The sequence below is a fragment of the Candidatus Gorgyraea atricola genome (assembly GCA_030765235.1).
Lineage (GTDB): Bacteria > Omnitrophota > Gorgyraeia > Gorgyraeales > Gorgyraeaceae > Gorgyraea > Gorgyraea atricola.
In genome coordinates, this window is record JAVCCW010000010.1 from 57,672 (window position 1) to 173,014 (window position 115,343).

General features: G+C 41.4%; 103 protein-coding genes, 1 tRNA gene, 1 pseudogene and 1 riboswitch (2 of these 106 cut by a window edge). Of the genes and pseudogenes, 6 read left to right on the forward strand and 99 right to left on the reverse strand.

Translation table 11 applies throughout. From position 1 onward, the window contains the following. From P9L93_02295 to P9L93_02340, 10 genes are all read right to left on the reverse strand, one after another. Positions 1 to 632: the 5' portion of a GDP-mannose 4,6-dehydratase gene (locus P9L93_02295; protein MDP8229914.1), read on the reverse strand. It extends 343 nt beyond the left edge of the window; 632 of the gene's 975 nt are visible here — the first part of the coding sequence; it begins with the start codon at positions 630 to 632; the stop codon falls past the left edge of the window. After that, complete coding sequence (locus P9L93_02300) at positions 629 to 1,417, reverse strand: sugar phosphate nucleotidyltransferase (GenBank protein ID MDP8229915.1); 789 nt, start codon at positions 1,415 to 1,417, stop codon at positions 629 to 631. Before P9L93_02300 ends, P9L93_02295 begins: the two co-directional genes overlap by 4 nt. An 81-nt stretch (positions 1,418 to 1,498) precedes the next feature. After that, positions 1,499 to 2,602, reverse strand: a complete 1,104-nt coding sequence (locus tag P9L93_02305) for a radical SAM protein (protein MDP8229916.1) — start codon at positions 2,600 to 2,602, stop codon at positions 1,499 to 1,501. Further along, positions 2,602 to 3,345 carry a glycosyltransferase family 2 protein gene (locus P9L93_02310; GenBank protein MDP8229917.1) on the reverse strand — a complete coding sequence of 248 codons (744 nt, stop codon included), beginning with the start codon at positions 3,343 to 3,345 and terminating at the stop codon, positions 2,602 to 2,604. The genes P9L93_02305 and P9L93_02310 overlap by 1 nt, the downstream gene beginning before the upstream one ends. Positions 3,346 to 3,368: 23 nt before the next feature. After that, positions 3,369 to 4,415, reverse strand: coding sequence for a pyruvate dehydrogenase complex E1 component subunit beta (locus P9L93_02315; protein ID MDP8229918.1), 1,047 nt, complete (start codon positions 4,413 to 4,415; stop codon positions 3,369 to 3,371). A 2-nt stretch (positions 4,416 to 4,417) separates the two neighbouring features. After that, the gene (locus tag P9L93_02320) at positions 4,418 to 5,392 is read right to left on the reverse strand and encodes a thiamine pyrophosphate-dependent dehydrogenase E1 component subunit alpha (protein ID MDP8229919.1); all 975 of its coding nucleotides are present in this window, start codon (positions 5,390 to 5,392) and stop codon (positions 4,418 to 4,420) included. Continuing rightward, complete coding sequence (locus tag P9L93_02325) at positions 5,389 to 6,453, reverse strand: radical SAM protein (protein ID MDP8229920.1); 1,065 nt, start codon at positions 6,451 to 6,453, stop codon at positions 5,389 to 5,391. The genes P9L93_02320 and P9L93_02325 overlap by 4 nt, the downstream gene beginning before the upstream one ends. A gap of 13 nt (positions 6,454 to 6,466) precedes the next feature. Then, the gene (locus P9L93_02330; protein MDP8229921.1) at positions 6,467 to 7,396 is read right to left on the reverse strand and encodes a glycosyltransferase family 9 protein; all 930 of its coding nucleotides are present in this window, start codon (positions 7,394 to 7,396) and stop codon (positions 6,467 to 6,469) included. Between the two features lie 67 nt (positions 7,397 to 7,463). After that, complete coding sequence (locus tag P9L93_02335; GenBank protein ID MDP8229922.1) at positions 7,464 to 9,203, reverse strand: hypothetical protein; 1,740 nt, start codon at positions 9,201 to 9,203, stop codon at positions 7,464 to 7,466. A gap of 401 nt (positions 9,204 to 9,604) precedes the next feature. Beyond that, entirely contained in the window at positions 9,605 to 10,987 is a 1,383-nt protein-coding gene (locus P9L93_02340; GenBank protein MDP8229923.1) for a hypothetical protein, read from the reverse strand. A gap of 512 nt (positions 10,988 to 11,499) precedes the next feature. On the opposite strand from P9L93_02340, the gene P9L93_02345 reads away from it, so the two are divergent. Continuing rightward, positions 11,500 to 12,186, forward strand: a complete 687-nt coding sequence (locus tag P9L93_02345) for a glycosyltransferase family 2 protein (GenBank protein MDP8229924.1) — start codon at positions 11,500 to 11,502, stop codon at positions 12,184 to 12,186. On the opposite strand, the gene P9L93_02350 is transcribed toward P9L93_02345, so the two are convergent. The 14 genes from P9L93_02350 to P9L93_02415 all read right to left on the reverse strand — a co-directional run bounded on the left by P9L93_02350 (position 12,142) and on the right by P9L93_02415 (position 28,230). Then, positions 12,142 to 13,725 (reverse strand): tetratricopeptide repeat protein, encoded by a 1,584-nt coding sequence (locus P9L93_02350; protein MDP8229925.1) that lies wholly within the window; start codon positions 13,723 to 13,725, stop codon positions 12,142 to 12,144. The genes P9L93_02345 and P9L93_02350 overlap by 45 nt on opposite strands. Before the next feature lie 51 nt (positions 13,726 to 13,776). Then, complete coding sequence (locus P9L93_02355; protein ID MDP8229926.1) at positions 13,777 to 13,980, reverse strand: cold-shock protein; 204 nt, start codon at positions 13,978 to 13,980, stop codon at positions 13,777 to 13,779. A gap of 97 nt (positions 13,981 to 14,077) precedes the next feature. Further along, a complete protein-coding gene (locus P9L93_02360) occupies positions 14,078 to 14,791 on the reverse strand; it encodes a glycosyltransferase family 2 protein (protein ID MDP8229927.1) in 714 nt (237 codons plus the stop codon). A 26-nt stretch (positions 14,792 to 14,817) separates the two neighbouring features. After that, a complete protein-coding gene (gene cysE / locus P9L93_02365) occupies positions 14,818 to 15,528 on the reverse strand; it encodes a serine O-acetyltransferase (protein MDP8229928.1) in 711 nt (236 codons plus the stop codon). 11 nt (positions 15,529 to 15,539) lie between these two features. Continuing rightward, positions 15,540 to 15,683: a hypothetical protein gene (locus P9L93_02370; protein ID MDP8229929.1), complete on the reverse strand. Its 144-nt coding sequence runs from the start codon at positions 15,681 to 15,683 to the stop codon at positions 15,540 to 15,542. A 13-nt stretch (positions 15,684 to 15,696) separates the two neighbouring features. Continuing rightward, positions 15,697 to 16,845, reverse strand: a complete 1,149-nt coding sequence (locus P9L93_02375) for an ATP-binding protein (protein MDP8229930.1) — start codon at positions 16,843 to 16,845, stop codon at positions 15,697 to 15,699. Beyond that, positions 16,845 to 18,344 carry a patatin-like phospholipase family protein gene (locus tag P9L93_02380; protein MDP8229931.1) on the reverse strand — a complete coding sequence of 500 codons (1,500 nt, stop codon included), beginning with the start codon at positions 18,342 to 18,344 and terminating at the stop codon, positions 16,845 to 16,847. Before P9L93_02380 ends, P9L93_02375 begins: the two co-directional genes overlap by 1 nt. Next, on the reverse strand, positions 18,341 to 20,011 hold the full coding sequence (locus tag P9L93_02385) for a 3-hydroxyacyl-CoA dehydrogenase NAD-binding domain-containing protein (GenBank protein ID MDP8229932.1): 1,671 nt from the start codon (positions 20,009 to 20,011) through the stop codon (positions 18,341 to 18,343). The genes P9L93_02380 and P9L93_02385 overlap by 4 nt, the downstream gene beginning before the upstream one ends. Positions 20,012 to 20,136: 125 nt before the next feature. Beyond that, positions 20,137 to 20,547 carry a hypothetical protein gene (locus P9L93_02390; protein ID MDP8229933.1) on the reverse strand — a complete coding sequence of 137 codons (411 nt, stop codon included), beginning with the start codon at positions 20,545 to 20,547 and terminating at the stop codon, positions 20,137 to 20,139. Next, positions 20,544 to 21,200 (reverse strand): TIGR00730 family Rossman fold protein, encoded by a 657-nt coding sequence (locus P9L93_02395; protein MDP8229934.1) that lies wholly within the window; start codon positions 21,198 to 21,200, stop codon positions 20,544 to 20,546. Before P9L93_02395 ends, P9L93_02390 begins: the two co-directional genes overlap by 4 nt. Positions 21,201 to 21,210: 10 nt before the next feature. After that, positions 21,211 to 21,990, reverse strand: coding sequence for a M48 family metallopeptidase (locus P9L93_02400; GenBank protein ID MDP8229935.1), 780 nt, complete (start codon positions 21,988 to 21,990; stop codon positions 21,211 to 21,213). Between the two features lie 370 nt (positions 21,991 to 22,360). After that, positions 22,361 to 23,248, reverse strand: a complete 888-nt coding sequence (locus tag P9L93_02405; protein ID MDP8229936.1) for a hypothetical protein — start codon at positions 23,246 to 23,248, stop codon at positions 22,361 to 22,363. Positions 23,249 to 23,537: 289 nt separating this feature from the next. Beyond that, complete coding sequence (locus P9L93_02410) at positions 23,538 to 25,598, reverse strand: cytochrome c biogenesis protein CcdA (GenBank protein ID MDP8229937.1); 2,061 nt, start codon at positions 25,596 to 25,598, stop codon at positions 23,538 to 23,540. An 82-nt stretch (positions 25,599 to 25,680) separates the two neighbouring features. Next, on the reverse strand, positions 25,681 to 28,230 hold the full coding sequence (locus P9L93_02415; GenBank protein MDP8229938.1) for a PKD domain-containing protein: 2,550 nt from the start codon (positions 28,228 to 28,230) through the stop codon (positions 25,681 to 25,683). A 334-nt stretch (positions 28,231 to 28,564) separates the two neighbouring features. On the opposite strand from P9L93_02415, the gene P9L93_02420 reads away from it, so the two are divergent. Then, a complete protein-coding gene (locus P9L93_02420; GenBank protein MDP8229939.1) occupies positions 28,565 to 28,951 on the forward strand; it encodes a septal ring lytic transglycosylase RlpA family protein in 387 nt (128 codons plus the stop codon). Here the strand turns inward: P9L93_02420 and P9L93_02425 are convergent. The 46 genes and pseudogenes from P9L93_02425 to recA all read right to left on the reverse strand — a co-directional run bounded on the left by P9L93_02425 (position 28,946) and on the right by recA (position 81,261). Then, positions 28,946 to 30,238 carry a PhoH family protein gene (locus P9L93_02425; GenBank protein ID MDP8229940.1) on the reverse strand — a complete coding sequence of 431 codons (1,293 nt, stop codon included), beginning with the start codon at positions 30,236 to 30,238 and terminating at the stop codon, positions 28,946 to 28,948. The two genes, P9L93_02420 and P9L93_02425, sit on opposite strands and share 6 nt — an antisense overlap. Before the next feature lie 67 nt (positions 30,239 to 30,305). Then, entirely contained in the window at positions 30,306 to 31,811 is a 1,506-nt protein-coding gene (locus tag P9L93_02430; protein ID MDP8229941.1) for an alginate export family protein, read from the reverse strand. Positions 31,812 to 32,034: 223 nt separating this feature from the next. After that, a complete protein-coding gene (locus P9L93_02435) occupies positions 32,035 to 32,496 on the reverse strand; it encodes a hypothetical protein (GenBank protein ID MDP8229942.1) in 462 nt (153 codons plus the stop codon). Between the two features lie 35 nt (positions 32,497 to 32,531). Continuing rightward, complete coding sequence (locus P9L93_02440; GenBank protein ID MDP8229943.1) at positions 32,532 to 33,197, reverse strand: histidinol phosphate phosphatase domain-containing protein; 666 nt, start codon at positions 33,195 to 33,197, stop codon at positions 32,532 to 32,534. 123 nt (positions 33,198 to 33,320) lie between these two features. Then, a tRNA-Arg gene (locus P9L93_02445) sits at positions 33,321 to 33,397 on the reverse strand. Positions 33,398 to 33,667: 270 nt separating this feature from the next. Then, positions 33,668 to 34,183 carry an adenine phosphoribosyltransferase gene (locus tag P9L93_02450; protein ID MDP8229944.1) on the reverse strand — a complete coding sequence of 172 codons (516 nt, stop codon included), beginning with the start codon at positions 34,181 to 34,183 and terminating at the stop codon, positions 33,668 to 33,670. Between the two features lies 1 nt (position 34,184). Further along, positions 34,185 to 35,006, reverse strand: a complete 822-nt coding sequence (locus tag P9L93_02455; protein ID MDP8229945.1) for a sigma-70 family RNA polymerase sigma factor — start codon at positions 35,004 to 35,006, stop codon at positions 34,185 to 34,187. 99 nt (positions 35,007 to 35,105) lie between these two features. Continuing rightward, positions 35,106 to 37,787 carry a pyruvate, phosphate dikinase gene (gene ppdK, locus P9L93_02460; protein ID MDP8229946.1) on the reverse strand — a complete coding sequence of 894 codons (2,682 nt, stop codon included), beginning with the start codon at positions 37,785 to 37,787 and terminating at the stop codon, positions 35,106 to 35,108. A 152-nt stretch (positions 37,788 to 37,939) separates the two neighbouring features. Further along, positions 37,940 to 39,955: a glycine--tRNA ligase subunit beta gene (glyS, locus tag P9L93_02465; protein MDP8229947.1), complete on the reverse strand. Its 2,016-nt coding sequence runs from the start codon at positions 39,953 to 39,955 to the stop codon at positions 37,940 to 37,942. Between the two features lie 60 nt (positions 39,956 to 40,015). Beyond that, on the reverse strand, positions 40,016 to 40,861 hold the full coding sequence (locus P9L93_02470; protein MDP8229948.1) for a glycine--tRNA ligase subunit alpha: 846 nt from the start codon (positions 40,859 to 40,861) through the stop codon (positions 40,016 to 40,018). Between the two features lie 148 nt (positions 40,862 to 41,009). Beyond that, the gene (gene recO / locus P9L93_02475; GenBank protein MDP8229949.1) at positions 41,010 to 41,648 is read right to left on the reverse strand and encodes a DNA repair protein RecO; all 639 of its coding nucleotides are present in this window, start codon (positions 41,646 to 41,648) and stop codon (positions 41,010 to 41,012) included. 16 nt (positions 41,649 to 41,664) lie between these two features. Beyond that, complete coding sequence (locus P9L93_02480) at positions 41,665 to 42,288, reverse strand: DUF502 domain-containing protein (protein MDP8229950.1); 624 nt, start codon at positions 42,286 to 42,288, stop codon at positions 41,665 to 41,667. 2 nt (positions 42,289 to 42,290) lie between these two features. Further along, the gene (locus P9L93_02485) at positions 42,291 to 42,992 is read right to left on the reverse strand and encodes a diacylglycerol kinase (protein MDP8229951.1); all 702 of its coding nucleotides are present in this window, start codon (positions 42,990 to 42,992) and stop codon (positions 42,291 to 42,293) included. Then, positions 42,989 to 43,417: an rRNA maturation RNase YbeY gene (gene ybeY / locus P9L93_02490; GenBank protein MDP8229952.1), complete on the reverse strand. Its 429-nt coding sequence runs from the start codon at positions 43,415 to 43,417 to the stop codon at positions 42,989 to 42,991. The genes P9L93_02485 and ybeY overlap by 4 nt, the downstream gene beginning before the upstream one ends. Further along, complete coding sequence (locus tag P9L93_02495; protein MDP8229953.1) at positions 43,414 to 45,588, reverse strand: HDIG domain-containing protein; 2,175 nt, start codon at positions 45,586 to 45,588, stop codon at positions 43,414 to 43,416. The genes ybeY and P9L93_02495 overlap by 4 nt, the downstream gene beginning before the upstream one ends. Positions 45,589 to 45,591: 3 nt before the next feature. Beyond that, positions 45,592 to 45,741, reverse strand: a pseudogene (locus P9L93_02500) (LysM peptidoglycan-binding domain-containing protein). 461 nt (positions 45,742 to 46,202) lie between these two features. Beyond that, entirely contained in the window at positions 46,203 to 47,582 is a 1,380-nt protein-coding gene (gene aspS / locus P9L93_02505; protein MDP8229954.1) for an aspartate--tRNA ligase, read from the reverse strand. After that, on the reverse strand, positions 47,557 to 48,810 hold the full coding sequence (hisS, locus tag P9L93_02510) for a histidine--tRNA ligase (protein ID MDP8229955.1): 1,254 nt from the start codon (positions 48,808 to 48,810) through the stop codon (positions 47,557 to 47,559). Before hisS ends, aspS begins: the two co-directional genes overlap by 26 nt. Positions 48,811 to 48,878: 68 nt before the next feature. Further along, positions 48,879 to 49,151, reverse strand: a complete 273-nt coding sequence (locus P9L93_02515; GenBank protein MDP8229956.1) for an HU family DNA-binding protein — start codon at positions 49,149 to 49,151, stop codon at positions 48,879 to 48,881. A 192-nt stretch (positions 49,152 to 49,343) separates the two neighbouring features. Further along, positions 49,344 to 50,336: a hypothetical protein gene (locus P9L93_02520; protein MDP8229957.1), complete on the reverse strand. Its 993-nt coding sequence runs from the start codon at positions 50,334 to 50,336 to the stop codon at positions 49,344 to 49,346. A gap of 357 nt (positions 50,337 to 50,693) precedes the next feature. Beyond that, positions 50,694 to 54,122 (reverse strand): DNA polymerase III subunit alpha, encoded by a 3,429-nt coding sequence (locus P9L93_02525; GenBank protein ID MDP8229958.1) that lies wholly within the window; start codon positions 54,120 to 54,122, stop codon positions 50,694 to 50,696. Between the two features lie 135 nt (positions 54,123 to 54,257). Further along, positions 54,258 to 55,418 (reverse strand): GuaB3 family IMP dehydrogenase-related protein, encoded by a 1,161-nt coding sequence (locus P9L93_02530; protein MDP8229959.1) that lies wholly within the window; start codon positions 55,416 to 55,418, stop codon positions 54,258 to 54,260. A 211-nt stretch (positions 55,419 to 55,629) separates the two neighbouring features. Then, positions 55,630 to 57,249, reverse strand: a complete 1,620-nt coding sequence (locus tag P9L93_02535) for a transglutaminaseTgpA domain-containing protein (protein ID MDP8229960.1) — start codon at positions 57,247 to 57,249, stop codon at positions 55,630 to 55,632. A gap of 113 nt (positions 57,250 to 57,362) precedes the next feature. Next, the gene (locus P9L93_02540; GenBank protein ID MDP8229961.1) at positions 57,363 to 58,592 is read right to left on the reverse strand and encodes a DUF58 domain-containing protein; all 1,230 of its coding nucleotides are present in this window, start codon (positions 58,590 to 58,592) and stop codon (positions 57,363 to 57,365) included. Next, positions 58,592 to 59,530, reverse strand: coding sequence for a MoxR family ATPase (locus P9L93_02545; protein ID MDP8229962.1), 939 nt, complete (start codon positions 59,528 to 59,530; stop codon positions 58,592 to 58,594). The genes P9L93_02540 and P9L93_02545 overlap by 1 nt, the downstream gene beginning before the upstream one ends. A 297-nt stretch (positions 59,531 to 59,827) precedes the next feature. Beyond that, positions 59,828 to 61,471 carry a chaperonin GroEL gene (groL, locus tag P9L93_02550; GenBank protein MDP8229963.1) on the reverse strand — a complete coding sequence of 548 codons (1,644 nt, stop codon included), beginning with the start codon at positions 61,469 to 61,471 and terminating at the stop codon, positions 59,828 to 59,830. A gap of 122 nt (positions 61,472 to 61,593) precedes the next feature. After that, positions 61,594 to 61,881, reverse strand: coding sequence for a co-chaperone GroES (groES, locus tag P9L93_02555; protein MDP8229964.1), 288 nt, complete (start codon positions 61,879 to 61,881; stop codon positions 61,594 to 61,596). Between the two features lie 102 nt (positions 61,882 to 61,983). Beyond that, positions 61,984 to 62,640 carry a TonB family protein gene (locus P9L93_02560; protein MDP8229965.1) on the reverse strand — a complete coding sequence of 219 codons (657 nt, stop codon included), beginning with the start codon at positions 62,638 to 62,640 and terminating at the stop codon, positions 61,984 to 61,986. Positions 62,641 to 62,685: 45 nt separating this feature from the next. Next, on the reverse strand, positions 62,686 to 64,677 hold the full coding sequence (locus tag P9L93_02565; protein ID MDP8229966.1) for a TonB-dependent receptor: 1,992 nt from the start codon (positions 64,675 to 64,677) through the stop codon (positions 62,686 to 62,688). 104 nt (positions 64,678 to 64,781) lie between these two features. Next, a riboswitch (cobalamin riboswitch) is annotated at positions 64,782 to 64,971 on the reverse strand. Between the two features lie 69 nt (positions 64,972 to 65,040). Then, positions 65,041 to 65,814 (reverse strand): ABC transporter ATP-binding protein, encoded by a 774-nt coding sequence (locus tag P9L93_02570; protein MDP8229967.1) that lies wholly within the window; start codon positions 65,812 to 65,814, stop codon positions 65,041 to 65,043. A 1-nt stretch (position 65,815) separates the two neighbouring features. Further along, positions 65,816 to 66,787, reverse strand: a complete 972-nt coding sequence (locus tag P9L93_02575) for an iron ABC transporter permease (protein ID MDP8229968.1) — start codon at positions 66,785 to 66,787, stop codon at positions 65,816 to 65,818. Next, complete coding sequence (locus P9L93_02580) at positions 66,774 to 67,514, reverse strand: helical backbone metal receptor (GenBank protein MDP8229969.1); 741 nt, start codon at positions 67,512 to 67,514, stop codon at positions 66,774 to 66,776. Before P9L93_02580 ends, P9L93_02575 begins: the two co-directional genes overlap by 14 nt. Continuing rightward, positions 67,511 to 68,035 (reverse strand): cob(I)yrinic acid a,c-diamide adenosyltransferase, encoded by a 525-nt coding sequence (locus tag P9L93_02585; protein ID MDP8229970.1) that lies wholly within the window; start codon positions 68,033 to 68,035, stop codon positions 67,511 to 67,513. Before P9L93_02585 ends, P9L93_02580 begins: the two co-directional genes overlap by 4 nt. Before the next feature lie 164 nt (positions 68,036 to 68,199). Then, positions 68,200 to 68,691: a small multi-drug export protein gene (locus P9L93_02590; GenBank protein ID MDP8229971.1), complete on the reverse strand. Its 492-nt coding sequence runs from the start codon at positions 68,689 to 68,691 to the stop codon at positions 68,200 to 68,202. 5 nt (positions 68,692 to 68,696) lie between these two features. Next, positions 68,697 to 69,368 carry a glycosyltransferase family 2 protein gene (locus tag P9L93_02595; GenBank protein MDP8229972.1) on the reverse strand — a complete coding sequence of 224 codons (672 nt, stop codon included), beginning with the start codon at positions 69,366 to 69,368 and terminating at the stop codon, positions 68,697 to 68,699. A 3-nt stretch (positions 69,369 to 69,371) separates the two neighbouring features. Continuing rightward, positions 69,372 to 70,253, reverse strand: coding sequence for a lysophospholipid acyltransferase family protein (locus tag P9L93_02600; protein ID MDP8229973.1), 882 nt, complete (start codon positions 70,251 to 70,253; stop codon positions 69,372 to 69,374). 1 nt (position 70,254) lies between these two features. Continuing rightward, positions 70,255 to 71,373 (reverse strand): glycosyltransferase, encoded by a 1,119-nt coding sequence (locus P9L93_02605; protein MDP8229974.1) that lies wholly within the window; start codon positions 71,371 to 71,373, stop codon positions 70,255 to 70,257. Further along, positions 71,363 to 72,517 (reverse strand): aminotransferase class I/II-fold pyridoxal phosphate-dependent enzyme, encoded by a 1,155-nt coding sequence (locus tag P9L93_02610; protein MDP8229975.1) that lies wholly within the window; start codon positions 72,515 to 72,517, stop codon positions 71,363 to 71,365. Before P9L93_02610 ends, P9L93_02605 begins: the two co-directional genes overlap by 11 nt. Positions 72,518 to 72,535: 18 nt before the next feature. Next, a complete protein-coding gene (locus P9L93_02615; protein ID MDP8229976.1) occupies positions 72,536 to 73,021 on the reverse strand; it encodes an Lrp/AsnC family transcriptional regulator in 486 nt (161 codons plus the stop codon). 9 nt (positions 73,022 to 73,030) lie between these two features. Further along, a complete protein-coding gene (locus tag P9L93_02620) occupies positions 73,031 to 73,261 on the reverse strand; it encodes a lipoyl domain-containing protein (GenBank protein ID MDP8229977.1) in 231 nt (76 codons plus the stop codon). Positions 73,262 to 73,430: 169 nt separating this feature from the next. Next, positions 73,431 to 74,282 (reverse strand): lipoyl synthase, encoded by an 852-nt coding sequence (gene lipA, locus P9L93_02625; GenBank protein ID MDP8229978.1) that lies wholly within the window; start codon positions 74,280 to 74,282, stop codon positions 73,431 to 73,433. Then, positions 74,209 to 74,835 carry a lipoyl(octanoyl) transferase LipB gene (gene lipB, locus P9L93_02630; protein ID MDP8229979.1) on the reverse strand — a complete coding sequence of 209 codons (627 nt, stop codon included), beginning with the start codon at positions 74,833 to 74,835 and terminating at the stop codon, positions 74,209 to 74,211. Before lipB ends, lipA begins: the two co-directional genes overlap by 74 nt. Before the next feature lie 28 nt (positions 74,836 to 74,863). Beyond that, positions 74,864 to 76,084 (reverse strand): histidinol dehydrogenase, encoded by a 1,221-nt coding sequence (hisD, locus tag P9L93_02635; GenBank protein ID MDP8229980.1) that lies wholly within the window; start codon positions 76,082 to 76,084, stop codon positions 74,864 to 74,866. After that, a complete protein-coding gene (alaS, locus tag P9L93_02640; GenBank protein MDP8229981.1) occupies positions 76,081 to 78,585 on the reverse strand; it encodes an alanine--tRNA ligase in 2,505 nt (834 codons plus the stop codon). The genes hisD and alaS overlap by 4 nt, the downstream gene beginning before the upstream one ends. 101 nt (positions 78,586 to 78,686) lie before the next feature. Beyond that, positions 78,687 to 80,120, reverse strand: a complete 1,434-nt coding sequence (locus P9L93_02645) for a Do family serine endopeptidase (protein MDP8229982.1) — start codon at positions 80,118 to 80,120, stop codon at positions 78,687 to 78,689. Between the two features lie 94 nt (positions 80,121 to 80,214). Beyond that, positions 80,215 to 81,261, reverse strand: coding sequence for a recombinase RecA (gene recA / locus P9L93_02650; protein ID MDP8229983.1), 1,047 nt, complete (start codon positions 81,259 to 81,261; stop codon positions 80,215 to 80,217). Positions 81,262 to 81,506: 245 nt separating this feature from the next. On the opposite strand from recA, the gene P9L93_02655 reads away from it, so the two are divergent. Genes P9L93_02655 through thpR form a run of 3 tightly spaced genes read left to right on the forward strand, consistent with a single transcriptional unit; the run spans position 81,507 to position 83,737 of the window. Further along, on the forward strand, positions 81,507 to 82,742 hold the full coding sequence (locus tag P9L93_02655; GenBank protein MDP8229984.1) for a competence/damage-inducible protein A: 1,236 nt from the start codon (positions 81,507 to 81,509) through the stop codon (positions 82,740 to 82,742). A gap of 32 nt (positions 82,743 to 82,774) precedes the next feature. Further along, entirely contained in the window at positions 82,775 to 83,143 is a 369-nt protein-coding gene (locus P9L93_02660) for a four helix bundle protein (GenBank protein MDP8229985.1), read from the forward strand. A gap of 36 nt (positions 83,144 to 83,179) precedes the next feature. Continuing rightward, on the forward strand, positions 83,180 to 83,737 hold the full coding sequence (gene thpR / locus P9L93_02665) for an RNA 2',3'-cyclic phosphodiesterase (GenBank protein MDP8229986.1): 558 nt from the start codon (positions 83,180 to 83,182) through the stop codon (positions 83,735 to 83,737). A gap of 2 nt (positions 83,738 to 83,739) precedes the next feature. Here the strand turns inward: thpR and P9L93_02670 are convergent, their stop codons facing one another. The 11 genes from P9L93_02670 to P9L93_02720 all read right to left on the reverse strand — a co-directional run bounded on the left by P9L93_02670 (position 83,740) and on the right by P9L93_02720 (position 93,983). After that, the gene (locus tag P9L93_02670; protein MDP8229987.1) at positions 83,740 to 84,000 is read right to left on the reverse strand and encodes a type II toxin-antitoxin system RelE/ParE family toxin; all 261 of its coding nucleotides are present in this window, start codon (positions 83,998 to 84,000) and stop codon (positions 83,740 to 83,742) included. Beyond that, on the reverse strand, positions 83,993 to 84,268 hold the full coding sequence (locus P9L93_02675) for a type II toxin-antitoxin system Phd/YefM family antitoxin (GenBank protein MDP8229988.1): 276 nt from the start codon (positions 84,266 to 84,268) through the stop codon (positions 83,993 to 83,995). Before P9L93_02675 ends, P9L93_02670 begins: the two co-directional genes overlap by 8 nt. 118 nt (positions 84,269 to 84,386) lie before the next feature. Continuing rightward, positions 84,387 to 84,830 carry a phosphatidylglycerophosphatase A gene (locus P9L93_02680; protein ID MDP8229989.1) on the reverse strand — a complete coding sequence of 148 codons (444 nt, stop codon included), beginning with the start codon at positions 84,828 to 84,830 and terminating at the stop codon, positions 84,387 to 84,389. Further along, positions 84,827 to 85,393 (reverse strand): CDP-diacylglycerol--glycerol-3-phosphate 3-phosphatidyltransferase, encoded by a 567-nt coding sequence (gene pgsA / locus P9L93_02685; GenBank protein ID MDP8229990.1) that lies wholly within the window; start codon positions 85,391 to 85,393, stop codon positions 84,827 to 84,829. The genes P9L93_02680 and pgsA overlap by 4 nt, the downstream gene beginning before the upstream one ends. Further along, positions 85,390 to 86,589 (reverse strand): MiaB/RimO family radical SAM methylthiotransferase, encoded by a 1,200-nt coding sequence (locus P9L93_02690; GenBank protein MDP8229991.1) that lies wholly within the window; start codon positions 86,587 to 86,589, stop codon positions 85,390 to 85,392. The genes pgsA and P9L93_02690 overlap by 4 nt, the downstream gene beginning before the upstream one ends. A gap of 67 nt (positions 86,590 to 86,656) precedes the next feature. Beyond that, the gene (locus tag P9L93_02695) at positions 86,657 to 87,385 is read right to left on the reverse strand and encodes a DUF4115 domain-containing protein (protein ID MDP8229992.1); all 729 of its coding nucleotides are present in this window, start codon (positions 87,383 to 87,385) and stop codon (positions 86,657 to 86,659) included. Positions 87,386 to 87,462: 77 nt separating this feature from the next. Continuing rightward, positions 87,463 to 89,646 (reverse strand): DNA translocase FtsK, encoded by a 2,184-nt coding sequence (locus P9L93_02700; GenBank protein MDP8229993.1) that lies wholly within the window; start codon positions 89,644 to 89,646, stop codon positions 87,463 to 87,465. Between the two features lie 38 nt (positions 89,647 to 89,684). After that, on the reverse strand, positions 89,685 to 90,425 hold the full coding sequence (locus tag P9L93_02705; GenBank protein ID MDP8229994.1) for an undecaprenyl-diphosphate phosphatase: 741 nt from the start codon (positions 90,423 to 90,425) through the stop codon (positions 89,685 to 89,687). A 92-nt stretch (positions 90,426 to 90,517) separates the two neighbouring features. Beyond that, complete coding sequence (pnp, locus tag P9L93_02710; protein ID MDP8229995.1) at positions 90,518 to 92,593, reverse strand: polyribonucleotide nucleotidyltransferase; 2,076 nt, start codon at positions 92,591 to 92,593, stop codon at positions 90,518 to 90,520. A gap of 166 nt (positions 92,594 to 92,759) precedes the next feature. Continuing rightward, entirely contained in the window at positions 92,760 to 93,029 is a 270-nt protein-coding gene (rpsO, locus tag P9L93_02715; GenBank protein MDP8229996.1) for a 30S ribosomal protein S15, read from the reverse strand. Between the two features lie 27 nt (positions 93,030 to 93,056). Further along, the gene (locus P9L93_02720; protein MDP8229997.1) at positions 93,057 to 93,983 is read right to left on the reverse strand and encodes a glycosyltransferase family 2 protein; all 927 of its coding nucleotides are present in this window, start codon (positions 93,981 to 93,983) and stop codon (positions 93,057 to 93,059) included. Between the two features lie 123 nt (positions 93,984 to 94,106). Between P9L93_02720 and P9L93_02725 the strand changes: the two genes are divergently transcribed. Beyond that, positions 94,107 to 95,180, forward strand: coding sequence for an O-antigen ligase family protein (locus P9L93_02725; GenBank protein ID MDP8229998.1), 1,074 nt, complete (start codon positions 94,107 to 94,109; stop codon positions 95,178 to 95,180). Here P9L93_02725 and P9L93_02730 read toward each other — a convergent pair. The 18 genes from P9L93_02730 to P9L93_02815 all read right to left on the reverse strand — a co-directional run. Then, positions 95,135 to 96,838, reverse strand: coding sequence for an ABC transporter ATP-binding protein (locus P9L93_02730; protein MDP8229999.1), 1,704 nt, complete (start codon positions 96,836 to 96,838; stop codon positions 95,135 to 95,137). The genes P9L93_02725 and P9L93_02730 overlap by 46 nt on opposite strands. Before the next feature lie 2 nt (positions 96,839 to 96,840). Then, positions 96,841 to 97,917 (reverse strand): radical SAM protein, encoded by a 1,077-nt coding sequence (locus P9L93_02735; protein ID MDP8230000.1) that lies wholly within the window; start codon positions 97,915 to 97,917, stop codon positions 96,841 to 96,843. A 53-nt stretch (positions 97,918 to 97,970) separates the two neighbouring features. After that, complete coding sequence (locus tag P9L93_02740) at positions 97,971 to 98,459, reverse strand: S24/S26 family peptidase (protein ID MDP8230001.1); 489 nt, start codon at positions 98,457 to 98,459, stop codon at positions 97,971 to 97,973. Next, positions 98,437 to 98,739: a PqqD family protein gene (locus P9L93_02745; GenBank protein MDP8230002.1), complete on the reverse strand. Its 303-nt coding sequence runs from the start codon at positions 98,737 to 98,739 to the stop codon at positions 98,437 to 98,439. The genes P9L93_02740 and P9L93_02745 overlap by 23 nt, the downstream gene beginning before the upstream one ends. Positions 98,740 to 98,760: 21 nt before the next feature. Then, a complete protein-coding gene (locus P9L93_02750) occupies positions 98,761 to 99,870 on the reverse strand; it encodes a radical SAM protein (protein MDP8230003.1) in 1,110 nt (369 codons plus the stop codon). Positions 99,871 to 99,956: 86 nt separating this feature from the next. Next, positions 99,957 to 100,148: a hypothetical protein gene (locus P9L93_02755; protein MDP8230004.1), complete on the reverse strand. Its 192-nt coding sequence runs from the start codon at positions 100,146 to 100,148 to the stop codon at positions 99,957 to 99,959. A 45-nt stretch (positions 100,149 to 100,193) separates the two neighbouring features. After that, positions 100,194 to 100,385 (reverse strand): hypothetical protein, encoded by a 192-nt coding sequence (locus P9L93_02760; GenBank protein ID MDP8230005.1) that lies wholly within the window; start codon positions 100,383 to 100,385, stop codon positions 100,194 to 100,196. Between the two features lie 30 nt (positions 100,386 to 100,415). Beyond that, a complete protein-coding gene (locus tag P9L93_02765; protein ID MDP8230006.1) occupies positions 100,416 to 102,374 on the reverse strand; it encodes a radical SAM protein in 1,959 nt (652 codons plus the stop codon). Then, positions 102,364 to 103,497: a nucleotidyltransferase family protein gene (locus tag P9L93_02770; GenBank protein ID MDP8230007.1), complete on the reverse strand. Its 1,134-nt coding sequence runs from the start codon at positions 103,495 to 103,497 to the stop codon at positions 102,364 to 102,366. Before P9L93_02770 ends, P9L93_02765 begins: the two co-directional genes overlap by 11 nt. Positions 103,498 to 103,510: 13 nt before the next feature. Next, a complete protein-coding gene (locus tag P9L93_02775; GenBank protein MDP8230008.1) occupies positions 103,511 to 104,734 on the reverse strand; it encodes an O-antigen ligase family protein in 1,224 nt (407 codons plus the stop codon). 1 nt (position 104,735) lies between these two features. Continuing rightward, positions 104,736 to 105,437 carry a CDP-diacylglycerol--serine O-phosphatidyltransferase gene (gene pssA / locus P9L93_02780; GenBank protein MDP8230009.1) on the reverse strand — a complete coding sequence of 234 codons (702 nt, stop codon included), beginning with the start codon at positions 105,435 to 105,437 and terminating at the stop codon, positions 104,736 to 104,738. 2 nt (positions 105,438 to 105,439) lie between these two features. Next, the gene (locus P9L93_02785; protein MDP8230010.1) at positions 105,440 to 106,093 is read right to left on the reverse strand and encodes a phosphatidylserine decarboxylase; all 654 of its coding nucleotides are present in this window, start codon (positions 106,091 to 106,093) and stop codon (positions 105,440 to 105,442) included. Then, positions 106,093 to 107,787, reverse strand: a complete 1,695-nt coding sequence (locus tag P9L93_02790; GenBank protein ID MDP8230011.1) for a sulfatase-like hydrolase/transferase — start codon at positions 107,785 to 107,787, stop codon at positions 106,093 to 106,095. The genes P9L93_02785 and P9L93_02790 overlap by 1 nt, the downstream gene beginning before the upstream one ends. A 311-nt stretch (positions 107,788 to 108,098) precedes the next feature. Then, a complete protein-coding gene (locus tag P9L93_02795) occupies positions 108,099 to 109,391 on the reverse strand; it encodes a glycosyltransferase family 4 protein (protein MDP8230012.1) in 1,293 nt (430 codons plus the stop codon). Further along, positions 109,372 to 110,379, reverse strand: a complete 1,008-nt coding sequence (locus P9L93_02800) for an SGNH/GDSL hydrolase family protein (GenBank protein MDP8230013.1) — start codon at positions 110,377 to 110,379, stop codon at positions 109,372 to 109,374. Before P9L93_02800 ends, P9L93_02795 begins: the two co-directional genes overlap by 20 nt. A 5-nt stretch (positions 110,380 to 110,384) precedes the next feature. Then, entirely contained in the window at positions 110,385 to 112,835 is a 2,451-nt protein-coding gene (locus P9L93_02805) for a glycosyltransferase (protein MDP8230014.1), read from the reverse strand. 4 nt (positions 112,836 to 112,839) lie between these two features. Then, positions 112,840 to 115,098, reverse strand: a complete 2,259-nt coding sequence (locus P9L93_02810; protein MDP8230015.1) for a radical SAM protein — start codon at positions 115,096 to 115,098, stop codon at positions 112,840 to 112,842. 13 nt (positions 115,099 to 115,111) lie between these two features. Then, positions 115,112 to 115,343: part of a hypothetical protein coding region (locus P9L93_02815; protein MDP8230016.1), annotated on the reverse strand (this coding region is incomplete at its 5' end). 1,228 nt of the annotated region lie beyond the right edge of the window; the window shows 232 of its 1,460 annotated nt.

Consider the following 115,343-nt stretch of genomic DNA (forward strand, 5'->3'; position numbering starts at 1 on the left):
AATTTCCTGTTCTGAAGCGCTGATCTGATTGCATCAGGGGCAATCCTTGAAAAATGGAAATCCCCAGGGCCAAAGACATTGCCGCATCTGGTTATGCCTACAGGTAAATTATAGGTATTATAATAAGTATGCGCTAATAAATCCGCGCAGCTTTTAGAAGCGTCATATGGATGATTACCAGATAAAGGAGCGTCTTCCTTATATGGAAGTTTATTAGTCTCTCCGTAGGCCTTATCGCTTGAGGCTATTACAATGGATTCTATGAATTTTTTATTTCTTGACGCCTCTAAAATATTCCATGTGCCTTCAATGTTTGATTTAAAAGTCTTAATGGGGTTCTTGTTAGCCTCGAGAACTATCGCCTCAGCAGCCAGATGAAAAATAGTCTGCGGCTTAAATCTTTCAATGACATTTTTAACTAATTCTAAATTTATAATATCTCCCCTGACGCAGGTTATATCCTTTCTTAAGCCGTTAAGCATAGAAACTGGGCGATTTTTTATCTTGTCGATGCCTGTTATTCTAGCGCCATAGCCCAGTAAAACCTTGGCAAGCCAAGAACCCAGAAAACCTTCATGGCCTGTTATCAAAACCTTTCTATCTTTCCAAAAGACACCTTTTCTATTGCTCATTCCCAGACCTTCCAAGGAGCCCTATTTTCCTTCCACATCTGATTTAAGTTACCATATTCCCTGATAGTGTCAACACAGTACCAAAATCCTTTATGTTCATATACGCCCATCTGTTTATCTTTTACCATGTTAGGCAGGGTCTCGCCCTCCAAAACTAAATCTTCTCCTGGCCTGAAATATTTATGAATGACCTTTTTATTAAAGACCATAAATCCGCCATTAAACAACCCCGTGCTTACATTAGGTTTCTCATTAAAGGAAGATATCATATTGCCGGTGGCCTGTATTTCACCAAAACGGCTAGCAGGATAAACTCCTGTTATTGTACCCAATAAACTGGATTTTTTATGAGTCTCTATCAACTCCTTTATATCAATATCAGCGACACCATCCGCGTAAGTCACGCCAAAGATATTACTGTGCTCTAAATACTTACGCACATTCCAAATCCTTGCTCCAGTTTGAGAATTCTCCCCTGTTTCCACCATAGTAACTTTCCAATCTAAATCTTCATTACGATGATGACGATAGACTGCCAAACCTTTTTTATTTAAATTTACGGTTACATCTGAAACCTTGGCCATGTAATTTAAGAAAAATTCCTTTATCAGCCATCCTTTATAACCAAGGCATAGGACAAAATCTTTTATGCCATAATGAGCGTACATCTTCATTATATGCCAGATCATAGGCCTATCGCCTATAGGAAGCATGGCCTTAGGCAAAACCTCGGAAACATCCCTGATCCTTGTTCCTCTACCACCGCATAGGATTACTAACTTCATGATATCCTCCTCTGGACTTTGAAATTCCCTGCAATAAATTATAAGTATACAGCCTAATTCTCTTTAAGTCCAATATTTTACTCAGATAAAATTAACATGCATCGGTTCTTTGCCTTTTACATCTTCTAATGCGGCCTCTCCGCGCTTCAGATCCAATAGAAAGTCATTAACGCTATGTTGAAGGCATAAAGTGCCGCACATGGTCCTGGCGTCAAACTCCTCAGACGCGATTAGATCTATAACATCCCAGTAGCGCTTGCTTTCCCAGATCTTTTTAAACGGTGTATCAACTATATTTCCTATATGATATTTTTTATACCTTCTGTTAAATAACATCCCGCATGGCGCCACAAGGCCTGAACCTGAAAACTGCATGATAAAAGGCGGGCCATAGCAGCGGGAATATCTGCGCTTACCCTTGCTTAAAATCTTAGACCATTTTACCCTTACTATGCACTGCTTGTCTGAATACGATTCTGCCTGCTTTAAGAGATCCTTGAGCGGCTCATATTTGGAATAATCAATACCTAAAGACCCCCTCTCGTCATCACTGCAGTGTTTGATAATAACATAGTCTACTCCGAGCTCCTTGCCAAGCCTTACCACTGGAATGATCTGGTCTTTAAAATCAGGCATTAGAACCATCTGCAGGCCAAGCGTAACATTCAGGTTTTTCTGTCTTTTTATCTTCACGCATTTTTTTATAATATCACTTACTGCGTAAAAATGTTCTCTCCTGCACCCCATAATACGCGCATATCTTTCAGGTTCTCCAGCTGAAATATTGAACCTCAAATACGTAAGCGCTGATAAAATTTCCTCTAAGCGCTCTTCTTGCAAAAGATAACCGTTTGTAGCCAGGGCCATGTCTAATCCATTGGCCTTACCCCTTATTATGGCATCGTATAAATGAGAAGAGCATGTGCTTTCTCCGTCGCTTACAAGGCTTATTGCCTTTACGCCGATCTCAGCCGCATCATCCAGGAATCTGAAGATAACATCCCTGGTCATCCTTTTTTCATCATTGGCCTGAAGCTGGCCATAGCAATACACGCATCTATACGTGCATTTCCTGGTAAGCGCGCAGTCTATGGTTATGGGCGCAATCCGTTCCCCCTGCAGCCAGGCCTCAACCCTATCTCTGTGCCAGTGTAATTTATGACCATCCAGTAGCAGCTCTGTCATTAAGATTTTTTATAACGCTGCGCTGATGCGCAACCCTGAGTAAACTTGTATCTTTTGCTTTTCTCTTTCTTTCCAAAGTATATGTCATACACTAATTTCAGGTATTCCTTTATAACCTGCAGAGAATTTGAGAATGTAGTTGCCTTTGATTTGCCAATCTTTCTTGATCCTAACCTATAGGGAACCTCTGCAAATAGATATCCTCTCTTTGCGAGCCTTATTAAAATATCCGCCTGAAAAAAGAAACTCGAGCTTCTATAATCCAAATCACTCAAGATCGATCTTCTGTAAAGAACAGTCCCGTGGGGATAGTTAAAGGACGTGCCGAATGTGCTATTAAGAATTTTCAATAAGAAAAAAGATAGTATATTTCTAAATAATGTCCTGTCGCGTTTATTATAGACAAAGGGGATTACCATATCGACTTCATCCAAGAGTTTTAAATAGCGAAATATCTCATAAGGGTCATTTTCATCGTCTCCGGGCAGCATGCAAACTATCTCACCCCTGGCATTCAGGATGCCATCCCAAAATGACACGCCTATGCCCTGCGGAGTTTCGTGATTAATCAGGCGGATTCTATTGCCTTCTTTGGACATTAATTCTTTCACAAGCTCCAATGTCTTATCGCTCGAGCCATCATTAATAATAACAATCTCTCCATCTACTTTAAAGGCCTCAAAGGCCTTTAAAGTATTATTGATAGCGGATAAAATGTTCTTTTGTTCGTTTAACGCTGGCATTATTATACTTAAAAATACAGGGCTCACTCTTTCACCTTTTTGCTTATAACATCGACTATATCTTTATAATCAGGGTAAAATTCTTTTTCCAGCGCAGAAGAGGCAGGTGTATGCGATTCAGGCAAACCAATTCTTGCTGCAGGAGACTTTAGATATTTGAATGCCTTTTCAGAGACCCTTGAAACTATCTCTGCTGCCACCCCGCAATTACTCCAACCTGTATCTGCCACAACTAATCTGCCTGTCTTTTTAACGGATTCTAAGATCAGATCTTCGTCTAATGGTGTTAATGTGCGCAGGTCTATCACCTCGACGCTCACCCCATGTTTTTGTAAAACCTCTTGTGCCTTCAGAGATTCAAACATCATATAAGAAATACCCACAAGAGTCACATCTCTGCCGATTCTCCGAACAACACCTTTGCCGAACGGTACAGTATACATATCTTCAGGGACATACCCTACGTGTTCATATAACCATCTATGTTCTATGAAAATAACAGGGGTATTTTCCTTTACGCTCGAAATCAAAAGGCCTTTAACATCATAAGGAGTGGCTGGCATTGCGACCCTCAAGCCAGGCACATGCATAAAAAGCGCCTGCAGGCTTTGTGAATGCTGGCTGGCAGAACCCCAGCCCCTGCCTATTATCGACCTTATGGTCAAAGGGATTTTGACTGTCCCGCCAAACATATAGCTCCATTTTGCAGCATGATTAATTATTTGATCCATTGACATGGGTAAAAAATCCATTCGCATATGAATAAAAACTGGCCTCATGCCAGTAATTGCAGCGCCTATGGCAATGCCTGTGGTGGCATTTTCTGCAATAGGTATATCAATAATTCTGGATCGTCCAAACCTTTTATGTAGATCTTTGGTAGTGCCAAATACCCCACCTGCATCATCTATGCCTTCGCCGATTAAAAAGACTCTGCTATCTTCCTCTAATATCTGAGTAAAGGCCTCTTTTATGGCCTCTCTATAAGTAAGGCCTCTTAAAGGCTTGCCACTCTCCTTGCGAGCATTTTCAAATTCTGTCCTGTCAGGATAAACCTTTGTCCACGGCATAGTTAATACACGTCCTCTAACAATCCTTCTTTTTTCGGAAACGATGAAGACTTGGCAAAGGATACTGCTTTTTCGATTTCTCTTCCCAAGCTTTCCTTTATATCCCCTATATCCCGTATTGATAAAATTCCTTCTTTCAAAATAGATTTTCTAAACCTCTCTATCGGGCATTTTTTAAGCCACCTATCCAGTTCCCCTCTTGGCCTGCACCCTGTTTCAAAATCACAATCCGGCCCCACATGGCCTTTCCATCTATAGGTCCTGCATTCAAGTAAGCTCGGGCCTTTGTTGTTTTTCGCCCTTTCCACAGCAACCCTGGCCGCTTCAAAAACCTCTCCTACATCATTTCCATCTATCTTTATGCCTGGGATTCCATAAGGTAGTCCTTTTTTATATATATTATCCAGGGCCTGCCTCGCAGATGCTGGCGAATTAGTCGCATAAAAATTATTTTCGCAGACAAAGACAACAGGCAGTTTTTTTAAGGCTGCGAAATTCAAGCTTTCGTTAAATGTGCCTTCATCTGTTGCGCCATCACCAAAAAATACCACGCTGATTCTTTTCTGCTCCTGCATTACTGAACCCATGGCCGCGCCAACTGCAATAGGTATGCCTCCGCCCACTATTGCAGAGCTGCCCATAAACCCATTCTTAGTGTCCGCTAAGTGCATAGAGCCGCCCTTACCTTTTGAACAACCTGTAACCCTTCCGTACAGCTCAGCCATAAACTCATTTAAATCCCCACCATTAGCAATATAATGACCATGACCTCTGTGGTTACTAAACACATAATCTGTTTTTTTGAGGTTTGCGCACACGCCAGCAGCTATTGCCTCCTGTCCTATGCATAGATGCACAGGACACTTTATCTCCTGATCAGGATAGAGCTCGATTATCTTTTCTTCAACCATCCTGATCTTCAGCATGGTTTCAAAAAGCCAGATAAATGTCTTTCTGTCAATCCCTTGCATTTTCATATAAAATTGACATGTGCCAGGGGCCTTTTAAGCTCCCATAAGTACCTATTTACGTCATCGAGCCTACAAATCTCGCGGCAATTTCGCGAATCGAGTCTCGTTGCAGCCATATTCAAAATCTTTCTACGCGCCTCACCTTTAATGATGTCAGAAAATTCACCCTTATATATATTCCCATACACAAATCTCTTTTCACCTAAATACGCGCTGCAAGCAGAGACATTACCCTCTGCGTCTATATATGCCCAGAAAGGTAGCCCCGGGCAATGTTTATAGACCCTGTTCTTTTTTAGTTTTTCCATTGTCTGGGATCTGAATATTATCTTGAATTCCTCTGTCGATATCCTTTTAAGCCTATCCTCCAGATATAAAAATTTAGCATAGTCAAAATCCTTGTCTATATTACTACGGCTCATTGGATGTTTTGAAAATGGCTTTATTATTAGATAATCCACGCCTGTCTTTTTAATGAGTTTGGCTAACTTAATGACCTCTCCCTTGTTTTCTGGAATCAATAGCATCTGGACGCCTATCGTGCAATCTAATCTAAATTTACGTTTGTATCTTACAGCCCTATCCAAATTAGAGAGGACTTTTTCAAAATCTCCCTTTAAGCATCTATGAATCTTTTTGTAGGTAACTGCGGTAGATGCATTAAAACTTACTCGTATCCACGAGAGACTCTTAAGGCACTTTTTTATTATTTCATCATTAAGAAATACCCCATTTGTAGTAACAGCTGCATCAATCCCTGAGCTTTTTGTAAAATTTATTATACGGGCTATATCCCCATGAAGAAGGGGCTCGCCCTCACCTGCGTACATTATGCTTTTTACTCCACATTTAGCCGCGCTTTTTACAGCCCCTAGTAAAATCTTTGTATCCAGGAATTTCGGTTTATATCCCATATAATCTAATCCGCAGAATATGCATCGATGATTGCAGGCGCCAGAAGGCGCGATCTCCATGTAAATAGGCGCTATCAACTCGCCCTTCTGCCATCGATTTACCCTATCAACATGATATATTAATTTATGATTATCTATTCTCAGTTCATCCATAACAATCTCTTCTCTATTTTAATAATTTTGCAATGTTTTTATATATGGACTCTGGTTTTATATTGTGCATACAGCTTTTACTGTATTTACAAACAGTGTTAAAACACGGCATGCATTCTAAGCTCTTATCCGGTTTTATTACCATACCTCCATTGCAAAGAAACACCTCTTTCTCTGAGGTTGGGCCAAACATTGCAATGATGCCTTTCTTCAGCGCTATTGCAAGATGCAATCCCAGCGAATCGTTTGTAATAATAAGCCTGCAGCTATTAAGCCAGTCAATGTAACCATTTATATCACTAAGCGACTGCTGGTATGAAATTGAATATCTTCCATCTATTAATTTCTCTAATCTTCTCCAGTTTTTTTTGGGCCATGTCTTGTTTGGCCATCGCATCCCAACCTTGGTATTAAACCCTATATCAAATCTCTGCTGAGTCTTTGGTTTATAGCCCAGTATATAGCCTTGTTCTGACCATCTTGCCCCTACCATTTCATAAAGCATCTGGGTCCAGTTTTTTTTCATCTTCCGCCGCAGCACAGGATCTTCGGAATTTGCCACTGCTTCATATGAATGCTCGTACGCCTCTGCTGTTCCTTTTTTTACATCAAATCTGAAACCATATCTCTTCCACGCGTTTATAGAATCCGTAAGCGCGCATACACCCGGAATCTTTTCCAGATTTATAATCATGTCGAACTCTTGGGACTTAAGCTGCAGGGAAGTGGTTAAGTCATACACCAGCAGCTTATTTATATAAGGATTGCCTGTCAAAAGGGGGCTCGCCTCTTTAGTGGTAAGCCATGTTACATCATCCTTCTTGAACAGATGCAATATTGCCGTGGTCCTAAAGACATCGCCAAGGCTGACATTTTCAGTAGAGACCTTTTTATCAATAGTCTCTGTAAACCCCATCTTAACGATAAGTATCTTTCTTTTCATAGGAGTTAGACCCATCCGACCGCGTAGGTCAGATTTAAATCTGACCTACGCGGTCGGATGGGTAGTCTTACAGTCTCTTTAGAAGCACGAGGCTGAATTCATTGCTGGTAAAGGGCCAGGGTCCGAATTGTTTCTCAATCACATAATGGTCTGCTAGATAGCGCATGATGTCCTGCGCATAATCCATGCCGAACCGCGCAGCCCCATATTCTGATGTCAGGCGCCTCAAGATAACAACATATTTTACATCTTTATCCTCGAGTTCCTTGGATAGATTTTTTTCGCAGTCTGGCGTCAATGAAATCAAAAGTGGCAAAAACGCATACTGGTGCAGCGGGCTATCCCTTTCAGAGAGAAAATTTATGGTCAGGCCCTCTGGAAATACTGCAAGCTTATCAGACGGGTCAGTGTTTTTACGCAAATACTCCACTAATTGTTTGCACCTATAATAACCAGGATGCACCAGCATTGCGCCCCTTGGAGAAGATATCTTCATTGTGCGATTTTTATACCTATAAAGCGAGACAGGTACATGGGCCATGATAAAAGATATTGATAGAACTGTAAAAGCAAATCTATAAAAAGCACGCGTGTCTTTCCTCTGCGATATACGTGGAACTATCCTCAGGAAAAAGATGTAATAACATAGCATGCCAGGGGCAAGCAGATAAAAACCACTATGTTCTGCCCTGACATTGAAAAACATGCGCGCCAATAAAAGAAGTGAAAAAATAGAAAAAACCGCCAAAAACAGGTCTTGCCTGTCTTTCTTTGCGAAATATCTTCGACAACTGACAATAAACACTAATATGCAGACAATAGGTACGCATCGATATTGCGCATTATAATGAAAGAATTCTTTTTGAAACAAAACAGTAGTAGCTGCGACAACTAATGTCACTCCAATGCCAATGAGGACCTTCTTTGTTGTTGAGATTTTTTTTACCAGAGAAATCAACCGGCCTGAGGCAAAGAATACAGCGCTCATAGCTACATAATACAAGCTTGTTTTTAGTATGGCTGCGATGTTTCTCCAAAAATCAATAGTGCCAAGGGTCTGTCCAGTAAAAGGCCCTTTTATATCTAAGTTTATTAAAAGGGCTTCTTTGCTTGCTACAGTACTGCCTGTAATAATGCCAAAGAAACCGTAGACGATAGCTGCGGCAAGGGCTGGAAAAAGGCAATAGGCCGCTACCCTTTTAAGCCTATCCTGTTTCTGGCTATCAAGGATTATGCCAATAAATATTGAGACCATAAGCACGATGCCTATCTCTACTCGAGTAATCAGCAAAAGCGCTATGAATAAACTGGAGAAGTATGTGCGGCTGCGATAGTAGAAAAATAAGGCTAAAAACGCTAACGTGATAGCGTGGATCGAGGCATAGCTATAGGGGATGATGTAATTGAAGATGCCTGCCTCATAGTGCTGGCTGAACGCGAATACAAAAAGAAATGTAAGCACGCATAGCGTTGAAAAAAGCGCGTTTAAAAATATGCGGGATGTCTTGTATAGGAGCACGCACATGAGAGTAGCTGTAAGTGCACCGCTTATTATAAAAGCGCGCATATGAACGCCAAAGATCATGCACAGAAGACTATTAAAGTATGGTGAAAAAGGCCCGAATTCATAAAATATATCCCTGTACGGCAATTTGCCAGAAAGGATACTTAAAGGCAAATAAAGCTCCCTACCTGTATCTATCAACAAACTCCCCCACCTGAGCCAGGATACACTAAATAAATAAAAACCAGCTCCCATTATAATAAGAGCTGGTATCCATCCTCTCTTCCACAACCGCTTAACCATATCGCCTATTCTACTATATAACCAATATAGGTGCAAATATATTATTACATTATTTAAATAATCGCGTTGCTTTTTTAAGCTAAATGGAAGGCCTGTTCGCTCAGGTGAAAATTTCCCTCCTCGCTTCGCCCCGCCCTTTCTACGAAAGGCCGGGGCTTCGCTCGGAAACAGGTCGTCTTTTATTCCGCATTTTGGCGGGACTGAAAAAACTTCACCCACACCATAGGTGTGGGTGTCGAACAGTTTTCAGCCTTTTGGGCTCATATAATGTGCCAAAGAAACCGCCAAAATGCTACATAAAAGACTAAATTTTCAAATTCGCGCCCAGACCTTCCATTTAGCTTAAAAAAGAAAGTTAACTTTACATTTAAAGCAAGACCTTAAAGTGTAAACTTAAGTATTTATATGTCATTGTTATGGAGTGCTGTAATCTTTTCAACTAGCCCTTGTTCTGGCTTTAGAATCTTAATCCCGTCCTCTGCCGCAGAACCTGTCTGGTCATTAGAAGCTATATTTTGTGAAACTGGAAAACTAATTACAACATCTGCCCCTTCCTGATTATTACCCTTGATATCCATGAACACGCCATAGTCTCCAAGTTTATAAATAATTGTAGCTCCTATACCACTACCTCGTTGCTCTTTTTCAGAATATACACCATTATCACTGAATATAACTTCTACGGCTTTTTCATCCTTTTGTTGTGTGATTTCATTTGTCTTTATGATTATAACTCCTTTTTTTATTGATTTTTGTAATAGTCGCTCGATTATAGCTTGTCTTGCATCGTTGATTAAATTTGCCCATACTTGATACATAAAAAGAGAATTTGTATAGACATGTGGTATATTTTCATCTAGTTCCAACTTTATCTGTGCATACGTATCATTCTTGTATAATTCTACTAATTTCATCAGACTTTCATTGATATCTACTAGAGTAGTCTCTTTACTTTCTCTTATATATTTTCCTATCTCCTGGAAGATTATAAAATTAATTAATGGGGTATTTATTCTTTCAACATTTTCTCTAAAAGAGGTAATTTTTTGATTATTCTTGTATTTGTCAAGAAAGGTTTCTGCTTGAGACATAGTATCTAATAGCTCACTATAAAAAGCTATAAAATTATCTATTAGAGCTACGATAACTTTAGGATTTAACGATTTTAACTTTTCTAATTTCCTAAAAAGCATATTCCAGTGACTATATGGTTCCTCGTAAGAATCTAATGCCTTTGACAGCTGGCTAGCTCTTCGAATGTCAACATCCTCTTTCTTCTCAACCAATTCTACTTCTAAAAATTTTCTAATTTCATACGTGTAATTCGTTATCTGTCCTAAAGTATGCGCGAAATAATAATTCAGAGTTGCTCTTATGGTAGGAAAGGCATCGCTTTTAACTTCGGAATAATCTAAAGAATCCAGCTCAGCAGAAGCCAAGTTATACAGCATGCCCACTTCTTGCAGCAACTCTCCTGGGCCTGCATCCTCTCTAATAAAATCTGAACTAAGATTAAAATGCTTCAAGACTTTTGTTGTTAAATACTTTCTAAGTTCTTTATAGTCAATTTGAAGCCACTCTTCCTCCTGATAGGTTTTAAGCTTAGCTATTATCTCTTTTGCCTCTTTTTTTATTTTATCTCGGGCAATCTTATTTGCGACTTTGACTTCGTTATCTTTATCGTTTCTTATAGGAACTCTCAGGCAATACGCCTCCTGACACGCCCCTACCCCTATTAGTATCAATATTAAAGCTATAATGCATTGTTTTCCAATCTTCATCATAATCCACCCAAAAAAATCTGCTTCACTGTGCTGCTTTTATGCACAGATTTGCAGGAATTTTATATTAATTAGATTATTATAGCATATAAATAGCACCCATGCAAGGCTTTTATGGGATAGTGTATAATATTTGAAGAGTTGCGTTACGGTTTATTGGGTCTTATGCACCGCCCAGACCACTGGCTCTCGGGGCATACGCCGTGCCGAGCGGGCACGGTGCTAAAGTAGACAAAACAGTCACTGACTGTTTTGTCTACTTTAGCGAGCGAGGCACGGGGCTGAGCAAAATTCTCACGCTGGGAGAATTTTGCGTCCCCGAGAGCCAGTGGTCTGGGTGGTGCAAAGCTGTCACGTAACATTGAAAATATTACATTTATGGGATAAGTGGGGCGCGGGGTGTTCTGTGAGTGGGAGGATCCACACCGGGCGGAGGGGCCCACAAATAGAATACCCCGCGCCCCACGATACGGGATTAAGTTGCAAAATGGGTGAAAGTAGGATATACTCGATGCATGAAACTTTCTATTTTGATCCCGGCGTATAATGAAGAGAGGTTTATTCAGAAGGTCTTGGGGGATATAAAATCAGTCCGGATTTCGGCTGAAAAAGAGGTTATCCTTATAGATGATGGGTCGACTGATAAGACCGTGGAAAAGGCACAGGCTGTAATGCCTGGTATAAGAGTAGTGCATCATGTAAAAAACCAGGGCAAAGGCGCAGCGCTCTCTACGGGCATTGCGCATGCAACAGGAGATATCCTGTTGATCCAGGACGCGGATCTGGAGTATAGCCCACACTCCTACCCTGACCTCCTAAAGCCATTCTTTGAGCAGAATGCAGACGTAGTATATGGCTCGCGATTTCTGAATAAAAAACGGCCGGAAAACATGAAACTGGCGTACTTTTTGGCAAATCGCTTTGGAACCATGCTCACCAATCTCCTGTATGGCACGCATGTCACAGATGCCATGACATGCTTCAAGGTCTTCAAGGCTCACACAATTAAAGGCGTAAAATTTACAAGCAAGGGTTTTGGCGCTGATTCAGCAGAACTTACTGCCAGGATAGCTAAAGGAAAATTTAATATAAAAGAAGTGCCCATCCCTTACAAGGCAAGGACATTTGAGGAAGGAAAAAAATTCCACCCTATCTACTCACTGAACGTCTTGTGGGCTATAATCAGATACCGATTTATCTGAAATCTTATCTAAAACCTGCTGCGCTATTTTATTCTGCGGCTCTCTCTCAAGCACAAAAACCGCCTCTTTCTTCGCAAGATCAAGCCTATTCTGATTAAAATAAATAAGGGCCAACGTCTCATGGGAATACAGAAAATCATTGTCTATCTCTATGCTCCTTTTAAGTTCCTTGATCGCGGCAGAATAATCCCCTTTGCCAAGGTATATATTTGAGAGATTATAGTGCGGCTGGGCATAGTAATCGCCGAGCTCTATTGCCTTTTTATATTCCCTGATCGCGCCCTCTATCCTCCCTTCATCCGCATATGCCATCGCAAGATTATTGTGAAGCCTCGCGGAATCAGGTTTGTGCCTTATTGTGCTCTCGTAAAAAGATATGGGATCATGCCATTCCCTGTTTCTCTCGTAAGTCCTCCATATGTAAAAACTGCTGATCAGCGTTATTAATAAAAGCGCCAACGACCTCAATGCCTTACCTTTACTCAAAAGTCTATCCATGCACCACGCGACTACCATAAAAAAACCTATTGATGGCAGGTAGAGCCAGTGTTCGTAGATCAGGGCATTTATAGGAATGATATTTGAATTAGGAAAAATAGAAATAAAAAACCAGGCTACTGAAAATAATAAGAATTTATATCTTTTTCTATATGCAAAACTCCCTAGAAAAATAGCCGCAACCATAAAAAACCCCAGGAAAACCTTTGGCTCAAAAATAGAATACGATAAGGCTATATCCCTTTCCATGTGCAGGCCAAACGGCCATAAAAGTATCCCGAAATATACAGGCACCGCCTTTAAAAACGTGCACAGCCTTATATAAAATGGGACGTAGAAAAACGCCTTGGGCACGTTTTCTGGTATAGTATGGGAAAAATCCAAAACAGTAAGCCTTAAAATGCCGTATACAATAATTATGGCGATAAAAGGAAGTAAATACTTCAATTCGCGCTTGAGGTCTCTATCTCTAAAAATGATATAAAGTAATATCAGAACCGGTGTCAATAAAGCCGACTCCTTGGAGAAAATCGCGAATAAAAAAGCAAGACATGATAGAAGAATATTCTTTTCAAATAACAAAATACTCAGCAGGATAAACAAAACTGACATAGGGTCTGCCCTGCCGGATATATAGGTGACTGCCTCTGTTTGAACGGGGTGTATCGCAAAGAACAATGCGCTGAGAAAGGCCATACCCTGAGAAAAAAGGTTTTTGAGAAGCAGAAATAGAAGAATCGCCGCTATAGCGTGAAAAAAGATATTGCTCGCGTGATGACCCGGCAATCTATATCCCCATACCATGTAATCTATGCCATGACTTATTGCCTGGATAGGCCTATAAAAATTGCTGCCTTTTCTCGCGCCCTGGATACTATTCTGCGTAAACAGCGCTGGCCATCTATGCCAATCCTTTACTGTCTCGTTTCTTAATATCCAATCCTCATCATCCCAGATAAACTGATTGTGCAGGGAATTTGCGTAAGATAACACTGCGGCGAAAAGCAGGATCAAAATAAAGGTTATATTTAATCTATTCATAAAAAAATGCCCCCACCGCAAAACGATGGGGGCAAAGGTAGCTATCTAAAATTAAGCTAAAGGTTTTACGTTAGCTGCCTGTTCTCCCTTTGGTCCTTGGACAATATCAAATTCTACATCCTGACCTTCTGCTAAGGTCTTATAGCCGTCACCCTGTATGGCTGTGTGATGCACGAATACATCCTTGCCATCTTCAGGAGTAATGAAGCCGTAGCCTTTTTTATTGTCAAACCACTTCACTTTCCCTTTTGACACTCTACTACCCTCCTTCCGTACACCTTGTTATGATACATTCAAACAAGGCAAAAATTAGATTCTAGAGAAGTTTACCACAAGGTGGCCATTTTGTCAATTATTTTTTGCTCCTACGCAGTTTCTTATATTTTCTTAGCTCATAGAATATACCTATGCCGTATTTTATGCCCCTGGATATACTTATCTGGGATGCCTCCTTGAAATAGCGAGTCTCTATGGGTATCTCTTCTATTTTGAAACCAAGACTCGCGGCATCTATTAATATCTGGCCATCAAATAAAAAATCATCTGAATAGCTGTTCCAATCCGCAGCCTCCAGGAATCTGCGGCTGAATGCGCGAAAACCCGTATGATACTCTGAAAGTTCCAACCCTAATACTTTATTCTCATATATAGTGGAAAGTCTGTTCGAGATATATTTGCATAGCGGCATGCCGCCTTTAAGCGCGCCTCCATTTAAAACCCTTGAGCCCAGGACCACATCTGAGCGGCCATCCAATATAGGCTGGATCAGCTCCGGTATCTTTTTTGAATCATACTGATAATCAGGGTGAAGCATTACAATAATATCTGCTTCTTTACGAAGGGCCTCTCTGTAGCAAGTCTTCTGATTGGCTCCATAACCTTTATTACTATCATGGGCTACAAGGGTAAGACCCAGATCCCTGGCTATCTCAACAGTCTTATCCCTGCTGTAATCATCGCACAATATGATCTCATCAACGACACCTTCTGGTATATCCCTGTAGGTCTTTTCCAGGGTAAGCTCAGCATTGTAGGCTGGCATTACAACTATTATTTTCTTATTCATATCATTTGAATGGCAGGTCGGCAGGATCAGGTATCCGGCATTTCTTCTGTTGCCTTTTCTTCATAGTCGTGAAATATGCTTTTTGCTTTTATGCTATGATCTTTCTCTAACGTCTTTAGTCTCTGCTCTAATTCATGCTGCATCTTTAACATGATCTTCACGACATCTGCTATTGGGTCAGGAAGATTCCCGTGTTCGAAATCCAATTCAAGTTTTTTCATGACCTTTTTTTCAACAATCTTGCCTGGTATGCCTACTACAGTAGCACCGCTCGGCACATCCTTTACAACAACAGAGCCAGATCCTATCTTGGCGCCATCACCTATTGTAATCGGGCCAAGCACACAGGCATTGGATCCTATTACGACATTCTTGCCTATCGTGGGGTGGCGCTTGCCTTTTTTAAGGGCAGTCCCGCCAAGCACTACACCTTTATATAGCAAGGCATCATCGCCTATTTCTGAAGTCTCTCCTATAACAACACCCATGCCATGATCCATAAACACACGCCGGCCTATCTTTGCCCCAGGATGTATCTCTACTCCTGTTAGAAATCTCGAGACATGAGAAATAGCCCTGGCAATAACATACATCTTATGTGCGTAAAAAAAGTGCGCCATTCTGTGGAACCATAAGGCATGAACGCCTGGATAGCATAAAAATACCTCCAACCCGCTCTTGGCCGCAGGATCCTTCTCCATAGCAGACTTTATATCTTCTTTTATCCTATTCAACATACATCCTCCTACTACTTGTCTATATCCGGATCGCCGTCCAGTAATATCCAATCAATATCATCACCTATGCGCTCTGCCCGCGCCCTCGGATGCTCACATCCAACTATGCTGGAAATCAATATCAATACTAGTATTATCCAAATAAAAGATCTCATATGTACCTCCTGGCTATTTTGGTAATGTAAAATAAAATTGACTACCCTTGCCTAATTCGCTCTTGACCCACATCCTTCCGTTGTGAAGCGTAACTATATCCTTTGCTATGGGTAGCCCCAGGCCCGTGCCTTCTTTTTTCTCAGCAGTCACCCTTGTAAACTTGTCAAATACTGTGTCTATGTTCTCAGGGGCTATGCCTTCACCCGTATCTGAGACCTCCACCATTATTTCTTTCTCAAGAGTAGTACTTTTTACTGTTATCTTACCACCCTCAGGGCTATACTTTATGGCATTGCTTAAAAGATTGATGAATACCTGAGTTGTCTTGTCTATGTCAGCGTTTATACCAGGCATATCCCTTGCAAGATCTTTGTTAAGGGTCTGCTTTTTGTCTTTCATTATCTTGCTAAAAACAGCCAGGTTCTCTTCTATTATCTTATTTATGTTAAGGTTCCCCTTCTTTAGTTTCATCTTACCCGACTCTATCTTTGATATATCCAGCAGATCATTTACAAGCCTGGAGAGCCTATTTGCTATATTTACAGCGCCGTCGAGCATATCCTTTTGCTCTGGGGTCACTTTGCCGAGCCCTCCTTTAATAACCAGATCTGTATTACCTTTTATGATAGTAAGAGGTGTTCTGAATTCATGTGCTACATTCGCAACAAAGTCAGATTTGATCCTATCTAATTCCTTCAGTTTTCTATTCGCTGCTTCCAGCTCAGTGTTCTTAGCAGCGATCTCTTTCTGCAGGCGCTCTTTTTCCTTCTGCGCCTCAAACGCCCTTAATGCATTATGGATCACGAGGCTCAGACCTTTCTCAAATCCTTTTTCCTTTATTACATAGTCATACGCGCCCTGTCTCATTGCCAGCGTGGCAAATTCTTCATCACCTTTGTCTGCCATCATTATAACAGGGCCCTGCAGGTCTTTATATTGTAAATCAGAGAGTATTTCCAGGCCATTCGCGCCAGGCAGGTTATAGGAAAGGAGGATGACATTGAACGCTTCTTCGTCGACCTTTTTAAGCAGATTCCCCTCTTCTTGTAACCACATCAACTCATACGAAACACCTGACGGCTTAGAAAGGGCCTCTTTTATTTTTAATATATTCTGTGAATTAAATTCTATTATCAATATCTTTATAATCTTATCTTCCATCAGGCCTCCGTCAATCTTATTATATCCTCAACATGAGAAAGCGCCTCTTGTTCGCCCTTTTTAATAAAATCATTCGCAAGATGAAAATCAGTCGAGCTGGCAGATGAAAGTACAGGTCGCAGGGCAATGTTTGCTTTTTTGCAGCTATTCTCTCCGAGCACATATTCCATGGACTGCATGGTGGCCATGATAACGTCAAAGATGTTGGGTGTAAAAATTTTTCTTAAACGTTTCATTATAGATAAGCCTATCCTTACATTAAAAGGGGCTGTAAGCATAAGATTTTTCTCTTCGCTATCCCTCTTTTTTAAAAGCATATTTTTTTCATATATATCTCTGGGGCCTGGCAAGACATTCACGGCTATTATCTTTTTCACACCCTGCTTTAATAATATATCTACAGGCACAGGATCTGAAACCCCGCCATCAATGATCACTCTTTCCTTTTCGACCTTGGGTTTAAATATGCCTGGCACTGCTATGCTCATATAAACCGCGTCCGCAAGCAAACCCTTCTCTATCACAAGTGTCTCTCTGTTTGCCAGGTCGTATACCATTATCTTAACAGGTATTTCCAGATCTTCAAATGTTTTTTCCTCAAAAATCTTCTTCAGAAACCTCTTCAGTCTTTTTCCAGCCAGGATGCCTGATATAGGTATTGTAAAGTCCAGCAGTCTCATGATCTTTAGCTTGCTTCTTAGTTTTCTTGCTATACTCTCTATCCTGCCTGCAGAAAAACCAAGGCCGTGCATACCTGCTATAAGCGCGCCTATGCTTGAACCTGACACAATGTCTATAGTTATGTGCCTATCCTCCAGCATCTTCAAAACTCCTATATGCGCCAGGCCAAATGCAGAGCCGCTTCCCAGGGCAAGACCCAGTAACTTGCCTGACTCTTTCTTTGCAATACGCAAGATCGCCTTTGAATAAAGGGCGTCCTTGGATTTTAAAACAAGTGGTATCCCGCTTGAGTCTAATGCTGCATCCATGATACCTGGCTCAGGCACAATGGCTGAGATATTTCTTTTAACTAACCACGCCATTTCCTCTTTTGAAAATCTATCGAATATATTCAGCCTGTTTACAATAATGCTTGTCTTGGAGTGAATAGGCTCGAGGTCCTTCTCGAGCAAAACTTCTAAAAATCCATGGCTGGCTCCAAGATCGTCTTTAGTTGAATCCACAAAAAAATGCACGACATCAGAACATGTAAACATCCTATACAGTGACTCGTCTGCCTCGCCTGAGGCATTAATTACAGTATAAAGATAATCTTTTTTTACGTTCTCGATCTGGCGCTCTTTAATGCGGCCTTGCCTTAGGCGCTCTATTTTCACATCACTGCTTATTTTGTATTCCAGAGTACTTAAGACATCAATAAATAAAACTTTGCCTTTTGTAATCATGGCAAGCGCTGCTGCAAGGTTTATTGCATACCATGTCTTTGCCTCTCTGTGCGTAGTGTTATATACTGCTATCACCTTGCCGTTATCGCTCATGCCTCCCATATCCTCCTGGATCTTGGAAACCCCACACCCAACAATAATGCCAGATCAATATCTTCGCGGCTACCTACAATCCCCTCTTTTAAACACAATTCAGCCTGCCTTCTTATGGGGCATAAAAGTCGATTTGCTATGTCTTTTCGTCCGGATGACTGCTGCGTCTTTATTTTATCTCCAAGACCTTGCTCGAGTATCTCGCTGGCCTTATAGGCCACATCATGGCCGATCTCTTCTAAAAGGCGCAGGGGACCCACTGGCATACCAAAATCCAACATTGCATTCTCAATATCCTCTGCATTAAAACCATTTTTCAACATAAAAAGGGCCTCATTTAGATATGGCAGGATCATGCGGTTTACAAGAAATCCGGGACTATCCTTGACCACAAGGGGTATCTTTTTGAAGCTGCGCAAAAAGCCAATAGTTGAGCTCAGGACCTCTTTGCTCGTGAATCTCGTGGGAATAACCTCTACCAGCTTCATCTTATACGCTGGATTAAAAAAATGCATGCCAATAAAACGCTCGGCATTCCTCAATGATCTTGACAATTCCTCAATAGAAATACACGAGGTATTTGTAGCTATTATGCAATCCTTGCGTAACGACTTCTCTATCTGACTAAATAATATCTTTTTCTTTAGCGCATCTTCTATTATAGATTCTATCACTATATCAGTATCCTTGCATACACCATTGCCAAATCTTATGTTTTTAATGCTTGGCCTCATGCCCCTGGAAATCGCATCTTTGCATATATTTTTTATATACGGTCTTGCCTTTTTTAAAACATTCTTATTGGCATCTGTTATATCGACTGGCAATTCTGTCTTTAAGCTTATTAGATAAGCAATATCCCTGCCCATTGTGCCGGCCCCTATAACTGAACATCGCTTTAGGCGCGGGCTTAACAACTCAGGACCTTTATATTTATCAACCAACAAATATGAGGATAGCGCATTCTGTGCTGGCGGTTGAAAGATCTTATCAATCACCTCTTGTCTCTCGACAGCCTCTACCTGTCCAACCGCGTAGGTTGGATTTAAATCCAACCTACGCGGTTGGACAGGTAGCCTTGCAAGCTTCTCATAATCGCATTTTCTTGATTCTGGAATAATCTTGTCTATTATTCCCAGCTCTTTCGCCTCTTTTGCAAAAATCAACTCCCCTTTATCCATAAGAGAATCTGCTCTCTTTGATCCTATCTTTTCTTTTAATCTATGAGGACCGCCAAAACCAGGCGAGATGCCTAATTTTACCTCTGGGAGCCCGATCTTCACTCTCTTGTTTGTAGTAGCAAGTATATGGTCACAAGAGAGCGCCAGTTCCATGCCGCCACCGACACAAGCACCATCTACTATAGTAAAAGTCGGCATCTTTAAGTCAGCTATTTTGCTAAATAGCCTTTGCCCATTTTTACAAAAACTAACCACCTCTTTTTCTGTACGCATGGCAGCAAGCTCTTTAATATCTGCGCCCGCGATAAAGACATTCTGCTTCTTGCTCGTGAAAAACAATGCGCGAAGTTCGACTTTATTACTTGTAACGCTATCTATGATACTCTCAAGCTGCTTGAAATTTTCTTTGGATAACAGGTTTACCTCTGAATCAGGATCATTAAACTCTATAACACCCATATCATCTTTTTTGTAATAGGAGATCATAATAAAAAAAAGAAGCCGATAAAGATTGATCGTATAGACGATCCGGCTTTGCCTGTTATCAGGCTCATCTTTATAACTTTATCGGCTTCAATAAAAGTATAGCACAGTTTTTTACAAATTCAAGGCTACCCAACCAACTTATATACTGCGTCGTGCTCCCTGGTCCTGACCTTTACCTTAATGCCTATTTCCTGTCCTACAGAAGCGCTTGCAATGGGAGCGCGGTCAAGCTGCATAGAATCTACCTTTTCCTTAAATTCAGTTGTGTGGCCTTTAATGACAATAGTATCCCCTTCGGCAAGCGAGCCTTTGGTCAGCTTTATAACAGCTGCTTCAACATGGCCAAAATAATGAGTCACTATTCCGATCTCTTCCAGAGACATGCCAGCAGGTATAGAGATCTTAGATTTTGCCTTTTTCTTCTTGGCAACCTTTCTCTTTGACTTCCTTACAGCCTTCTTTTTCTTCTTCCGCTTTACTACCTTCTTCTTCCTGGCCACTTTTTTCTTGACCTTTCCCTTCTTCTTTTTCTTCATGCCTCACCTCCTTTATTTGAATAAAAATCCTTTATTGTCTGCGAGACCTCTTTGGGTGTGTCTACAACGGTAAAGATGTCCAAATCTTTCTTGTCTATGCGATCTTCCTTTAACATGAAAGTCTTCATCCATTCTACAAGGCCCTTCCAATATTCATTCCCTACCAGTATGACCGGGAATTCTTCTATCTTTTCTGTCTGGATAAGCGTGATAGACTCAAAGAACTCGTCCATTGTGCCGAATCCTCCTGGAAAGATCACAAAGGCCCTGGCGTATTTTACAAACATGACCTTGCGGCAGAAAAAATATCTAAAGTCAATAAGGTTTGTTATGTATTTATTAGGCTTTTGCATAATAGGCACCTGGATGTTTAGACCTATAGAAGCTCCACCCGCATTCTTTGCGCCCTTGTTTGCCGCCTCCATGATACCAGGGCCAGCGCCTGTAATTATTGCATAACCGTCCTTGACCAGGCTTGCTGCAGTCTGCTCAGCTAATTTATAGTATTTATCCCCTGGCTCTGTCTTGGCTGAACCAAACACAGTAACTGCAGGGCCTATACCTGAGAGCTCCTCAAACCCATCAACAAACTCTGCCATTATCCTAAATATGCGCCAAGGATCTTCCTTGGTGAAATCGTAGTTCTTTACCATTAAACCCCCCTCAATGTAGCTCTACCGGTTTGTTCATATAATCCGTATAATCGATCTCTCCTGTCAGCTCCTGTTTGACCATGCGTATACGATCAGCAATATGCGGGTGAGAGCGATAACTTCTATGCGGCCTTATTGGTGCTTCTCTGTTCACCTCTTGCATCTTTTTTAAAAAACTCAGCATTGCCATGGGATCAAAGCCTGCGGCCTTTAGATATTTGATCGCGATCCTGTCTGCAAGCGCCTCATCTTCTCGAGAGTACTCCATGACCAGCTGGCCAAAGGCTGCATTGATCCTGCCATAGTCCTGAGCGCCCTGGCCTGAAAAAACCATGAGTAGCTGCAGTATATTAAATCCCACGCCGCCTTGCAATCTTTTCATGGAGTGTCTTGCTACGACATGCGCCACTTCATGAGCCATTACTGACGCCAGCTCATCATCTGTCTCGACCTTTTCCATAAGTCCTCTAAAAATAAATATATACCCGCCTGGCAATGCAAACGCATTGACATCATCATCATCTATCACCCTAAACGTATAATTTACCTCCTGCCTATCAGAAACAGCAGCAATCCTCCTGCCAAGTTCTCTTAGGCGCTCTGCCTCCAGCGGATCCGGGTCTAATTCAATATCCGGATTCTTCTCAATACTATTCGCGATACTCCTACCCATGTTTATTTCACTCTCAGTGCTCACAAACATAATATCATCCCTACCCGTAACAGCATTATACTCACGCTCCACGCACCCAGCCAATAAACACACACATAGCACCAATATATACTTCATATAGACATAAGTGTATGCCATAAAGGCCCAATCGTCAAATATATTTTTATTGAAGTTTTATTATGCCTAGATAGGTCGAGTTGTAAAGCTAAAAGGAGGCCTGTTCGCTCAGGGGAAAATTTCCCTCCTCGCCCCGCCCTTTCTACGAAAGGGCGGGACTCGGAAACAGGTCGCCTTTCATTTTGCATTTTGGTGGGGCCGAAAAAACTTCACCCACACCATAGGTGTGGGTGTCGAACAGTTTTCGGCCTTTTTGTCTCATAGAATGTGACAAAATAAACCACCAAAATGCAAAATGAAAGACTAAATTTTCAATTCGCGAACAGGCCTCCTTTTAGCTTTACAAAGTAAGCGTACCTAAATAGGGTGTCTATAAAAAACTCAGTGCTTTTTTTGATTTAGTATTTAATATTTTGCCAATAAAGCCTCTTGCTCCTGTCATATCTTTTACTATAGAAGCATAATTAAATTCACTTATGAAAGGAGCTGTATTTATTGCCGCATTACGCAGTCTCTTTGTTTCCTCTTTTGATGGACGGGTTTCCTTCCAAATATTCTTAATGATTCCTGCAAGATGGGGTGTAAAGTTGCTTCTTATAAAATCTCCCACTTCTTTTTTACTGCGAATTATTGCTGTAATATACATTATAACCTCATCTTCATCTAAGCCAAAGAACTCCATTAACTGATAAATCTGGCCAAATGAAGAAGGATCAGATCTAGCTAATTTTTCCCATCTTAAATGCATTCTTTCATGCCACAGTAAAGACATGACTATTTCTTCTAATGTCCTGTTCCAACTACTAGAATTAACCTCTACTTTTATCCAATCAGGATTTAACACTTTAGAAGCTTTAAAAAAACATCCATCCCCCTTTTTATATAGCTCTAACAATTTAGATGCCCCTGGCAACCTCAAGGCAGACGCTTTGTTAAGGAGTGACAATATCTCTTTATTTTCAACTGAATCTTCTGAGGCTGTTTTTTCTGAAATTGCTAGTGCAGTATTGCTTTCGCTTCCTAAGTTTAATAGCGAGAAAAGCTGGTCCGTAACCACATAGGTCTTGAAAGGAGAATCTGTACGAACTTGGTGTATTAACTTCTCCTCCGACGGAATACTTGGCGAGTCATTTTTATCATCCTGCTCGAAATTCAGAGGAACTCTTAGGCAATCTGCGTCGATCGAATACGCTGGATTTGGGCACAAAAATGCTCCTATTAATGTAAATAGCAAGGCTATATGATTTACCTTTCTCATATAGATCATCTTAGCCCAAACAAGGAGGCCTGGGAGCGAATTGAAAATTTAGCCTTTTATGTAGCATTTTGGCGGTTTCTATGGCTCATTATATGAGCCCAAAAGGCTGAAAACTGTCCGACACCCACACCTATGGTGTGGGTGGAGTTTTTTCAGTCCCGCCAAAATGCGGAATAAAAGGCGACCTGTTTCCGAGCCCCGTCCTTTTGGCTAAAAGCCAAAAGGACGGGGCGAGGAGGGAAATTTTCCCCTGAGCTCCCAGGCCTTCTTGTTTGGGCGACACAGGTAATTATCTAAAAATCAATAATAAAGTTCCTAAGAGGAAGAATAATACCGCGGTGGATAGTTTTACCAGGCCTAGGTGTTTCTGCATGAATTTGGAGAAGGTGGTTGAGGTGGCGCCGAAGAGGCCTAGGATGAATACGGCTATTAGGGGTAGGATAAAGGCTAGGTTGTAGAGTACGAGGTATGCGAATGCGGATATGGCCTTGCCAGGCATCCTCATTACAAACGCTATAGTGGGGAGATAGACCTGGCCAGTGCAAAAGGATTCAAGGATAGACACCATAAATCCCGCGGTAAACGCGACCCATATTATCTTGGCGATATTGTGCTTCTCGCCCCTGAAATCAGAGCCAATGACCGAATGGATCCTCTTCTTAATAGATTCCGGAAGTTTCAATATGATACTGCTAGTATCCTTTGTCTTCTTGAATCTAAAATAATCCACAAGGCTCAGGATTCCGAGCAAAATAGCAAGCCCGCCTATCAGAATATTTATAGCAAGCATTACATAACTAAATCCACTCAATATCTTTAAAAACCTGAAGATCCCCAGGCCAATAAGAAGATACGCGATAAATACAGCCACAGTAAAAGACGCGCCCGCGAAAAACATCTCACGCCTACGATAACCAACAAACGCAAGAAACGATATAAAGAACACTATAGTCGTAAAAGCGCAGGGATTAACGCCATCGAGCAGTCCTGCCGCCATAACAGTATATACACTAAAGGATTCAAACTTGGACAGGATAAGTGACTCTGTAGGCGGGTGATATTCAGCGGCCTCGAGAGCTAATTCCTTGTTTTTTTTTAGAATAGCTGGATCCTCTTCCAGGGCATCGTGTATAACCTCATCCAGCCTGGAAAAGATCTCTTCCTTGCCCATTAAAACATATCCTGAGACGATGACCTCAGGCACATAACCGCCTTCTATCCCGTATAGATTCTCGAGCTTAGTCATGTACTCGAAATTTTTCGTAGTGCCTATGTCAAGGTGCTCCAGCGTGATAGCATCGCCATATTTCTGCTTGATCTCAGGCAATAGTTCCTTTTCTATATCCATGCATGCCTTGCACCCTGCTGTGTAAAAAACAAGGACCTTTAATGGCCTATCGAAAAGCAATGACCCTACCGCCACAGAGTCCATTTCCTCTATCTTTTGTGACTTCGGCAGCCTTGAGGAAATATCAGCTACTACATTAATACCGTCGTATTCTTCCCCTAGCGGCGTAGATTCCCATGTATATGAATGGACTTTACCCTTGTACAGTTTTAGATCTAACCTTCCTATCTTTCTTGAATGATAAGAAGTCGGCATGACCAGCGTATCATTTATCTTCATGGGCTCCTGGCTCTGAGCATCCCAGTGCCCGCTAAGTATTACATCTATTCCCTCAACACTCTTTGCGAGATCTATTGAATATGGCAGGCCCAGATGGCCAAGCACGATAATTACATCTGAGTTAGCCCTTAACTCAGGGATATATTTGGAAATAGTTTTTTTATTCGACAGTATGTCCAGTCTCTTAGAATTAAGAACGTAACGCTCATTTACAAGCCCGATAATACCCACCCTTAAACCATTCTTCATAGTCTTTATTATATATGGCTTTGAAAAGGGCTCTTCTGTATTTTTATCCACTATATTCGCTGATATCAGAGGAAATGACAGGCCGTCCTCTTGCTGTCTTAAGAAAGATTCTCCTAGAACAAGGTCGCTCTCGCCAATATTCATTACATCATATTTCATGAGCTTCATTGCCTCAAATGAAATAGACGCGTTGCGCGCTACATCTTCTTTCTTTAGATCCGCTGTAAGCAGAGACACGACATCCCCTACATCTAATAGCAGGACATCATCTACCTTTTTCCTTACCTCAGAGAGATATTCATATCTTCTATTAAGGCCGCCAAAATCATCCTTAGGACAATGGCAATTCTCCAGCTCTCCGCGCATATCTCCTGTAAAGACAATAGTGAGTTTCTGGGATCTTGCAAGGCAGGGCTGCGCGATCAGGATGGCGAATATTAGCGCTAAAATTGTTTTTATCACCTTTTTATGCATTATATATAAGTATACCACAAAAAAGGCCCCAATTAAAGTCTTTGTGGGGCCTTTTTTGCAACTATTCGTATTATTGCTTATCTTACATTACTTCAATTATAGGAACTGGAGTTGCATTTACTGTGGCCACCAGCGTATCAACTGCAGTATTGCACTCAGTACCTGAATCATCCTTAACTGTTAGAACCACTTTATAAAGGCCTATGCCCTTGTAAGCATGCCTTACCTTTGTCCCTTGCGCAGTTTGGCCATCACCAAAATCCCATGTATACGTAAGGTTATCATTATCTGGATCAAATGAATCTGACGCATCAAATTCAACCTCGTCATTAACGCAGATCAAAAGATCCCCGCCAGCCTCTGCTACAGGAGGTGTGTTTACGTTAAGGTAATGCACCTTTGTCGAGCCTGAGCAATCTGAATTTTTACCATCATCAACAAACAGCGTTGCTTTATAGAGCCCACCCTTTGCATAATTATGCTTTACGTTAGCTCCGCTTTCAGTAGTACCATCGCCAAAATCCCAAACATAATCCAGCTTATCTCCGTCAGGATCGTTCGATAACGCGCCGTCAAACTTTATCCCCTCGTCAACACAGGCAATGTCCTTAGAGCTTATGTCTGCGGTGGGATTGGAGTTGACATTCACTGAAATGGCATCTGTCGCGCTTGAACACTCTGCGCCAGCACCATCATCTACCTTAAGAGTAGCATTATAAAGGCCTCCTTTTGCATACTGATGAGAGACCTTTTTTCCTCTGGCTGTTTTTCCATCGCCAAAATCCCATAGATAGCTAAGAGTATCCCCGTCATTGTCAAACGACAAAGAGGCATCAAACTCTGCCTTCTCTGTCAGGCATATGTTTATATCGTTTCCTGCGTTAGCCATTGGCGCCCTGTTTAAGTTAACAAGCTTTGTCGCAGTTGACTTATTGCAATCTGTATAGGTATTGTCGGTAACAAGGAGTTTAGTCGCGTACTCTCCGCCCCTTTCATACCTATGAGTGACTACCTTGCCTTCCTCTGTCTCGCCATCACCGAAATCCCAGACATAAGTCAGATTATCATTATCCGCGTCCTTTGACTTTGACGCGTCAAAAGTGACTTCCAGGGGATCATTAGGATCTTTCTTGCACAACATTATATCTTTACCCGCGTCAGCGATAGGTGCGGTATTTACTGCTACATTTAATCTATCCACGCCTGTATCGCACATGGTCCCTGAATCATCGACTACAGTAAGCGCGACTTGATAATCTCCGCCTTTAGCGTATTTATGAGAGACCTTTACGCCTTCAGCTGTCTCGCCATCGCCAAAATTCCATTTGTATGTCAGATTATCTTCGGGACTATCTGTTGACTGTGTGCCATCGAATAGTATCTCTGTATCAACACAGGTCACATTAGGGCCGTCTGCTATAGCGCATGGCGGCTGATTGACTTTTACGACCTGCTGAGTCGAAGCTGTATTACAATCCACCTCTGAGGCATCTGTAACTGTCAGCTTGACAAGATATTTTCCAGCATCCTTATAGGTATGCATGTTCTTTAACTGTGTGCTGGTAGTACCATCACCAAAATCCCAGAAATACGCAAGGGTCTGATCATCTGGATCGTAAGACTTTGAACCATCAAATGTAAATGTATTACATGAAAGCTTTGACTCCATCCATGGCTCTTCCTTTGCCTTAGCCTTAGTAGGCCGCTCAACAAAGACCCTCTTAGGTCCTCCTGCGCCAGGTGTAAAAAATACAGGAACTGCCGCGCCATCGCCTGTTGTCAGATACATCGCCATGTTTGCATTGGGCTGCCTGTCCTTTGTTATTTCATATACCCATCTCTTGCCAGCATCAGATGGCAGAACATCTACTTCAGTATTTGCCCATATGCCGGTCCCAGAACCTTTTATACTGTAAGAACGAGATGCGCTTACGAGCTCTATATCTCCTCCGGTCGCGTCCAGATCATAATTGTACTCGATTATCTTTGCCGCGTCCGCGGGTATTGCGGGATAAAGCGCCATCTTTGTTCCGCGCTTCTCTGATAGTCTTAATGAAAGCGCGTAGCTGAATGCCTCCATTGTATCCGGTGATATCTCAAGGGCAAAGACATTGTTGTCATCCCCTGACAGCCCTTCAGCAACTATCTTAAAATATCTGAAATTTCCTACTTTCTCACCCTTGTCCGCTTCTATAGGAGAAAAGTGATAAAACTTTTTGTCATAGGATTCATCTTCTCCGAACTCCTGGGAATCCAGAAGCGTACCTTCAAGAAAATCTACGATCTTTGCCTCGCTTATCCCTGCTATGGATGAATACGCTTTCTTTCCGCCAAAAATAGAAAAGCGGGTCGAGGTATTCCATTTTCCACTCTTTTCATCAATATAATCACCGACATCAGGATCATAGATGGATATTTCTATGTTACCAGTGTAATTCTCAGGAACTCTCAAGAATACGACTTGGGGCGCCTTTTTTGCGCCATAACTTTTTCTTCCATCCTCGCCAAAGGTATATAAATACCTGAGCTTACTCTCTTCTGGTGGTATTCTATAGCAAAGAGCATCCTTTACTATAGCAAAGCTTAAAAACAACACTGATGCGATTATGATATGCAATGTCTTCCTGCACATATGTTACCTCCTTGTTTGTTTTTTGTTCCCAATTACTTAATAAGTATTATAAAGTATTTAATCTAACATGTCAACAAAAAAAATAACTATTTTTTAACGTTATTATACGATTATAGCTTGTTTTTTACGGTATTTATGGCATACTTTAAGTAGAAACAAGTAAATAATATGGAACGACAAAGGCAAACCACTTGAAAGAGTGGGACGTCATGAACCACAGAAGGTTCATGATCCCGTACTTGAGCGAAGCGAATAGTACGGGGCAAAACCACGGGCCCTGAGCAAAGCCAACGAAGTTGGCTGCGTCGAAGGGTGGCCGGGTTACCGAAACCATATGAAGAAACTCATAATTATAGCACTAACATTATCCCTCTTATCCGTCTTTCCAGGCAATGCTGGCTCAACTCACGCTATATATAAAGGTACAGCATCATGGTATTCCCAGACTGATCCTGGAATCTTAGAGACAACTGCCAACATGGAGATCTTTGATGATTCAAAGCTAACATGTGCCATGTGGGACCTGCCTTTTAATACCCTTCTAAAAGTCACGAATCTCGATAATAATAAATCTATATATGTAAGGGTAAATGACAGGGGTCCTGCTAAGAGACTAGTGAATCGTGGCAGGATAATAGATCTCTCAAAAAGGGCATTCTCTTATTTAGACGATCTAGGTAAAGGGTTGATTAAAGTCAGAGTGAAGATTGTAAAGCTATAACAACTCTGCGGCAAGGCTGGCTAGACTTGAGCGTTCGTTTTGAATAAGGGAGATGTGGCCAAACATCTCCTGACCTTTCATCTTCTCAACCGCATAGCTCAGACCATTAGAAGAAGAATCAAGATAGGGACTGTCTATCTGATATGGGTCTCCTGTTAAGATCATCTTTGTGTGATTCCCTGCGCGGCTGACAACAGTCTTTATTTCATGCGGCGTAAGATTCTGCGCCTCATCCACTATAATAAATTGATTAGGAATGCTCCTTCCTCTCATATATGTCAATGCCTCTAGCTGCAAAAGATCAGAATCTATTAAATCCTCAATGTGTTCTTTTCTCTTTCTTATGGTCAAGATGTATTCCAGATTATCATAAATTGGCTGCATCCAGTTTATAAGCTTCTCTTCCTTTGTGCCAGGAAGGTATCCTATGTCTTTTCCCATAGGTATAACAGGTCTTGAAACAAGAAGCCTCTTGTACGCATGCTCATCCACTGCCTTCTTTAAGCCAGCTGCCAAGGCCAGAAGTGTCTTCCCAGTACCTGCCTGGCCTACGAGCGTTACTAGCTTCACGCTATCATCCATTAAAAGATCAAATGCCATGGCCTGCTCTTTATTCCTTGGCTTGATCCCCCAGGCATCGCTTGCCTCAGGCCTTAGAGCCATCGCGCCTTTTTTCTTGTGGCAAAACCTTGCGAGGGCAGTATGTTTTTCGTTTGTACTGTCTTTCAATAAAACATATTGATTTGGAAATATATCCTTGTCTTTGATCTCTAGAAATTTTTTATTATAAAACCTGTCTATATCTTTTCTATCTACCAGGACCTCTTTCCACCCGCTATAAAGCCTGTCCATGTCCACCTTTTGTTTTTCAAAATCCACTGCCTTTATGCCAAGGGCATCTGCCTTGACTCTTGCGTTGATATCCTTTGATACAAAGACAACTATGGATCCCTTCTGCTGCAGGCTATATGCTGTCATCAGGATCTTGTTATCCCTTTCTTCGCGAGAAAGATCAAAAGGCTTTTTTATATCTACATGCATGATTATGCGTAAGAGGCCTCCTCCTTCCAGAGGCACACCTTCACCTAATCTGCCTTTTTCTCTCAGCTCATCCAGCATCCTTATGGTAGCACGGGCATTCCTGCCTTTTTCATCGCTATCCTTTTTAAATATGTCCAATTCCTCTATGACATCAATAGGCAGGACGACCTCGTTATCAGCAAACGATTCTAAGGCACTGGCATTATGAAGAAGTACATTTGTGTCTAATACAAATATCTTTCGCATATGTTTACAAAAAAATCCCTCAGGAGATTTCTCTCCCGAGGGATTTTGCATTCATGTTGTAATCGACTTAAAAAGCAACAGCTACTGAAGCTATGACTTCTGTAGCTGTGTCGTTGTTAGTAGGGGTCGCGCTATCAAGAGAATTATCAAACGCAGCTCCTGGAATAAACCAACCAGTTGCAAGGCTCATGGTAACATCTTCAGTGTAAGCATAATCTAAGACTATGTCTACCTCATCACCAAGATCCTTATCATCCTTTACATAATACGCGGCGCTGCTTCCACCGTTTAAGGTCCTAGCATTACTAGCACCAACAGCATTGGTTGAATACCACGCCTCAGCCAATCTGAAGTTGTAATAATCCACAGATACAGTAAGGTCCTCTATAGGCTCTGCGCTGGCACCAACACATATTGTACGGCCATTTGAATCAACGCCATCATTAAGGCCGTCAAATATTCGGTTTGCGATCATGCCGTGGGTCTGATCTTCGAACATCGGATCCCATGCATTAACTTCTGTTACTGTGGTTGAGAAATCATCATCTGTAGTTGCGCCATCACTGGTCTGTCCAGAACGATAGGCATAAGCTGTTCTCAAAGATAGCCCTGGCAAAAAGCTAACGCTGTCACTCAAGCCATCGTATGCTAATGCAAGATCAAGTGCCCATGCATCACGATCAATTATCCTGTCAGGTGTGGTGCTTTGTATATCTAGATAATCACCTCTCTGAATAGCAACTTCGCCACTCAACAGCAAACCATCTACTGGCGCTAAGTTACCGTTTACGCCAAAAACATCGCATACATCTGCTCCGCCAACTTCAGTAGTGTTTATGACTCCCCTTCTGTCACGCCTTGAGAAAAAATAACCTTCAACAGCTGCATTGTACTCATTATCAAAATCATAAGCTACATTGACACCCCAAAGATCCATATCATCTCTTGGCTGAGCAGTACCAGCTGTGGTTGCTACGAGTTGGACTTGTGCATCAATCTTTGAATAAATGAGGTCCACTACTATTGGGCTGTAATCCAATGTTGCCCTTATTGCGTCAAACGCCTTAATGGTACTTAAGTCATCTGCGGCGAGTCTAGCAACTCCCTCTGAATCATTAGTAGTCGGATCGCCAACAACTAAGGCATTACCGAATAGTAGATTTTGTCTACCAATCGTAACTGTTAAAGGAGAATAAAAACATTCCTTTAATGTCACGTATGCCAGATCAAGATCGATGTCTGTTCTTGCGCCATCGCTAACGTTACCTGAATCTATGGCATCCGCATATTCCTCATCCCAATCTCTCTCATTTACTACTCTTACAGTTGTTGATACATTGTCTGTAAGATCCGCATCTATTCTGACTCTGGTAGTGGTCATAAACCATACGTCATTGTCTTTAACGCTTGTTCCTTCTCCTGTATCGTCTGCCAAGAAATCATAGTCAGCACGATAGATCATCTTTGAATCGATATCGCCGCTTACTTTTACGTTCTGCACTTCTGCGAACGCAGGTGCTGCTAAGAAAGCAACAGCCGTAAGTACGATACATAGTGTCATTAACTTCTTCATTTAGTTTTCCTCCTTGGTTTAAATCTAATTTATTGTATTTTTAGGATGAACCTAAAAATTATCCTACTTATATATAATATATCGCCTTTTAGTTGACTGCTTCCGGCTATTCGGTGTTCCCTCCTCTCTCTGCCTGATTAAAGCGGTCTATAGCGGTATATTCACACTTTCCTATTTATTAAGAAAAGAGTATACCTTATATATATAATAATGTCAAGGGTATTTAATTATCCCTGATCTCGACCTTCATGGGCCTTGACTTGGGTGAAATGGCTATAATGAGGGTGCTTTTTCTGCCTTTTCCTTCAATAGTCACTATGCAGCTCTCCCCGCTCTTTTCGTAATTTAACATCCTTCGCTCGTATTCTATGATATTTATAGGGTTCCAGTTATACATGGGCATCTGCTGTTTGTAGAACGCTACTACCTGGTCTGCTGTCTTTGATCCTGTGTATTTCAAGAGCGCGACCCTTGTCACATCATTCTGGAACGCGAATGATTCGGCATTGAGTACCTTGAAGCCTGTAGGCACAGGTACGTCTTCGAGTCGCAGCATTGCCGCGACATCTAAAGAAGTATCACCACTGCTTGAGTAAGAACTGCTTCCAGACATTGTGGTGCAACCGGACAATACTATTAGGGACAAGAAACATGGGACAAGGAACAAGTATAATAGCTTCTTCATGATTACCTCCTCTTTTTATATTTCTATAAAGTTTACTACACTAACTTCTTTATGTCAAGTAAGCGGCAGGCCAATCTTTCTGAGTTTGCGAAAATCCCTTTTGCCTCTTTTTGGTTAAGGCCTGCTGCGAGTAAAATATTTTTTGCGAATTGTTTTGTGATCAAGTCTCCTGGTTGGTGTGAATCTGTGTTAATGACTAGCTTGGCGCCTGTTGCGCCAGCCATCTTCGCGACATGGCCATTAGCCAATGAATGCCCTGAGCGCGATGTGATCTCAAGGTGTACGCCTTTAGCGCTGGCCAGCTTTGCATCTTCTAAAGATATTAGTCCGGGATGCGCCAAAATATCCGCGCCAGAAACTATCGCTTCTTTGTTTGTTCCAGGCATCACTGGTTCAACTAAACTCTCTCCATGCACCACTACGAGTTTGATTCCTTTGGAACGCACAAATTTAATAGCACCTTTGATCGATGCGATCGGCATGTGCGTTATCTCAACGCCAGGTATTGCCTTTATCTTCCAATGTTTATTTATATCCTTGCAAGCCTTTAAAATCGCATCGCAGATAAATTCAATATTAGACGCGCCCACATGATCAGTTATGCCAATAACCCTGTAGCCCTTATCCTCCGCCCGCCTCGCAAGCTCCGTAGGCAAAACCGCCCCATCACTCAACCAACTATGCGTATGCAAATCAATCATCGCTTACTCCTTTATATTATGGCTTGCCACCCGCCACTCACATATAGCGATTCTTCGTAGCATGTTATGGGTGGTTTACCACCCGAAGCATGCTTCGAAGATTCGCCCCATATGAGCGTAGGGTGGCGTCCCTAAGAGGATTCGAACCTCTGGCCCCAAGTTTAGGAAACTTGTGCTCTATCCATCTGAGCTATAGGGACACATTAGTACCAGCACAGGAATGCAACTTGCCTGCCCCGTTCCAAATTCTTAAAGGTCATCAAGTAATCTATAATAATTGGCCTCTACAAATTTACAAATAACTAATAACTTACCGCTCAGAATTTGGAATGGGGTGCTCTATCCATCTGAGCTACAGGGACGTTCTTGCGTATATTACTGCAACTCTTGTGTAATGTTGAATGTGTAATGTGTAATGAACCAAGTTGCCCCAATTACATTACACTTTACACCTTACACATTACACAAACCTAGTACTTGACCATGGAATACACCGGAATATCCCCAAGCTTCGCACGGCCATTCAGGGCTGAGAGTTCTATTACAAAAACGATCTCTGCGATTTCGCCCTTTAGCTTTTTTACAAGATCTATTGCTGCTGATATTGTGCCGCCTGTTGCCAGGAGATCATCTATCAACAAAACCTTTGAGCCTGGCTCAAGCGCATCCTCATGGATCTCCAGCGTGTCTTCTCCATACTCTAAAGAATATGTAGCGCTTAATGTCTTGTAGGGTAATTTCCCCTTTTTTCTTATGACTGTCAATGCTGAGCCTAATTTATACGCCAGGGCGCTACCAAAGAGAAATCCCCTCGAATCAATAGCCACAACCGAATCGATCTTCTTATCTTTATACCGCTCGTACAGGATATCTATCACTTCTCTAAATTTTTCCTTGTTACCCAAAAGAGTGGTGATGTCCCTAAAGAGGATTCCTTTCTTTGGGAAATCGGGTATATCGCGTATGAAACTTTTTAAACTTTCCATGTTAGTACTCTCCTAACTCGCCGCTTTGTTGGATAATATATATTCTTAATTTTTCCAACGCAGCGCTTTCGATCTGCCTGACTCTTTCACGCGTTATGCCAAAGACCTTTGCTGCCTCGCCAAGCGTATGAGTAGTGCCGTCATTCAAACCAAAACGCAAACCCAGTATCTTCTTCTCTCTGTCATTCATGCGGCTCAACAGGCTCTCGACTCTTTCTCGGCGTAATTTTTCTGTTATGTTCTCCATAGGAGATGTGCTTGTCTCATCCTGTATAAGATCCATGAACTGCCCTGTGCCATCATCACCGATAGGCGCGTCCAGCGAAGAGATCTTTGTGGCTATCTCACTTATCTCTCTTACCTTTTTCATCGGAAGCCGCATCTTTTTTGCAACCTCTTTTACCTTGGGCCGCCTGCCGTATTTCTGGGTCAGCTGTTCAGTTATTCTTTTCCACCTGTTTATTATCTCTGTCATGTAAACAGGTATCCTTATTGTCTTGCCCTGATTCGCAATGGCACGCGTTATGTATTGCTTTATCCACCAAGCACCATATGTGCTGAACCTGTAACCTCTATGAGGGTTGAATTTTTTAACTGCCTTAATAAGGCCAAGATTTCCCTCCTCTATAAGGTCCATCATTGGAACACCCAGCTTTGAGTATCGCTTAGCAATATTAATCACGAGCCTCAAATTAGACTGGATCATTTTCCTGCGCGCCTTGGCATCGCCTCTCTTGACTTTACGCGCAACAGATTGTTCTCCTTCAGGAGTAAGAAGAGGTATATCCTTGATCGCCCTCAAATAAAGTTTTATTGCATCCACTGTGTACCTCTCTTGCTTTCGACGTTTGTGTAATGTGTAATGTTTAATGTGTAATGAAACCAAGCAACCCCAATTACCTTACACATTACACAAGATACGTTATTTCCCGTTAAGCAAGGCTGCTTGAGCAGCTGCTAGCCTTGCGATAGGCACCCTGTAAGGAGAACAGCTCACGTAGTTCATGCCAACGTTATGACAGAACTTAACTGATCTTGGCTCTCCGCCGTGCTCTCCGCAGATACCGATCTTGAGTTTCTTGCGAGCTTCTCTTCCGAGCTTGATGCCCATCTTAATAAGAGAACCTACGCCTTCCTGATCGACTGATTGAAAAGGATCCTCAGGCAAGATCTTTTTGTTTATATAGTCCGGCAAAAATACACCTGCGTCATCACGGCTGTAACCAAACGTCATCTGAGTCAGATCGTTTGTGCCGAATGAGAAGAACTCTGCCTTTTCAGCGATCTTATCAGCTATTAATGCCGCGCGCGGGATCTCTATCATCGTACCTACAAGATAATTTACTTTCTTTTTTGCCTTTTTAATTACTGCCTTGGCTGTTTCGCGGACAATAGGTTCAAGAAAATCAAACTCCGCCTTTGTCCCCACCAGAGGTATCATTATCTCGGGCAAGACTTTTATGCCTTTTTTTGCCATATTGCAGGCTGCCTCCATGATCGCCCTTGTCTGCATGACGCAGAGCTCAGGATATGTGACAGATAGCCTACATCCACGATGACCCAGCATAGGATTCATCTCATGCAGGCTCTTAACAAGATCTTTTATCCTGGCAGGTGTTTGCTTTAATCTCCTTGCCATTTCCTTTATGCCTGACTCATTGTTCGGCAGGAATTCATGTAGCGGTGGATCCAGTAACCTTATAGTAACAGGCAATCCATCCATCTCCTTAAATATGCCCTCAAAATCCTTTCTCTGAAAAGGCAACAGTTTCTTAAGCGCCTTTTCCCTTGCCTCTTTGTCCTGGGCAAGAATAAACTCCCTGACAGCCCATATCCTTTCGCCTTCAAAAAACATATGCTCTGTCCTGGTAAGGCCTATGCCTTCAGCGCCAAGCCTGCGCGCAGCCAGAGAATCCCTTGGTGTATCTGAATTCGTGCGCACATTTATCTTGCGATACTTATCAGCCCATTCCATGATCTGGTTGAACATTTTATAAATTTCGCTCTTCTTTGCTGAGGAGTTTTCTTCTACTACTCCTGCAATAACAGGACTCGAGGAAACCTTGATATCTCCCAGCATGACTTCCCCAGTCGAACCATCCAGAGAAATAAAATCACCTTCCTTTATCGTCTTTCCAGCAACCCTTATCTCTTTCTTTGTATAATCAATATTTAACGCGCTGCATCCAGCTATACAGCATTTTCCCCAGCCCCTGGCAACAACAGCAGCATGAGAAGTCATGCCTCCAGTTGATGTCAATATCCCTACTGCGGCATGCATACCCGCGACATCTTCAGGAGATGTCTCGTGCCTGACCAGGATAACCTTTTTGCCTTTACTCTTCCATACTTCAGCATCCCTTGCAGTAAATACTACCTGGGCTGATGCTGCGCCAGGACCAGCAGGAAGGCCTTTAGCAACTACAGTAGCATTGGATTTTGCCTTGGGTTCAAATATAGGGAAAAGAAGCTGATTGAGCTGATCCCCCTCTATCCTCATAATGGCTTCTTTAGGGCTGATCATTTTTTCTTTTACCATGTCGTACGCTATCTTTACAGCTGCCAGGCCTGTACGTTTGCCAGTGCGCGTCTGCAGCATGTAAAGCGTGCCTTCCTGGATAGTGAATTCCACGTCCTGTATATCCTTATAATGCCTCTCTAGCTTATACCTGATAGCATCGAGCTCTTTGTAAACTTTTGGCATTTCTTTTTTCAAGTCGCTGATTGGCTCTGGCGTCCTTATGCCAGCCACGACGTCTTCGCCCTGCGCATTTATAAGAAACTCCCCGAAAAATTTATCCTCGCCAGTAGATGGGTTACGCGTAAAGGCAACGCCTGTGCCTGAAGTATTGCCCATGTTACCGAATACCATTGCCTGGACATTTACAGCTGTTCCGAAAAGTCCGGTGATCCTGTTGATCCTCCTGTAAACTACAGCCCTTTCTGTATTCCATGATCCGAATACCGCCTTTACAGTAGCCATCAGCTGATCCTTGGCATTATTTGGAAAAGGTTTTTTGACATGTTTCTCATACACCTTTTTATATTCTCCGACTAATTCCTTTAACTGACCTGCTGTAAGCTCATTGTCCAGTTTTACTCTGTATTTCTTTTTCAGGGCATGGATCTTTTCTTCAAAATGCTCATGGTCAACGCCCATCACCACATCACCGAACATATCAATAAACCTTCTATACGCATCCCATGCAAGGCATTCGTTCTTGGTCTTTTTAGCCAGGCCTACAACAGTCTGATCATTTAGGCCCAGGTTAAGGACTGTATTCATCATGCCAGGCATGGAAACAGCAGCGCCGCTCCTCACTGATACTAAAAGCGGGTTGTTGATGTCGCCGAGCTTCGCGTCCATTACCTTTTCAAGCTTTATGATATTTGCGTCGATCTGCTTCTGAAGATCAGCAGGATATTTTTTGCCGTGCTTATAATAATAATCGCACACCTCTGTTGAAATAGTAAATCCAGGAGGAACTGGAACTCCTATATTTGTCATCTCTGCGAGGTTAGCACCTTTACCTCCGAGAAGCGTTTTCATCTTTGTATTTCCGTCTGCTTTTCCTTTGCCAAAAAAGTACACCATCTTGCTCATGCTTTAAACCCCTTTCTATCTAATTTATGTTAGAAAAATCCCAATACTACCAATACTACCAAATAAATCCCAATTTCAAAATCCCAAACATGGTTTTGGATTTGGGATTTTGGATTTATTTGGGATTTGGTAGTATTTGGATTTTGGATTTTTCATCTCACTAGTATCTGTGGCAGTAATGCCAAGTCCGCAATACGTTCTGTGTATAACCTGTTGATCGCCTTCATCATTGCCAGGCGATTAAGTCGCAACGACCTATCTTTATCATTCACCATTACATTGTCAAAAAAATCATGCAATGCCCTGTAAAATGCCTGGGCATATTTCTTGGTCGCCTCTACGTATTCTTCTTTATCAATTAGCGCGCTTATCTTATCTTTCGAATCTAAATATGCCTGCCAAACATCTTGCTCTAATTTTTCCTTGAAAAGCCCTTTATTCACTTCGCTGATTTTTTCATTCTTTGCACCTTTTAAGATATTGCTCGTACGCTCTACGACCTTTGCTGCTTCTAAAAAATACCTCTCGTTAGCCACAGAACTCAATGCCTCGATTCTATTAAATATATCAACTATGTCAGAACGCCCTGAGTCCAGTACTGCCCTTTTTAATTCAATGGGCCTTATGTCTCCCATTAAAAACTCCACCCTATCCTTTATATAATCAGCGACCTTCTCTTTTGAAGTCTTTAATTTGTTACCGTATAGCTGAATTGCTTTTTCTACTAGCTCTACTATTTCAAATCTCAGAGACTGATCTTTTACAATGCGAATAAGGCCTAGCGCGTTTCTTCTTATACCAAACGGATCAAAACTTCCGCTTACTTCCTTGGTTACTCCTAAAAAACCAACCACATTATCTATCTTATCGCTGATCGCGAGGATCGCGCCCTGTTTTGTCTTAGGCAAGTCATCTTCCAGGCCCTGAGGAAGATACTGCTCGCCTATGGCTAGCGCAATATCTTTTTCTTCTTTGTTTCTCAATGCATATTCTCTTCCCATCACACCCTGCAGGCTAGGAAACTCGCCCACCATGTGAGTGACAAGATCTACTTTTGAAAGCTCGGCTGATTTTTCTATATTCTTTTTCAAAGAACTGTCTACGTTTAATCTGTCGCAGATAAAAACGCAAAGTACTTTCAGGCGTTCGATTTTTTCGAACATATTACCTAAATCCTTGTGAAAAATCAAGTCTTTTAATTGAGGGATATTATCCGAGAGGCTTCTTTTTATATCCTCGTCGAAGAAAAACAGGCTATCCTTTAGTTTTGCCTCTAAGATATTTTCATAATTTCTTCTAACCAGCCTTATGTTCCTGCCGCTGCCGTCTATTACAGCGATAAACCTGTTTGTGAGTCTATCTTTTTTCACAACAGGAAATATCCTCTGATGTTTTGCCATGCTGGCCCTGAGCACATCTTCTGGCAATGCCAGAAATTTCTTGTCAAATTCTCCGCTGAATACCGTGGGGGAATTCACCATAAACGTTATCTCTTCCAGGAGCGCTTCATCAACGCATTGATCTGCCCTGAGTTTCTTTGTCTCGCGCAGGATCAATCTTTTTATCTCAGTCTTTCTTTTGTCTGAATCAGATAATTTTATTTTCTTTAGGTCTTTCGCTGAGGGGATGTTTCCGAGTCTTATATCTAAATGCTCTTTGCCGAATAATGCCAAGACTGACTCTATCGGCCTTGCAAAACGCAAACCAGAATCATCCCATCTCATTGTCTTTGGAAAATAGATATTCCTTATAATGCGCGGGGTTATTTCTTTAAGAATATCTTTTGTATTGCGGGCTTTTTCTTTTTTCTCAACAACTACATATTCGCCTTTTGGGGTCTCTTTGATTTTCAAATCCTCTATTTTCACACCCTGATTTTTTGCAAAACCAATAGCTTGCTTTGTAGGGTTACCGTTGTCGTCAAAGGCTATTCTTTTAGGTGGGCCTAGAATTTCCTTGGAGCTTTCCTTCTGGCACACATCCATATCTTTTATATAGCAAATCAATGAGTTCTTTGTACCTAAATTTACTGTGAGGTTATGGTCAAAAGCTATGCCTAACTTGGTTAGCTCTAAATGAAAATCACTGCATAGACTATCTAAAGCTCCCCTTACATAGCCTGCCGGCAACTCCTCCACATTTATCTCTAACAAAAAATTCTTCTTCATAGGTTCGTGTGTTCGAGGCCGGACCTCGGCTTTTGGCTTGCCAAAAGCCGAGGTCCGGCCTCAGATTTTGAGATACAACTCCGCGCATTTCTTGGCTAAAGAACGGATCCTGCCTATGTAGCGTGGGCGTTCGCTCTGGCTTACAGCGCCGCGGGCATCAAGTATATTAAAGGCATGTGATGCCTTTAAGACAAAACTATATGCCGGGTAGACCAATTTTTTCTCCAGCAGGGCCTTTGCCTCTTTCTCAAAAGATTCAAAACCTTTTAGATGCATATCTATATCTGCTTCGTCAAAATTATATTTAGAATATTCTATCTCGTGTTTCTTGTGCAAGTCTCCGTATTTTACGCCTGGCTGCCATTCTAGATCAAAGACATTGAACTTATTCTGTATAAACATTACTATGCGTTCCAGGCCGTACGTGATCTCGCAGGAGACATGGTCTACCTCTATACCGCCTATCTGCTGAAAATACGTAAACTGTGTTATCTCGAGGCTGTCCAGCCACACCTCCCAGCCCAGTCCAGACGCGCCAAGTGTAGGTGATTCCCAATCGTCTTCCACGAACCTGATCTCGTGCGCCTTTAGATCCACGCCCAGGACCTTGAGGCTCTCCAGATAAAGCTTTTTTATATCTCTCGGGTTTGGTTTTACCAGCACCTGATATTGATAATAATGCTGCATGCGCAACGGATTATCCGCGTACCTGCCGTCAGTAGGTCGCCTTGAAGGCTGCACATATGCGGTACGCCATTTATCCTTGCCAAGCGATTTGAAAAACGTAGCTGGATGAAAAGTGCCTGCGCCCACCTCTGTATCAAGCGGCTGCACTATCACGCAACCTTGCTTCTGCCAGAATTTATTCAGTCTTTCGATTACTTCGACAAATGTGAGTTTTCTCATGAGTCACCTTTATTGCTGTGGAGGTTACGAAGGTTTCGGAAGGTTTCGGAATGTTGCGGAAGGTTGTCAAAAAGTTTGAAATCCATAGCTGTTGTAACCTTTCGTAACCTTCTCTAACATTCCGTAACATTCCGTAACCTCCCTATTATCATGCAGCAAGCATTTTTGCCGTCTTAAGCGGCCTATCCAGATTATCCGCTATTATCTTAGCTGTCACCTTTTTTATATCATTTCCTACTTCGCGCGTCAGTTTTATCTTGGAAGAGACCTGCCATGCCTCTCTTTCAAAGCACGCCAATGTGGACACTGCGCCCTTGGTCAGCTTAAAAGAGCTAGAGCCTGGCCAAAGCCCGAGTCCGAGCAAAAATTTTACCTCAAAAAGTCTTGCTATTACGCCTGGCTCTTTCTTGTGTTCCAGTGACCTCAGGCCATTTAAGAGCGTTTCGAATATCCCGCTATCCTCTCCGCCTGGTTCTGTAAACACATCTATAAGTTCTAATAAATAATATGCGATCGAGGCCCTGTCCCAATCCTTAAGGATATTAAAAAAGATCTCCTGCGCATCGCACTGAGAGATAATGAAAAGATCACTCTTCTTTTTTTCGTAAAAGACTATCTGGTCAAGACTGAAGAATAGCGGATTTACGCTGCTCCTGGCGCGGTTGCCTCGCGCGCCTTTTAAAACGCCGTTTACCTTACCAAAATCTCTAGTAAAATAACTGAGTATAAGGCTAGTCTCTCTAAGATCTTTTTTCCTTAATAGTATTGCGTCTGTCTTTTGTATCATTAGCTCGCTTTGCTCGCTAATACATCTGTGTTTTAGGGACGATCGCGCCGCCCGAGACGATCATCTTCATTGCCTCAGCCACAGACATATCCAAAGATACAGTCTCTTCTTGCGGAACAAATACCAGCATGCCAGAGGTGGGATTTGGAGTGGTCGGCACAAATATATTTAAAAGAGTGTTTTTTGTCTTTTGCTGGACCTCACCCTTTGTCCCTGAAACCACAAAACCCAACTGATACACGCCCTTTCTTGGGTATTCTATTAAAACTACTCTCTGAAAAATAGTATTTTTATGAATAAAAAGAGCAGACCATATCTCTTTTATGGTCCTGTAGATCACGCTGATCATCGGCACCTTATACAGGATCCTCTCGCCAAAACCAAAGATGTTCCTCAATACTATTATCCTCGCGGCAAAACCCACCAGGGTCAAGAAAACCAATAATAAGATAAAGATTATTATATTGGTAAAGACCTCTATATTCTGAGCTGCCGGGACAAACCTTTCTAAAACATTGGTTATGGGTGAGAGTAGAAAAGTAAATCTATCTATTATGAAATAGAGCACCCAAAAAGTAAGCACCAGTGGTACTACGATCAAGAGGCCTGTGAAAAAATTCGCCCTAATCTTAGAAAGCATGGTTATCTCCTTAAAAACTGAAAGATCAATAGCGTTATGAAAATGCCTACTAGCGCGCCTGTAAAGACCTCTAGGGCCGAGTGGACACCATCCCTGACCCTGCTTCTGGACACAAGAAACGAAAGAATAAATACAAGAAAGATTACAATGCTATTTGGATACAGTAGTGAGATTATGGTCCAGATGGAAAATGCTATTGCGCTGTGACCGCTTGGCATGCCCCCTCTTAGCGGCGTGCCGCTGCGGAACAAGACCTTGCTTAAAACCACAAACCCCAGGATTGTTAATAAAACTATAAAACTGATATGCCAACTGGATTCCTTTATTTTTATTATATTGTCCTCTATCCTGATACCCGCCTTTGAGACAAACAGCATGTAGCCGACAACTACAGCTGCTAACGCGCTCAATAAGACCGCGCCTGCGCATATATCCTTTACGATCCTTGCAAGAGGATGAAACTCTTCTTTGACCAAGTCTATGGTGTGTTCTATTGCCGTATTAAACATCTCGGCAAACAGGACAAACGCTATGGTAAGGCAAAGGATTATCAGTTCTATGTATGTAAAATTTAAAAATATCCCAAGAATAATCGCTGTAATGCCGATCGCGAAATGCAGTCTCATATTGCGCTGGCTCTTAAAAACAAATACAAAACCCTCTATAGCGGAATTAAAACTCTCTACCAGATTCTGCCGTTTCACCTGACCCCCAGCAACTCTTTTTCCTTAGCTCTCATCTTTTTTCTATCACTCGTCCGTTCATCTTTGTAACCCAAGAGATGCAATATCCCGTGAATAAGATATAACTCTATCTCGCTTTGTATGGAAACTCCTCTTTTCTTGGCCTCTCTTTTCGCAGTCTCAGTAGATATGACCACATCTCCTAAAATGGGGCTTTCCTTTGGCAATCCATACCCCTCTCTCATTGAAAAGGCCAAAACATCTGTTTTGGAATCTACATCACGATACTTTGAGTTTAACTGCCTGATATAAGAATCTGCCACGAATAAAAGACTCAGCTCCCCTTTATCTTCGCCCATCTTCTTTAATACAGCTTCAGCGCGCTGGACTATCTTTTTAGTGTCGATCTTTACCCTGGCTTGTAAATCTCGGATATCTACCTTCATTCTTTCTCGGGTCCATCAGGATATTCCACGCGCGTGTGAAATATTCCTGTGAGTATATGCATGAAAACTTCTGCGATTCTTTCCAGATTCTTGAGCGTCAGATCGCATTCGTCCAACTGACCGTCAATAAATTTATTATTTATGATCTTTTTCACCAGGCCTTTTATCCTGGACGGTGTAGGATTATCCAGTGCACGCGATCCTGCCTCAACTGAATCAGCCAGAAGCACGCATGCTGCTTCCTTTGTCTGTGGTTTTGGTCCAGGATACCTGAAAGACTGTTCTCCTACATCCTCGTCTGTCACCTTTTCCAGTGCCCTCTTAAAGAAATAAAAAACAAGGCCTGTGCCATGATGCTGCCTGATGATATCAATGATCTTTTTATTGAGCTTGTGTTTCTGTGCCAACTCCACGCCATTTTTAACATGGTTGGTGATTATGAGACTGCTCATGGTGGGCGAAAGTTTATCGTGCGCTGAACCCTCGCTGGATTGATTCTCACTAAAATATGATGCCTTTTCGATCTTGCCTATGTCGTGAAAATATGAACTGACCCTGGCAAGAAGCGGATTAGCGCCTATTGCCTCACAGGCCGCCTCTGCAAGATTTCCAACAACAAGGCTGTGATGATAAGTGCCTGGCGCCTTCATTACCATCTCTTTTAAAAGCGGATGGTTTAGATCCGCTAACTCGAGAAGGCTTATATCTGTCGTGATCTTAAAGATGTTTTCAAATACAGGTAGTATGCCTGTCACAATAACCGCAGACATTATGCCATTTGTAAGCCCAAAAAGCGCCTGTGTGATGTATGTATTAAAATCCAACCCTCTTACAAGACCCATACCGATAAGATAACTCACGTTCGCAAAACCAACACACAGGCCAGCTGTCATGACCTGTGACCTGCGCCTTACGCCCTTCATCGCAAATATACCGACCATGCCTCCGACAAGAGAAACGCCTGCGATATCCAGAATATTTCCAGCGATCATGCCAACTAGTATACTTAAAAAACAAGTAGCTATCATTGCCATGCGGCTGTTTATTAAGATGGCTATAAGCATTGAAGCCACTGCCACAGGCACGAGATTACTTGGCCAGGGAGACATCACTATGATCTTTGCCGCTACTAAGATCAGAAAAGACACTACGGAAAGCAAAACCAGCTCTTTATTTGCTGCTATAAAAATAGGTTCGTAAAATTTTACATAGAGCACTACGATAAGCATGAAAAGCCCGACCAGTAGCAGTATCCCGAAGAGCCCTCCTATTTTCATTGCCATGGACTCATTCTGCTCTATGCCTTTTAACTTCACTATATGATCCTTGCCAATACGCTCACCCTTGTTCAATATCATCTCATTCTTCTTTACCTCTATTGTATTGCGAATAGGGTTTATTTTCTGGGCAAGTTCATCTTTTTCTGCTGCTGTCTTTTCTTCATCATATATTATATTTGTGCTCAAAATGGCTTTCATAAAATCATTGGCAGCTGAACGCTCTTTTCTGCCTCTTATGCCTGAAGAAAAATCCTCCATGTTTTCCTTTAGATCTCCCAGCGTAAAAAAATCTTCTACCCATGCCGTGCTTTCAGTGTCCTCGATTTTATCTAGCACCTTTATTCTTTTTATCTCGTTCTCCACGAGCATAGAACGCTCTGAAGCAGAGATTATGCCTTTTAACATAAGGCGCTCTATTGCATCCTTTACTGAGTCGTAAAACATCTCGTGATCCTTTAGTTCCAGGATGCTAGTTGTAAGTGCCTCTGAGATATTATAATCAGCTGAAACTGCTGCGACCTTTGTCTTTTTTTCTTCATCCGCCAAATCAGGTTCTGTCTTTAAAAGCGAGACTGAGTCCACGATAGCCTTGGCCTTATTCAAGACATTCTGCTGCACTCCAGCGTCAAAGATATAAATGGGCAATACTGAATCCGCGGCCTTTTTTCTTGCGATATCCGTAGCCCTGGTATTTACCTCTCCTTTTATATTAAAATCATATGGCGCGTAAATAGAGCTCAGCGCTATGTCGCCCTCGCGAAACTCTGCCTTAAAAAGTCCCCTGTCCCACTGTATGATCGTCACCATTAAAAGACACGTTAATACCGCGATGATGGTATGGGATAATGCATGTGAATTACTTTTCTTCTTACTATTAAGGATTTTTTTCATAAGTTATTCAGGAATTACCAATTCCTGCCCTGGCTTGATATTATCAGGACTTTCTAAAATATTTTTGTTGGCTTCGAAAATCTTCTTCCATTTCTTTGTGGTGCCATATGCCTTGTCTGATATCTTTTGAAGTGTATCTCCCTTCTCTACTGTGTATATCCTTTCCCCTGTCTCTACTTTTCCTTCTCCTATAGTGCCACTACCTTTTTCCTTTCCATATTTATTATCTGAGCTTGCAGACGGTTGGTAAATTACTTGCGGTTTACTTGATCTGGTAAAAGGGAACAGTCCTTTTCTTCCTGTTTCTTTCTTTGCAGGAGCAGTTGCCTCTTTAGGAGATTCTTTCCCTGCCAAATACCCTCTGTTTCCTTCAATCGCCACATCTTTACGCGCTGATTTCTTATCTCTCCTTGAAGGAAGTTCTATCTCAAGATTGTACATCTTTTTGGTCTTTTTTCTTTCCACCTCAGGCATGTCTGAAACCTTACCCCCGATTATACCTCTGTTACCATTAAGTTCTTGATCAACCCTATCTGCCTCGTAAGACGTTACTCTTGCCACACAGCCAGACACCACTAAAGCTGCAAAAAGTAAACTGTAAGCTATAAACTTTTTCATATAGCCTCCTTTGTTTTAGTTGCTAGTTTAATTCCTAATTCCCTCAGCTGTTTTGCATCTACTGACGATGGCGCATCTGTCATTGGGCAAGAGGCCTTTTGTGTCTTTGGGAATGCAATGACCTCTCTTATGCTCTCGACCCCACATATCAATGAAAGAAGCCTGTCAAGACCAAATGCAATGCCGCCATGCGGAGGCGCGCCATAACTGAACGCCTCGAGCAAAAATCCGAATCTCTCTTTCGCGTGCGCTGCATCCAGGCCTATGCGCTGAAAAATTTTCTCTTGTAATTCCCTATTGTGGATCCTTATACTGCCACTGGCTATTTCCACGCCATTTATAACCAGGTCATAGGCCCTTGAGCCCACCTTATCAGGAGCTGACTCTATCAGATCTATATCTTCTGACACAGGTGATGTAAAAGGATGGTGCTCCATATCCCATCGCTTTTCTTCGTCATTATATTTAAAAAGCGGGAAGTTTAAAACCCACAGAAACTCAAACCCCTTGCCGTCTTTTCGCAGATCAGGCTTATCTGTCTTGTATTTTTCCATTGCCTCTTTATGACTGATCCTGGGAAAAGGGATCTTTAGTTCTATGCCTAAGACCTCCTTGAATACATGATAAAACATTTTCTCTGCAACATTAAAGAGATCATCTTCATCTATAAAAGACATCTCCATGTCCAGCTGGGTAAATTCCGGCTGCCTGTCCGCGCGAAGATCCTCATCCCTAAAGCACTTTGCTATCTGAAAATATTTCTCAAAACCAGACACCATCAAGAGCTGCTTGAAAAGCTGTGGTGACTGCGGAAGCGCGAAAAACTTACTCAGGCTCAACCTAGAAGGTACCAGAAAATCCCTTGCGCCTTCTGGCGTGGATTTGGTAAGAATAGGCGTTTCTACCTCTATAAACCCGTCCTTATCCAGAAAATCCCTCATTGATTTACATACCTTGTGACGCAAAAATAATCTCTTCTGGACCTCAGGCCTTCTCAGATCGATGTATCTATACTTAAGCCTGACTTCCTCTGAGATATCTGTCATCTCATCAAGTTCAAAAGGAGGTGTCTTGGATGGATTTATTATTTCAAGCTCTTCCACTCCAAGCTCTACCTCGCCTGTTACTATCTTTGGGTTATCAGTGCCCTTGGGCCTTTTCTGCACCTTACCCTTTACAGCTATCACGTACTCGCTGCGAAGCTCCTCTGCTTTTTTATTTTTAAAAAACACGATCTGCGTAAAGCCAGAACGGTCTCTTATATCCACAAATATGATCTTCCCATGGTCCCGCCTCTTATACACCCAGCCAAGAAGCGTTGCCTCTTTACCCATATCCTTTGCTGTCAATTCACCGCAGGTGTGTGTCCGCTTCATTGATTATCCTTTCTATTTCATTCAGATATACCTCTTGTTGCTGTTTAAGCTCCATATCTCGTAGCACGATCTTTTTGTTTTTTAATTCTTCTTCACCAAAGATAATAACAAATCTCGCGCCGAGTTTTTCTGCTCGCCTCATCTGTGCCTTTAGAGATTTATCCTCGTAATCCATGTTGCACGAAAGACCTTTGCGCCTTAATTCATCCATAAATATAAAGGCCTTTTGGCGTGTGTTGCCAGCAGTTGCTATAAAGATATCAAGCGCGGATTTACCTTCATTGTCTTTTTTCATGGCCATAATCAATCTTTCAATGCCAAACGCGAATCCTATTGCAGGCATATCCTTGCCGCCCATGTCTTTTACCAGGTTATTGTATCTGCCGCCTGCGCAGATCGCGTCCTTTGCGCCAAGATCCTTTTGCACTATCTCAAATACAGTCTTTGTGTAATAATCCAGGCCACGTACTATTCTTTTATCTATTTCAAAATCTATTTTGAGATCCTTTAATCCTTTTTTTACAGTCTCGAAATGGCTGGAACAATCCTTACACAATGAATCTGAGACCTCGATCTTTTCAACGATCCTTCCGCAGTCTGGATTCTTGCAGTCAAATATCCTTAGGACATTCTTAGTGTAACGCTGGTTGCACTCACTACAGAGAGACTTTAGGTGCGGTTTGACAGCCTTTCTGTATTTTTCTATTATCTCTTTTTTATCCTTGTCGCAACCCAGGGTGTTTATCTTTAAAACAAAATCAGTTATGCCTATTTTTTTCAAGAACCCTGCTGCGAGCGAAATGACCTCCACATCAATAAACGCGTTATCTGAGCCAATCGCCTCTACGCCCAGCTGATAAAACTGGCGCTGTCTGCCTTTTTGCGGACGCTCACTCCTGAACATGGGTCCTATATAAAATAATTTCGAAAGGGCCTCTTTCTGCGCCATGGAATTTTCTATGTATGCCCGAACAATAGATGCTGTTGCCTCTGGCCTCAATGCAATATTTCTGCCGCCCCTGTCAGTAAATACATACATCTCCTTCTGGACTATATCAGTGGCATCGCCTATGCTCCTAATAAAAAGAGACGCCTCCTCTATGATAGGCGTCCTTATCTCTTTATATCCATATATAGCAAATATATCCCTGGCAGATTTCTCTATACATTGCCAGAGACTGATTTCACTGGGTAATATATCTTTGGTACCGCGTAGGGCTTTTAGCATATAAATATCCAAGGTCCAGCCTCGGCTTTTTAGTAACAAAAAGCCGAGGCTGGACCTTAGTTTTTTAGTTATTTCACCTTTGCCTTCATCACAAGGCCGGGTTTGAATATTGCTACTTTTTTCGGTGCCACAGGTACCTGCTGGCCTGTCCTGGGATTGCGCCCCATGCGGCCTTTTCTCGACTTAGTCTTAAATACGCCGAAATTCCTGAGCTCGATCTTCTTCCCCTGCGCAAGCGAGTCGATTATAATATCAAACGTCATCTGCACAACCTGCTTAACATCAATCTGCTTAACATCAGTCTCATTCGAGATCTTTACAACGATATCTTTCTTGGTCATACAAAACCTCCTTATGTTATCGTATCTAGTTTAATTACAAGGGGTAGTGTAACAGTTTCCAATTATGATGTCAAGAATGTTTTATTAATATAACTTGTGGAGGTTACGAAGGTTACGGAAGGTTTCGCATTTGTACGGCTAACCTGGCAAAATCTAACCAGGTTAGATATTTATTTAGATATTTATCCTATATCACAAATTTACAGGAATTACGACAGAATGGACTTTTTCTTTTAAATTAAAACTATGGGGCTTTTGAAAAACTCTAATTGGCACTTTTCCTAAAACTAATGCTACATCGTCATAAAAACGGCTCTGGATGCTTTTTCCTGTAGATAAAACGTCTCTGACCTTTTTAAAAGTTGGTTGCGCTAAATAATCTAAATATCCTAATTCTTTCATAATAAAATCTGAAAGCAATAAATCATCTCTTTCATGGGCAACAATAATAAAACCTCCGCTTTTGAGCAATTCCTCGCTTGTCTTTTTTATTAAATCTTTAATACTACTGTTAAGCCGTTTCTCGAATTCTGTTTTCTGGGCAGACTTGCTCCATTTAAACAACTCTGCGTCTGGGAATGCTTTATGATGTTCCGCCCAAGCCGTTAATCCTTTTATTAGCAGAACATCGACTCCGCCCGCTTTTTTAATTTTAGGAAAATACGACTTATAACTAAAGTTGTTTCTTGTAAACACTTTATATTTTTTTTTCATATTCCAATACATTTTTGGCAAACCTCTACCAATAGCTTCTTTTTCCAACAACTGCATATTTTTGACCGTAACACCTATTCCATTTTTAACATTTAAACCAAAAGTCATAGTAAAATATGAAGGGAAATAATCATTCCCCCAAGAAAAATATAGTAAATTCCCTTTTAGCACCTCTATAAAATTAAGCACCTCGAGCCTAGAGATCCAATTAGGGATTAGATTGTCGTAGTTGGTTTCCATAGAAATAATCTCTTTTAATTTTTTATTAAGTCTGTCTTGAGCCGCGAAACTATTGGAGATAATTTGTTCATTGAAATTTGCCGCTCTATCTTTATCTAATTTTAAATTTGAAGATAGAGGTTTTCTGAGATGGACTATGTCAGAAGCATACAGAGAGCTATTAGCCATATATAATATGCCTACCAGCGCAATTGTGATTCTTAAGTTATTCCCTTTTCCAATCTCCTTCATAATCCACCTAAAAAATCCTGCTTCGCAGGAATTCTGTTAGTTATTGATAATTATAGCATATAAATAGCAGCTACGCAACGATTTTAATGTCCTCCTACCCTTAGCTTTTTGCATCACAGGCAGGCTGGGGTCTGAGGCACATTAGGAAGATTTTGGCAAAAGTCCGCAAGGATTTACAGCGAGCCCCGTTCCAAATTCTTAAAGATTATCAAATAATATATCAAAATTGTACGCAGTTAGTTACAGATAATAAATCGAGAATCGATTAGAATTTGGAACGGGGCGAGCTGTAAACCGTAGCGGACGGCAAAATCTCTCCAGTGCCGAACGGCCCCAGCCTGTCTGTGATGCAAAAGCCTAGTTTTTCTCAAATTTGATATGGTCGCGGCTTACGAATTCTTCTAGTTCGGTGAGCATGTCGTTGGTGACATTTACGAACAGGTCCTTGTCGACCTGGATGCGGTAGGCGCCGTTCTTCTTGGTGGAGACATTTAGGTAGACAGGGGTAGTACCTTTGTGTCTTGCAAAAACAGTCTTTAATCTCTCGAGCATAGTCTCTTCCATGCCCAGCGAGATAAGATCAATGGAAATAGCCCGGGTAAAGCGTGTGCGTGCCTCCTCAATAGGAATGATCTCCTCGACTATTATCTTAGGACGGTCCTCCCTGAGATTTAGCCTGCCGCTCACAAACACAGCAAAATTAGGCCTGATAAACTTTGAAACCTTCTTGTACGACGCTGGAAAAGCCAGGACCTCGACCTTGCCCTCCAGATCCTCTATCATCATAATAGCCATTCTCTCGCCAGTGCGCTTCGTGACCGTGCTCTTAACCTTATTGATAATGCCGCCAAACCAGACCTTTTGGCCATCCTTTAGATCCCTGAGTTCACTACTGTTAGCTGTTGAATATTCATTCAACTCCCTCTCGTACTTGGCAAGCGGGTGCCCTGTTATGTAAAATCCAAGCATCTCCTTTTCAAAATGAAGAAGCTGGCCCTCTGGCCATTCCTTTATATCTGGGGCCTCATCATGCATCTTTCTGTCATTAAAAAGCAGCATCTGGCCAGATGATTTTTCCTTCTGTATAGAGCTCGCTATGTCCATTGCCCTGGAAAGTATAACCATGAGCTGAGCCCTTTTAAAACCAAGGCTATCAAACGCGCCGCACTTTATAAGACTCTCCATCACCTTCTTATTTACCAGGCGCGAATCCGTGTACTCGCAAAATTCACACAAAGACTTAAAGGCACCGTGCTCCTGTCTTGCCTGGATAATAGAATTTATAGCAGTCTGGCCCACATTTTTAACAGCACCCAGGCCAAAACGTATGGTGCTCTTTTCAACCATTGTAAAATTGGCAAAACTCTCATTTACATCAGGCGGCAGGATCTTCATGCCCATCTCTTCTGCCTCGTTTATATACTCAACGATCTTGTCCGTATTATCTTTTTCGCTTGTTAGAAGCGCGGTCATGAACTCAACAGGGTAATTCGCTTTTAAAAACGCTGTCCTGTAGGAGATCATTGCGTACGCGGCAGAATGACTCTTATTAAATCCATACCCGGCAAAATGCTCTATGAAATTAAAGATCTTCTCAGCAATGCGCTTGTCGATCTTATTCTTCACAGCACCTTCAATAAACGCGCGGCGCTGCTGGTCCATTATCTCAGGCGTCTTCTTCCCTATCGCGCGGCGTAGAAGATCCGCCTGGGCAAGTGAAAAACCTGCCAGCTTAGAAACTATCATCATTACCTGTTCCTGATACACAATGATCCCGTATGTCGGCTTTAAGATAGACTCGAGCAATGGATGATCGTATCTTACATCCACTTCGCCGTGTTTTCGTTTCATAAAATCATCAAGCATGCCGCTTCCTATAGGACCAGGCCTATAAAGAGCCAAGAGCGCTACAATATCCTCGAACTCTTGAGGCTTTAACTTCTTTAGAAGATCCCTCATGCCTGAACTTTCTAACTGGAATATGCCCATTGTATGCGCGCGGCCAAAAAGCTTGTACGTCTTTGAATCATCTATTGGTATATCCTCGATATTTAATTTAATATTGTTTACCCTGTTTACTATCTTTATGGCCTCCTGGATAACAGTGAGCGTCCTCAAGCCCAGAAAATCCATTTTTAAAAGACCTATCTTTTCGAGCGAACCCATGGCATAACCTGTTGAGATCTGACCATCCCCTGTCTTAAAAAGAGGTACGTGGTTTGATAGGACATCCTCGCTTATCACAACACCTGCGGCGTGAGTAGATGCGTGGCGTGTAAGGCCTTCGAGATGTCTCGATGTATCAATAAGCTCTTTTATAATAGGATCTTTTTTGTAAAGGCCTTTGAGCTCTGGCTCTTGTTCAAGCGCCAGGTCCAACGTAATATTCGGATCCATTGGAACCATTTTGGCGATCTTGTCTACATCAGCGTAAGGCACATTCATTACCCTGCCGACATCCCTAAGGACGCCCCTTGCTGCCATTGTGCCAAATGTTATGATCTGCGCTACATTATCCTGGCCATATTTCTTTATAACATAATCTATTACCTCACCCCTTCGCTCATAGCAAAAATCTATATCAATATCAGGCATGGTAACGCGCTCACGATTCAAGAATCTTTCAAAAAGGAGATTGTATTTCAATGGATCGATGTCTGTTATGCCGAGACAGAAACTTACTATGCTTCCTGCCGCGGAACCCCTGCCAGGCCCGACTGCTATGCCCTTTTCTTTTGCAAAACTCACAAAATCCCTGGTGATAAGAAAATAACTCGTATACCCGGACTTATTGATTACATCCATTTCGTATTCGAGTCTTTGCCTTATCTCAGACGATGCGCCAGGATATTTCTTTTTTAGGCCCTGCTCGCAAAGATCCTTAAGGTATTTTTCGCGTGTCGTACCATCAGGCGCCACATAGTGCGGCAAATATGTCTTTGAAAAATCCAGTTCCAGATTACAGCGTTCTGTTATCTTTATGGTATTCTGGATCGCCTCAGGCACATCTTTAAAAAGAGCCTTCATCTCTTCAGGCGGCTTAAAATAAAACTGGTCTGTCTGCAGCTTCATGTGTTTTGGATCATCCAGGGTAGTCTGCGTCTGGATACAGAGAAGCGCCTCGTGCGCCCTGGCGCTGTCCTTACTAAGGTAATGCACGTCATTTGTCGCAACGAGCCCTATGTCCAGGGACCTGCCCAGCTTTATAAGGGTGGTATTTACGATCTCCTGTTCTGGGATGGAATTATTCTGGATCTCAAAATAGAAATTATCCTTACCTAAAATTTCGCGGTACTGGCCTGCTACCTCTTTTATTTTTGACTCTTTTTTGTTAATAGCAAGCTGCGCGCACTCGCCTTTAAGACAGGCTGAAAGCCCTATAAGGCCTTCTGAATATTTAGACAAGATCTCTTTGTCAATTCTCGGCTTATAGTAAAAGCCTTCCAGGTAGCCGATAGTAACGAGTTTCATCAGGTTCCTGTACCCGGTCTCGTCCTTTGCCAAAAGCACAAGATGATTCGATGTCTCGCCTCCGGCGTAAACAGTCTTATCGAGCCGGTTCTTTGGCGCTACGTAAACCTCGCACCCTATGATGGGTTTTACGCCATTCTGCATGCAGCTTTGATAGAATTCGATCGCGCCAAACATGTTGCCGTGGTCTGTCATCGCAACAGCAGGCATCTTCATACGCCTTGCGCTATCAGTGAGTTTTTTTATTAGACATGCTCCGTCGAGGAGACTGTACTGCGTGTGGACATGGAGGTGTGTGAAGTCGGAATGAGGCATAAATAGAAAATCCCAAATCCCAATAATACCAATACTACCAAATAAATCCCAATTTCAAAATCCCAAACATGTGTTGGGGTTTGGGATTTTGGATTTATTTGGGATTTGGTAGTATTTGGATTTGGGATTTATATTTCATTTCCCCATCCCAATCCCCTGCGCTCTTTGCAGGAGTTTTCCTTCTGTCTTAATGGATGGGGCTATTATTATTTCGGTCAATTGCATTTCTTTTATATCTCTCGCGCCGACATTTCCCATCGAGGTCATTAGCGCGCCTACAAGATTTTGTGAACCATCATCGAGCTTTGCGGGGCCAAGTAAGATCTCTTCTAATGTCCCGGTCGTGCCCACGCGGATCCGCGTACCTCTGGGCAGGTTTGCATGCGGTGTGGCCATGCCCCAATGATATCCTTTTCCTGGCGCCTCTTGCGCCCTGGCAAACGCGGAGCCGACCATCACAGCATCTGCGCCGCTGGCAAAGGCCTTGCAGGTATCTCCGCCTGAATCCATGCCGCCGTCTGTAATAATCGGTATATATTTTCCTGTCTTCTTATGATAAAAATCTCGCGCTGCTGATGTATCTGAAGTAGCTGTGACCTGCGGTACACCTATGCCAAGGACGCCTCTTGTGGTGCACGCCGCGCCAGGCCCGATGCCGACCAGGATCGCGCTAGCCCCAGCCTCCATCAGCTCAAGCGCAACAGAATACGTAACGCAGTTGCCCAATATAACAGGGATCTTCATCGATTTTATGAACTTGGCAAGATCAACTACTTTATATTCCTTAGACATATGATGCACACTTATCACTGTAGACTGGACTACAAATATGTCTGCGCCTGCATCCTGCGCAAGCTTACCAAAACGCTCTGCAGTCTGCGGAATCGTACTTACAGCCGCGGTCGCGTTCTTTTTCTTTATTTCCTTTATCCTCTTTGTAATGAGCTTTTCTTTTATAGGTTTAACATAAAGGGATTGCACGAGCTTTGTGGCCTCTTGCGGGCTTGCCTTTGCTATTTTTTTAAGTATCTCGTCAGGATTCTCATAACGGGTCTGCACGCCGTCCAGGTTTAAAACAGCCACGCCGCCGAGCTTACTCATCTCTACAGCAAACTTCACATCCACCACGCCATCCATTGCAGCAGCAAGTATGGGTATCCTGTATTTCTTGCCTGCCAGCTCCCAACTTGTATCTACCTCGTTAGGATTTATCGTAACAGAACCAGGTACAAGAGCTATCTCATCAAATCCATAACACCTTCGCGCCTTTCTCCCTCTTCCAACCCACATACCCATCCTAGTACCTCCTTTTGAAATACGCAAAAATCCCAAATCCCAATAATACCAATACTACCAAATAAATCCCAATTTCAAAATCCCAAACATGTGTTGGGATTTGGGATTTTGGATTTATTTGGGATTTGGTAGTATTTGGATTTTGGATTTTCTACCATAAATATCTATTACCTTTTAGTTCTGTGTATAATACAGTAAACCTTGTAAAAAGTCAAGTCTTCGGTATCAGCAATACGTCTAACAGCAGCGCCTTAAATGCTATATTCTTCCAGAAATGCTTCCCTTGATCCCTCCCTAAAACAACATCCTTGACCCCATGAAAAAATCCCAGGTTCTGCTGCGAATGTTCCTTAGAGATATTATGCGCGGAAAAACGGGCTTCTAAAAAACCTTCTGTTATATCATGCATGGGTTTTGGATTATCTGATAAAATAGCCCCTACAGATTCAAGGAACTCCCTTGCCGCAATATAGTCAAATTTAGAAGCGCCATATATCTTAAAACCCCTGCATAGAATGCCATAGATCTCCTTTATAAATTCCTTTGGATCCTTGATCGCTAATTCCTGCAAACGTTTGCTTCTCATAAACATGTACACAGTAAAAAATAAAAGCCCTAAAACCACAAGCCACAAAACGCTAATAGATGAGTAATATAAAGGGCCTTTTTTCTTTATTGGTATTAGAGGGGGCAATATCTCAATGTACAGATCATTGCTAAATGTCCCGAGATAAGACGCAGATACATGCACGCTTCCTTCTTCTTTTGGCTTGAGATTCCCTTGATTATTTATTGATACCTCTGTGCTGCCGCTGGTCACCCAGTCAACAAGCTTTGTTACTGTAAGAGTAGAGTCATCGCTCATGGTCAATTCCGCTTCAAGTCTAACTTGCTTACCAAGGGGGACCTTATCCGCATTTGAGTATATTGTAAGAGCCTTTATCTCAAAAATATCTATTTCCTTATTAAATCCTTCTGCGCGAAAACGCTGCTCGATCGCCTTTTTGGCCTTTCCTTCTGTCTCTTGTATTAATTCCTCTTGTCTTATCCTTACGCCCTGAGTTTCCCTCTTTTTCTTTATGGCATCTACGAGCTGTTCTTTTTTCCTTTTTTTATTGTCTTTTAGCTCTTTCGGCGCCTGATGCAATAACTTTAAAAGCGGGATCTTCTCGGGGATCCCTAAAAGCGTAGAGGGCAGTCCCTTTAAAGATAGATTCTCAAAACGCGGGACAAAGGGATAGACTAGAGACGCGACTATTAAAACAAAAGAAAACATCATTGCAGCCACTTTTATTTGCTGCCATAAACTCATTATCTTTTCCTGATCCCCCACTATAAGAGAGCCCTTGTTCTTTTTTTCGCATACCAGACTCAAACGCATCGCAAAGATAAAGATAAACAAAAAAACCGCAAGCATGACCATATAAACTGGTTCCTGTTCCAGGGCAAGAGAAATGGATGAGATCAAAAGACACACTGCTATAAATTGCAACATAGCATAACTTTTTTCTTCTTTCAGGCCAAAACTTTGAAAAAGCGTAAGCCATGCCAGGGCTATAGAAAAACCCGTCAGAAGATTATCAAATGTCAAGGCCTTGTCAAAAAGGCCTCCCAATGTCACGACCACTGCTGCAAGAGACAGCATCCCTATAAAGGTATCTATATGCTGGGGTCTGGATTTTCTGATCCGCCAGCTTACAAGAAAACCTGCGATCGTACCAGGTATCAGGAGCGCAGCGACAAAAGGATTTATGATCCCCTGGATGCTAAAAAGTCCTATCAGGACTATCCCCAGATTTGAAAAGTGAAAATATAACGCGTCTCTGTCCACGATCCTTATCCTTAATAACTCGTTGGTGTAAAGTGCAAAGTGTCAAGTGTCAGGGCCCTTTTGACACCTGACACCTAAAACCTGACACCAGCCTTGTATTTATACAAAGCAAGTTACACCGTCTCGAACTTCTTCTCTAAATCATCGCCTTTCGAGATCCTGTAGGCGTATCCCTCCAGGCCTGCGAGTGCCTCATCAAATTTTCTTGCTGCCTCCATGTCAAGCTGCTCGCCCTCTGCCAACTGGCCAAACGTAGAAGTCGCGAGAACTATGGTTATCAATCTTATCCCTTTTGCCTTAAATTGAACAAGGCTTGACAGAGCAGCCATATCATTATCCAGCATTATTGTTATAAGTGTAGAGCTGTATGGTGTAATAAAACTTGCTTCTTCAAGCGTCTGAGATAGAGAAAATTTACCATCCGAACGAACCTTTGCAAGATATTCTAACATCTTATGCAAATGCGATTCGCCTTTTCCAAAAGGCAGAGTCATTGCTGTCCTAGAATAACCCATCATCTGCACAAGTGCGCCTTCACTCAAGAGATATTTTGCAATAGACCCTGCTATTTTTACTGAATACTCCAAGGTTGTCTCTCTTTCTACGCCGACATCATGTTCTTTCTTTAAATCAATAACTATGGTTGCCTCCTGCACTACATTGCGTTCAAACTGCTTTACGATCAATTTATTATGCCTGGCTGTTGAAGGCCAATGCATACGGCTCATGGCATCGCCCCTCTGATATTCCCTGACTCCGAAAAACTCATGACTGTCGCCGCCTATCCTTGTAGTCTCTACACCCATCCACGAAACAGAGCCTTTTGCAAGAGGCGGAAATGAAAATATCTTGAATAGGCCTGGATAGATCAAAATATCCGCAAATACACTAAAGATCTTTTTCATCTTGAAAAATCCAAGCGCATCCTGAGAAATAACAAATATCGGGCCTATCTTCCATAAGCCCCTTCTATAGCAGTTAATCACATACCTAAAAGATATTTTCTTTTTGGCTTCTATATCTAATATAAATAGTGATGGCTTTTTCTCGTCAGGCGGCGCAAATGGAACCGTATCTATTATTTCAAAAAAAGAGGCGTCTATCTTGCGCTTATTCTTAATGTCCATCTTAACATTAAGCATATCATCTTCGAATGCCGTGTCTTGCAATGTCCTGCTTAAAGAGATATCAGGAATATTAATCTGCAAGTGTATAAAAGAAAGGGTAAATATGACAAAGGCTATCACGAAAAATATGTAGATCATTGTTATGTCAGTATTCCACGCGATAGCAAGAAGAAGAATGGATGTTATGAGGAGAAAGATACTTTTCGAAGTAAACATTATGCCGGGACTGGAACCTTCTTTAATATATGACTTACTATGTCTTTCGCTGCGAGGCCGCGGACTATTGAGCGCGGCTGGAGTATTATCCTATGCCTTAATACAGGGAGCGCTAATTTTTTTACATCATCAGGTATTACATAATCTCTTTTATCAAGAAAGGCCAAGGCCCTTGCAGTACGCATAAGCGCGAGTGACGCGCGAGGACTTGCGCCAAGCTTTATATCGCCTGGCAATTCTCTTGTCGTGGAAATGATCTTTACGATGTACTCTGTGATACGCGGCTCTATATGAAGAGACATCACTGCCTTCTGCAAATCAATAATATCCTGTACACTCACAACGCTCTTAAGGGTATCCAGGGGCGACTCTTTCACGTTTCTGGTAAGGATCTTTACCTCTTCCTGATTAGAGGGATATCCTACTGCAAGCTGCATAAGGAACCTGTCGACCTGGGACTCCGGGAGAGGGTATGTGCCGTGAAACTCTATAGGGTTTTGAGTAGCTATAACAAAAAACGGTTCAGGCAATTTCCTCAATACGCCGTCAACAGTGATCTTAAACTCCTGCATGGCTTCTAAAAGCGCAGACTGGGTCCTCGGAGTAGTACGGTTTATTTCATCGCCGAGTACTATATTTGCAAATATAGGGCCTTTTCTGAATTCAAATTCTCCTGTCTTCTGATTGTATATAGAAACGCCTGTGACATCAGACGGCAAAAGATCTGGCGTAAACTGGATCCTTTTAAACTCGGCATCTACTGACTTTGAAAGGGATCTGGCAAGCATTGTCTTGCCAAGACCAGGCACATCTTCTAATAGCACATGGCCATTAGCCATAATGCTGACTACGACAAACTCGATAACCTCTCTCTTGCCTACAATGACCTTTGAGATATTCTCAATTAATTTGTGGGGGATTTCATGAAGATCTGGCATGTGTTCCTCCTGTTTTTAGCGAAGGTTTCGTAAGGTTGTGTGAGGTTTCGTTAGGTTGCGTAAGGTTACATTATTGCAACTTCACGAAACATTACGAAACTTTACGCAACTTCACGCAACCTCCATAATATATAATTACACTAACTATATCACAGCCATTAATTATTGTCAAAAAATAAAAACCCCGTTCCAAATTCTTAATTAAGAATTTGGAACGGGGCACGGCCCGCGAGTTTGCGCGAGTTATCCACATTGTAGGTGACCCTTAAGGGTCACCTACAATTAGTTGTTTGCGTATTAGTACATCCCTCCCATTCCTCCTGGCATTCCGCCGCCTGGAGGCATGGCTGGACCTGGTTTTTCCTCTTCAGGTATATCTGAGATCAATGCCTCTGTCATGAGAAGTAATCCAGCTACACTGGCTGCATTCTCAAGCGCTGAGCGAGCTACCTTTGTAGGGTCTATGATACCAGCTGATATCATATCCACATACTCTTCGCTCTGGGCGTTAAATCCCTCGTTCTTGCCTTTTCCTTTTACCTCATTTACTACAACTGAATCTTCCAGCCCGGCATTTCTTATGATCTGCCTTATCGGCTCCTCAAGGGCCCGCTTCACTATGCTAGCGCCTATCTTCTCGTCGCCTTTAAGTTTTAGATCATCGAGCTTGGATATGCTGCGTAGATAGGCTACTCCGCCGCCAGGCACTATACCTTCTTCAACAGCTGCCCTTGTAGCATGCAGCGCATCTTCAACACGCGCCTTCTTTTCTTTCATCTCTGTCTCTGTTGCTGCGCCGACATTGATCACTGCTACGCCGCCTGCAAGTTTCGCGAGACGCTCCTGCAGCTTTTCTTTGTCATAATCTGAATCTGTATCTTCGATCTGGCGCTTTATCTGAGTGATTCTGGCATTGATCTCATTATTCTTACCAGCTCCCTCTATTATAGTAGTCTCTTCTTTTCCTATAGTCACTCTCTTTGTTTTTCCCAGATCATCGAGCGTGATACTTTCTAATTTTATGCCAAGCTCCTCTGTAACAGCCTTGCCTCCGGTAAGGGTTGCTATATCATCAAGCATGGCCTTGCGCCTGTCTCCATAACCAGGTGCCTTTACCGCACAGCAATTGAGCGTGCCTCTTAATTTATTCACGACCAATGTCGCGAGCGCCTCGCCCTCGATATCTTCTGCTATTATCACAAGCGGCTTGCCAGATCTTGCTATCTTTTCAAGGAGCGGAAGCATATCCTTCATTGCAGAGATCTTTTTCTCATGAATAAGGATATATGGATTTTCAATAACTGCCTCCATCCTCTCTGAATCTGTTACAAAATAAGGAGACAGATATCCCTGATCAAACTGCATGCCTTCCACGACATTCAGGTTGGTCACCATTGACTTTGCCTCCTCAACAGTGATAACCCCGTCCTTGCCTACTTTTTCCATCGCGTCCGCTATTAAGTCACCTATCGCGCTGTCGTTATTAGCTGCAATAGACGCTACCTGCGCGATCTCTTTTTTGTCCTTTATTTCCTTTGAAAGTTTTTCCTTTAGATTTTTGACTACTTCTACTACTGCCTTTTCAATGCCGCGCTTTAAGGCAGCTGGATTCGCTCCTGCTGTTACATTCTTCAGGCCTTCTCTGTAAATCGCCTGTGCAAGCACTGTAGCTGTGGTTGTGCCATCACCTGCCACATCGCTTGTCTTTTCAGCAACCTCTTTTACTAGCTGCGCGCCCATGTTATGGTATGGATCTTTTAATTCGATCTCTTTTGCCACTGTCACCCCATCCTTTGTAATGGTAGGAGAGCCGAACTTTTTATCTATGATCACATTTCTTCCTTTTGGGCCAAGCGTTACCTTTACCGCGTCCGCAAGGATATCTATGCCTCTTGCAATAGCGCTCCTTGCATCTTCCTTGAAAATCAATTGCTTTGCCATCTCAAATCCTCCTCTTTTTTCTACCCGAAAAATCCCAAATCCCAATAAATACCAATACTACCAAATAAATCCCAATTTCCAAATCCCAAACATGGTTTTGGATTTTCCATTCTAGTTATATTTTATTTAAGTATAGCCAGGATGTCTTCTTCCCTTAAGATAATGTATTCCTGGTCATCGTGAGTTATTTCATTGCCAGCGTATTTCCCAAAAAGCACCTTGTCGCCCTTTTTTACCTCTAAAGGCTCTACCTTGCCGCTCTCCAATACCTTGCCCTTGCCAGCAGCAACTACTTCACCCTTCTGCGGCTTTTCCTTTGCAGTCTCTGGCAGCAAAATGCCACCCTTTGTCTTCTCCTCAGCTTCGAGACGTTTTACCAAAACCCTGTCTCCTAATGGTTGTATTGCCATACTTACACCCCCTTGTATTGTTTGTTGTTAGCACTCTATTTAGAGGAGTGCTATTAAGGAAGTACTATAATAAGCCAATATCAATTTCTTGTCAAGGATTTTTTATCTGGATTCAAAAGAGATGATTACGTTGAAGGTGATCTGGTATTGGCTCATGCCTTTGGGGAATGATGGGAATGGGCTGGCATCTCTTACGCTATTTATGGCGATCTTTCTTAGTGTTGGACTTCGCGCAGATCTTTCATCTATTACCTTGACCAAAAGCAGCTCGCCGCTTGAGGCAACCACAAAGGATAAAAACACCTCGCCCCTGGCCAACCTCTTTCTACGCGGGTAATTCTTGTCCGCATACTGTCTTATCTTCTCCCTAACCGAGCGGTAATAGCTTATGTATGTTGCCTTTTTAGCATCGTCCTTCTCTTCCTCAATTACCTTTTCAAAGCGCTTCTCTTTTACCTCCACCTTCTTATGCGCTGCAACACGCCTCGGCTTCTTCTGCGCAACCTGCTTCTTCTTTACAGCGATCTTCTTTGGGGGCTTAGCTATCTCTTCCTTTTTTATGTCAGGGAGTTTCTTTGCAATTGGCTCAACTACCTTTTTAACCTTTGGCGCTTCCTTTATCTTATAATACGCGATCTTTATACTCTGCAAAGACCTCTTGCTCGGCATAATCGGCATATGCGGCAGTCCCAAGAAAAAGACAGAATGAGCCACTACAGAAACTAAAAGTGATATTTGAAAAGTCTTATTCTCCGACATGTGTATCTATAATAACAAGTGTTTACTCTTTTGTCAAACGCGAGATTAAAACTTATAACTCGCGCCCATCTCAAAGTTACGCTCTGGCGCGGGGTAATAGTCTTTTTTATTTGAACTCGAGCTCTTGGCAGCGTATGTGAAATATTTCTCATCGAATATATTATTAATGCCTGCGTAAATCTCCAAGGAATCCTTACCATAGGAAAGCTTACTATCCAACGTAAAAAAATCCTTCATCTTGGTCGTCTCATTCCTTGTGTCATTAATAGCATAGCGCTCGCCAACATATCTTCCTGTCAAAGAAAGATTGTAATCCTCATAAAGCTCAGCTCTCAAACTAACCACAGCCTGATGCATGGGAGTCATCGGTATGTCATTGCTGCCATAGTCGCCGCCCTTGAATTTTGCCTGCTGACATGTGTAATTTGCATGCATAAAAGCTTTATCTACATAAGGCAAGTCTATGAAATTCGACAAGTCCAGATCTACTCCCAACTCAACACCCTTTCTTCTTGTCTTATCATAATTTTCATTTTGACCCGGCGAGGGATAAGGATTCACGTATATCTCATCCTTTATATCTATCCAATACGGCGTAACTGTAACTATCACTATATCGTCAAAATTATGCCTGATACCAACTTCATATTGCGTACCTGTCTGCTGTCTGAGATTGGTATTTAATCCTGACCAGGTGCTATACCATTCATCAGTAGCAAGAAATCTAAAACTCTCCTGCATGCTTAAATGCAGGCTAGAATCATCAGAATATTCATATTTAAGGCCAGTCATAAATACGGACTCTGTTGGCTCTTTTGTCTCACGCCGCACAGTAGACGCACGCTGATCAAATATATATTCTGCCTTTTGATATCTCGCCCCGCTGTTTATAAAAAGATTCTTGAACATCTCGTATTCTGAATAACCGTAAAAGCCTATCTCTTCCTTAAATATAGTAAGGTCATCTGAATTCCATTCACTGCCCTTGATTATATTTTCAATATCATAATAGTCCGTGCCAATAACAAAATTCAGCTCTTGATCGCCAATGCTGCCATCGTATGTATATTTTATAGTAGCGCCTTCTGTATCTATCATGTATTTCTGCGCAGATGGCCAGCCTCCATAATTAAGCCATGAATAAGAGTCTCTGTTTCTGTAAAAGATATCTACGTTAAAATGCGCTGAATCCGTGACATCAAACCACGGCCTTAGATCCAGCGACAGATTGACATATCTATCCTTTGTAGAAGCGAAATCACTCTCATCCGGCGACCCGCGCCTGCCATACTGCGTAAGCTCACCCTGATCATCAAGGCCTCCTGGCATGCCATAGTCATCCTCGTGCCATCCTGCTGTAAGCTCAAGCGATAGATCTTCTGAAAATTCATAACCCAGCTTTGTATTGCAATCCTTTGTATTCACATTACTATTTGATCTATAGCCATCACTATCGTAATGTTTCAAATATAAATAATGAGAAAACCCTTCTGTCTTTCCCGAAACTTCTACATCCTCTTGATAACTATCATAGCTCGCGCACATTACACCTGCTTTCCCTGATATGCCTGTGTTACCTTTTTTTGTTATGACGTTAACTACGCCACCTACTGCATTATCTCCATATAAAACTGAGCCTGTGCCCCTTATGACTTCTATTCTCTCTACGCTCTCCAGTGGTAGCTGCAGCCAATCAGGGCCTGATATATCTGCAGGATTGACCTTGCGGCCATTTACTAATAAAAGCACGTTTCTCCCAGCAGTATCTCCAAAACCCCTAATATCTACTGTTGCAGTCTTGGCGCTGCTATTGTCATAATAATGGATCCCTGCCTCTTCCTTTAATATATCTGCCACATTCTGGGCATTAGAGGATTCGATACTCTTAGAGTCGATCACAGTAATGTTTGACCCTGTTTTATAATCCTCCTGGGCCATCCTTGTTGGCGTAACTACGATCCTTTCTAACTCCACGTTCTCTGCATAAACAAGCCCTGTTGATATAGCTAATGCCAATGCCAAAAAAGTTATCTTCATCACATTCCCTCCTTAAAAGCAAAAAACTCTTAATCCATTATAGTGGATTAAGAGTTGCACCCTGTTTTCTTCACCCTTTATGACTGCCCTCAGCAGCTCCCTGTTATAGGGAAAAATATATTGTAAGGTTTTCTGACTTAAGGCCGTCTACTCTCTGCGCCTTCTCGTCCGCCCAAAGCGAACAATGGCTTATTGCAGATTTCGTAACCTATTACAGCAGCGGGGCTGCGCTGGACTCCCACCAGCTTCCCTTAAACAACATAATATGAAATATTCAATTGTAAATATTTTATACCCTAATTACTAAAACAAGTCAACAAAAAAATACCTTTGCCGAAAAAGCCGAGGTCCAGCCTCGGCTTTTTACCGCCTCACCAAAAACACATGCGGCCGGGATGTCAGGGGATTTTCTTTGACAATGACCCGGGTCTTGTAGACCTCTTCTATTGTCTTGTAATCAAGGACCTCGCTTGGTGTGCCTTGTTTTTTTATCCGGCCCTCGCTCAATAATATTAATCTATCGCAATAAAGCGAAGCTAAGTTCAGATCATGCAATATCGCAACTACTGTCAATTTTGATTCCTTGTTCAGCTTCTTTAATAGTGAAAATGTCTCTATCTGATGGCTTATATCAAGGTGTGTGGTTGGCTCGTCTAAAAACAAAACCCTTGGCTTTTGCGCAAGTGCCTTTGCAATGACAACCCTCTGACGCTCGCCACCACTCAGCTCATCTATAAATCTATCCCTCAGGTGTATAGCATCCACTTCTTCCAGTGCCTTAAATGCGATCCTCAGATCATCCTGAGATTCAAATCCTAATCTGCTCAAATAAGGTATACGGCCCATCAAGACTACATCCAGCACTTTAAATGGGAACATAAACAGCGCGTCCTGCGGCACTACTGCTATCAGCTTTGCTATCTCTTTTAAAGGTGTATCCTTTAGCCTTTTCTTCTGCAAATATATCTCGCCCTTAAAAGGCTTTAGCACCTTTGTAGCAGTACGCAAAAGCGTTGATTTGCCTGAGCCGTTCGGGCCGATTATGCCAATAAAATCCCCAGGATCGACACTAAAGGTCACATCCTTTAGGACCTCAGTACTCCCGTAACCACTCGCGACATCTAAAAAGTAAAGCATATTATCTAAAATATACCTTTCTGGTCCGTCTCAAGATAAATATAAAAAATGGTACACCCACGAACGCGGTAACGACTCCTACTGGGATCTCGGCCGGCGCCATCACAGTCCTTGAAAAAAGATCACACACTAAAAGAAACGCCGCTCCTGTTAAAACAGAGCTCGGTATAAGCACTCTGTGGTCAGGCCCTACCAGTCTCCTTGTTATATGAGGCACCATAAGGCCCACAAAACCTATAATGCCGCACATGGAAACCACGACACTTGTGACCAACGCAGAAATAACCAGCAGTAGTTTTTTTACCTTATTGATATCCACGCCAAGATGCATTGCGTCTTCTTCTCCTAATGACAAGGCGTTTAATTCCTTTGCAAAAATGGCGGCTAATAATAAACCCAGGGCCACTGCTCCAGAAACAATGGCTACATGTATACCTTTATATACCTGTAGATTACCCAGGAGCCACCACATAATAGAATGGACCTTTGCGCTGCTGGAAATAGAGACAAAAAACATCAAGAGGCTAGAGAATAACGCGCTTACTAATATTCCAGCGATGATCATGTTTTCAGTAGATAATCTATTGCCTGACCTTGCGATATTATAGACGATTATTATGGTCAGGATGCCGCCTAAAAAGGCCAGGCCATGCGAAGCCGCGACATGCGAAAAGAACAATAACCCTATAACCGCTCCCAGGCCAGAACCAGAAGATACGCCTAAGACATAGGGTTCTGATAGAGGGTTTCTCAATACACCTTGCAGGACTACGCCTGAGAGACTAAGCCCAGCGCCAGCTGCAATGGCCAGGATAACCCTAAATAGCCTCAATCTCATAATATCAGAATACTTCTGCAGAAATATCTCATCTATGGCTATTTTGACAGGGCCTATCAGCATGCCTAAGATAATCAGGACAGTGATAAATAAAAGCGAAGTCAGTATATAAGTCAGGGGTTTAATTCTTTTCATAGAATATCTTGTTTAGTTCTTCGATAGCCAATATGATTCGCGGGCCTGGTCTTAAAAGGGTATCTGGATTAAAATCCGCATCTTTTGAAAAACTCGTCTTTATAATAATATCCGGATCCCTGTACAATAAAACCTCAGGGCTAAAAAGGCCATTGTCATCCTTTACATCCTGAGCTATATTATTACCACCTGCCAACCTCACAACATCTCCGATAAACGACGAACCAGTAACAAGCGGATCGTGAAATAACTGTACAAAAACCTTGGGTCTATCTGCACCCTTTTTTACTGGTAGATTTTCTATGCGGGTCTTCATATCCTCTATGATAAAGCGGGCCTTATCTTCCCTATTAAATATCTTGCCAAGCATCAGCATCCTTCCGTGTAGCTCATCCATGCTTTTAGGTGACACCTTTATAATCTTCGCACCCCTTAGCCTTAAATAATCCATTAGATCAGCATCAAGATCAGCATTCACCAGGATATGGCTTGGCCTTAATAAAATTATCTTTTCTATATTTGGCCTATTAAAACTTCCGACGCGCTCTATATCCAGGGCCTTTCTCGGATAATCTGAATACTCATCCACACCTACTACTGACTCGCCAAGTTCGAGGCTAAACAATATCTCCGTAGTATTCGGCGCCAGAGAAATTATGCGATATTCCCGAGCCATAGCCATGGATGCAATTAATAAAAATAGGCATAAAAATATTATCTTTTTCAATACTCTATTCCTTTCCTCGCGCCAACCTTAGATCTAAAAGGATGTTTTTTATCTATCATTGCCGTCACATAATCCGCATGCTCTTCTATGCCAGAGATATCCCCTCTACCTGTAAGCACCAACTCAAGTTCCTGTGGTACACTTTTTAATAATTTGAGGAATTTTTCCTTACTGAAAAACCCTTGATCTATAACATTTATAACTTCATCCAACACCACCATGCCATACTTCTTGCTAAACATTACCTTTTCTGCTTCTTTGACCATTCTCTCGATAGCCTTTTTCACCTTCCCTTGTCCCTTGTCACTTGTCACTTGTCCCATAAATAAAGGGTGACATTCCTCGCACTTCACAACCTCTATGCTTAACTCCTTAGCCGAAATCTCTTCCCCGCAAACCAGTTTCTCAGGCTTAAAAAACTGGAACACGCAGACCTTAAGTCCCTGGCCGCTCGCCCTCATTGCCAGGCCAAAGGCCGAAGTAGTCTTGCCTTTTCCATTTCCAGTATAAATATGTATCATCTTGGATTTTCTATCCTCTTCTTAGAAACTCTAAACACTAAACTCTAAATCCTAAACAAACTCAAAACACAAAACTCAAATGCCAAAACTGCAGTTTTGAGTTTTGGATTTGGGGTTTTGGATTTGTTTAGAGTTTAGGGTTTCGAATTTAGAGTTTATATTTATCAAAATGCTGACCTACCTGCTATCGTCAGCATCGTTACTACTGTTGCTGCTATCAGGACGCCGAGGGTTGCGGCTATAAAGGTTGGCACAAAGTGTATGCGTAAAAGTGATGCTATGAGGCAGCCTGTCCACACGCCTGTGCCTGGGAATGGTATGCCAACGAAAAGCATAAGCCCCAGCGCTTCGTATTTCTCGATAAGCCCGGCACGCTTCTTTGCTCTTGCGAAAAGCCACTCGAAGAATTTACGCATGAGTTCGGTCTTGCCCAGTCTTTTAGAAATTGGCTCTAATAAAAAATATATCGGCGCTATTGGCAGAAGATTCCCTATCACTGCATAAAAAAATACCAAATAAACATCCTGTTTGAGCAGTAGAACGCCTATAGGTATAGACGCCCTTAGCTCAGTAACAGGTAAGGTGCTTAACAATAAGATCGTTACTTTTGGAGATAATCCGAATGAATATAAGAAGTTGACTATTGCGTCTTGCATAGCATTTAAAAACGTCTCCACAGGGATTCATAGATGATAAGCTTTATAAATCTGAGCGTATCAAAAAAGGGATTGATCTGGCTGGATTCACTCCCGTAGATCGAATCTATATCCACAAACGTTATGCGCAAATTATGTCTTTTTGCCTCAAGGAGCATCTCTGATTCTATCTCATACTTTGTCGTCCTTAGATTCATTTTATCAATAGCGTTCCTGGACAGGAGCCTGTATCCGCATTGCGAATCTTCCACCTTCTCCCCCAGGATAAGCGATATTATAAAAGACATAAATACATTTGTGCACCGCCTTACAAAAGGCATTTTCTTTGGATTGCGCATTCGATTGCCAAGTACAATATCCGCGCCTGATCGTTTGTGTTCTTTTATGAATTTATCGATCTCTGCAAGATCATGCTGGCCATCACCATCCATAGTGATGACAAAATCACAGCCATTATCCAGGGCGTATTCCATGCCTTCTCTTATGCACCGGCCCTTGCCTACATTTTTAGAATGCACCACGAGCTCTGCCCCGAATTTATTCGCCTCTACAATAGTGTGATCACGTGAACCATCGTCCACGACCACGACCCTGAAATCCATTGTCCTGAGTTTCCTCACGATAGGACCAATAGTCCTTTTCTCATTATAAGTTGGGATGACTATAAATACGCTCATAGATTAAAGCACAAACGCGTCTGTGGGCGCCTCCCAGAATCTCCTGAATACAAGCCACTGTTCTGGATACGCCTTGATATATTTTTCCATTACAGGTACAAAACTTTCTGTTGCCCTTTTAATCATTTCCTCTTCTGTCATGCCCGGTATCTTTTTTATTTCAATGGGTTTCTCAAATATTAACTTGTAGCTAAATCTATCATGACGTATACAAAATCCTGGTATAATCGGTGAGCCTGTCTTTAAACTAAGCGCTGCTGGACCCTTTGGAATGCTTGTTGGCACACCGAAGAACTCCAGGGTTACGCCAGAATCCGTAAAATCCCTGTCTCCGACCAATGCAAGCATGCCGTTTCTCAATAACGTCCTGATACAGCCTCTCATAACAGAGCTCATCCCGATCACTTTCATGCCGTTCTCTTCTCTCTGTTTAATAAAAAAATCATTTATCCTGTCGTGCCTGTGATTCAAGGTAACAGCGGATATGTCATAGCCCTTTATGCCTACTGCCACTCCGGCTATCTCCCAGTTGCCAATATGACAGCTGAGAATAATGGCGCCTTTATTTTCTTTTAAAGCCTTATCAATATTCTCAAGGCCTTCGATCTTAACGTTTCTATCAATATTTTCTTTATTAAGTTTTGGTATTCTGAAGAAATCCACAAGATACAGACCAAAATTCCTGAAGACCTTTCTTGCCAATACGCGAGACCCTGCAATATCTTTCTTAAGCACTGTACTTAAATTCTCAGTGACAGCCTCTCTGTCTTTTTTTGAAATGCAATAATGAATATCAGCGAATCTCTCTGCAAGCCAGTATACAACCTTTAGCGGCAGGGCATTCGAAAGAAAAAAACCAATTCTGTATAAAATATAAAAAAACATTTTATTCCGTATCCAATACCAGCTTTGCGATATCCCTGGCTGCGTTGGGTCTTTTTAGTTCACTGGCCCTTTTGCGCATCTGGTCGAGTTTTGTATTATTCAAAAGTAGCTCCTTGACAAGCGCCACTATGTCCTCGCTGTCTTCTGCCTTAACAGCCACGCCCTGCTGCAGGAGAAATTCAGTATTTTTTGCCTCCTGCCCTGGTATTGGACGTACAATGATCATTGGCAGATCTTTACTTAATGCCTCGGATGTCGTAAGTCCTCCTGGTTTTGTAATGACTATACTCGAGACTTCCATTAACTCATCTATGTTTTCCACATGGCCAAAGACAAACAATTTCTTCTTGTACTTGAGCTCCCTTTTTTTTAGTGTCTTCTCGAGTTTTTTATTGGTTCCGCAAACCACTGCCAACTGAAAAGGGATATCTATGCTTTCAAGCATATCAACAATGTCCTCGACAGGTCCCAGCCCCTGGCTTCCGCCCATAATGAGAACAGTGGAGACTTGAGGATCAAGCCCTATATCCTTACATACTTTATTCTTATCGTGTGCTATGCCAAATCTTGGATTGATTGGAATACCAAAGACCTTTATCCTGGATCCACTCACTCCGTTCTTCACAAATCTCTCCTTGCAGATCTCAGACGGCGTAATATACCAGTCCACATCATTAAATATCCAGTAGGAATGCGGGGCATGATCTGTCAGGACGCCTGTCAGCGGCAGAGGCAGATTCAAATTCCTTTTGTAATCAGCTATCATGCCACATGGAAACGCCTGTGTGCACACAACAGCATCTGGCTGGAAATCCTTTAAAAGCGCTTTTAATTTTTTAGAATTAAATCTGTGTATGGCTTCCCGTATAGCCTGGGCATTCTTTAAGATCTTTGGATTATCATACAGGTACTCCCATACCTCTGGCTTCTTCTTTATCACCTCTGCATATGTTTTGCTGATCACCTTTTCGAGAATAGGATTAGTGTACCCAAAGGCATTTATGTTAAGGGTCTGGACTGACGGCGAGATCTCCTTTAAGGCGCTCTCAATGGCAATGCTGGCGCGATGATGCCCGGAACTCTCGGTTATGTACATTAAGAGGATTTTTTTATCTGGCATTTTTCTTTATGAATCTCTCTATGCGCAGGCACGCCTCCTTTAGATCAGGCATCTTGGAAGCATAGGATATTCGTATATAATCTTTTCCTTCTGGCCAAAAAGCTGTGCCAGGCACGACTGCCACATTTTCTTTCTTTAAAAGTTTTTTCGCGAATTCCATGCAGTTCATGCCTGTATTTTTTATTGAAGGGAATATATAAAAAGCGCCGTCTGGCATAGGACAGACTAGTCCTATCTCGTTCATCCGGTCTACTATAAAATCGCGCCTTCTCTTATATTCGCGCTTCATCTCCTGCACGTAACGGCTGGAATTCTTCAGCGCCTCGATCGCCCCTATCTGCCCCATTATAGGAGAGCACAGCATTGTATACTGGTGGATCTTTGTCATAGCGTCTATTATCTTTTTTGGGCCGCATGCATATCCGACCCTCCACCCTGTCATGGCAAATGTCTTGGAAAATCCATTTAAGTACACAGTTCGATTCTTCATCCCCTTTAATGTGCAGAGAGGCGTATGCGAAAAATCGTAAGTAAGTTCGTCGTATATCTCGTCGCTTATGACAATAAGGTCGTGTTTTATAAAAACCTTGGATAGCTCCTGAAGCTCTTTCTTCGAATAAGAAACACCTGTGGGATTTGCAGGGTAATTTAAGATTATTGCCTTTGTGCCTCTTGATATGTGTTTTTCCACGAGAGAAGGCGTTAATTTAAAACCAGTCTTTTTGGTGTTGATAAATACAGGTGTACCTCCTGCCAGGAAAGTTACAGGATGATATGACACGTAACAAGGCACAGGTATAAGCACTTTATCGCCTGGATTCATGAGGCTGCGCAAAACAAGATCCATGCCCTCACTTACACCTGTAGTAATAAGCACTTCTGTATCAGGATCATACTCTACGTTGTGCCTGGTCTTTAGGTGTTTTGAAATCTGCGACCTTAACTCGTAAAGACCTTTATTAGAAGTATATGAGGTCGCCCCTCTTTCAATAGAAAATATGCTAGACTCGCATATGTTCCATGGTGTGACAAAATCCGGTTCGCCCACACCAAGAGAGATCACATCCTTCATCCCGATGACAAGTTCAAAGAATTCCCGTATACCCGAAGGCGGTATTTGTTCTACTTTCTTGGATATATCCATAATTTAGCCTCGTTAATTTTAAAATGAAATAGCGATGCGCTTATCTCTCTCAGCCCTTTTTAGTACGTCTCCGTCTTCTTTGTATTTTTTCAAAAGAAAATGTGTGACTGTGCCTCTGACATTGTCGAGCGTTGCAAGGCGCTCAGAGACAAAGCTCGACACAGCCTGTATGTCCTTGCCTTCTACAACCAGTAAAAGATCATATGTGCCTGAGAGCAGATAGCAGCTTACGACCTCTGGAAATCTGTATATCCTCTCAGCTATATGATCAAAACCATGTCCTCTCTGTGGCGCAATATTTACCTCTATCAATGCCCTGACAGCCCTGTTATTATCTTTTATAAGCTCCCGATTCAAAACTGTTTTGTATTTAAGTATTACTCCGTCTTTTTCAAGCTTCTTTATTGTATTTTTTACTGTCACAACGCTCTTCTTCACGCTCTTTGCTATTTCCTGCGGCGTTGTCCGCGCATCTTTCTCGAGAATCTCGAGGATTTCCTTCATGACTACCTCCTATTCTATTACTGCTAAAACATCGCCAACCTTAACAGTGTTACCTTCTTGTGCAACAATCTTCTTCAGCGTACCTGCGGCCTTTGACGGCACATTAAATGCTGCCTTATCAGTAGCCATCTCCACAAGCTCATCTCCTTCTTTTACTGCATCGCCTTCCTTAAAGTGCCAAAAAGACACGACTGCCTGATCCACGCCTTCTGTCAACTCCGGTAATCTTAATTCTGCCATACTTCCTCCCCTTATTTTTTATTACTTACTTACGTGGAGGTTACGTAAAGTTACGGAAGGTTTCGGAATGTTGCGTAAGGTTGTATTAAGAGCGTTGGAATCCATCGCTCTTGTAACCTTCGGTAACCTTCTCTAACATTCCGTAACCTTCGTAACCTCCATGTAGTATTTACATATAAGACGACCTCGTAAACGGGCTGCAGGAATGTTTCTTGAAGCCCAGCTCCTCTGCCCATCTTGAAAATTTAGTAAATTCCTCTGGCGCTAAAAATTCCTCGACCTCCAGGCAGCTCGGATCAGGCCGTAGATACTGGCCTATGGTAATTATTTCGCAGCCTGCTTTCCTTAAGTCCTCCATCGAGACTCGAACCTCGTCTCGAGTCTCGCCAAGCCCTACCATCAGGCCGCTCTTTGTTGTAACCTGGTTGCTCGCATACCTTATGAGATCCAATGATCTTTTATAATCTGCCTGCGGCCTGACTCTATTATATAATCTAGGTACGGTCTCTATATTATGCGAAAATATATCAGGTTTTGCAAGAATAACTTTATCAATTGCATAGCGCTTGCCAAGAAAATCAGGGACAAGCACTTCTATCCTTAAATCGCTGTTAGATTCCCTTAAGATCTTAATGCAATCTGCGAAATGGCTTGCGCCGCCATCCCCTAGATCATCACGCGTAACAGAGGTTACGATCACACTGAGAAGCCCTAATCTTTTAACTGCATCTCTTATATCAAAGAGCTCTTTTTTGTCTGGCAATGACAATTTCTGCGCTGTCTCGATCGCGCAAAACCTGCAACTCCTGGTGCATCTATTGCCTAATATCAAAAATGTGCACTTGCGCCTTGAAAAACAGTCGTATATGTTAGGGCATTGCGCGCTCTGGCATACTGTATTAATATTTGAATCACGCAAAAGTTCCCTGAACTCTGCTGTATTCTTATCAATTCTTACTGACTGTCTCAGCCAATAAGGGAATCTCTTTAAATGTCGAGATGAGTCTATTTTTAGCATCATCCATGTCTATTTCGCGCTTCAGCAAACTTTTTAATGATGTGATCTCAACGCCTTCAATGCCACATGGCCTGATAAATGAAAAAGGCATAAGATCAGTGTTGATATTCATGGCCAAGCCGTGATACGTGACCCATTTTTTTACGCCTATGCCTATGGAGCCGATTTTTTTATTGTCGGTCCATACACCTCTGAGTCCAGGTCTTTTTTCTGTAAAAATCCCGTATTGTGCTAAAAAAGCGCTTCCTATCTCTTCTAAAAACTCTAAAAATCTATGTATATCCCGACTCTCATTTTCCAGTTTAAAAATAGGGTACGCTATGAGCTGGCCAGGGCCGTGATATGTAACATCCCCACCCCTGTCAGTCTGAACCACATGGATCTCGCGCCTAAATACATTCTGCTCTGAACCAGTTCTCCCTATTGTTATAACTGGGTTGTGTTCTGTTACGAGTAACGTATCTTCACAAATACCCAGGGCAACTCTCTCTACGAATTCCCTCTGAAGCTGATATATCTCTGAAAAATCAGTTACACCCAAATCTATAACTCGCATAATGACTTGAACGGGCTAACGACCTCAGCTATTTGAACCTCACCCTATACGACTCTAAGTGCTTTGTTAATCCCTCTATCTTTGTGATCTTCTCGATCGCTTCTTTTTCTCTTTCAAGCGCCTTTTTGGAATATGCTATCGTGTGCGTGCTCTTAAGAAAAGACCTCACACTAAGACCTGAGAAAAACCTGGCTGTGCCGCCTGTTGGCAAGACATGGCTCGGACCTGCCACATAATCTCCTACGCATACAGGCGAATATGGCCCTATAAACACTGCGCCCGCGTTATTAATTAACTTCAAGACCCTGTTGGGGTTTTTTATAAACACCTCGAGATGCTCAGGCGCGATCCTATTTATGACCTCTGCTGCCTGCTGAAGATTTTTTGCCAGTACGATATAACCCTTGCCTACTTCTTTTCTCATTGCGCGGGCGAATTTTTTTGATGTAGTAACAAGGATTGCAAGGCCCTTTAAATGTTCTGCCTGAGCCTGCATGTCTTCTATTACATAGTCTTTATCTGAAAACTGGTTCGCCAATATAACGACTTCGCTCGGACCTGCAAGCATGTCTATGTCAACATAACCATACACCTGACGCTTTGCCTCAGTCACATAATCATTGCCCGGGCCCACGACCTTATCCACCTTTGGTATAGTCTTTGTGCCAAACGCAAGGGCAGCTATTGCCTGCGCGCCTCCGACCTTATAAACCTCATCCACCTTTAAGAGATTTGCCACTGCGAGTATGTGGGGATCAACAGTGCCGAATTTTGTCGGCGGAGTCGCGAGTATTATCCTTTTCACGCCAGCTATCCTCGCAGGTAAAACGCTCATGTACACGCTCGAGACAAGCGGTGCTGTGCCTGCTGGTACATATATGCCGACGCTTTCAATAGGCCTAAAGATCTCGCCCAGCTGAATACCTTCCGCGTCTTTTATCTTCCATGGCCTAGGCAATTGTTTTCTGTGGAATTTCTCGATGTTCCCGATTATGGTTTTCAGGCTCGATATAAAACCTGTATCTATATTCTGATAGGAGCCATTGATCTCGTTTGCGCTTACCTTTAGGTCTTTTGGAGAGAGCTTTACCTTATCAAATCTCCTGGTATACCTGATGACTGCCTTGTCACCATTCTCTCTCACGTCATCTACGATCCTGCGCACCTTTTCTGTTACGCGCTTTTTATTGCAATAATATCTCCCACAGAGTTTCTGTATTTCCTTGCTGGAAAGTCTCAAAATTTTCATAAATGCTCCTTTAGGACTTCTTGTGCTTTTTTTAATATTTTCTTTATGTCGATATTAGCGCGGGCTCCTGCCTGGGCAAAATCTGGCCTGCCTCCACCTTTTATGCCAAAACTTGAGCCTATCTCATTCAATACCTTGACAGCATCCATGCCTGCCTGGACCCTGACAACCATTGAAAGCTTTCCGTCCTTTTCAGATACCAGGACAAAAATTGACTCCCTTATCCTGCCTTTTATTGTATCAGCTGTTTTTCTCAGCATAGCCATATCCACATTGCTGATCTCTGCAACAATAACATCGCGCCCTTTGATCTTCTTTATGTCTTTCAAAATCCCATCAATGCTTGAGGAAGCGAATCTATCACTGACAATATTCAAATCTTTCTCTATCTTCTTAAGCCTTTTTGTCAATTTTTCTATTTCTTTTAGTATATTATCTGGCGATGTCTTTAATTCTTTCGCTATCTCTTTTACTAAGGCTATGCTTTCCTGGATCTTTTTATTCGCCGCGTCTCCTGTAACAGCCTCGATCCTTCTTACTCCGCCTGCTATGGAAGACTCTGAGAGGATCTTAAATCTGATGATCTCTCCTGTATGCCTTACATGCGTGCCGCCGCATAATTCCTTGCTATATTCACCCACAGAGACCATTCTCACAGTATCCGCATATTTTTCTCCAAAAAGCGCGATCACGCCCTGCTTCTTTGCCTCTTCCAATAAAAGCTCTTTAACACACACCAGGCTATCCTCTTTTATTCTTTCATTCACAAGATCCTCTACCCTTGAAAGCTCCTCGCCTGTAAGCGCCTTAAAATGCGTGAAGTCAAATCTCAGATGATCTGGCGCGACCAAAGAACCAGCCTGCTTTACATGCTGGCCCAGCACCTTTCTTAAGGCATTATGCAAGAGATGTGTAGCTGTATGATTTTCTCTTACCTGGCCTCTACGTTTTACATCTATCCTTGCCACTACTTTATCACCTGGTTTTAGCGCGACTGTTTTCATCTTTACCTGATGCTCGATCCTCCCGGCAAGATCAATTGCATTTGTAACCTCTGCTATAACTTTTCCATCCTTGATCAATGCCCCAGTATCACCTACCTGGCCACCTTTTTCGCCATAAAAATTTGTCTTCTTCAAGAAAATAGAATCTCCTGAAACCTGCACAACTTCAGTCTCGAGTTCTTCTTCGTTTTCTACAAAAATACTTTCATCAGGCAATTTCAGGTTTGCGTCGCCTTTAAATATCGAACCTTTTATCTTGCTGGATGCGCGTGACTTAATGCGCTGGTCTTTCATGCATTTTTCAAAACCCGGGATGTCTAGCTTTATACCCCTGACTCTTGCTATGTCTTGTATTAATTCTACAGGAAACCCATAAGTATCATAGAGTTTAAAAATAGCTTTCCCTGGAAGCACGCCTTTAGACTTAAAGGTCTCCTCTACCTCTTTCAGCCTCTCTTGACCAGCTTGGATAACGTTACTAAATCTTTTTTCCTCTTCCAATATTTCCTGCGCAATATATTCTCCGCGCTGTGTAAGTTCTGGATATGGCCTCTTCATCTCCCCTGCAACCACAGGAACCAACTTATACAAAAAAGGCTCTTTAATGTCCATTGCCCTACCATGCCAAGATGCTTTTCGAATCAATTTACGAATAACATAGGCTCTCTCTTCATTAGATGGCGACACACCATCTCCAATCGCAAATGTAACTGCGCGTATATGATCAGCGATAGTATTAACAGTATTAGGATTGTGAGAACTTCCAGCAAATCCTTCTATCTTCTTAACTATCGGTTCAAACGAATCTATCTCGAAATTCGTCTTTTTCCCCTGCATGACCCTTGTGATCCTCTCAAGTCCCATGCCTGTATCTATGTTCTTGCCTGGCAGCGGGTCTAATTTGCCGTGATCCTTTCTGTCAAACTGCGTAAATACAAGATTCCATATCTCCACACCATCTGGGCCGCCATAAAAAATCTCAGAGCATGGACCACATGGCCCGTTCGGACCTTTGCTTGGCGCGCTCGCTGGCCAGAAATTATCTTTTTCTCCCAGCTTTAGGATCTTTTTCGTAGGTACTTTTATTTCATTCTTCCAGATATCGTACGCCTCGCTATCATCTTTATACACTGAGACCCATAGATCCTTTTCCTTAAGGCCTAACTCCTTTGTCAGAAACTCCCATGCCCACTCTATTGCCTCTTTCTTAAAATAGTCGCCGAACGAAAAATTTCCAAGCATCTCAAAGAACGTATGATGATCAGGCGTCTTTCCCACATTCTCAAGGTCGCCTGTGCGCAGGCACTTCTGGCAGGTCGCTGCCCTTCTCGGGCCCTTCACTCTACCAAGAAACTCTTGTTTAAATTGATTCATACCCGTGCCTGTAAAAAGAAGGCTGGGGTCATTGGCAGGAACGAGTGAATCGCTTGGATAGATCTTATGTCCACGTTCCTCGAAGAACTTCAAGAAACGATCTCTGATTTCGTCTGCTGTCATGTTATCCTATTTCAATAGCGCCTCTAGTGTCAGGTTTTAGGTGTCAAGTGTCAAGGAGCTAAAATCCCTGACACCTTTCACCTGACACTTGACACCAACGCTTATCTCTCCTTAATTACAACATACCCTCTATAGGTTCCTATTAGCGCATCGCCTGAGACATCGCTAATAGCACTCTTGTAGTCCTTCAGGCCCTTGATCCGTATTCTATTGATCTCGTAAATCACATCCCCTGAGCGTATACCAGACCCTTCGGCAGAACTACCTGGTTCCACCTTAATGACGATCACACCGATACTTTTGCTCAGCTTAAAACGACTCGCTATCTCAGGCGTAACCTCAGAAACCTCAAGCCCTCGCCAGAATTTACTGTCTACAGCCTCTGTCTTTACCTTTTTTCTGCTTTGCGCCAACGCAGTCTTTCCATCAGGCCTTTGGCCTATCTCTACCTCAAAAGTATGGATCTTTCTTTTTCTTATTATGCCAAGCGATGCCTTTTCACCAATATCTTTTTTCAATACCATCCTGATTAGATCCTGTGTATTCCTTACCTTTTCATCGTCAAAAGACGCGATTATATCTCCTGGCAGCAACCCAGTCTTTTCAGCAGGACTATTTTCTAAAATCCTTGAGATCAAAACCCCAAACTTACTATCCAATCCAAAATACTCAGCCAAATCAGAATCAACATCCTGTATGATCACGCCGAGCCAACCGTAAAGAACCTCTCGGCCCTGCTTCAAATCCTCCATGATCCTCTTGGCTGTATTAGCAGGCACTGCAAAGCCTATGCCCTCGGACCCGCCACTCAAGGTAAATATCGCTACATTTATACCTATCACCTCTCCATGGATATTCACAAGAGGTCCACCGCTGTTGCCTGGATTTATAGCCGCGTCAGTCTGTATTAAATCAGAATATTCTCTTGCCCTTTTGTCCGTCCTTGGAAGACTCCTGCGCAAAGCGCTTACCACGCCCACAGTGACAGTAGGCTCAGGATTTTTTACAGCGTACGCGAATGGATTGCCGATCGCGATCGCCCAATGGCCTATTTGCACATTATCCGAATCGCCAAGCCTCGCAACAGGAAGATCGCCTCTTGGCTCGATCTTGACAACCGCAAGATCCGAATGCACATCTGAACCTGTTAGCTGGCCTTTAAATTCCCTGCCATCCGGCAAGGTAACAGTGATCTTGTCTGCGGTGCCGACCACATGTTCATTAGTAAGGATATATCCTTCCTTATCTATAATAACACCTGAGCCAAGGCCTGCGCGCTTAAACTCCCTGTCAGGACCAGCTACAAAAAAATCATCAAAAAAATCCTTGAAAAAATCATCCTGGAATTCCGCGAATGGATAATATCTAGTCTGATAATGCTCCACCTGTTCAATGCTTATGCTCACTACAGCTGGCCCGACCTCCTTGGAGACCTTGACAAACGAATCCTGCAGATTAAGCGCCTCCTGAGCAGGCTGGGCACTTGCGATGCATGCTATTAAAAGCAAACCCAGAATCAATGTAAATCTTTTCAACTCCGGTCTCTCCTTCTGTGTAATGTGTAAAGTGTAAGGTGTAATGTAATTGGGGTAGCTTGGTACATTACACATTACACAACCGTTGTCCGTACTATTTTCTCCCAGGTGTTTTAGCTAGTAAGGATTCCCTGATCTTTTTCTCGATCTCATTACTGACCTTTGTATTACTCCTTAAAAAATCCCTGGCTGATTCCCTGCCCTGGCCGATTTTTTCATTGCCAAACGTTACCCATGAGCCGGATTTTTCCAGTATCCCTGCGTCAATACCTAAGTCAAGGATCGCGCCTGTGCGCGAAATGCCCTCGTCATGCATGATCTCAAACTCTGCTTTTTTAAAAGGCGGGGCAACCTTATTCTTCACGACCTTTGCCCTTACCCTTACGCCAACCACATTGTCCCCTGCCTTTATAGAGGTTATTCTTCTTAGATCGATCCTCACTGAAGAATAGAATTTCAATGCGCGGCCGCCAGTAGTAGTCTCTGGATTACCGAACATAACGCCGATCTTCTCCCTTATCTGGTTTATAAATATAACGCATGTGTTTGTCTTTGAGATAATAGCTGTCAGCTTACGTAATGCCTGTGACATGAGACGCGCCTGTAACCCTATGTGCCTATCACCCATCTCACCTTCTATCTCTGCCTTTGGCACAAGCGCTGCAACAGAATCAATGACGATCAAGTCCACTGCGTTCGAGCGCACAAGCATCTCTGCTATGTCCAGCGCCTGCTCGCCTGTGTCTGGCTGCGATATCAAAAGATCATCCAGGTTCACGCCTAATTTCTTGGAATAGCTCGGATCCAATGCATGCTCAGCATCTATAAACGCGGCTACTCCGCCCAGCTTCTGGGCCTGCGAAATAATACTCAGAGTCAGTGTGGTCTTCCCTCCTGCCTCAGGCCCGTATATCTCCACGACCCTGCCTCTTGGCACACCGCCAACACCCAAAGCCAGATCAAGCGGCAATGCGCCTGTTGGAATAACGTCAACTTCAAACTTTGTCTCTTTGCCAAGTCTCATGATGGCGCCCCTACCAAACTGCTTCTCGATCTGCGAAACCGCCATATCTAATGCCTTTTCCTTATTACCCTTAGCAGCAACCTTTTTCTCTTCCTTTTTCACTTCTTTCCTAACCATCCTACACCCCCTTTTTTCTGTTAACTTTACACTTAAACAAAGCTCCTCTTCTGTAGGCCAGGTTTAAACCTGGCCTACTTTACGCTGAAGCAAAGCTCAAGTGTAAAGTTATTATATAATCCTAACCCTATAAAGTAAAGTAAATTATCCGCCACCTCCTTTCTACATATAGTAGACACATCGAGGAGCTAATTTTCTTTCAAAAAAGATTGCTTCTATAATTCATATTGCATATAATAAGACCTATGGAAATATCCTCGCATGTAATATGCATTGGCAATGAAATTATGCTTGGCCATATTAATAACACAAATGCCCAGCATATTTCAGAGAAACTCTCCTCTATTGGCATAAAGACTGCAAAGCATCTGTCCATTCCTGACGTTCCAAAGGTTATTATTAATTCAATAAAAAATAGTCTAGCCGATGCTAATATCGTTATAGTTACAGGTGGTCTTGGTCCTACTGTGGATGACCTGACGCTTGACTGCATCGGAAAGGCACTGGATAGAAAACTCATCTTTAAAGACAGGGTTGCAAACCATATAAGGCAGCATTTTAAAAATCGTAAGTTAAAGATGCCAAAAAATAACCTGCGCCAGGCACTTATACCTGAAGGGGCAACCCCAATACTAAACAATATAGGCAGCGCCCCAGGCCTTATAATCCAGACAAAAGGAAAAGTCCTTATTGCATTACCAGGTGTGCCTTTTGAAATGCATGCCATGATAAAAGATACTGTGCTGGGCTTTCTTAAAAAGAGATTCTCTCCAGGCAGGCTAATAAAATCCCGCGTAATAAAAATAACAGGGCTTCCAGAGTCAAAGGTGAATGAAAAGATCGAGGACATATTGAAGCTGGGTGGCAATGTCCAGATGGGTATCTACCCTCACCCCGAAGAGATCACAGTAAAGATAACTGTGACTGACAAAAAGGCTGACGCTACAATAAAAAAGATCGAGAGAAAGATAAAATCACGGCTGGGAAACTACATATTCGGCTATGATGAAGAGAAATTAGAAGAAGTTGTTGGCAAGCTGCTCTTAAAAAAGAAAAAAACCTTAGCAGTCGCAGAATCCTGCACAGCCGGACTTTTGGCGAGTAGAATCACAGACGTTTCTGGAAGTTCAAGGTATTTCAAGATGGGTGTAGTTACTTACAGTAATCAAGCTAAGAATAAACTTCTATATGTGCCTAAAGATACGATAAAACAACACGGCGCTGTCTCCAAACAAGTAGCAAGCGCAATGGCCAAAAACATGCGGCTATTAGCTGACGCAAGCATAGGAATCGGTATAAGCGGCATTGCAGGTCCAACCGGCGGCACCAAGAAAAAACCAGTAGGCCTAGTCTACATCGCGCTCTCAACAAAGAAAAAGACCATTTGCAAAGAATTCCGCTTCCTGGGCCAGCGAAATATCATAAAGTTTAAAGCCACTCAAGCAGCCCTTAACCTGGTGAGGCTTCATGGGCTTGTGTAAAGTGTCAAGTGTCAGGTGTCAAGGAGGATAAAGTGAGAAATTACAGGTTTGATTTCGAGAAATTAGATGTGTATGAGAAAACGTTAGATTTTGCAAATAAGGTTTTTAATATTACCAAGAAATTTGATAGAGAAATTCAATATTCACTTGGAGACCAATTTCGTAGAGCCTCTCTATCTATATGTAATAATATCGCTGAGGGCAGCGGTAGACCCAGTCAAAACGCAAAAAGACAATTTTACGGCTACGCCTTAGATTCAGCCAGAGAATGTATACCAATGATAACGTTAAGCCAAATGCAGAATCAAATTACTAAACAAGATGAAGAAGCATTAAGAGACGAATGTATAAGTATCTGTAATATGACTGGCAAGCTAAAAATGTCAACAAAGCATCCCTGACGCATTGACACTTAACACCTGACACCTGACACTAACATGCAAACTATCCGAGCATTTGTTGCAGTTGAAATCGACCAGCCAAATAAACAAAAGCTTTCCCAAGTCATCTCTACTCTCAAGCAAGCAAACGCAGACGTAAAATGGGTCAATAAAATCCAGATGCACCTGACACTAAAGTTTCTGGGAAATATTGAAGAAAATCGCATCAAAGAAATCTCAGACACACTTAAGTCTATTGCAGATAACTTTAGCGCCTTCAACATCCACCTCTCTAAAATCGGCGCATTCCCAAACATGCATAAACCAAGAGTCATCTGGCTTGGAATTGACAAGGGCGCACAAGACTTAAAAAACCTAGCTTCTCAGCTCGAAAAACTCGGCCCCAAAGAAGAAAAGCGTGAGTATAAAGCTCATCTCACGCTAGGCAGGGTCAAATCCTTAAAAAACATCTCTCAACTAACAAAACTTATAAACGAAACCCCCTTTCAATCCCAAGGCAACATCCCCATCACCAAACTAATCCTCTTCCAAAGCACCCTCACGCCTAAAGGTGCAATCTACTCACCCCTGACAACATTAGCTTTAAAACAATAAAATCATCTATAAATCTCTCTTCTATGACCCAGGTCAATGATGTATACGATAAGCCGATTTTTATGAACTGTATATATCACACGGTAACTTCCTACGCGCAATGAATAGTCGCCTGAAAGTTTACCTTTAAGGCTTTTAGCTTGATAGGGGTCTGTCTTTAGGGCTTCTATGGCAGAGATTAGGCGGGAATACAATTTTTTGTCTTCTTTGTAAACTTTTCGCAGTTCTTTTGCTGCTGAATTGGCAAATTCTATTTTATACATCTTTCTCTATCTTTTGCCTCAGCTTAGCTAAGGAAATAGTCTTGCCTTCCCCAATCTCCTTCTTTGCCTTTTTTATCCTTCGGGCAACGGTTTTATTAGAAAGAATTTGTATGGTCTCTAAGAGGCCTTCGTAATCATCAGGGCTCATCATGATAGCTATAGGTTTTCCTCGCTTTGTGACAATATAGCGATCCAGCCTATCGTCAATATGCTTTATTACTTCTGGTAATTCTGGTCGTAGTTCTTTTAAGGTAATTGTGTTAACCATTGCACTCCACCTCCCTCTAATATAAATTAACTCGTTTCGCTCGTAATTTATTCCAAAGGGGCTTCGCCCCTATGGCGCTCCATACAACAAGTATACACTAAAGAGTATACTTTGTCAATCAGAAAAGTCTATGCACGATCTGTAGTATCAGATTCGCATAGACGCCGGCGAGGAGGTCGTCTAGCATGATGCCTAGGCTGCCATTTAGTTTTTCCAGGTTTCTTATGGGGCGGGGTTTTATGATGTCGAAGAATCTAAAGAGGATAAAAGCTGCGACTATGTAGCCCATGGTGGGCGGCAAAAGATATAACGCCACGAGCATGCCTGCGAATTCATCTATTATGATCTCACTCGCGTCCTTGCCGCCAAGAAGCTTCTCTGTCTTTCCTGCAGTTAAAAGACCCAAGATAATACATAACACAATGCTCGCGCCCATCATCTGTGGACTATTCTTGAGGGCTCCGTAAAGAAATAGCGCGGCAAAACTCCCGATACTACCTGGGGCCACAGGAAGATAGCCTAAATAAAAAACAGTTGCGATCAGCTTACATAATCTGTTCATCCTTCACCCATAAAAATATTTTTATTCTTTATCATAAAAGAAATACCTGAAGCTAAAGTCATTGCTACTGTAATAAGCATCAGGATATGCACAGCACCGGCATAATAACCGATATATTGAAGAGTAAAACCAGAATCCCTAATTATCAAAAATATCAGTATAAATAACACTGCCACTATCTGTGACACGGTCTTATGTTTTCCTGCGATTTCAGCTGAGAGTACCTTCTTTCTTGCAAGCGCCAGTGCCCTTATTCCTGTTATCACTAACTCTCTCGCAATGATCACTATTACCATCCACGCAGGTATTATCTTCATCTCAACAAATGCAAGAAATCCGCCGAGTATGAGTATCTTATCAGCAATAGGGTCCATTAGCCTGCCAAAATCAGAGATGGAATTTGTCTTTCTCGCGATCAGGCCATCATAGTAGTCTGTAATAGACGCTACTAAAAATACAGCAAGCGCAAAAAACTTAGCACCTACGCCTCTAATGAAAAGCGCCAGTATAAAGATTCCTGCTAAGATTATCCTTGATATCGTGAGTTTATTCGCTAAGTTCATAAAACCTGCCCTACAAGGTCATATTCATGTGTATCTGTTATTTTTACCTTGTAAAATTCGCCTATCTTTAAATCCTTGCCACTTACATGCACAACACCGTCTACTTCTGGGGCATCGTATTCAGTCCTTGCAATATCTTTTTCATCAACTAATACCTTTAGCGTTCGACCCTTGAATCTCTCGTTTATCTCGCGCGATACTGTCTGCTGCAGCAACATCCCTTCGCTAAAGCGTCTCTCTTTTTCTTTTTCAGATATCTGGTCTTTAAGCTTATACGCTGGTGTACCTTCCTCTCTAGAATACCTGAAAATACCTAATCTTTCAAATTTAATTTCTCTGATAAATTGTAATAGCTCCTGAATTTCTTGTTCTGTCTCGCCAGGGAAACCCACAATAAATGATGTGCGTAAAGCCACGTCCGGAATCTCTTTTCTAATATACTCTATCAATGAGATAATATCTTTCTTAGTAGTCTTCCTGCCCATTTGCTTTAATATCCTGTTATTTATATGCTCGATGGGTAGGTCAATATATTTACATATGTTCCTACTATCTCTTATGACCTTTATTGCGTCTTTTCCCAGATTTGTTGGGTGCGTGTAAAGAAGTCTTATCCATTTATCTTTTGAAATTTTATCAAGCTCTTTCAATAATTCTGCTAATTTTTGATACGCTGAAGTATCCTGGCCCACCAAGATTATCTCTTTAGCAGAACTTTCTTCAGCCTCTTTTATGATCGAATCAATTGCCCTGGCTTTATACGGTCCTTTTAGATGCGGTATTATGCAATACGTACATCTATTCTTGCATCCTTCTGAAATTTTGATATATTTGTAATGAGCCGGGGTAAGCCTCGAAGCGTAATCATCTTTAAACGCAGAAACTACACCTCTAAATTCATCTATTTCCTTTAAGTCTTTCTGCAATTCTCTCCTGTATCTCTGCGGAAGGCATCCTGCTACTATTATTCTTTTTACTTCACCTGCTTTCTTGGCATCTATCACCTTTAAAATAGTATCTATGGATTCCTTTTTTGCGTCTTCAATAAACGCGCATGTATTTATAACCACAGTATCCACGCCAATTGCATTCTCTTTAAATGCATAGCCCTTACTTGCGAACTCGGACATAATATGTTCTGAATCAACCAAATTTCTTGGACAACCCAGACTTATAATGCTAAATGTCTTTGTCATAAAAATAGGGACGCTCTCCCGCCCCTCAAAATAACCTGACACTTTAAGTCATACTTAAAGTGTCAGGTTAAGGTTGCCTAATGCCGTCTTTTGTGATGATTAGGGTCTTTTTCTCTCCTTTTTTACCAGGGGTGCCGAGGTTTTTTCCGTTGAAGGTCAGGGTTACGCCACCAGCATTGCCCAGCTCCAGATCTATCTGCTTTTTTGCTTCCCAACTATCAGAAGCGCCCTTCTTTAATATGCCTCTAAACAAGAGCTCTTTGCCGCTGGTGACCTGGACCCACGTGTTGTAACGCGCTGCAAGTTCGACCTTAAAACTCTCTGCTACCGCCGCAACCCCGGAGGTTGCCGTGCTCGCAACCTCCGGGGTTGCGACAACGGCTTGCCCCTTATGTTTAGTGAAAAGATTCCGTATAAACCTTCCCACCTGCACAAAGCCAAAGGCAAGCAAATACACGCTGAAAATAGTCACAAGCCCGAGTCCGATCTGGCGCTTGTGTTTTAAGAACCAGTCACTTTTGGACTTTTCAGGTTTTAAGGCTAACTGAGATCCGGGCTTTTTTTCTCCACTTGACAGAAATTCTTTTACTATTCTTTCTTCAAGCGCCCCCAGGAACTGCGAATAGGATTTAATAAAGCCTCTTGCGTAAAAAGGGTCCGCTGTCTTTAAGATGCTATCTTCTTCTATTGTAGAGATTATTTTCTTAGGTATGCGCGTTCTTTCTGAGACATCTTCTATGGAGAGCTGCCTTGTTTCGCGGATCTTCTTGAGTGTTTTTCCAAGTGATTCAGGCATAATCGTTTAGCCCGTTAGCCCGTTGCCCGTTAGCCCGTTGACCCATTAACGGGCAAACGGGCTAAACGGGCAACGGGCTAAACGGATTCGGAAGATTCTTCTTCCTTAATCTTGTATTCAGCTATCAGGATCTCTCTTGGCTTACTGCCTCTAAATGGGCCTACTATGCTTTCCTCTTCCATCGCGTCTATTAATCGCGCAGCCCTGGTGTAGCCCAGCCTGAGCCTGCGCTGCAGCATTGAAACAGAGGCCTGGCCTGTCTCAAGCACCATCTTTACTGCTTCGTCGAAAAACTCGTCCTTTTTAAAACCGCCTCGCCCAGACATGCTTTTTTTCTGCTGTTCAAGTATTGCATCATCATAGATAGGATCTCTTTGTTCCTTTACTGAATTAACGACTTTTTCTATTTCAGCGTCTGTCAGGAGCGTACCTTGCGCGCGTACGGGCTTTGCGTTGCCAGGCTCTAAAAACAGCATATCGCCCTTGCCCAATAACTTATCCGCGCCATTCATATCTAAAACAGTCCTTGAATCCACTTTCGACGCCACTTTGAATGAGATCCTTGCTGGAAAATTCGCTTTTATTACACCTGTTACAACATCCACGGACGGCCGCTGCGTCGCGAGTATTATATGTATGCCCACTGCCCTTGAAAGCTGCGCGAGCCTCGTGATCGCATTCTCAACATCCTGCTGCGCTACTATCATAAGGTCTGCCAGCTCATCTATGATCACTACAAGATAAGGCATCTTTTCGCTGGATTTCTGGTTAAAGGCGTCTATGTTTCTCGCTACAGCCTTTGCAAGCTTCTTATATCTCACTTCCATCTCACTCACGACCCATTCAAGAACGCCTGATGCCTTTTTTGAATCTGTAACCACAGGGCACAGAAGATGCGGCAGGCCATTATAGATAGCCAGCTCCACCATCTTTGGGTCCACCATTATGAATTTCAATTCATCAGGCGTTGCATTATATATCATGCTCATTATCAAAGAATTCACGCACACAGTCTTGCCAGAGCCAGTAGTACCCGCGATCAAAAGATGCGGCATGTCGCCAAGATCTGCCACTACGCTCCTCCCAGCAATATCTTTTCCAAGCGCTATGGCAAGCTTTGAAGAGCCTGCCTGTTTCTGATATTCGCGAGATTCAAGGATCTCTCTTAAGCCCACAAGGGATGTACTTTGATTCGGGACCTCTATGCCCACTGCTGATTTGCCCGGTATAGGGGCCACGATCCTGACTGTAGTCGCCTTCATAGTAAGCGCAATGTCATCACTTAAGGCTGTGATCTTATTCACCTTTACGCCAGGCGCTGGCTGCAGCTCGTACCTGGTAATAACAGGTCCCTTGTTTATCTCTACCACCTTTGCATCTATGCCAAAATCCTGCAAGGTATCCTCTAATACCCTGGCACTTCCTTCTAAATCCTCGCCCTTAATCTTCTCTGGCTCAGATGAAGGCATATTTAATAATTCCAAAGAAGGAAGCTTGTAGTCTCCGACTATCCTTGGTGTAAGTTTAACTGGTTTTTTAGGGGCAGGTTTTGGTTGAGCGAATATCTTAGGTTTTGGCAATACGATCCTCGGCGCAACTGGCCTCTCTACCTTTTTCTCTTCCTTGTCCCTTGTCCCTTGTCCCTTGTCCCTTGTCCCCAAGTTAACCGCCGGTCTCAACTTAGGCCTATCCTTAACCCTGACCCTCTTCTTGCTCGCCATCCCCGATATCAATTTCCATGCGCGGCCAAATAAAAATGAAAAAATAGGTATAATCAAAAACTCTGTAGCAACCATGAGCGACAGGATAGCCAATGCAAGGGTTACTATGTATCCGCCGATCCCGCCAAAGTATCCAAGAATCTTGCTCGAAACAAAAAAACCAATAAGCCCGCCCCTCTCGACCGAAAGAACAGAATCTCCTGCGGCTGTAAGACTGAAGAACGCGCTGGCTGAGCTAAAAAGCAGCCCCAATCCTAAAAACCTGAACAAAGGTTTTTGTTCTAATCTTTCAGCGAGAATACCAATACCCCACGTGAAACACAAGAATGGAATAAGAAAACCCGCATAGCCCACTACCTTAAACACAAGCCACGCAAGATACGCGCCCACTATGCCAATATAATTTCTAACATGCAGATTCGGGGAGGATGTTTCAAAGGAAATATCGTAAGGAGAGTAAGAAACCATTGCCGCCAGTAAAATCACTGCCAGCGCGAATAAGCTAAGCGAGATCAGTAAATCTTTCTTATCTCTTGTCATTTTCCCGTTTCCCGTTAGCCCGTTGCCCGTTTAGCCCGTTACAAAAATAATAGAGCTACTAGCCCAAGAATAATGCAATAAATGCCAAACAGATGAAACTTATTCTTGTAAAGCACCCTTAATAACAATTTTAATGACAAAACACCAATAATGCAAGAAGTAATAAAGCCTATTAAATAAATCGGGCTAAATCCTGTCAAGGCCGGATCTTTTATCTTAAATAAGGCCGCGCCTATTATTGCGGGAATGGCTAATAAAAATGAAAATCTCGCGGCAGCCTGGCCATCGAGCCCCAGAAATAATCCCGTGGAAATAGTCACGCCGCTCCTTGATATGCCTGGCATAACTGCAATAGCCTGGGCCAGGCCTATCAAGATTGCCTTAAGGCCTGAAATACCACCAGAGCCGAATCTAAGAAAGCTCCCAAGGATAAGCCATATGCCGGTTACAACAAGCATTGCGCCGACCATCTTGACATTGCCAAATGCTGCTTCGATCCCTTTACCAAAAAACAATACGCATAATACAGTAACAGCAGTTGCCATTAAGATAAAGAAACCTATTTTTCTCTTAACAGTAACTGCCTCTATTATATCTTTCCAAAATACTATGAATATAGCGGCCAGAGTACCAACATGCAGAAATATATCAAAACTAAGCTGCGGCCCTTCCATACCCATCAGCTTATGCATGATCACGAGATGACCCGAGCTGGAGACTGGAAGAAATTCAGTAAGGCCTTGGACTATGCCGGAGATTAAGGCTTGGAGGAAAGTCATACTTTACAGCAAGAGGTTACGAAGGTTATGGAAGGTTATGTAACGTTCCATAACATTACGTAACATTCCATAACCTCCACGTATTAAAACACTTATTCCTGCGCCTGCTTAATACTCAAATTCAACCTACCCATATCATCTATCTTAATCAGCTTGACCTTGACCTTGTCGCCTACTTTTACAGCTTCCTCGACATTTTTGACAAACTTGCCTGCCAATTCAGATACATGGATCAGGCCTTCTTTTCCAGGGAAGATCTCGCAAAACGCGCCGAAATTCATAAGACGCGTGATCGTGCCCTCAAACACAGTGCCTATCTTGATATCACCTGCTATACCTTTTATGATCTCTATGGCCCTATCAATGGCTTCCTTGTTCTCAGACGCTACTGAAACCTTACCTTCATCTCCATCCACCTCGATGGTCGCTCCTGTTTCCTGAATGATCCTCTTTATTACCTTTCCGCCTGGCCCTATTACCGCGCCGATCTTGTCCTTATTTATAGTGATCATCTTTATCTTTGGCGCGTACTCAGAAAGTTCCTGCCGCGGCCCTTCCATTGCTTCCTTGATCTTATTCAAGATAAATGAACGCGCGGGTTTTGTCTGCGTCATAATCTTTTTTATTAATTCCAGGTCAATACCATCGATTTTCAGATCCATCTGGAGCGCTGTGACACCTACCTCAGTGCCTGTGACTTTAAAATCCATATCTCCAAAATGATCTTCAATGCCCGCGATATCAGTCAGGATCATGGCCTTGTCCCCATCTTTTACCAGACCCATGGCAATACCAGATACAGGTCTTTTTATAGGTACGCCCGCGTCCATCAAAGAAAGCGTGCTCGCGCACACTGTTGCCATGCTGCTCGAACCATTTGACTCAAGTATCTCAGATACGATCCTTACTGTATAAGGAAATTCCTCAGCAGATGGCATCACTGCCTCAAGCGCCCTTGCTGCTAAAGCGCCATGCCCGATCTCACGCCTTCCAGGACCTCTTGCAGGCCTTGCCTCTCCCACGCTAAACGGAGGAAAGTTATAATGCAGCATAAAACTCTTGAACTTCTCGCCTTCCAGTGTATCAAGCCTCTGCTCATCATCGCCAGTGCCCAATGTCGTTACAGACAGACTCTGCGTCTGTCCTCTTGTGAATAACCCTGAGCCATGCGTCCTGGGCAGCACCCCGACTTCACACGTGATCTCCCTTATGTCCTCACACTTCCTGCCATCTACTCTTTTCTTTTTTTCTAATATAAACTTGCGGACCTCTTCCTTCTCGATCTTCTCAAGCGCGCTCTTTATATCCGCGTCTTCTAAGGTCTCGTCCTGCGCCTTTAACTTTTCTATGACCTCTTTGCTCAGGATACTCAAAGCCTCTTCTCTCTGCTCCTTTATAGGAAGAGAGTTAACTTTATTCAATCCTGACAGAGAAAGCTTTTTAACCTTCTCGCATAACTCATCTGAGACAAGCTTCAATTCAGGCTTGATCTTTTTCTTGCCTGCTTTTTTCTTTAATTCCTCTTGTAGTTCAATTGTCTCAGCTATGTATTTCTGGGCAAGCTCTATTGCCTCGACCATCTTTTCTTCTGATATCTCGCTTGCTCCTGCCTCGAGCATAACGATCTTGTCCTTCATGCCTACCGCGACCAGATTTAAAGCGCTGTTCTCCATCTCATCAAATGTAGGATTCACGATAAATTTATCTTCTACTAATCCTATCCTCACAGCGCCCACAGGCCCTGCGAACGGTATATCTGAGATCGTCAATGCGGCTGAGGCGCCTATCAAGGCAGGTATGTCAGAATTATTTTCTCCATCGCTTGAAAGCACTATTGCGAATATCTGCACGTCATTTAAAAACCCCTCTGGAAATAACGGCCTTATAGGCCTATCTATGAGCCTGGCGGTCAGGATCTCTTTTTCCGTAGGCCTTCCTTCTCTTTTGAAATATCCACCGGGTATCTTACCCGCAGCATATGTCTTTTCCTGGTATTCCACTGTAAGAGGGAAAAAGCCGATACCCTTCCTCTGTTCTTTTGAACTGACAGCAGTAGCCAGGACCATGGTATCTCCATACTGCACACACACAGAACCGCTTGCCTGCTTTGCCATTTTCCCGGTTTCAATAACTAAATTCTCTTTTCCTATCTTTCTTTCGACTTTCATTGAAGACTCCCTTTCTTAGTTGTAGCTTTCAGCCCTCAACTCTCAGCTCTCAGCCTTAAAAGCTGAAAGCTGACAGCTGATCGCTGAAAGCTATCGTTATAATAAAAGCGGATCTGCCGACCCTAATTACCTGCTTAGCGACCCAGGTCGTTAAATCCGCCCTTCATTATTTCTTTAAGTTTAACTTTTTTACGAGCTCGCGATACTTGTCAGTATTTTCTCTTCTTAAATACTCCAAGAGTCTTTTTCTCTGACTGACCAAACGTAAAAGACCTACCCTGGAATGATAATCCTTCTTATGAGCTTTAAAATGCCCTGTAAGGTTATTAATCCTATTGGTAAGCAATGCTACCTGCACACTGCAGGAGCCTGTGTCTTTTTCGTGCTCAGCAAAATCCTTCACGATCCCTTGTTTTGCATCCTTCGCTAATACCATTTTTCTCTCCTTTGAGCTGAAATTATACTATTTTTTACCCCTGCGGTCAAGCAATTTCTTCACGACCAACATATATCCCAATATCTTTAACTCATATAATACTATAAAAGGTAGATTCAATAATATGCCACGTAATGAATCATTCTTTTTTATGCATAAGTATCTATTCTTAATATACCTTCTCTTCAACTCCTCAGAAATACGGTGGACTAGGGGTTGGGGTGTCCTGTGAGTGGGAGGATCCACACCGGGCGGAGGGGCCCACGAACAGGATACCCCGACCTCTAGTCCACCCGCAGTTCCCCCTCTCACATGATACGCTAGTGCCTTCGGGTTATAATATGCTTTCCAATCCTTCTTCTGTGCTCTCCAACATAAGTCTAGATCTTCGTAATACATGTCAAATCTCTCGTCAAAATATCCATATTTATCCCTTACATTCTTCAGCATGCTTTTTCTTAAAAAAGCGCATGCGCCGCTGGCTCCAAATACATATCCTGGCTCATCATACTGCCCCTTGTCTACCTTTCCATAGCCTCTCTCGACTGGCTTTCTATTCTTGCCTAAAAATAATCCTGTTGAATCTATGGTCTTTTTATCCATTCTTAATATTTTTCCGCTTACCATGCCGATTCGCGTATCAAGACCTATCGCCAATAGAACCTGCCTCAGATAATCTTTGTCCAACACGCAGTCGTTATTCAGGCATAAGACAAAATTCCCTTTTGACGCATCAATGCCCTGATTCTGCGCTTTACAAAAAAGAAGGTTGCTGGTATTTCTGATCAATTGAACATCCGAATAATACATGGCTACCATCTCGATACTGCCATCGGTAGAGGCATTATCTACAACAATAGTCTCAATATCCTGAAAATTCTGTCCCCTTACGGAGTCCAGACACTGCCTCAACAAATCTTTCCTGTTGTAATTGACAATTATTATTGATATCATAGATTTAATTATATCATGAATCAAACAGAAACCAAACCCTTATCACCCCTCATATTTATTCCCTTATTATCCCTTATCTTCATCCGGCCTTTCATCTCTGGCCTTGCATACCCGGCCTTTGAGATGTTTTATGAAAACATCTTGATATTCCTTGCTATCATGATCTTATTCATGGAAAGATCCAGATTTAAACTGTATCCTAAAAATTTCAGTAACTTCCCTGTAATATTCCTATTATTTGCCTATGCTATTTCAACTATATTCTCGATCAACATACAAAACTCTATTAGAGAAACGCTTAAATTCATCAGTTTCTTTGCCATATTCTTTATGGTTTCCCAATCTGATGAAAAACAAAAGAAACTGCTGCTAAAGACCATTGTCATAGCTGCTTCAATAATAAGTCTGTATTCAATATACCAGTACTTCTGGGGATATGGACGCACACTAGATTATCTACAAAAAACCAACAGCGATTTTCTCTCCACCTCTTCCTATGCCCGCGACATCCTGCTCTCAAAACGCGCAATAGGAACATTTCCCTCTCCGAATATCTTAGCTGGATACTTGATAATAATGTTTTTTCTCGCAATGCACTTACAGCGTCGCATTTCGCTAGTTCTAATCACTGCTGCGTTAATCCTCACTAAATCCATGGGCGCGTGGTTAAGTCTTATTGCTGCACTGATCTACCTCGGTAACTTCGTAAGTTACCCAAAGGGTAACTTACGAAGTTACCGAGGTAAGTTAATGGCAGTATTAATCGTAGCTATACTATGTTTTATCCTCGTGAATCGCTGGGAACGCCTGATGAACATGGAAAACCCGCAAAATTCCATTACCCAGCGCCTAAACTACTGGCGCACAGCCATAGCCATAATAAAAGATCAGGCTATTTTTGGAGTCGGACCTGGTAATTTTCAAGAAGTCTTCTTGGGGCATAAGGTAGGCTTAGGCACAGATACAAGATACGCGCATAACATATTTCTTCACATATGGTCAGAAATAGGTATCTTAGGTCTTGTAGGAGTCTTTTACCTTATTATTAATTTTTTCAGAAAAGCCAGATCTCAATCCAGCTATAGATTTATACTGTGCGGCGGGCTTGTGTTTATCCTGCATAATCTCATAGATAATACCTTTTTCATGCCTCAAGCTGCACTCTTCTGGTGGATATTACTGGCTTCTAAGGAATAGACCCTATCCACGGCCATAAGTGTCGATGATCTATGAGAAACAGTAATCAGGCTTATTTCTCCAAGGAGCTGTTTTATATTCAATAATATCTTTTCCTCGCTGGCTGAATCCACAGAAGACATTGCCTCATCAAGGATCAGGATCCTGGGCCTTTTAATTATTGCACGGGCAATGGCGATCCTTTGCTTTTGTCCTTCTGATATCTTGCAGGCATTTTCACCTATAACCGTTTCATATCCATCAGGAAGATTATTTATAAAATCATCGGCCAAAGAATGCCTGGCGGCCTCACATATCTCAGCCCTACTCGCGTTCTTTTTTCCATAGGCAATATTGTTCGCTACAGTATCGTTGAACAAAAAAGGTTCCTGCAATGCCATGCCGATCTGTTCTTTTAGGCTCCCCATCTTCATGTCCTTGATATTGACACCATCAATAAGGATCTCTCCCTGCCATGGATCATAAAGCCTTACGATTAAATTCAATAATGTGGTCTTGCCAGCGCCTGAAGGCGCAAAAAAACCAATATGCTTATTGCCTTCTATTGAAAAACTTAGATCCTTTAGGATAGGCTTGCCCGGCATATATCCAAAGCTAACGTTTTTAAATTGTATATTGCCTTGACTGAAAACAATGTTTCTTGCGCCTTTGTCCTCAATGACCATCCCTTCTTCATCTAAAATAGCAGCCACCCTTTGACAGGAGATAAGCCCCAATACAGCTGTTTGAAAAAATCCTACAAAGCTATTCTGCATAGCTACTAGCTGCCCCAGGTAGACCAATATCGCTGCAAGACTTCCAAGACTCATTTCTCCCCTGATAACCATATATCCGCCGTAAAAACTAATAAGGCCTATAATGATCTTACTCCCCGCATTCGCGGCAAAAGCGCCAAAGATATCCAGCCTTACACTGCTAAGCTCTATCTTTATATTGTCCATCAACTGCCTCAGGTATTTCTTCGTCTCGACATTTTCTTTATTAAATACCTTAATAAGAGGGATGTGAGAAAAAAGCTCCTGAATGGATTTAAAAATATTCTGAGAATTCCCGATCAATCTTTCCCAGACCTTCCTTCTTTTATTGATAAAATAATATGACGGTAAATAGAGGAAGGGTGTGAGAAAAAAAGCGAGGACTGCAATCCTCCAGTTAAGATGCGATATAATAATAAGGATAAGCACAAGTTTAGGAAAAAGGGCTATGGCCCGAGGAAGCGTAGTCGCAACAAGATCTTTTACCCTGCTAATATCGTGATCGATCTTATAAAGATGCTCCCCTGTGCTTTTATTTTGAAACCAGCTAAGCGGAAGGATCTCTATCTTTTTAAAAACCTTCTTGTTTAGATCAAATTTTATTCTTAATTTTACATATCTCTCTAAATATTGCCCGAACCCGTTTATAATTCCTATAACAATAAAAACTGCCCCGCCTATGATTACCAGAATGACAAAGGTCTTTAAATCCTTATTTCCTATTGCCTTATCAACGACTAATTTTGTCAAATACGGATTGATCAGCCCCAGCAATGCCCCAAAACCACTCAGGAAGATAATTGCTGCCCATTTTTCTCTATAAGGCAAGAGTAATTTTATAAATCTTAAGAAAAGCGCCTGCTGTTTCTTGTCTAATCTTATTTTATGCCGGGAAAAATTCATATCTATTTTTTAGATGTCCTTTTGAATGTCTCAAGCGATGCAGCGCGGGCATGGGCTACTTCGCAAAAATAATCTACCGGCTTATCTAATTCTCCTGTCTCTAAATGAGCGTGTGCTGGACACCAGGTACAGAGATTGATGATAGGGCAGATCCGGCATTTCTTCAAAAAATCTTCTCTTTTTGAGCGTTTATCCCTCACCCGAAGGACAAAATTCCGATATGCTTCAAGTAATGTCCCATTCTTAAGGTCATAGACACAATCCGGATGCCAGAGCGAAGAGCAAAGTCGGAAAAAACCGTCATAGCTTACCGCAAAACTGCCGTTGCCTGCGCCGCAATGAAAGAGATGATCACAGTTAGTGTGAGCAAAATCAGGGTCAATGAACTTGCCGCAAGATTCTTCTAATGCCTTGAAACGTTCTGAGTCATTTTTTTCAATTGAAACTATCTCTTCAGGAAGAAGCCGCTCGGATCTTATTTCTTTATTTCTTCCTGTATCACCGTCAAAACGAAGATGCAAAAACGGATCAAAACGGAAATAATCCTTGGTCTTTTGCCTGCAAAATTGAGAAATAACAGTTAATTCATGGATGTTTGAACGCAGGGCCATTGTCTTAAGGCGCACCTTGATCTTGTTTTTGAGCAGAAGATCTAAGCCTTTCATAAAAGCATTGAAGGAGCCTGGATTTCTGGTTACCTTCTCATAGGTTCCTTTAGTCGCGCCGTATACTGTTACTTCAATGTTGCGCGGCGGGTACCTTTTGAAAAATTTAATGTGTCTTTCTGTTATCAATGTAGCGTTAGTAAAAACCGAGACTAAAAGGCCTTTTTTCTTGAGATGCAGATATATATCAAAAAAATCTTCCCTTAAAAGAGGTTCGCCTCCTGTAATCAGGCACCACAATGCTCCTAAATCAGCTGCCTCGTCAATGATATTCTTTATCTGCTGAAACTTGAGCTCTTTTGATTTCGCGCAAGAATCTCCTGCTGGTAAATTTATATAGCAGTGTCTGCAATTATTGTTACAGCGCGCGGCAATCTCTAAGTCAAAAGAGATAAGCTGCCTATTATTCTTCATCTTGTTCCAAAGGGAAAACCGAGGCAAGGAAACTCGGGACACAAAAGATCTTTTCATGATATCAAACTCTTGATCCAAAAAATAAAAGATAATAATCTTGTCTTGCTCAAAAAAGCAATTATAAACCGTTCCAGGCCAAAACCAAGTTGAGTTTTCCTGCCTGCCCTTTCTACTTTCGACACAACGCCTAAAATGTCCTTCATTGGAATCAAACCGTCAGTCTCAACAGAGTTATCTCCTTTTATAAGATAATAATCGCCTTTTTTACCTACTACTCTATGAATAACAAGCCTCCCTGTCTGAGCGTGGATAAAAGCTACTGGCTTACCAAAACCTATTGGATGATCAAGCAGCGGGGAAATAGTAACTACATCGCCATTTTTAATAAACGGTGACATGCTAAAACCCATAGCCTTAAACCTAAAAGGAATTCTCATGCCAGTGGCAGCTTGAAGCAATCCAGTCATTGCTTCCCCTGAAAGAGAAAGTTCTTCTTCAGGAACTACGCAATATCCTGCTTTAATCTCGCTTGACTTCAACAAGCATTCTCCTTTTGAGTAATTCTTCGACCAGCCCTAATACATCTTTTTCTATTTCTATCTTAGATGATTCAAATTCTGCCCCCAGATCATCCGCTAAATCTTTTAAGCTTTTTTTTCCATCTATCCTGCGCCAAATTGCCTGTCCGGTCTCATTGAGACTAAATATCGCATCTTCTAAATCCGCTACCCCTGAAGTTATGGGAATAATAATAAACTCTCCTTGTATCTCTCGCGCGACTATATCTTCAGACGGTTTATAAACACTTTCGATGTGGCCCATAAATACCTCCTTCGTTTTCGGTTATTTTGTAAATTTCCTGATCCGATCCTTCCCGTCCTTGATCTCCCATGCCATTTCACCTTCTTTTATCAGGCCCAGAAATCTTGCCTGAGCATGGGCAATTTCACAATAATATTCTACCGGCGTATCTAAGGTGCCGCTTTCTAAGCAGGATTTTGCAGGACATTGCGCGCACAGGCCTTTTAAAAAACATTTAGCACAGCGATTTAAATAATCAGGATTGATAGCTTTTATCTCTCTTACTTTTGGAAAAAAATTAATCAGCGCATCTTTAAGAGAACCCTTTTTAAGATCATAGACTGTCTCCTTCTGTCTAAGCAACATACAGGGCTGAAACATACCATAAGCATCCACGCATCCGCTGGCACGGCCGGCCCCGCAGGAAAAAAGTCTATCACCAGATGGCCGCATAAATTTTGAGCAAAATTCTTTCATATTATTAAGGTATCTATTTTTTTGGCGGGTAAGAACTCTAAGTCCCTGCTCTGGCGTAACTCTGAGTTTTTTAATTGATTCATTTTTCCGACTATCATACCTGCGCCGCAGGTTAAAAAACATAGAATAAGGCGGCGATTTGCCTATCCATGGAATATTTTTAGCCCATTTCTCGAATTCATCGATTTCATCTTTGTTAGGCGGCAGTAACGAGCTTTTCACTATAAAAGGGGTCTTTTTCTCCAGTAGTAAATTTATGCCCCGCCAGGCCGCTTCAAATGAACCGGAAACCCTGGTTACGCCTTCATACGAGGCCTTTCTCATCCCGTAAACTGTAACCTCCACTTTTTCTAAGGGCGGGATATGACTCAATAGATCAGCTAATTTAGACGTAATCAAAGTGGCATTGGTAAAAAGCAATACCTTTAAACCAAGCTTCCTCGCGAAAACATATAATTCCTCAAAATCATCCCTTAAAAGCGGCTCCCCTCCTGTAAACCGTACTGTAAGGCAATCCAGAGAAACTGCTTCCTTGAGAATATTTTTTATCTGACTAGTAGATAACTCTTTATCTTTGGCATTCAAATCACCTTCCGGCAGATTTATGCAGCAGTGAATACAGTTATTATTACAGCGTTCGGTAAGTTCTATATCCAAACTACCTAAAACTGGCATGCTATTCTTCCACAATAAAGCTTTACTTGTTTCCTGTTTTTTAACGTAAAGACTGCTCTTCATTTGCTTATAAATTCCTTACATGACTAAGAAGTTACATTCCCATCACAGTCAGCACAAACTTCCGGCATCTTACAAACGCTGTATGCTGTGCCTGCGAAGATGCTACTCTCTTCATCCTTTTCCTTGCAAGCTATCAGAACACCCTCCTCTGGTTTGCCTCTCATCAGCACAATCAGTTTTGGTCTCTCCCATTTTTTCTTCGCTTCTCTCTTCATTTTTACCTCCAATAAGTGCTAATAGTAAGGGAACAAGAACTATGGTCACGACGTCACAAGGACGTCACACCTCAGGTTAGCGCATAGATCCACTCTAAAACATGATGCAAACGCGTTATCAGGGCCGATCATGCCGGGAAAAGTCTTGCAGCTCTGCAACACCCACTCTTCAGGTTTCCCTTTGGTTAAAATAATCAGCTTCGGCTTTTCCCATTTTTTCTTAGCTTCTTTCTTCATCTTTACCGCTTCCTCTGCATCCAACCTGCTCTACATCTGCCTCAAGGCATCCACTATTTCTCCGCTTTTGTCAAAACGTAGAACATAAACAGGGACTCTTGCGGCTAAATTATCTATAACCAACAATGTCTTCTCCCACCAATCTACAGTTACAAATGGCCTTATCAAACAAGATAAGAGTTTTCTCACTATCTCTTTCTTGTCCTCAATACGCAAAATTTTATTTTCCAATGACTTCTCCAGAAAGAAAATAGCTTTCAGCGCAGCAGAATTACTTGAGATATCAGGTATATCGCCGTGACTCCACGTCCCATAGATCCTAAACTTGCCTGCTTTTCTTCTTACGATCATCCTGTCATCGCAAAGTATCTCGGCTTTTCCTTTTAACATTGTTGCCATTGTAGACTTACCTGCTTCAGAGTGCCCGGCAAAAAGCAGGCCCTTGCCTTCAAAATTAACACCGCAGGAATGCAAATAGCAGCCTTCTCTATCAGCTAAAATTCTTGCAAAGAGTATCTGATCAGTAGGGAACATAGTCAGAGAGTGCAGATTCCCTCTTAAGAACATTTCTTTCTTATCGTTATAGATCCTGGCCCTGGTATGGCCTGAGTTAAATGTCGCAACGCAATGTGGACTTTTTCTATTCCCATCTGGATAAATAACCCCAGAATAAATCCATGAGCCGTTATTTTTATATATTGCCCAAGGGGACCTGCAGTAAACCTCTTCGCCAAAATTCCTGCCGTTTAAATCCGGCAGAGAAAAATGATGCCGGATATAAATAGTATCTTCTCTATGTCCATCAACCTCAAATTTTTTGAATTTGGAATGGAATGTTTGCTCATTTATCGGCAAATCAGATTCAACCTGCACTGTCATGTCCGCTATCTTAAAGTAACGCCTGTGATTTTTCTGCCAGTCTTCTTTAAATTTATGATTTTCTCTAGCCACAGTGCAAAGATATTCGACCTTTTTATTAAAATCGCGGTGCTCAAGGTAGCCATAGACAGGACAAATACGACAATCTTCTTTCAAATCACAGGCCCCGCAATTCTCTTTATATTCTTCTGTAATCTTTATCTTCGTGGCTAGAGAGGGAATAAAATTATCCCAAGAGTCTTTAAAGCTTCCTTTTCTCAGGTCATAACGCATTTCATCATCTTTAATAAAACAGCAGAAAGTCATTTTTCCGTAGGGATCAATATGAAAATCTCTCCTGGCATTTATGCAGGAAGAAAAAAGATGGCCGTTATTCTCTACTTGGCAACAATTGCTATTCTCTTCCTTAACCCACTCCTTATAGGACAGATCTGGTTTATCCAGTTTAACCACTTCTTCAGGCGCCAGCCTCTGACGCATTATTTCAGCATTTCTTTCCTTATCTGCATAGGCTGAAAGGTATAACCATGGAGCTCCTACTCTATAGTGTTTGCTTAAGGATTCAGACAGCCGAATCATATCTTTAAACTCATAGTAATTATCCTTCATTGGAATAAGCTGGACAATAAAACTCGCTCCTGCCTCTTTTAAATACCTGAAACCCCGCATAGTTTTCTCAAATGAACCGGGATTGCGGGTAATGTGGTCATGCACTTTAGCGCTCGCTCCGTATAGTGCAACCATCTTGGAGCCTTTTCGCTTCATCAGTTCAGCAATTTTAGGAGTGATCAATGTCCCATTGGTATTAAGGGAATAAGAAAGGCCATTGCGAGTCAGATAATCAAATATCTCTGAAAAATCCGGACGCAGCATTGGCTCGCCTCCGGAAATAAACCATCTACGGCAGCCCATGGCCTTTGCCTCACTGACTATCCTTTTTATTTCTTCAAAAGAAAGCTCATCTTTCCTTTCCTGAGATTGAGGCGAAATCCTTAACCAGCAGTGCCGGCAATTATTGTTACAGCGATAGGTAAGATCTACTCTGCCTTCCAAGGGAAGGCGGGGCAATTTATTTGTAGTCTTTATTTCCAGATAGGTATTATTCAGCATATTTAACTTTTATTGGGGTAATTAAAAAATATAAGAACCTTAATTTATACAATATTCTGGTTTTCATAGAATAGGGCCTTAAATCATAAAACCTGGCAAACTGCTCCAGAGGTATGCTCATTATATATCTCACTGGCTCCATATAATCATCATATAGCAAAAAATGCGTCTTTAAATAATTAACCTTATATTCATGAACCAGTGAATCCGAGGACATCTTATCATTAATAAACCTCTCCATCAAGTTTCTTTTAAATCTGGATACAGGTAATCTATCCAGCAGTGCATCAAAATCCCCTGATCCAAAAAATAACCTGGCCTGCAATAGAAGAAAATAAAGACAGCTACTCATGCGCTCCTTCTTAGAAGAATCCACTATGTAATCCAGATCAAGCTCGTCCTTATATTTTTGAAAAAGGAGCTTTGTATCTAATATATATTTTAAAGAAAGAACCTTACCGTATCTTCTCTGGTGAAGCGCTATGCTGAATAAAGAGTCTTCAGGCGAAAGTAGTCTTATTTTTTTGCCCTCAATAGTCTCTACATACCTTGTCCTTTTCCAAATATCTGCTAATACTGTTTTACTATTCCTCTTAAAATCAAGGCCCCAGTGAAGATCTACTATAAAACATTGGTTATCTTTGCAAGGCCTGTAAAACGCAATATGACACTGCTTGTTCCTCCAGTAAGATTCTGTCAATCCTCCTAAGCTCTTTTTGTATCCCAGCTCCTGCAAGATATCCTCAGCCTTTTCATAACCCCTATCAGAAACCAGAAGATCTATGTCACTCATAGGCCTTAAAAGGTCTTCTTCATATATATCATTTAAAAAAGAAGCACCCTTAAAAGGCAACACATCTATGTCGTTCCCCTGAAACGCCCTGAAAATCCTCTGGTATTCCCTGTCCTTTAGGATATTGTCCCTTACTACATGCCAATAACTATTGCGCAAAAGCCCACGCAATCTTTGTGGAAAAGAATTGATATATGGCTTTATATTAACATATGCATACGGGGCTATTTCATGATAGGAAAGCAATCTTTCAAAAACCATCCAATCAATACCTTCGAGCTTTTTCTCAGATCTGATGCCCTGATCAAGCAGCAATTGGATTAATTTCATCTCTGGATTAGATCTAATATTCATATAATTGTGAAGCGGTCATCCCGCATAGTATACAAAAAAGAGCGAATGGGTTATGCCAGTAAAAAAGCTCATATGCTGCCATATTAACTAGTAGCCCCATCAATGCAGACATGCTTACCAGCAATAGGTCTTTTTTCCTCTTATCTTCTAAACGGCGCAAAGCCATAAAGCCTCTTCTAAATAAAAGAAAAATAAATACCAGAAAACTCGAAAAGCCTATGATACCGGTCTCTGCCAAAAGTGTCAGGTACATATTATCTGCTATTTTAAATTCATGTGGGATTTTTTCCTTAGATCGAGTATAATCATCAAATCTATCCCTGAAATTATTTAAGCCTATGCCAAAAAACGGCTTATCTTTTAACATGTCCATGGTAATAAACAACCGCGTGGACCTATATTCAGAAAAAGCACTGTCGTGGCTTCCTGACAACAGCCTGTTAAACCCAAAACGGTTAAAGCGCCCTGCATCTGGACGCGAACAAAGCGTGACAACGAAAACTATAAAAACCAAAAATAAAGCTGAAAATCGCATGCCCTTCTTCTTCCATAAATAGAATAAAAATAAGGCTATCATTCCTAAGAAGACTCCTCTTGAGCCGGCAAGTATAATAACAATTATACTTAAAATTATAGACAAAAGGCCTGTGACTCTAAAAAAAGAGAGCTTATCTTTAATTAAGAGAAATCCGAATGGCATGCACCCAAGCAGAAAAGAACCTAATACTGCCGGATTAAACTGAGTAGACATTGGCCGCCTCATTACCCCAAAGCTATACCTTTTATAAAAGATATTATCTACTATATGTTCGTATATAAAATTCCTGCCTATTGCATACTCAATAATTCCAAAAAGCGCGACTATTAAGCTAAAGATACATATGCTCTTCAAGATTATCCCAATGCTTTCCTCCTGAGAAAAAAGTGACTTTGTAAGATAATAGAGAAGTAATAAGCCTATGGAAATATTGAGATATGCATTAAACGCCCCAGTTTTATCCTGCGCTGAAAAGATCCCGCCCAATATAAATATCAGAAATAAAAAAAGAGGCGAATCACAGCGCTTAAAAAAGGTCTTTACGTCTCTTTGCCTTATTAGCAACAGTAAAAATAAACCTGTCAGAAAATATCTAACATAGACAGCGTAATGCCCCTGAACTGGTTCAGGAAAAAAAGAAATCCACCCTAAAAATATAACAAAAAGATATGCCATCTTAATAATGAGCAATATTGCCTTTTTTTCTACGCAGATTCCACTTTTGCGCTTCCATTAATATCCCAATTAAGCTATATGCAGTGAAACAAAGCAGTGGAATAAACTTAAAATATAAAAACGATGCAGCTGCTAATAATAAAAAAACTGCGAGGAAAAGTTTTTTACTTACGAGCTTAATATGAGAAAGTCGAGGATATCGAATATGACTGATCATTAAAAAAGCAGCCAGAATCATAAATAGTAAGATAGAAATAAAGAAAAAAGGGTGCTTAAAATCGAGGTGCAGGACAACAAGGCTCATAATAAAACCCGCGGCAACAAGAATCGGCAGTCCATGAAAAAAGTCTTTATTTGCAGAACCATGCCTACTTCTAACATTATGCATGGATAACCTTATAGCGCCACACCCCATATACAGGAAACCAGAAAGATACAACAAGCTTTTGTATTCCCCCACAGAAGTCATGTATACAATAATTACAGGGGCGATGCCGAAAGATATTATATCTACTAAAGAATCTAATTCAGAACCAAATTCGCTTATGGTGTTCATTAATTGCGCAACTTTTCCATCCAGGAAATCAAAAAACATCGCGGCAAAGATCAAGCATGCAGCTTGAAAAATATTCCCTTGAAGCGCGAGATAAACAGCATAGATCCCGCAAGAGAGATTACATAGAGAAAAAAAGTGGGGTAACATACTCATCTTTTCATCATACCAATAATGGTCTCTCCGCCAATAACCTTATCGCCAACCTTTACAAATAGTGGCGTGTCAGACTTAACATAAAGCTCTACTCTTGACCCAAACATGATAATGCCCATTCTATCGCCTTTAACATTTTTTTTTCCAACTACCGCCTTGCACTTAATTCTTCTTGCAATTAGTCCTGCTATCTGCTTAACGACTATCAAAAAATCAGAGTCTGTTTTTATTACAACGGTGTTTGATTCATTCCTCTGCGATAATTCTTTTTTGAAGGCTGGGTAAAACTTGCCCCTCTTGTATTCTATTTTCATGACTTCCCCTGAGTAAGGAAACCTCTGAACATGCACATTAAGAATGGAAAGAAAAATACCAATACGAACAAAAGGGGACTTCCCGATATCAGGCATATCGACGACATCTATATCCGCAACCCGTCCATCAGCAGGTGAAATAATAGATAAAGGATTATGCGCAATTCTTCTTGCAGGATCCCTGAAGAACATGAGAAAAAATAGAAAAACTACAATAAAAAATGGTAATTTTCCAGGAAATATAAAAATAAATAATATACAAGCAAAAAATGCGACTATAATTACTTTATCCCCATCCTCTGAAATATGGCAAAACCGCAATAATCTCTTAATCATTAATCAACCCCTATGATCTCTTGACATAAATCGTACAAAATGACTAATTGGGAAACATTCAATTCTTCTCTCCCCTTTTGTTTTAAAATCTCACCGGCCTCAACAGCTAATGGGGCTCCGGAAGGAAACTCACAACAATTAGTTTTATACAAACCTGCTGTGCCTCCAGATAAAAAAATCTTATCATCCGTCACTACTGATCCCATGGGATCCGATAAGACAACTGCATTGTCTGATCTATTGGAGATCAAAGGCCTCCCAATAAAACATTTGGGTTGCTCTATCCCTAAATAATAAAGCAGAGTAGGCGCGATATCGATCTGGCCCCCTACTATCTCTGATACTCCTAGCGGTTCCTGCGAAACACTATCCCGTGGAAGGACTAAAAAAACCGCAACCCTGTCTAACCACACTTTCATCATTTCATCTGAAAAAAGATTCTCTGTATATCCTGTAAACTGGCGCAATTCTGCATTAAGAGGAAGCCTGGCATCATGATCACCGTAAATAGCCACGATAGTTTCATCTAAAAGCCCTGCCTTGTCTAAATCACGAAAAAGTCGTTTAAGGCATGTGTCCGCGTAGCGCATAAAATGGATGTAATCGCCTAACATAGAACCCTCCAGTGCTCCCACGTCTAAAGTTTTATACTCGTCAGGAAGGGTATTATACGGGTGATGAGAACTGCTTGTCTCTAAAAAAGCAAAAAATGGCCTTGGCAATTTGACTAACTCCGGAATTATGTATTTAAAAAGTACTTCATCTGATGAGGTATATTTATTACCAATTCTATCTGTCAATTTATCTGTTTCAGTTAAATTTATTTTTTTTTCTATCTCCCGATAAAAAAGTGAATGCTCGAAACCATAATGTGGAAAGATAACGCCTGCATTCCATATTTCCCTGTTATAAGACATGGCTGCAAGTGTTGCATAACCAGCTCTTTTAAGCTGCCAAGGCAGTGTAATAAAATTATTGCAAGGCTTCCGAAAAGCAACAGCTCCCTGATTAAGTGGATGTAGTGAATTCAATGCAATAAATGCAGCATCAGAAGAAAGGCCGCCAGCTGTCTGATTAAATATAAAAGGGAAATATAGGCCTTTTTCGCGCAAGCGATTAAGAAAAGGTGTAATGTATTGGCCGCTGACTTGTTTACCTATAACAAACTGCTGCAAGGCCTCTACCTGTATTAAAAGCAAGTTTTTGCCTTCTGCACAGCCAAACATTTCCATAGTTACTGGGCCTTGTTGTCTTTTCGTAAAGAATTTCCTAATCTTTTCTTTTTCGTGCTGAGTCAACTCTCTTTCTGGAAAAAGTTCACATAGCGTTTGATAAAAATTAAATAAATGCCAGTTTAAGATACCCCTTTCTTCAAAAGCACTGCCATCCAAGGGTTTATTCCCAACACTATGATAGTAATTTATATTATCAGCTAAAATAGTAACAGCCGGAATACTAAAAATGATACACAAGAAAAAAATAATTCTCTGCCAAATCAAATTATAGCGCGGAACAAACTTTCTTATTTTGGCAGAGAATTTGAAACCCTTTATAAAAAGAAGTACTGCTATTGGAAAACACAAAAACCATGTATCTTTTGATTGTGCGAGCGCGTAAAGACTATCACGCCAAACTATCAACTGATGCGCCTCAGCCAATGCTGAAAGCGGGGCAAGAGTATTAAAATAGCGCATATGCAAAGTATCCGCATAAACCACTAAGGAAACACAAAGCACTAAAAAACCAGCAGCATATCTGTAAAACTTGTATCTTAGTATTATAATTAACGGCAAGCTGATTAAGACAGATGTGGAAATAATTTTAGTAATAAGCTGTGAATTTAATCGACACCCTGTAGATCCTAAAAAAATAATATCCAAAAAAAACAATGCCAGCCAAACCCATATTAAAGAACAAGCCATTATAACTGCCCTATCAATAACTCTTAATGAATATTGCGTATTATTCGAGCGAGCAACCATTAAAAACGTAATTAAGAGAAAAATTAGACAGCCAATAAACACTTAACATCCTCCCCTGAAGAACTTAGATCTTGATATATTTTTTCCAGCTCTACGCTGTTTTCTTTTATACCTTTTATAATAGTGCTATTAAAATCAAATTTTCTCAGAATATTTCTGTCCTCCGCAAACATTTTCATTTTGCAATATAAAGAATCCACATCGCCTGCATCAAAGAACAATCCGTCTTTTCCATTTTTCACTAATTCACTGACTCCGCCTATATCTGAAACTATAACAGGGGTTCCCGTCAACATAGCCTCATGGAGCACCAATGGTGAATTCTCTTCCCACAACGACGGAAACACCAGGACGTCTATTTCTTTGAATATTTTAGACACTTCGCTCTTGTCAAATGCACCCATAAATCTAATATTTTTATTGCGCCTTGTCATAATTTTTATTTTATGATAATAATTAAAAATGCCGTTATTCATAGGCGATTTTCCGTATATCCTTAAAGTCGCCTTGCCTGCTCTTATTCTATTAAATGCCTTTATCAGGATATGCAATCCCTTGGAAGGTATGAAGGTGCCTATAAACCCAAACCTGATTCTGCTTGATCCTGTTTTTTCATTGTCCGCAAAGAGACTCAAATCCATTCCATTGTCACAATAAACTATCTTTTGAGGAGAAACCCCAAATTCAATAAATTTATTCCTTAAGAATCTCGAGGGCGCTATGAACAGATCTACCTTTCTAAGAATATCTTTTAACCCAAAATAGTCTTTTTTGGGAATACAATCTCTTATTCGAAAATTAAACATCCTCTTAATTAAATTCTTAAAACTAAGCGCCCTTCCCAGGCAAAACAAACAATTCGCGGTTAAGGGATCCTTGCATAATTGCAGATTATACTTCAGAAGCTGCCCTCTGGGACAAGCCAGCCAGTAATCATGAAGCGTAAAAATAATAGGAATGTTACGTTTTTTAACTTCATCTATAATGCCGATCGATAAAAACAATAAATGATGTATATGGACAATCTCAGGCCTCACTTCATTTAAGACCTGCACAAATTTCTCCTCTACGCTTTTATTTCTATATATCCTTTCTATAGAGCGGTATCCTTTTAGTGTGTTATTAATTTTGTAAACATCAAACCCCTCATATTTACCGCTGGTAACTTTATATTCCTGCTCTTTGGGATTGTTTATCCGGTAAAAGACACTTACGCTGTGCTTCTTGGATAATTCCTTAGCCAGGCTGCATGCATAAATCTCAGAACCCGTCATGCTTTCAGGAGGAAAACAATGGCTAATTTGAAGAATATTCATAATTTACTATACTAACTATTCTGCGATAAAGATAATCTGCGACTACTTTGTGGCCTTTCTCATTAGGATGCAAAATGTCAAAGTAACTGAGAGCATGATTCCTGAGTTCTTCTATGCTAAAAGCTTTAAAACAATCTAATATGTCTAAAGCTATCAATCCTTCTTCAGTTGCTACGCTATATAATTTTCTATGTAGAGAAACTATTGGATATTCACTAAAGGTTTCTATATTTTCTACAAAAATTGGAAATATAAGAAAGACTGTGGGAATATTTTTTTGTTTTGATGTCTGTCCAATCATTTTTATAGCGTATTCTATTTTCTTCCAATAAATACGATGTAACATTGCGTAAGTATATTGTTCTTCATAGTTGCGGGATTTTATTTTTTCTTTAATAAAAAATAACTTGGATGCTATGAAATGTGCTATATGTAATTTCGGCCTGAAAAAATACTGCCCCAGATTACTATTGACGTCATGATATACTGGGTGACCAATATCATTCAAACAATAACTCCAAATAATTAAATCAGGATTATAGAGAAAAGCTTTTTCTTTAAATATAGTTAATTCTTGAGAAATTGAATAACCTGAACGTGCCAAAATAATAACTTCAACCTTTCTGCTATCCAAATTATCATTTAACAATTTTTCTAAAATTTTTGCAAAAGATTGTTCACGTTCAACATATAGCCCTTCAGCAATAGAATCTCCGATAACTATAATCCTAAAAACTCCTTCTGGTTTCTTATAAGTATGTTCGCAATCATTATAACCATGCGAGTTAAGGTTATATTTATTCGGTATATAGCTAAATATAAGGCCTGGATTTTCAGAATAAGTGAATCTTGTATCTATGTCCTTAGTTTTCTGATGAACATTATTATATTGAACCTTCAGGCATATCTCTAAAATAACCAATGATATTATTAATCCAGCTACAGAAAGACAAATATTTACAATAAGCACCTTTTTAAAAATTTTCATAGTATTTAAATCCTATCCTGGAATATGCAGGGATTTTTTGTGATACATATCTTTGCGAGGCCTTTTTCAAGAAATTCTTTTCTTACAGACACGGCTTCTTTTCCATTCCAGAGTTCATGAAATGATTCGAACTGTAAGTAATGAAGGGTTGAAGGGCTGGAATTACTAGCCTTAAGTTTGCCTATTGTGCCGTAAGTGCTGGAGTGAAAGTAACACATCCTCACTCTTCCATCTATTTCAATAACTGCTCTATTCCAGGGCGCATTGCATATCTTCTTATATTTTATAAGTTCCGATAATTCATTTTTTACTTTTATTTTTTCGTTATTTATCTTTGCTATGAATGGATTACCGTTGAAATTAATTGGCATATTACATTTTTTGCTTAATTCATAAGCCTTGGATATAAGCCTATCGTGTTCTTCTTTATCTTCCATACATAAGACTGACTCATTTTTGTAATCAAAAATATAATCTTTCCTTTTCTGCTGCCAATCAAAGCCCTGGTTTAAATGAGAAAAGTCTATACCATCAGCTCCTAATTTATGAGCTAACATTACATAATCAGGGACATCCATCACATTTTGTTTAAATATGCAAAAATTTAAAAGAACCAAAGGCCTTAACAGTGGCTTGTCTTTGTTCTTTAAGTTTCTATATGCGATCAGGGTTTTTATATTATTGATTATCTTGTTAAAATCAGCACTCCTTATTCTTCTGTAAGTTTGTTCTGTTGCTGCATCAAGAGAAAAACTTATAATATCAACTACTTCTGAATCAACCATATATCTTATTTTTTCTTCAGTAAACAAGGCTCCATTAGTGTTGAATATTATCTTAGTCGGCGGAGATACGCTGTCTATGATATAAAATGTTTTTTCAGTCATTAACGGCTCTCCGCCACAATGCAGGTATATTCTATCTGCATGTCTAAAAATAGGCTTTATCCTTTCAAGGACATCTACATCTATATCGTATTCCATTTCTTTCGTCCTTAAGTTTTTTTCACACATAACACAAGGTGGATTCATATTGCAACGCGTTGTGGTGGCAATAGTTATCTCCTCCGGATATGATCTAACAACAGAAATATTGTTTTCTATTTCAAACTTGATCAGCCTTTTGTTATATTCCGGGAGAGATTCGCCGAACAATCTCTTCGGATAACGCTTTATTACACTCCTAGCCTGCATATCGAATCTAAGCTTTTTGCAACAGGACACTATTGGAAGATCTATATTAAAAATCCTCTCTCTGGCATCTTTCCTGGCTGATACTATAGATTCATAAGTAGAAAGTAAGTTGTTAAAATGTGTTTTTTTAGAAAACTTTTCTTCAAACATTAACCGGCCGTTCGCCCCCATGTCTTCCGCCACTTTTTTATTTTTCAAAAGGGCCTCAACCCTGAGGGCTAAACCTTGAATATCCCCTGTATGCGCTAAATAGCCGTTATAATTATCTCTTAACCAACTGGAAATCCCTCCAACATTATAAGCTACTGCTGGCTTAGAGTAGGACATGGCTTCTATCCCGACTAAACAAAACGGTTCTGGCCACAGAGACGGAATAACTACGACAGATGCCTTTGAAAAATAGTCTTTGATCTCATCTCGATTTAAAAAGCCCGTAAACTTTACCTTAGCGTCAAGGCCCTTAAGATTAGTCAGATTCTCGCATTCTTCTCTCTGGGGGCCATCGCCTATTATAAAAGCCTTAAAATCAACGGGTAGCGCATTTAACATATGTATAAAATGGGTCGCGCCTTTCTCCTTTGTCAATCTGCCAACAAAAATTATTATATCATCATTGCTTTTTTTATTTATCTCCCAGTCCTCAACAAATAGCGGCATTACCTGAACTTTGTCTTCTTGGAATCCATTACAGGTAAGCATGCCTTTCATATAAGGCGTGGTCACCAGCAATCGTTCAAATCTCTTCATGGCTTCACGGTTGAAATACCTTGTCTTGAATCTCCATAGCTCCATAACACTTTTTGGAGAAACGCATTTATTTTTAAAACAATCCCTGCCTAAAGGAAAATCGCATATCCTATTTGGTAGCATCTTCACAACAGTATTGCAGCAATTAAAAAAATCATGAACGGTCTGTACAATAGGGGCATATCTATTTAAAAAACTATACTGGCTAGGATAATAGGTGTTATTTAGATGGATGATATCTGGTTTTTGTTCTATCACTATTGACTTTAGTAAAGCCTTGTCTCTGGTTATTTCCTTTTGCCTTGTCTTCAAGAAATAAGTATTTTCTGTTAGATCTAAATTTGGTAAATAAAATGCCTTGAAATTATTTTTTTGAATGCTATTCTTCTTGCCACTTTGTGTATATATAGCTATGATCTCGTGTCCTTTCTCTACTAAGACATTGATTAACAGCTTAAAGTATGTCTCGACTCCGCCAATTAAATCATCGTATTGATTTTGAAGCAGTATCTTCATGGTGCTAAAACCTCACAATCTTGGAAACCAAACCTTTGATATTTTTCATGAGCATTAAAATCATTATCTTAATCCACAAAATAACCACTTTAACGCTTTTCTTTATAACTACCGGAGATGCTGTAAAGATATTTGATGCGCTTTGGCTTAAATTTCTAACTACATATCTTGCTTTTTTCCTAACATAATAATTTCTATTTCTAGAAAAAAGGTCGGCTATTCTATAGTTTAAACGATTAGCGTCATTTCCATTAGTAGAATATATAGTGTTTATTTTAGCTCTTGAGAAAATAAGAGCAAAATCTTCTAATGACTCCGGGTAAAATAAAATATCCGCTTCGTTAAGAATTTTTTCCAATAAGGTGTCTTTATCGTCTACCACTGATAACTCTTTTAAATCTGATCCGACTCTTTGGGCTAAATAATCTGCTTTGTATGTAGAATTTGGATTATAGGCAGTTCGGGAAATAAAAGCTAATCCACTTTCTATTTTTCCGCAAGGTATTTTCTCCCATTGAGGTGTATGACTAAATGGCAACGTGATATCATCCTTATAAATAATACCAGTCATTGGAGAACAATAATCTGGTGAATGATATTTAAGTCTAGTGGCAAAATATTTTTTTGCGGAAGCATCCCATTGTGGAGGACTTGGTAGTATTTCTCCACGAACATATTCCTTTTCTGTTGAGCTAACTTTTTGCATAAAAAGCTTCCTTTTTGATATATCAATATTAATTTGATATCCCGACTCCTGAGTTAATTTAAGAAGAGAGTCAAAATAACTACCATCGCCATTACATTGGACTAAATACTTATCGCTCGTGTCGTTAGATACAGGGCGTTGGTTTACTGCTATAATCTTTGCATTGTTGTATTCTATTTCTATATCCTTGATTCCTCTTTCGGGATTAGTAGCTATAAAAATAATCTTTTTGATGTCTCTGTTAAATCTAGACTGAAACCTCTTCTGTATCTTTACCAGGTCGTCTTCTCCCTGCACCCAACCTTGATTATTAGTTAAATAATGGCACTGTTCCATTGTTTTTCTGCTAATTTGATCTGTTTCAAAAGGTATTTTCATATTATCACCAAAATGATAAGCATCTCTTATATCTGCCAAAAGTCTTCCTTTTTCTTTTATAATATCCCATATTTTAGTGCCTGGATAAGGGACAAGCATATTATATTTATAATCTGAAAGCCCTAAATCCCTCTGGACCTTGACAGTCTTCTTAGTGCTTTCTACGGAATCGCCAGGCAACCCAATTATAAAATAGCCGACACATTTTATACCAGCTTTTTTAATCATCTTCGCTGCTTTTAAAATATCATACAATTTTTCTCCTTTATTAATATTATTGAACACTTGCTCATCTCCGCTTTCGATGCCTAAAGCAATACTCTTACATCCTGACTTTCTCATTAAAAAAAGAAGCTCTCTGTCTAATCTATCAGCCCTCAACCCATTATGGCACCACCACTCAAGATTTAGCTTTTTCTTTATTAAAAGCCTACAGATCTTCTTAGCCCTATCTATATCAAAAGTAAAATTATCATCCATAATCTCAAATGACGCTATTTTGTATCTTTCTTTAGCATCTAATAGTTCACTGACAACGTCCTCCGGCTCTCTCGCCCTCCATTTTTTACCAAATATTATACCAACACAACAGAATATACAGCCGTATGGACATCCTCTGCTTGTTAAAAGAGGATACATGAAATCCGCAAAATCCATATCTTTAATATGCTCAAAACGCGGAAAACGCAGCTTGGATATATCCGGATATCTTTGCGTATTATTGAAAAATAAATCTCCGTTCCTCCGGTAATATATATCTGGGATTTCTAAATTACCCTTTTCTTTATCCTTTATATTTTTTATAAAATTATTAAAAGAAACTTCGCCTTCGCCAATAAAGCCGAAGTCTATTTCTTTATTTTTCTCCATGAATTCTTTGCCGCAAAGTGTTATATGAGGGCCACCTGCTACATAGATTATATCAGGGAAGTAATTCTTTAATTTGCAGAATATGTCTATAGACGCATTGGCTGTGGCTGTTTTAACAGAAACGCCTATGATCTTTGGGCCATATCTGGATACGATATCATGAAGCCTTTGGTCTAAATAAACATGATTGTTCATATCCAGGATCTGGACTTCTATCCCTTCCGACCATAGGGATCCTGCAAGGTAAGCCAGGCCTAGATTAATACTATGTTTTTGCCAACCCGGGGGATTTATTAGTAATACTTTCATGAAAATTTAGCTGTTAGTCTATATAATAATTACGTTTATTCTTTGAGTTACTTAAAAAAGTTACGATTTTTGCTTTCCTGTATCCTTTATAATTTTCTGCATCTCTATGAGATAGTAAAGATACTGACATGTCAAATCTTGTCGAAAAAAATCTGCTAAATAATCTCGGCATCTTAACAAATGGCTTACTACCATTTGGAGCATAGACCAAACCTTTTTCTATATCGTTATTTTTTGACAATTTT

Excerpts from the sequence above, each read along its gene's own strand:
- thpR (MDP8229986.1), top strand. The coding sequence starts at position 83,180 with ATGCAAACTATCCGAGCATTTGTTGCAGTTGAAATCGACCAGCCAAAT.
- P9L93_02730 (MDP8229999.1), bottom strand. The coding sequence starts at position 96,838 with ATGAATTTTTCCCGGCATAAAATAAGATTAGACAAGAAACAGCAGGCG.
- P9L93_02330 (MDP8229921.1), bottom strand. The coding sequence starts at position 7,396 with ATGAAAAGAAAGATACTTATCGTTAAGATGGGGTTTACAGAGACTATT.
- P9L93_02450 (MDP8229944.1), bottom strand. The coding sequence starts at position 34,183 with ATGGAAAGTTTAAAAAGTTTCATACGCGATATACCCGATTTCCCAAAG.
- ybeY (MDP8229952.1), bottom strand. The coding sequence starts at position 43,417 with ATGAAGGTAGATATCCGAGATTTACAAGCCAGGGTAAAGATCGACACT.
- P9L93_02400 (MDP8229935.1), bottom strand. The coding sequence starts at position 21,990 with ATGAAGTATATATTGGTGCTATGTGTGTGTTTATTGGCTGGGTGCGTG.
- P9L93_02410 (MDP8229937.1), bottom strand. The coding sequence starts at position 25,598 with ATGCATAAAAAGGTGATAAAAACAATTTTAGCGCTAATATTCGCCATC.
- groL (MDP8229963.1), bottom strand. The coding sequence starts at position 61,471 with ATGGCAAAGCAATTGATTTTCAAGGAAGATGCAAGGAGCGCTATTGCA.
- P9L93_02785 (MDP8230010.1), bottom strand. The coding sequence starts at position 106,093 with ATGATTAAGAGATTATTGCGGTTTTGCCATATTTCAGAGGATGGGGAT.
- pnp (MDP8229995.1), bottom strand. The coding sequence starts at position 92,593 with ATGAAAGTCGAAAGAAAGATAGGAAAAGAGAATTTAGTTATTGAAACC.
- P9L93_02495 (MDP8229953.1), bottom strand. The coding sequence starts at position 45,588 with ATGAAAAAAATCCTTAATAGTAAGAAGAAAAGTAATTCACATGCATTA.
- P9L93_02800 (MDP8230013.1), bottom strand. The coding sequence starts at position 110,379 with ATGAAAATTTTTAAAAAGGTGCTTATTGTAAATATTTGTCTTTCTGTA.
- P9L93_02615 (MDP8229976.1), bottom strand. The coding sequence starts at position 73,021 with ATGAAGGAAATCCTCGAGATTCTCGAGAAAGATGCGCGGACAACGCCG.
- P9L93_02610 (MDP8229975.1), bottom strand. The coding sequence starts at position 72,517 with ATGGATATATCCAAGAAAGTAGAACAAATACCGCCTTCGGGTATACGG.
- alaS (MDP8229981.1), bottom strand. The coding sequence starts at position 78,585 with ATGACAGCAGACGAAATCAGAGATCGTTTCTTGAAGTTCTTCGAGGAA.
- P9L93_02775 (MDP8230008.1), bottom strand. The coding sequence starts at position 104,734 with ATGGCATATCTTTTTGTTATATTTTTAGGGTGGATTTCTTTTTTTCCT.
- P9L93_02595 (MDP8229972.1), bottom strand. The coding sequence starts at position 69,368 with ATGAGCGTATTTATAGTCATCCCAACTTATAATGAGAAAAGGACTATT.
- lipB (MDP8229979.1), bottom strand. The coding sequence starts at position 74,835 with ATGCGAGTTATAGATTTGGGTGTAACTGATTTTTCAGAGATATATCAG.
- P9L93_02700 (MDP8229993.1), bottom strand. The coding sequence starts at position 89,646 with ATGACAAGAGATAAGAAAGATTTACTGATCTCGCTTAGCTTATTCGCG.
- P9L93_02530 (MDP8229959.1), bottom strand. The coding sequence starts at position 55,418 with ATGGGTATGTGGGTTGGAAGAGGGAGAAAGGCGCGAAGGTGTTATGGA.
- P9L93_02545 (MDP8229962.1), bottom strand. The coding sequence starts at position 59,530 with ATGCCAGATCTTCATGAAATCCCCCACAAATTAATTGAGAATATCTCA.
- P9L93_02335 (MDP8229922.1), bottom strand. The coding sequence starts at position 9,203 with ATGGTTAAGCGGTTGTGGAAGAGAGGATGGATACCAGCTCTTATTATA.
- P9L93_02605 (MDP8229974.1), bottom strand. The coding sequence starts at position 71,373 with ATGCCAGATAAAAAAATCCTCTTAATGTACATAACCGAGAGTTCCGGG.
- P9L93_02575 (MDP8229968.1), bottom strand. The coding sequence starts at position 66,787 with ATGAAAAGAATTAAACCCCTGACTTATATACTGACTTCGCTTTTATTT.
- P9L93_02725 (MDP8229998.1), top strand. The coding sequence starts at position 94,107 with ATGTTTTATGAAAACATCTTGATATTCCTTGCTATCATGATCTTATTC.
- P9L93_02515 (MDP8229956.1), bottom strand. The coding sequence starts at position 49,151 with ATGACCAAGAAAGATATCGTTGTAAAGATCTCGAATGAGACTGATGTT.
- P9L93_02520 (MDP8229957.1), bottom strand. The coding sequence starts at position 50,336 with ATGAAGGAGATTGGAAAAGGGAATAACTTAAGAATCACAATTGCGCTG.
- P9L93_02760 (MDP8230005.1), bottom strand. The coding sequence starts at position 100,385 with ATGAAGAAAGAAGCTAAGAAAAAATGGGAAAAGCCGAAGCTGATTATT.
- P9L93_02590 (MDP8229971.1), bottom strand. The coding sequence starts at position 68,691 with ATGCAAGACGCAATAGTCAACTTCTTATATTCATTCGGATTATCTCCA.
- recO (MDP8229949.1), bottom strand. The coding sequence starts at position 41,648 with ATGATACAAAAGACAGACGCAATACTATTAAGGAAAAAAGATCTTAGA.
- recA (MDP8229983.1), bottom strand. The coding sequence starts at position 81,261 with ATGGTTAGGAAAGAAGTGAAAAAGGAAGAGAAAAAGGTTGCTGCTAAG.
- P9L93_02430 (MDP8229941.1), bottom strand. The coding sequence starts at position 31,811 with ATGAAGAAGTTAATGACACTATGTATCGTACTTACGGCTGTTGCTTTC.
- P9L93_02585 (MDP8229970.1), bottom strand. The coding sequence starts at position 68,035 with ATGATACATATTTATACTGGAAATGGAAAAGGCAAGACTACTTCGGCC.
- P9L93_02325 (MDP8229920.1), bottom strand. The coding sequence starts at position 6,453 with ATGGATGAACTGAGAATAGATAATCATAAATTAATATATCATGTTGAT.
- P9L93_02790 (MDP8230011.1), bottom strand. The coding sequence starts at position 107,787 with ATGCGCTATTTTAATACTCTTGCCCCGCTTTCAGCATTGGCTGAGGCG.
- P9L93_02395 (MDP8229934.1), bottom strand. The coding sequence starts at position 21,200 with ATGGTAAAGAACTACGATTTCACCAAGGAAGATCCTTGGCGCATATTT.
- P9L93_02570 (MDP8229967.1), bottom strand. The coding sequence starts at position 65,814 with ATGCTTTACTTTTTAGATGTCGCGAGTGGTTACGGGAGTACTGAGGTC.
- P9L93_02735 (MDP8230000.1), bottom strand. The coding sequence starts at position 97,917 with ATGAAGAATAATAGGCAGCTTATCTCTTTTGACTTAGAGATTGCCGCG.
- P9L93_02470 (MDP8229948.1), bottom strand. The coding sequence starts at position 40,861 with ATGAGAAAACTCACATTTGTCGAAGTAATCGAAAGACTGAATAAATTC.
- pgsA (MDP8229990.1), bottom strand. The coding sequence starts at position 85,393 with ATGAACTTAGCGAATAAACTCACGATATCAAGGATAATCTTAGCAGGA.
- P9L93_02390 (MDP8229933.1), bottom strand. The coding sequence starts at position 20,547 with ATGAAGAAAAAGAAGAAGGGAAAGGTCAAGAAAAAAGTGGCCAGGAAG.
- P9L93_02370 (MDP8229929.1), bottom strand. The coding sequence starts at position 15,683 with ATGAGATCTTTTATTTGGATAATACTAGTATTGATATTGATTTCCAGC.
- P9L93_02655 (MDP8229984.1), top strand. The coding sequence starts at position 81,507 with ATGGAAATATCCTCGCATGTAATATGCATTGGCAATGAAATTATGCTT.
- P9L93_02695 (MDP8229992.1), bottom strand. The coding sequence starts at position 87,385 with ATGCCTGAATCACTTGGAAAAACACTCAAGAAGATCCGCGAAACAAGG.
- lipA (MDP8229978.1), bottom strand. The coding sequence starts at position 74,282 with ATGATGCTAAAAATAGACTCATCTCGACATTTAAAGAGATTCCCTTAT.
- cysE (MDP8229928.1), bottom strand. The coding sequence starts at position 15,528 with ATGTTGAATAGGATAAAAGAAGATATAAAGTCTGCTATGGAGAAGGAT.
- P9L93_02690 (MDP8229991.1), bottom strand. The coding sequence starts at position 86,589 with ATGACAAAGACATTTAGCATTATAAGTCTGGGTTGTCCAAGAAATTTG.
- P9L93_02705 (MDP8229994.1), bottom strand. The coding sequence starts at position 90,425 with ATGACTTTCCTCCAAGCCTTAATCTCCGGCATAGTCCAAGGCCTTACT.
- P9L93_02425 (MDP8229940.1), bottom strand. The coding sequence starts at position 30,238 with ATGCGAAAGATATTTGTATTAGACACAAATGTACTTCTTCATAATGCC.
- P9L93_02415 (MDP8229938.1), bottom strand. The coding sequence starts at position 28,230 with ATGTGCAGGAAGACATTGCATATCATAATCGCATCAGTGTTGTTTTTA.
- rpsO (MDP8229996.1), bottom strand. The coding sequence starts at position 93,029 with ATGGTATTAGCGAAGGATGCAAAACAAGGGATCGTGAAGGATTTTGCT.
- P9L93_02480 (MDP8229950.1), bottom strand. The coding sequence starts at position 42,288 with ATGCTTTCTAAGATTAGGGCGAATTTTTTCACAGGCCTCTTGATCGTA.
- P9L93_02420 (MDP8229939.1), top strand. The coding sequence starts at position 28,565 with ATGAAGAAACTCATAATTATAGCACTAACATTATCCCTCTTATCCGTC.
- P9L93_02340 (MDP8229923.1), bottom strand. The coding sequence starts at position 10,987 with ATGATGAAGATTGGAAAACAATGCATTATAGCTTTAATATTGATACTA.
- P9L93_02675 (MDP8229988.1), bottom strand. The coding sequence starts at position 84,268 with ATGGTTAACACAATTACCTTAAAAGAACTACGACCAGAATTACCAGAA.
- P9L93_02435 (MDP8229942.1), bottom strand. The coding sequence starts at position 32,496 with ATGAAGAAGCTATTATACTTGTTCCTTGTCCCATGTTTCTTGTCCCTA.
- P9L93_02300 (MDP8229915.1), bottom strand. The coding sequence starts at position 1,417 with ATGAAGTTAGTAATCCTATGCGGTGGTAGAGGAACAAGGATCAGGGAT.
- P9L93_02405 (MDP8229936.1), bottom strand. The coding sequence starts at position 23,248 with ATGAGAAAGGTAAATCATATAGCCTTGCTATTTACATTAATAGGAGCA.
- P9L93_02565 (MDP8229966.1), bottom strand. The coding sequence starts at position 64,677 with ATGAAGATAACTTTTTTGGCATTGGCATTAGCTATATCAACAGGGCTT.
- P9L93_02680 (MDP8229989.1), bottom strand. The coding sequence starts at position 84,830 with ATGAACAGATTATGTAAGCTGATCGCAACTGTTTTTTATTTAGGCTAT.
- P9L93_02750 (MDP8230003.1), bottom strand. The coding sequence starts at position 99,870 with ATGCCAGTTTTAGGTAGTTTGGATATAGAACTTACCGAACGCTGTAAT.
- P9L93_02670 (MDP8229987.1), bottom strand. The coding sequence starts at position 84,000 with ATGTATAAAATAGAATTTGCCAATTCAGCAGCAAAAGAACTGCGAAAA.
- groES (MDP8229964.1), bottom strand. The coding sequence starts at position 61,881 with ATGGCAATACAACCATTAGGAGACAGGGTTTTGGTAAAACGTCTCGAA.
- P9L93_02560 (MDP8229965.1), bottom strand. The coding sequence starts at position 62,640 with ATGTCGGAGAATAAGACTTTTCAAATATCACTTTTAGTTTCTGTAGTG.
- P9L93_02720 (MDP8229997.1), bottom strand. The coding sequence starts at position 93,983 with ATGATATCAATAATAATTGTCAATTACAACAGGAAAGATTTGTTGAGG.
- P9L93_02320 (MDP8229919.1), bottom strand. The coding sequence starts at position 5,392 with ATGAAAATGCAAGGGATTGACAGAAAGACATTTATCTGGCTTTTTGAA.
- P9L93_02755 (MDP8230004.1), bottom strand. The coding sequence starts at position 100,148 with ATGAAGAGAGAAGCGAAGAAAAAATGGGAGAGACCAAAACTGATTGTG.
- P9L93_02810 (MDP8230015.1), bottom strand. The coding sequence starts at position 115,098 with ATGAAAGTATTACTAATAAATCCCCCGGGTTGGCAAAAACATAGTATT.
- hisS (MDP8229955.1), bottom strand. The coding sequence starts at position 48,810 with ATGCTAAAAGCCCTACGCGGTACCAAAGATATATTACCCAGTGAAATC.
- P9L93_02315 (MDP8229918.1), bottom strand. The coding sequence starts at position 4,415 with ATGCCGTGGACAAAGGTTTATCCTGACAGGACAGAATTTGAAAATGCT.
- aspS (MDP8229954.1), bottom strand. The coding sequence starts at position 47,582 with ATGAAGCGGACACACACCTGCGGTGAATTGACAGCAAAGGATATGGGT.
- P9L93_02380 (MDP8229931.1), bottom strand. The coding sequence starts at position 18,344 with ATGAGCGATAACGGCAAGGTGATAGCAGTATATAACACTACGCACAGA.
- glyS (MDP8229947.1), bottom strand. The coding sequence starts at position 39,955 with ATGAAGAAGAATTTTTTGTTAGAGATAAATGTGGAGGAGTTGCCGGCA.
- P9L93_02440 (MDP8229943.1), bottom strand. The coding sequence starts at position 33,197 with ATGATTGATTTGCATACGCATAGTTGGTTGAGTGATGGGGCGGTTTTG.
- ppdK (MDP8229946.1), bottom strand. The coding sequence starts at position 37,787 with ATGAGCAAGATGGTGTACTTTTTTGGCAAAGGAAAAGCAGACGGAAAT.
- P9L93_02345 (MDP8229924.1), top strand. The coding sequence starts at position 11,500 with ATGAAACTTTCTATTTTGATCCCGGCGTATAATGAAGAGAGGTTTATT.
- P9L93_02600 (MDP8229973.1), bottom strand. The coding sequence starts at position 70,253 with ATGTTTTTTTATATTTTATACAGAATTGGTTTTTTTCTTTCGAATGCC.
- pssA (MDP8230009.1), bottom strand. The coding sequence starts at position 105,437 with ATGTTACCCCACTTTTTTTCTCTATGTAATCTCTCTTGCGGGATCTAT.
- P9L93_02360 (MDP8229927.1), bottom strand. The coding sequence starts at position 14,791 with ATGAATAAGAAAATAATAGTTGTAATGCCAGCCTACAATGCTGAGCTT.
- P9L93_02805 (MDP8230014.1), bottom strand. The coding sequence starts at position 112,835 with ATGAAGATACTGCTTCAAAATCAATACGATGATTTAATTGGCGGAGTC.
- P9L93_02765 (MDP8230006.1), bottom strand. The coding sequence starts at position 102,374 with ATGCTGAATAATACCTATCTGGAAATAAAGACTACAAATAAATTGCCC.
- P9L93_02305 (MDP8229916.1), bottom strand. The coding sequence starts at position 2,602 with ATGACAGAGCTGCTACTGGATGGTCATAAATTACACTGGCACAGAGAT.
- P9L93_02375 (MDP8229930.1), bottom strand. The coding sequence starts at position 16,845 with ATGGAAGATAAGATTATAAAGATATTGATAATAGAATTTAATTCACAG.
- P9L93_02540 (MDP8229961.1), bottom strand. The coding sequence starts at position 58,592 with ATGTTTACTTCGAAAAGTATCTTTCTCCTCATAACATCCATTCTTCTT.
- P9L93_02795 (MDP8230012.1), bottom strand. The coding sequence starts at position 109,391 with ATGAATATTCTTCAAATTAGCCATTGTTTTCCTCCTGAAAGCATGACG.
- P9L93_02745 (MDP8230002.1), bottom strand. The coding sequence starts at position 98,739 with ATGGGCCACATCGAAAGTGTTTATAAACCGTCTGAAGATATAGTCGCG.
- hisD (MDP8229980.1), bottom strand. The coding sequence starts at position 76,084 with ATGAAAATTTTGAGACTTTCCAGCAAGGAAATACAGAAACTCTGTGGG.
- P9L93_02525 (MDP8229958.1), bottom strand. The coding sequence starts at position 54,122 with ATGCCTCATTCCGACTTCACACACCTCCATGTCCACACGCAGTACAGT.
- P9L93_02770 (MDP8230007.1), bottom strand. The coding sequence starts at position 103,497 with ATGAAATTAATCCAATTGCTGCTTGATCAGGGCATCAGATCTGAGAAA.
- P9L93_02385 (MDP8229932.1), bottom strand. The coding sequence starts at position 20,011 with ATGATCTCCTATTACAAAAAAGATGATATGGGTGTTATAGAGTTTAAT.
- P9L93_02350 (MDP8229925.1), bottom strand. The coding sequence starts at position 13,725 with ATGAATAGATTAAATATAACCTTTATTTTGATCCTGCTTTTCGCCGCA.
- P9L93_02310 (MDP8229917.1), bottom strand. The coding sequence starts at position 3,345 with ATGCCAGCGTTAAACGAACAAAAGAACATTTTATCCGCTATCAATAAT.
- P9L93_02620 (MDP8229977.1), bottom strand. The coding sequence starts at position 73,261 with ATGGCAGAATTAAGATTACCGGAGTTGACAGAAGGCGTGGATCAGGCA.